Source organism: Bradyrhizobium sp. S3.7.6 (assembly GCF_054061875.1).
This window is the reverse complement of sequence record NZ_JBSSEQ010000001.1, coordinates 7,013,132-7,128,474: the sequence shown is the minus strand read 5'-3', so window position 1 is coordinate 7,128,474 and position 115,343 is coordinate 7,013,132. Positions and strand designations below refer to the sequence as shown.

At 63.4% G+C, this 115,343-nt stretch carries 93 protein-coding genes and 2 pseudogenes (2 of these 95 running past the window's edge); 40 read left to right on the top strand and 55 right to left on the bottom strand.

Annotation, left to right across the window (positions count from 1 at the left end; all coding sequences use genetic code 11):
• Positions 1-947, bottom strand: the start of a protein-coding gene (gene gspD, locus ACVJ5M_RS34680; RefSeq protein ID WP_354099369.1) for a type II secretion system secretin GspD. It extends 1,327 nt beyond the left edge of the window; only the first 947 of its 2,274 coding nucleotides appear in the window; the start codon lies at positions 945-947; its stop codon lies beyond the left edge, outside the window.
• 528 nt (positions 948-1,475) lie between these two features.
• On the opposite strand from gspD, the gene ACVJ5M_RS34675 reads away from it, so the two are divergent.
• From ACVJ5M_RS34675 to gspM, 9 genes are read left to right on the top strand one after another with little or no spacing between them, the layout of a single operon-like run.
• Positions 1,476-3,029: a GspE/PulE family protein gene (locus ACVJ5M_RS34675; protein WP_231144440.1), complete on the top strand. Its 1,554-nt coding sequence runs from the start codon at positions 1,476-1,478 to the stop codon at positions 3,027-3,029.
• Positions 3,030-3,033: 4 nt separating this feature from the next.
• The gene (locus ACVJ5M_RS34670; protein WP_231144441.1) at positions 3,034-4,251 is read left to right on the top strand and encodes a type II secretion system F family protein; all 1,218 of its coding nucleotides are present in this window, start codon (positions 3,034-3,036) and stop codon (positions 4,249-4,251) included.
• Between the two features lie 17 nt (positions 4,252-4,268).
• Positions 4,269-4,739: a type II secretion system major pseudopilin GspG gene (gene gspG, locus ACVJ5M_RS34665; RefSeq protein WP_231144442.1), complete on the top strand. Its 471-nt coding sequence runs from the start codon at positions 4,269-4,271 to the stop codon at positions 4,737-4,739.
• Positions 4,696-5,190, top strand: coding sequence for a prepilin-type N-terminal cleavage/methylation domain-containing protein (locus ACVJ5M_RS34660; RefSeq protein WP_354099368.1), 495 nt, complete (start codon positions 4,696-4,698; stop codon positions 5,188-5,190). Before gspG ends, ACVJ5M_RS34660 begins: the two co-directional genes overlap by 44 nt.
• Positions 5,168-5,572 (top strand): type II secretion system protein, encoded by a 405-nt coding sequence (locus ACVJ5M_RS34655; protein ID WP_354099367.1) that lies wholly within the window; start codon positions 5,168-5,170, stop codon positions 5,570-5,572. The genes ACVJ5M_RS34660 and ACVJ5M_RS34655 overlap by 23 nt, the downstream gene beginning before the upstream one ends.
• Positions 5,572-6,255, top strand: a complete 684-nt coding sequence (locus ACVJ5M_RS34650) for a PulJ/GspJ family protein (RefSeq protein ID WP_231144444.1) — start codon at positions 5,572-5,574, stop codon at positions 6,253-6,255. The genes ACVJ5M_RS34655 and ACVJ5M_RS34650 overlap by 1 nt, the downstream gene beginning before the upstream one ends.
• Positions 6,252-7,199 carry a type II secretion system minor pseudopilin gene (locus ACVJ5M_RS34645; RefSeq protein WP_231144445.1) on the top strand — a complete coding sequence of 316 codons (948 nt, stop codon included), beginning with the start codon at positions 6,252-6,254 and terminating at the stop codon, positions 7,197-7,199. Before ACVJ5M_RS34650 ends, ACVJ5M_RS34645 begins: the two co-directional genes overlap by 4 nt.
• Positions 7,196-8,266, top strand: a complete 1,071-nt coding sequence (locus ACVJ5M_RS34640; protein WP_231144446.1) for a PilN domain-containing protein — start codon at positions 7,196-7,198, stop codon at positions 8,264-8,266. Before ACVJ5M_RS34645 ends, ACVJ5M_RS34640 begins: the two co-directional genes overlap by 4 nt.
• Positions 8,263-8,820 carry a type II secretion system protein GspM gene (gene gspM / locus ACVJ5M_RS34635; protein ID WP_071915597.1) on the top strand — a complete coding sequence of 186 codons (558 nt, stop codon included), beginning with the start codon at positions 8,263-8,265 and terminating at the stop codon, positions 8,818-8,820. Before ACVJ5M_RS34640 ends, gspM begins: the two co-directional genes overlap by 4 nt.
• A 56-nt stretch (positions 8,821-8,876) precedes the next feature.
• On the opposite strand, the gene ACVJ5M_RS34630 is transcribed toward gspM, so the two are convergent.
• The 4 genes and pseudogenes from ACVJ5M_RS34630 to ACVJ5M_RS34615 form a co-directional block, all read right to left on the bottom strand.
• On the bottom strand, positions 8,877-10,139 hold the full coding sequence (locus tag ACVJ5M_RS34630; protein WP_231144447.1) for an O-antigen ligase family protein: 1,263 nt from the start codon (positions 10,137-10,139) through the stop codon (positions 8,877-8,879).
• A 29-nt stretch (positions 10,140-10,168) separates the two neighbouring features.
• Positions 10,169-10,942, bottom strand: coding sequence for an O-linked N-acetylglucosamine transferase, SPINDLY family protein (locus ACVJ5M_RS34625; protein WP_456679638.1), 774 nt, complete (start codon positions 10,940-10,942; stop codon positions 10,169-10,171).
• A 71-nt stretch (positions 10,943-11,013) separates the two neighbouring features.
• Positions 11,014-11,988 (bottom strand): annotated as a pseudogene (locus ACVJ5M_RS34620) (tetratricopeptide repeat protein); the annotation flags it as partial.
• Between the two features lie 139 nt (positions 11,989-12,127).
• Positions 12,128-12,670, bottom strand: a pseudogene (locus tag ACVJ5M_RS34615) (tetratricopeptide repeat protein); the annotation flags it as partial.
• 248 nt (positions 12,671-12,918) lie between these two features.
• Here ACVJ5M_RS34615 and ACVJ5M_RS34610 point away from each other — a divergent pair.
• The gene (locus ACVJ5M_RS34610) at positions 12,919-14,265 is read left to right on the top strand and encodes a hypothetical protein (protein WP_456679589.1); all 1,347 of its coding nucleotides are present in this window, start codon (positions 12,919-12,921) and stop codon (positions 14,263-14,265) included.
• Positions 14,266-14,311: 46 nt separating this feature from the next.
• Here ACVJ5M_RS34610 and ACVJ5M_RS34605 read toward each other — a convergent pair whose 3' ends face one another.
• The 4 genes from ACVJ5M_RS34605 to asnB all read right to left on the bottom strand — a co-directional run bounded on the left by ACVJ5M_RS34605 (position 14,312) and on the right by asnB (position 20,461).
• On the bottom strand, positions 14,312-15,550 hold the full coding sequence (locus ACVJ5M_RS34605; protein ID WP_231144450.1) for an acyltransferase family protein: 1,239 nt from the start codon (positions 15,548-15,550) through the stop codon (positions 14,312-14,314).
• A gap of 25 nt (positions 15,551-15,575) precedes the next feature.
• A complete protein-coding gene (locus tag ACVJ5M_RS34600; protein WP_283018554.1) occupies positions 15,576-16,961 on the bottom strand; it encodes a glycosyltransferase WbuB in 1,386 nt (461 codons plus the stop codon).
• A gap of 538 nt (positions 16,962-17,499) precedes the next feature.
• On the bottom strand, positions 17,500-18,666 hold the full coding sequence (locus ACVJ5M_RS34595; RefSeq protein WP_283018555.1) for a glycosyltransferase: 1,167 nt from the start codon (positions 18,664-18,666) through the stop codon (positions 17,500-17,502).
• Between the two features lie 10 nt (positions 18,667-18,676).
• Complete coding sequence (gene asnB / locus ACVJ5M_RS34590) at positions 18,677-20,461, bottom strand: asparagine synthase (glutamine-hydrolyzing) (protein ID WP_231144453.1); 1,785 nt, start codon at positions 20,459-20,461, stop codon at positions 18,677-18,679.
• A gap of 509 nt (positions 20,462-20,970) precedes the next feature.
• Between asnB and ACVJ5M_RS34585 the strand changes: the two genes are divergently transcribed.
• Together ACVJ5M_RS34585 and ACVJ5M_RS34580 are read left to right on the top strand one after the other, a co-directional pair.
• On the top strand, positions 20,971-21,948 hold the full coding sequence (locus ACVJ5M_RS34585; protein ID WP_231144454.1) for a hypothetical protein: 978 nt from the start codon (positions 20,971-20,973) through the stop codon (positions 21,946-21,948).
• Between the two features lie 47 nt (positions 21,949-21,995).
• Complete coding sequence (locus tag ACVJ5M_RS34580; RefSeq protein ID WP_166351439.1) at positions 21,996-23,381, top strand: MBOAT family O-acyltransferase; 1,386 nt, start codon at positions 21,996-21,998, stop codon at positions 23,379-23,381.
• A gap of 97 nt (positions 23,382-23,478) precedes the next feature.
• Here the strand turns inward: ACVJ5M_RS34580 and ACVJ5M_RS34575 are convergent, their stop codons facing one another.
• From ACVJ5M_RS34575 to ACVJ5M_RS34560, 4 genes are all read right to left on the bottom strand, one after another.
• A complete protein-coding gene (locus ACVJ5M_RS34575; RefSeq protein ID WP_354099364.1) occupies positions 23,479-25,248 on the bottom strand; it encodes a carbamoyltransferase family protein in 1,770 nt (589 codons plus the stop codon).
• Between the two features lie 159 nt (positions 25,249-25,407).
• Positions 25,408-27,603: a glycoside hydrolase family 55 protein gene (locus ACVJ5M_RS34570; protein ID WP_231144457.1), complete on the bottom strand. Its 2,196-nt coding sequence runs from the start codon at positions 27,601-27,603 to the stop codon at positions 25,408-25,410.
• 45 nt (positions 27,604-27,648) lie between these two features.
• Positions 27,649-28,563 carry a glycosyltransferase family 2 protein gene (locus ACVJ5M_RS34565; RefSeq protein ID WP_085402769.1) on the bottom strand — a complete coding sequence of 305 codons (915 nt, stop codon included), beginning with the start codon at positions 28,561-28,563 and terminating at the stop codon, positions 27,649-27,651.
• A 50-nt stretch (positions 28,564-28,613) separates the two neighbouring features.
• Positions 28,614-29,543, bottom strand: coding sequence for a peptidylprolyl isomerase (locus tag ACVJ5M_RS34560; protein WP_231144458.1), 930 nt, complete (start codon positions 29,541-29,543; stop codon positions 28,614-28,616).
• Positions 29,544-30,089: 546 nt separating this feature from the next.
• On the opposite strand from ACVJ5M_RS34560, the gene ACVJ5M_RS34555 reads away from it, so the two are divergent.
• The 7 genes from ACVJ5M_RS34555 (at position 30,090) to ACVJ5M_RS34525 (ending at position 49,833) form a co-directional block, all read left to right on the top strand.
• A complete protein-coding gene (locus tag ACVJ5M_RS34555; RefSeq protein ID WP_231144459.1) occupies positions 30,090-31,592 on the top strand; it encodes a substrate-binding domain-containing protein in 1,503 nt (500 codons plus the stop codon).
• 600 nt (positions 31,593-32,192) lie between these two features.
• On the top strand, positions 32,193-32,657 hold the full coding sequence (locus ACVJ5M_RS34550) for a hypothetical protein (protein WP_456679588.1): 465 nt from the start codon (positions 32,193-32,195) through the stop codon (positions 32,655-32,657).
• Positions 32,658-32,990: 333 nt separating this feature from the next.
• Entirely contained in the window at positions 32,991-46,367 is a 13,377-nt protein-coding gene (locus tag ACVJ5M_RS34545; RefSeq protein ID WP_354099362.1) for a filamentous haemagglutinin family protein, read from the top strand.
• A gap of 285 nt (positions 46,368-46,652) precedes the next feature.
• Entirely contained in the window at positions 46,653-46,865 is a 213-nt protein-coding gene (locus ACVJ5M_RS34540) for a hypothetical protein (RefSeq protein WP_231144462.1), read from the top strand.
• A gap of 357 nt (positions 46,866-47,222) precedes the next feature.
• Positions 47,223-48,401 (top strand): polysaccharide biosynthesis/export family protein, encoded by a 1,179-nt coding sequence (locus ACVJ5M_RS34535; RefSeq protein WP_231144463.1) that lies wholly within the window; start codon positions 47,223-47,225, stop codon positions 48,399-48,401.
• Positions 48,402-48,460: 59 nt separating this feature from the next.
• On the top strand, positions 48,461-48,979 hold the full coding sequence (locus tag ACVJ5M_RS34530; RefSeq protein ID WP_231144464.1) for a hypothetical protein: 519 nt from the start codon (positions 48,461-48,463) through the stop codon (positions 48,977-48,979).
• Positions 48,979-49,833 (top strand): lytic transglycosylase domain-containing protein, encoded by an 855-nt coding sequence (locus ACVJ5M_RS34525; RefSeq protein ID WP_231144465.1) that lies wholly within the window; start codon positions 48,979-48,981, stop codon positions 49,831-49,833. Before ACVJ5M_RS34530 ends, ACVJ5M_RS34525 begins: the two co-directional genes overlap by 1 nt.
• 48 nt (positions 49,834-49,881) lie before the next feature.
• Here ACVJ5M_RS34525 and ACVJ5M_RS34520 read toward each other — a convergent pair whose 3' ends face one another.
• A complete protein-coding gene (locus ACVJ5M_RS34520; RefSeq protein WP_354122549.1) occupies positions 49,882-50,079 on the bottom strand; it encodes a DUF4880 domain-containing protein in 198 nt (65 codons plus the stop codon).
• 16 nt (positions 50,080-50,095) lie between these two features.
• The gene (locus tag ACVJ5M_RS34515) at positions 50,096-50,884 is read right to left on the bottom strand and encodes an RNA polymerase sigma factor (RefSeq protein ID WP_456679587.1); all 789 of its coding nucleotides are present in this window, start codon (positions 50,882-50,884) and stop codon (positions 50,096-50,098) included.
• 178 nt (positions 50,885-51,062) lie between these two features.
• Here ACVJ5M_RS34515 and ACVJ5M_RS34510 point away from each other — a divergent pair, with 178 nt between their 5' ends.
• The 9 genes from ACVJ5M_RS34510 (at position 51,063) to ACVJ5M_RS34470 (ending at position 61,723) form a co-directional block, all read left to right on the top strand.
• Positions 51,063-52,856 (top strand): ShlB/FhaC/HecB family hemolysin secretion/activation protein, encoded by a 1,794-nt coding sequence (locus tag ACVJ5M_RS34510; protein ID WP_231144467.1) that lies wholly within the window; start codon positions 51,063-51,065, stop codon positions 52,854-52,856.
• Positions 52,857-54,797 carry a DUF2341 domain-containing protein gene (locus tag ACVJ5M_RS34505; RefSeq protein WP_425364295.1) on the top strand — a complete coding sequence of 647 codons (1,941 nt, stop codon included), beginning with the start codon at positions 52,857-52,859 and terminating at the stop codon, positions 54,795-54,797.
• A 4-nt stretch (positions 54,798-54,801) separates the two neighbouring features.
• On the top strand, positions 54,802-55,206 hold the full coding sequence (locus ACVJ5M_RS34500; RefSeq protein ID WP_283018560.1) for an ExbD/TolR family protein: 405 nt from the start codon (positions 54,802-54,804) through the stop codon (positions 55,204-55,206).
• A 9-nt stretch (positions 55,207-55,215) separates the two neighbouring features.
• The gene (locus tag ACVJ5M_RS34495) at positions 55,216-55,935 is read left to right on the top strand and encodes an energy transducer TonB (RefSeq protein WP_231144468.1); all 720 of its coding nucleotides are present in this window, start codon (positions 55,216-55,218) and stop codon (positions 55,933-55,935) included.
• Between the two features lie 52 nt (positions 55,936-55,987).
• Positions 55,988-57,802: a putative porin gene (locus ACVJ5M_RS34490; protein WP_231144469.1), complete on the top strand. Its 1,815-nt coding sequence runs from the start codon at positions 55,988-55,990 to the stop codon at positions 57,800-57,802.
• Positions 57,803-57,804: 2 nt separating this feature from the next.
• A complete protein-coding gene (locus tag ACVJ5M_RS34485; RefSeq protein WP_208072374.1) occupies positions 57,805-58,398 on the top strand; it encodes a hypothetical protein in 594 nt (197 codons plus the stop codon).
• Positions 58,395-59,435: a peptidylprolyl isomerase gene (locus tag ACVJ5M_RS34480; RefSeq protein ID WP_283018561.1), complete on the top strand. Its 1,041-nt coding sequence runs from the start codon at positions 58,395-58,397 to the stop codon at positions 59,433-59,435. The genes ACVJ5M_RS34485 and ACVJ5M_RS34480 overlap by 4 nt, the downstream gene beginning before the upstream one ends.
• Before the next feature lie 208 nt (positions 59,436-59,643).
• Positions 59,644-61,095: an undecaprenyl-phosphate glucose phosphotransferase gene (locus ACVJ5M_RS34475; RefSeq protein WP_354099360.1), complete on the top strand. Its 1,452-nt coding sequence runs from the start codon at positions 59,644-59,646 to the stop codon at positions 61,093-61,095.
• Between the two features lie 265 nt (positions 61,096-61,360).
• Positions 61,361-61,723: a helix-turn-helix domain-containing protein gene (locus ACVJ5M_RS34470; protein ID WP_071915570.1), complete on the top strand. Its 363-nt coding sequence runs from the start codon at positions 61,361-61,363 to the stop codon at positions 61,721-61,723.
• Positions 61,724-61,767: 44 nt separating this feature from the next.
• Here the strand turns inward: ACVJ5M_RS34470 and fcl are convergent, their stop codons facing one another.
• The 4 genes from fcl to ACVJ5M_RS34450 form a co-directional block, all read right to left on the bottom strand.
• Positions 61,768-62,754, bottom strand: coding sequence for a GDP-L-fucose synthase (gene fcl / locus ACVJ5M_RS34465; protein WP_283018562.1), 987 nt, complete (start codon positions 62,752-62,754; stop codon positions 61,768-61,770).
• Positions 62,726-63,796: a GDP-mannose 4,6-dehydratase gene (gene gmd / locus ACVJ5M_RS34460; protein WP_231144472.1), complete on the bottom strand. Its 1,071-nt coding sequence runs from the start codon at positions 63,794-63,796 to the stop codon at positions 62,726-62,728. The genes fcl and gmd overlap by 29 nt, the downstream gene beginning before the upstream one ends.
• Positions 63,797-63,865: 69 nt before the next feature.
• Positions 63,866-66,175 carry a polysaccharide biosynthesis tyrosine autokinase gene (locus ACVJ5M_RS34455; RefSeq protein WP_225048739.1) on the bottom strand — a complete coding sequence of 770 codons (2,310 nt, stop codon included), beginning with the start codon at positions 66,173-66,175 and terminating at the stop codon, positions 63,866-63,868.
• A 447-nt stretch (positions 66,176-66,622) separates the two neighbouring features.
• Positions 66,623-66,787 carry a hypothetical protein gene (locus ACVJ5M_RS34450; protein ID WP_231144474.1) on the bottom strand — a complete coding sequence of 55 codons (165 nt, stop codon included), beginning with the start codon at positions 66,785-66,787 and terminating at the stop codon, positions 66,623-66,625.
• Positions 66,788-67,067: 280 nt separating this feature from the next.
• On the opposite strand from ACVJ5M_RS34450, the gene ACVJ5M_RS34445 reads away from it, so the two are divergent.
• Together ACVJ5M_RS34445 and ACVJ5M_RS34440 are read left to right on the top strand one after the other, a co-directional pair.
• Positions 67,068-68,522, top strand: a complete 1,455-nt coding sequence (locus tag ACVJ5M_RS34445; protein ID WP_063984542.1) for a sensor histidine kinase — start codon at positions 67,068-67,070, stop codon at positions 68,520-68,522.
• A complete protein-coding gene (locus tag ACVJ5M_RS34440; protein ID WP_354099359.1) occupies positions 68,519-71,506 on the top strand; it encodes a bifunctional [glutamine synthetase] adenylyltransferase/[glutamine synthetase]-adenylyl-L-tyrosine phosphorylase in 2,988 nt (995 codons plus the stop codon). The genes ACVJ5M_RS34445 and ACVJ5M_RS34440 overlap by 4 nt, the downstream gene beginning before the upstream one ends.
• On the opposite strand, the gene ACVJ5M_RS34435 is transcribed toward ACVJ5M_RS34440, so the two are convergent.
• From ACVJ5M_RS34435 to ACVJ5M_RS34415, 5 genes are read right to left on the bottom strand one after another with little or no spacing between them, the layout of a single operon-like run.
• Positions 71,463-71,699, bottom strand: a complete 237-nt coding sequence (locus tag ACVJ5M_RS34435; protein ID WP_028151503.1) for a formate dehydrogenase subunit delta — start codon at positions 71,697-71,699, stop codon at positions 71,463-71,465. The genes ACVJ5M_RS34440 and ACVJ5M_RS34435 overlap by 44 nt on opposite strands.
• On the bottom strand, positions 71,686-72,516 hold the full coding sequence (fdhD, locus tag ACVJ5M_RS34430; RefSeq protein ID WP_063984540.1) for a formate dehydrogenase accessory sulfurtransferase FdhD: 831 nt from the start codon (positions 72,514-72,516) through the stop codon (positions 71,686-71,688). Before fdhD ends, ACVJ5M_RS34435 begins: the two co-directional genes overlap by 14 nt.
• 4 nt (positions 72,517-72,520) lie before the next feature.
• Entirely contained in the window at positions 72,521-75,394 is a 2,874-nt protein-coding gene (fdhF, locus tag ACVJ5M_RS34425; RefSeq protein ID WP_063984539.1) for a formate dehydrogenase subunit alpha, read from the bottom strand.
• Positions 75,395-75,404: 10 nt separating this feature from the next.
• Positions 75,405-76,961 (bottom strand): formate dehydrogenase beta subunit, encoded by a 1,557-nt coding sequence (locus ACVJ5M_RS34420; RefSeq protein ID WP_063984538.1) that lies wholly within the window; start codon positions 76,959-76,961, stop codon positions 75,405-75,407.
• Entirely contained in the window at positions 76,958-77,434 is a 477-nt protein-coding gene (locus ACVJ5M_RS34415; RefSeq protein WP_014496685.1) for a formate dehydrogenase subunit gamma, read from the bottom strand. The genes ACVJ5M_RS34420 and ACVJ5M_RS34415 overlap by 4 nt, the downstream gene beginning before the upstream one ends.
• Before the next feature lie 224 nt (positions 77,435-77,658).
• Between ACVJ5M_RS34415 and ACVJ5M_RS34410 the strand changes: the two genes are divergently transcribed.
• A complete protein-coding gene (locus ACVJ5M_RS34410; RefSeq protein ID WP_014496684.1) occupies positions 77,659-78,552 on the top strand; it encodes a LysR family transcriptional regulator in 894 nt (297 codons plus the stop codon).
• A 188-nt stretch (positions 78,553-78,740) separates the two neighbouring features.
• On the opposite strand, the gene ACVJ5M_RS34405 is transcribed toward ACVJ5M_RS34410, so the two are convergent.
• The 11 genes from ACVJ5M_RS34405 to ACVJ5M_RS34355 all read right to left on the bottom strand — a co-directional run bounded on the left by ACVJ5M_RS34405 (position 78,741) and on the right by ACVJ5M_RS34355 (position 90,935).
• The gene (locus ACVJ5M_RS34405; protein WP_063984537.1) at positions 78,741-81,071 is read right to left on the bottom strand and encodes a PAS domain-containing sensor histidine kinase; all 2,331 of its coding nucleotides are present in this window, start codon (positions 81,069-81,071) and stop codon (positions 78,741-78,743) included.
• 228 nt (positions 81,072-81,299) lie between these two features.
• Positions 81,300-82,673 carry a cation-efflux pump gene (locus ACVJ5M_RS34400; protein WP_063984536.1) on the bottom strand — a complete coding sequence of 458 codons (1,374 nt, stop codon included), beginning with the start codon at positions 82,671-82,673 and terminating at the stop codon, positions 81,300-81,302.
• A gap of 256 nt (positions 82,674-82,929) precedes the next feature.
• Positions 82,930-83,898, bottom strand: a complete 969-nt coding sequence (locus ACVJ5M_RS34395) for a quinone oxidoreductase family protein (RefSeq protein ID WP_063984535.1) — start codon at positions 83,896-83,898, stop codon at positions 82,930-82,932.
• Between the two features lie 25 nt (positions 83,899-83,923).
• Positions 83,924-84,919, bottom strand: coding sequence for an NAD(P)H-dependent flavin oxidoreductase (locus ACVJ5M_RS34390; protein WP_063984534.1), 996 nt, complete (start codon positions 84,917-84,919; stop codon positions 83,924-83,926).
• 271 nt (positions 84,920-85,190) lie between these two features.
• Positions 85,191-85,751, bottom strand: coding sequence for a hypothetical protein (locus ACVJ5M_RS34385; RefSeq protein WP_187387764.1), 561 nt, complete (start codon positions 85,749-85,751; stop codon positions 85,191-85,193).
• A 183-nt stretch (positions 85,752-85,934) separates the two neighbouring features.
• The gene (locus tag ACVJ5M_RS34380; RefSeq protein WP_063984532.1) at positions 85,935-86,585 is read right to left on the bottom strand and encodes a hypothetical protein; all 651 of its coding nucleotides are present in this window, start codon (positions 86,583-86,585) and stop codon (positions 85,935-85,937) included.
• Positions 86,586-86,645: 60 nt separating this feature from the next.
• The gene (locus tag ACVJ5M_RS34375; protein ID WP_063984531.1) at positions 86,646-86,849 is read right to left on the bottom strand and encodes a hypothetical protein; all 204 of its coding nucleotides are present in this window, start codon (positions 86,847-86,849) and stop codon (positions 86,646-86,648) included.
• A gap of 271 nt (positions 86,850-87,120) precedes the next feature.
• Positions 87,121-88,527: a hypothetical protein gene (locus ACVJ5M_RS34370; RefSeq protein ID WP_354099358.1), complete on the bottom strand. Its 1,407-nt coding sequence runs from the start codon at positions 88,525-88,527 to the stop codon at positions 87,121-87,123.
• Positions 88,528-88,948: 421 nt separating this feature from the next.
• Positions 88,949-89,692 (bottom strand): hypothetical protein, encoded by a 744-nt coding sequence (locus ACVJ5M_RS34365; protein WP_456679586.1) that lies wholly within the window; start codon positions 89,690-89,692, stop codon positions 88,949-88,951.
• Positions 89,682-90,236 carry an AbiV family abortive infection protein gene (locus ACVJ5M_RS34360; protein WP_456679585.1) on the bottom strand — a complete coding sequence of 185 codons (555 nt, stop codon included), beginning with the start codon at positions 90,234-90,236 and terminating at the stop codon, positions 89,682-89,684. The genes ACVJ5M_RS34365 and ACVJ5M_RS34360 overlap by 11 nt, the downstream gene beginning before the upstream one ends.
• 354 nt (positions 90,237-90,590) lie before the next feature.
• A complete protein-coding gene (locus ACVJ5M_RS34355; protein ID WP_456679584.1) occupies positions 90,591-90,935 on the bottom strand; it encodes a hypothetical protein in 345 nt (114 codons plus the stop codon).
• A gap of 276 nt (positions 90,936-91,211) precedes the next feature.
• Here ACVJ5M_RS34355 and ACVJ5M_RS34350 point away from each other — a divergent pair, with 276 nt between their 5' ends.
• On the top strand, positions 91,212-92,321 hold the full coding sequence (locus tag ACVJ5M_RS34350; protein WP_135216181.1) for an IS630 family transposase: 1,110 nt from the start codon (positions 91,212-91,214) through the stop codon (positions 92,319-92,321).
• Here ACVJ5M_RS34350 and ACVJ5M_RS34345 read toward each other — a convergent pair.
• From ACVJ5M_RS34345 to ACVJ5M_RS34285, 13 genes are all read right to left on the bottom strand, one after another.
• Positions 92,304-92,825: a DUF6680 family protein gene (locus tag ACVJ5M_RS34345; RefSeq protein ID WP_456679583.1), complete on the bottom strand. Its 522-nt coding sequence runs from the start codon at positions 92,823-92,825 to the stop codon at positions 92,304-92,306. The two genes, ACVJ5M_RS34350 and ACVJ5M_RS34345, sit on opposite strands and share 18 nt — an antisense overlap.
• On the bottom strand, positions 92,759-93,046 hold the full coding sequence (locus ACVJ5M_RS34340; protein ID WP_456679582.1) for a hypothetical protein: 288 nt from the start codon (positions 93,044-93,046) through the stop codon (positions 92,759-92,761). The genes ACVJ5M_RS34345 and ACVJ5M_RS34340 overlap by 67 nt, the downstream gene beginning before the upstream one ends.
• A complete protein-coding gene (locus ACVJ5M_RS34335; protein ID WP_456679581.1) occupies positions 93,043-94,056 on the bottom strand; it encodes a DUF7146 domain-containing protein in 1,014 nt (337 codons plus the stop codon). The genes ACVJ5M_RS34340 and ACVJ5M_RS34335 overlap by 4 nt, the downstream gene beginning before the upstream one ends.
• 65 nt (positions 94,057-94,121) lie before the next feature.
• Positions 94,122-94,535 (bottom strand): hypothetical protein, encoded by a 414-nt coding sequence (locus tag ACVJ5M_RS34330; protein WP_456679580.1) that lies wholly within the window; start codon positions 94,533-94,535, stop codon positions 94,122-94,124.
• 128 nt (positions 94,536-94,663) lie between these two features.
• The gene (locus tag ACVJ5M_RS34325; protein ID WP_456679579.1) at positions 94,664-94,978 is read right to left on the bottom strand and encodes a helix-turn-helix transcriptional regulator; all 315 of its coding nucleotides are present in this window, start codon (positions 94,976-94,978) and stop codon (positions 94,664-94,666) included.
• Between the two features lie 110 nt (positions 94,979-95,088).
• Positions 95,089-95,394: a hypothetical protein gene (locus ACVJ5M_RS34320; RefSeq protein WP_456679578.1), complete on the bottom strand. Its 306-nt coding sequence runs from the start codon at positions 95,392-95,394 to the stop codon at positions 95,089-95,091.
• Positions 95,387-96,637, bottom strand: a complete 1,251-nt coding sequence (locus tag ACVJ5M_RS34315) for a tyrosine-type recombinase/integrase (protein WP_456679577.1) — start codon at positions 96,635-96,637, stop codon at positions 95,387-95,389. Before ACVJ5M_RS34315 ends, ACVJ5M_RS34320 begins: the two co-directional genes overlap by 8 nt.
• Positions 96,638-97,174: 537 nt before the next feature.
• Complete coding sequence (locus tag ACVJ5M_RS34310; protein WP_063986546.1) at positions 97,175-97,948, bottom strand: fumarylacetoacetate hydrolase family protein; 774 nt, start codon at positions 97,946-97,948, stop codon at positions 97,175-97,177.
• Positions 97,949-97,959: 11 nt separating this feature from the next.
• Positions 97,960-98,979 (bottom strand): 2-dehydropantoate 2-reductase, encoded by a 1,020-nt coding sequence (locus ACVJ5M_RS34305; RefSeq protein ID WP_063984530.1) that lies wholly within the window; start codon positions 98,977-98,979, stop codon positions 97,960-97,962.
• A gap of 98 nt (positions 98,980-99,077) precedes the next feature.
• Complete coding sequence (locus ACVJ5M_RS34300; protein WP_063984529.1) at positions 99,078-99,506, bottom strand: CBS domain-containing protein; 429 nt, start codon at positions 99,504-99,506, stop codon at positions 99,078-99,080.
• 179 nt (positions 99,507-99,685) lie between these two features.
• Entirely contained in the window at positions 99,686-101,023 is a 1,338-nt protein-coding gene (gene oxlT, locus ACVJ5M_RS34295) for an oxalate/formate MFS antiporter (protein ID WP_063984528.1), read from the bottom strand.
• 263 nt (positions 101,024-101,286) lie between these two features.
• Positions 101,287-102,579 carry an oxalate/formate MFS antiporter gene (gene oxlT / locus ACVJ5M_RS34290; protein ID WP_063984527.1) on the bottom strand — a complete coding sequence of 431 codons (1,293 nt, stop codon included), beginning with the start codon at positions 102,577-102,579 and terminating at the stop codon, positions 101,287-101,289.
• Positions 102,580-102,824: 245 nt separating this feature from the next.
• Positions 102,825-102,962 (bottom strand): hypothetical protein, encoded by a 138-nt coding sequence (locus tag ACVJ5M_RS34285; RefSeq protein ID WP_166098301.1) that lies wholly within the window; start codon positions 102,960-102,962, stop codon positions 102,825-102,827.
• Between the two features lie 347 nt (positions 102,963-103,309).
• Between ACVJ5M_RS34285 and ACVJ5M_RS34280 the strand changes: the two genes are divergently transcribed.
• Positions 103,310-104,641 carry an Hsp70 family protein gene (locus ACVJ5M_RS34280; protein WP_063984526.1) on the top strand — a complete coding sequence of 444 codons (1,332 nt, stop codon included), beginning with the start codon at positions 103,310-103,312 and terminating at the stop codon, positions 104,639-104,641.
• 169 nt (positions 104,642-104,810) lie between these two features.
• On the opposite strand, the gene ACVJ5M_RS34275 is transcribed toward ACVJ5M_RS34280, so the two are convergent.
• Complete coding sequence (locus ACVJ5M_RS34275; protein ID WP_063984525.1) at positions 104,811-105,254, bottom strand: SRPBCC family protein; 444 nt, start codon at positions 105,252-105,254, stop codon at positions 104,811-104,813.
• Positions 105,255-105,448: 194 nt separating this feature from the next.
• The gene (locus ACVJ5M_RS34270) at positions 105,449-105,886 is read right to left on the bottom strand and encodes a DUF2147 domain-containing protein (RefSeq protein ID WP_084795231.1); all 438 of its coding nucleotides are present in this window, start codon (positions 105,884-105,886) and stop codon (positions 105,449-105,451) included.
• 138 nt (positions 105,887-106,024) lie between these two features.
• Here ACVJ5M_RS34270 and ACVJ5M_RS34265 point away from each other — a divergent pair, with 138 nt between their 5' ends.
• Entirely contained in the window at positions 106,025-106,591 is a 567-nt protein-coding gene (locus ACVJ5M_RS34265; protein WP_063984524.1) for a DUF2975 domain-containing protein, read from the top strand.
• A gap of 11 nt (positions 106,592-106,602) precedes the next feature.
• Positions 106,603-106,845 (top strand): helix-turn-helix domain-containing protein, encoded by a 243-nt coding sequence (locus ACVJ5M_RS34260; RefSeq protein ID WP_063986544.1) that lies wholly within the window; start codon positions 106,603-106,605, stop codon positions 106,843-106,845.
• Positions 106,846-106,998: 153 nt separating this feature from the next.
• Here the strand turns inward: ACVJ5M_RS34260 and ACVJ5M_RS34255 are convergent, their stop codons facing one another.
• Positions 106,999-107,688 carry a hypothetical protein gene (locus ACVJ5M_RS34255; protein WP_063986543.1) on the bottom strand — a complete coding sequence of 230 codons (690 nt, stop codon included), beginning with the start codon at positions 107,686-107,688 and terminating at the stop codon, positions 106,999-107,001.
• A gap of 554 nt (positions 107,689-108,242) precedes the next feature.
• Here ACVJ5M_RS34255 and ACVJ5M_RS34250 point away from each other — a divergent pair.
• The 3 genes from ACVJ5M_RS34250 to ACVJ5M_RS34240 all read left to right on the top strand — a co-directional run bounded on the left by ACVJ5M_RS34250 (position 108,243) and on the right by ACVJ5M_RS34240 (position 109,071).
• On the top strand, positions 108,243-108,452 hold the full coding sequence (locus tag ACVJ5M_RS34250) for a cold-shock protein (protein ID WP_028151479.1): 210 nt from the start codon (positions 108,243-108,245) through the stop codon (positions 108,450-108,452).
• A 97-nt stretch (positions 108,453-108,549) separates the two neighbouring features.
• The gene (locus ACVJ5M_RS34245) at positions 108,550-108,792 is read left to right on the top strand and encodes a hypothetical protein (protein WP_063984523.1); all 243 of its coding nucleotides are present in this window, start codon (positions 108,550-108,552) and stop codon (positions 108,790-108,792) included.
• Between the two features lie 54 nt (positions 108,793-108,846).
• Positions 108,847-109,071: a hypothetical protein gene (locus ACVJ5M_RS34240; RefSeq protein WP_028151477.1), complete on the top strand. Its 225-nt coding sequence runs from the start codon at positions 108,847-108,849 to the stop codon at positions 109,069-109,071.
• A 206-nt stretch (positions 109,072-109,277) separates the two neighbouring features.
• On the opposite strand, the gene ACVJ5M_RS34235 is transcribed toward ACVJ5M_RS34240, so the two are convergent.
• Complete coding sequence (locus ACVJ5M_RS34235; RefSeq protein WP_063984522.1) at positions 109,278-109,460, bottom strand: hypothetical protein; 183 nt, start codon at positions 109,458-109,460, stop codon at positions 109,278-109,280.
• A 305-nt stretch (positions 109,461-109,765) separates the two neighbouring features.
• Here ACVJ5M_RS34235 and bioB point away from each other — a divergent pair, with 305 nt between their 5' ends.
• Positions 109,766-110,752 (top strand): biotin synthase BioB, encoded by a 987-nt coding sequence (bioB, locus tag ACVJ5M_RS34230; RefSeq protein WP_166105922.1) that lies wholly within the window; start codon positions 109,766-109,768, stop codon positions 110,750-110,752.
• A 314-nt stretch (positions 110,753-111,066) separates the two neighbouring features.
• Here the strand turns inward: bioB and frc are convergent, their stop codons facing one another.
• From frc to ACVJ5M_RS34215, 3 genes are all read right to left on the bottom strand, one after another.
• Positions 111,067-112,344 carry a formyl-CoA transferase gene (gene frc / locus ACVJ5M_RS34225; RefSeq protein ID WP_063984521.1) on the bottom strand — a complete coding sequence of 426 codons (1,278 nt, stop codon included), beginning with the start codon at positions 112,342-112,344 and terminating at the stop codon, positions 111,067-111,069.
• 66 nt (positions 112,345-112,410) lie between these two features.
• Entirely contained in the window at positions 112,411-114,144 is a 1,734-nt protein-coding gene (gene oxc, locus ACVJ5M_RS34220; RefSeq protein ID WP_063984520.1) for an oxalyl-CoA decarboxylase, read from the bottom strand.
• 74 nt (positions 114,145-114,218) lie between these two features.
• Complete coding sequence (locus tag ACVJ5M_RS34215; RefSeq protein ID WP_166105920.1) at positions 114,219-114,914, bottom strand: GntR family transcriptional regulator; 696 nt, start codon at positions 114,912-114,914, stop codon at positions 114,219-114,221.
• A 347-nt stretch (positions 114,915-115,261) separates the two neighbouring features.
• Between ACVJ5M_RS34215 and ACVJ5M_RS34210 the strand changes: the two genes are divergently transcribed.
• Positions 115,262-115,343 carry the 5' portion of an acetate--CoA ligase family protein gene (locus tag ACVJ5M_RS34210; protein WP_063984518.1) on the top strand. 2,048 nt of this gene lie beyond the right edge of the window, so the window shows 82 of its 2,130 coding nt (coding positions 1-82); the start codon lies at positions 115,262-115,264; the stop codon falls past the right edge of the window.

Genomic DNA, 115,343 nt, shown 5'->3' with positions numbered 1-115,343 from the left:
GCGTCGCCGAACTTCACGCGGTAGACGTGGACCGCCGAGCGGCCTGTATTGGTGGTGTCGAGGCGGCGGATCCAGGTTTCGACACGGTTCAACAGCTCCGGCTTCCGCGTCACCGCGAGCACCGCGTTCATCCGGGCGATCGACTGGAATTTGATCACGTTCTGCGTCATGCCGCCTTCGCCGGAATCGACGATTTTCTCGAGCTCGGCGATGATCGGTCCCGGATTGCTGTTCTGCACCGGGAAGATACCGACCGACTGTCCCTTCAAGAAGTCCGCATCGAAGCTCAGCACGAGATCGACCGCGTTGCGGCGCTCGCTGCCGGAGCCCTGGATCAGGATCAGGTTGCGGCTGGTGTCGGCGCGGATCATGCCCTGCTTGGTGGCAAAACTGTCGACCAGCTTGATGACGGTCTGCGCCGAGACATATTGCAGCGGCACGATCGTTATGCCGTAGCCGGGTGTCATGCGATCGGAGGCGTCCGCACCGCCGACGCCGACCGCGTCGCCCTGCGGCATCAGCCGGTAGCCGGTATCGTCGCGCACCAGCGCGACGCCGCCGATCCGCAGCGCGTTTTCGAGCGCGAAGACGACGTCGGATTTGGGGATCGGGCGGCCCGAGGAGAGGCTGACATTGCCCTGGACGCGCGGATCGATGACGTAGCCGACGCCGAGGATGTCGCCGAGCACGATCTTGGCGACGGATGCGACCGGCGAATTGTCGAAATTGAGCTCGAACCGGTCGGTGCTGACCGCCGCTTGCTGCGACGAGGTGGCGGTTGGCGCATCGTCGCTGGCAACCGCCGCGTAGATCGCGGTCTTGGCGCGGGGGCCGGTCGAGAGTTCGCGCTGCGGCAACTGGTTCGGATAGCGCGGCAACAGGTCAACCGAGCGGACCTTGTCGAAGACATCCGGATCCTTGGTGTCGGCATCGGCGATGCCGCTCACCGTGTTGCACGATCCGAGCAATACGCAGATGGCAGCGCATTGGACAACCAAGCCGATCCGGAATGTTGCTCGGCTCACTGGACTGCCTCACTCACGCGCCGCCCGCTGTTGTTCCCGTCGAGGCGGGGCGGGCCGAATGCGGCTTGCTTAACCCTCTCGTATGACAGTCGTGTGTTACGAATTCTGTTAGCCTTGCGCCCGTCACGCGAGCTTGTTGTGAGAATGTGATGCGACGGGAAATTGGGCAGAGACATCAAGGACGTTCTGTTCGATCATGTTGTGACTGGCCGGGGACGATATTGCGCTCGATCATGCCGTCACATTTCCAATCGGAAAACTAAGGTAAACGGCCCGCTCGCCGCTCTGCGGCCATCAGAGTGACTGCGGTAGACGTCCATGGCTTCCCCGAATGCGCACGAGTTCGTAGCTCGTTTCAGCCAGAAGGTTGGCCTGAAACCGGACGCGGACAAACTCGGCAGGCTGAATGGGTCCCGCCCTGCCGAAGGTGGTCTGCGTAAGCTGTGGGAAATGAGTGAATTGTCGGCGAGCGAATTCGCCGATGAGGTGTCGCTGTTCTTCGAGCTTCCGCGCGTCACGCTTCAGGAGATGATGGCGACGGAATCCCGCGCGCAACAGTTTTCGCGCCGGTTCCTGCGCGAAATGGCGGTGTTCCCGTGCCAGCCCACTGGCGGATCGCCGGTACTTGTACTGGCCGACCCCACGGACCGGGCCTCCATACAGGCGGCCGCAATCGTGCTTGGCACGGGGCCGACCATCAAGGTTGCCTCGTTCGAGGACATCGCCACCGTGCTCGACCAGCGTCTCGGCGAGGAGGAGAGCGCGAGCGCCGAGACCGCCGTCAATGCCACGGCGCAGGATGACGACATCGACAATCTGCGCGACCTTGCCAGCGGCGCGCCGGTCGTTCGCGCCGTCAACGACATGTTCGAGACCGCCGTCGAGCTGCGCGCCAGCGATATCCATATCGAGCCCGGCCGCACCTCGCTGGTGATACGGATGCGCGTCGATGGGCTGTTGCGCAATGTCGCGACACCGAACGGCGTGCCCCCGGCGGCGGTGATCTCGCGCATCAAGATCCTGGCGGGACTGAACATCGCCGAGCGCCGGTTGCCGCAGGACGGCGGCGCGCGGGTGCGGGCGGCGCGTTCGGAAATCGACGTGCGCGTCGCGATCATGCCGACGCAGCATGGCGAGTCCGCCGTCATCCGCCTGCTGCCGCGGGACCGCGCTTTGCTGTCGATCGACAAGCTCGGCTTCCTGGCCGGCGACCAGGGCAAATTGCGGCGCATGCTGGCACTGCCGCACGGCATGATCATCGTCACCGGCCCGACCGGCAGCGGCAAGACCACGACGCTCGCGACGGTGCTGTCGCTGCTCAACGAGCCGACCCGAAAAATCCTGACCATCGAGGATCCCGTCGAATACGAGATCCCCGGCATCTCCCAGTCGCAGGCCAAGCCCTCGATCGGCCTGACCTTCGCCACCGCGCTGCGCTCCTTCGTGCGCCAGGACCCCGACGTCATCATGGTCGGCGAAGTCCGCGACTCCGAGACCGCTCATGTCGCGATCCACGCAGCGCTCACCGGCCATCTCGTGCTGACCACGCTGCACACCGAGACGGCGGCGGCCGCCGTGCCGCGCCTGCTTGATCTCGGCGTCGAGGCGTTCCTGCTGCGCTCGACCTTGCGCGCGGTGATCGCGCAGCGCCTGGTCCGGCAGCTCTGTGACCGCTGCAAGAGCAGCCGGCCGCTGACCCATGCCGACGTCGAGGCCGATCCGCGCTACACGGCGGTCGGTCTGTCCGTCGGCAATGTCATCTTCGAACCCGTCGGCTGCGAGCGCTGCGGCAATGTCGGCTATCGCGGCCGTATCGGTGTGTTCGAGGTGCTCGAGATGAACGAGGAAGTCCGCGCGCTGGTCGAGGAACAGTCCGACTGGGAATCCATCGACAAGGTGGCCATCCGCAACGGCATGACGACCATGATCGAGGATGGCCTCGCCAAATGCCTGTCGGGCATGACCTCGGCGGCGGAGATCCTGCGCGTGACCACCGTGCGGTGACGAGATGCCGAATTTTCGCTATCGTGCGCTGACGCAGAAGGGAGAGGTGGTCTCCGGCTCGATCACGGCGGCCAACCTCGCCGAAGTGTCCCAACGCATCGAATATCTCGGCCTAGTCGCGATCGATGCCGGGCCCGCGGAGGAAGCCAAGGGCTGGTCGCTCTCGCTGGCGTCGTTGACGTTGTCGAAGCCGGGGCCCGCGGATGTCACGATCTTCACGCGCGACCTTGCTCTGCTCCTGAAGGCCGGTGCCCGGTTGAATGATGCGCTCGAACTGCTCGCAGGCGATATGGACGTCAGCCGGCTTCGTCCGGTCGTCAATACCATCAAGACCGCGATCATGTCCGGCGAGAGCTTTGCCGAAGCGCTTGCGCGCGAGCCGACGCTGTTTCCGCCCATGTATGTCGCCCTGGTCAGAGTCGGCGAGATGTCGGGCACGCTGGACCACATTCTGGAGACGATCGGGACCGAGCGCACGCGCGCGGAGGCTCTGCGCCGCAAGGTGACCGGCGCCCTGCAATATCCTGCCTTCGTGCTGCTCGCGGCCGGTGGCGTGCTGATCTTCTTCGTCACGTTCGTGCTTCCGCAGTTTTCGGCGGTGTTGCGCGACTTCAACGCCAAGACCGATCCCGTCATCGAGGTGTTCCTGACGCTGTCGGACATCCTGCGCGGTCACGGCTTCGAGGTCGGCGCCGTGGTTGCCATCGCCGTCATCGGCGGCTGGCTGGCGTGGCGCAGGCCATCGGTCCGCGCCAGCATCGTCACGCAGATCGCGCGGCTGCCTGTCATCTCGACCGTGGTCGAATTCCACCGCGCCGCGCTGTTCTCGCGCAATCTCGGTATTCTGCTCGGCAGCGGCGTGACGCTGACGGCGACGCTTCGCATCCTGATCGACATCATGAATGCGACCGGCAACGTGCAGGCCTGGGCGGCGATGGCCGACCGCGTGCGCCATGGCGGCAGGCTCGCCGAGGCGCTGGCTGCTTCGGCCGTGCTGCCGCCCGTCGCGGTGCGGATGCTGCGGCTCGGCGAGGAGACCGGGCAGTTGCCGACGCTGTCGGGCCGGGTCGCGGAGTTCTACGAGGAAAAGCTGCAACGGCAGCTCGATCGCGTCGTCGCCATCATCGGGCCTGCCGCGATCATCCTCATCAGCGTCGTGGTCGGCGGCCTGATCGTGTCGGTCATGACGGCGCTGTTGTCAGTGACGCAAGTTGTCGGTTGAGAAGGGGAGGGTTTCGCATGATCCGCGTGTCTAGGAAGGCGCTGTTCCCTGCGCCGAGGCGGCGGCGCCGGCGTCGCGGCGAGGAAGGCTTTACGCTGGTGGAGATGCTGGTCGTCATCACCATCATCGGCATGATCATGGCGCTGGTCGGCCCGCGGGTGCTGAACTATCTCAGCGAATCCCGCGTCAAGGCGGCCAAGATACAGATCCAGAGTTTCAGCAGCGCGCTCGACCTGTTCTACCTCGACGCCGGCCGCTTCCCGACCAGCTCGGAAGGACTCGGCGCCCTCGCTCATGCCGTGAGCGGCGTGGCGTCCTGGAATGGCCCGTATTTAAAGGGCGGCAACGTTCCCAACGACCCATGGGGCAATCCTTATGTCTACAAGCAGCCGGCGGAACGCGCGCCCTACGAAATTCGCTCGCTCGGCTCCGACGGGCAGGAGGGTGGAACGGGAACGTCGGCCGATCTCGTCTCCGGAGCGAACTGATACGGGCGAGGCCGGCTTCACGCTGCTCGAAATGGTCTGCGTGCTGGCCATCGTCGCTATGCTCGCGGCCGTGCTGCTGCCGCGCTTTCCGTCGCAGACCTCGCGGCCGCGGCTCGAGGCTTATGCGATCGAGGTTGCGGCCCTGCTCAAGGCCGACCGCAATGCCGCGCTGTCGCGCTACGGCGCGGTCAGCGCCGTTGTGGACGCGCGGGCACGTACCGTGAGGTCGGGTTCGGGCCCCTGGATCATCCAGGTGCCGCAGGACGTGGTGTTCGACGCGCTGCTGCCGCAACGCTGCAACGGCCGGCCGGCGTTCTCGACCATCAGTTTTTTCGCCAGCGGCATGTCATGCGGCGGCACGATCCGCCTGACACGTCTCGGCAACGCCATCGAGGTGCGCGTGAATTGGCTGACGGGAGGCGTGGACATTGTCGCGCAGGAAGTCCTCTAGCCGCCGGCGCGAAGCCGGCTTCACCATGATCGAGGCCGTCGTGGCGCTCGCACTGGTGACGATCGTGCTCGCTGCGATCGGAACGTTGGTCGCGACCAATTCGCGCGGCGCCTGGAAGCTCGAGCAGCATGCCGCCCTCGTCAATGCGGCGCGCGTGGTGGTGTCCACCTTGCCGCGCGCCGGAGCGCCGATGCTTGATGATCTGCGCGGACGGGTCGCCGGCCACCGTTGGCAGATGCGCTTGACGCCATTCCTCGACGATGTGCCTTTCGTGCCGGAGTCGCGGTTCGTTCCGCAGCGTGTCGAATTGCGCGTGCAGGCGCCGGGCGGAGCGATCGTGTCGTTCGAAACGATCCGCTTGCAGAGCAGGGGCGGGAGCTGATGACCGACGCCCGGCAATGGCGCGCCGAAGACGGCTTCACGCTGTTCGAAGCCCTGGTTGCGCTGGCACTGATGGGCCTGATCATGGGCGCGCTGGCTTCGGTCACCGGGCAATGGCTGCCGAGCTGGAATCGCGGCATCATCCGTGCCCAGCGCAACGAGCAGGTCGCGGTCGCTCTCGACCGGCTCACGGCCGATCTGGCGGCGGCCGACTACGTGACGCGGTCGGACAATCTGCCGTTGTTTCGCGGCGGGGAGCAGGCCGTGATGTTCGTTCGCTCCGTGCTCGGCCCGAATGGTCGGCCGGGTCTGGAGATCGTGCGGATCTCCGAGATCAACGACAGAAACGGTCCGGCACTGGTGCGCACGCGCGCGCCGTTCGTGCTGCTGAAGGCGGGAGATCCCAGGGCAGACCAGATTCCGTTCGTCGATCCCGTCGTGCTGCTGCGGCTGCCATATCGCATCAGCTTCGCCTATGCCGGCCTTGACGGCAAATGGGGCAGCCGCTGGCTCAACTCCGGCGAGCTGCCGATGTCGGTCCGCTTCGACATCAGGGATGTCGAGCGCGGAACCGTGATTTCGAGCGCCGCCCGGATCCATGTCGAGACAAGCGCGCCGCGGCCGGATCCGTCGACCGAGCAGGAGGCGACGCAGACGCAATCCGGTAACGGGCCGACGCAATGACCAGTCCGTCCGCTCGACTGAGACGCAGGCTTGCAGCGCAGGACGGGTTCATCGTCGTCGCCACCCTGTGGCTGCTTGCGGGATTGGCCGCGCTTGCGACTGTCGCTTCGGTCTACATCGCACAATCGGCCAATGCGCTCTCGGCGCTGGACGCCGCGACGCAATGGGAGATGCTGGGTTCGGCCGGTGTCGAGCTCGCCGCCTACCAATTGTCGGCGCCTGCGACGATGCGGCGTCCGACCCATGGCGGCTTCGGCTTCCGCCTGGCCGATGCCTCCGTACGCGTCGAGTACATGTCGGAATCGGCACGGATCAATCTCAACATGGCGCCGCGTGCGATGATCGCGGGACTGTTCAGGGCGCTCGGCGCGCCGGCGGAAGCAGCCGACGAATATGCCGCGCGCGTCGTCGCCTGGCGGCGCACGCCGAGACCGGACGGGCGGGATACGGAGCCGGCGGCCTATGCTGCGGCGGACCTCACTTACGTGCCGCGGCAAGCGCCATTCGCCAGCGCCGATGAGCTGTGGCTGGTGCTCGGCCTGCCGGTCGAGCTGGTCGAGCATGCGATGCCTTTCGTGACCGTCTACAGCGGTATGGCGGAGGTCAACGTGCTCGATGCTGCGCCGGAAGTGATCGCGGCACTGCCGGACATGACGACGGCCAGGCTCGACGCCTTCCTCAATCAGCGCGCGGACCTGCCGCCCGACAATCCAGAGTTCGTCATCGGCGCGCTCGGCGGGCGGCAGCCGGGTGCCACGATATCGGCGAGCGACGCCTATCGGGTGCGCATACGGATCACGCTACGGGACGGCCGGCAAAGAACGCCCGAGGCGGTAATCCGGATTCCGGGACCGGGCGAGAAGGAGGCCTTCCGCGTACTGGCATGGACCGACGAAGTTGATCCGGATCGAGGAGGGCGGCCAAGGCCGCGGGAGAGTCGATGAGTATTCCCAGTCAAATCGCAGCCGCGCTGTCGCTGTGGATCGACAGCGTTGCACGCACGGTGAGCGCGCGGCTCGAACGAACGCGCGGTGCGCGGCAGATCGCGATCAGCGAGGACGAGGAGGGCGCTCTGACGCTGCGCCTTGCCTCGACGACGAGCAAGGACGCAGACCTGCCGCCCGGTCGCATCGACATCGTCGATGGCGTTATCACCGAGCCGCTGTCGGACGAATGGTCCGCGGCGATGAAGGGTGCGATGGTCGACCTCGCACTTCAGCCATCGCGCTTCGTATTTCGTCCGCTGGAGCTACCGGGACGTGCAGTGGAGTTTCTCGACGGCATCATTCGTGCCCAGATCGATCGGCTGACACCCTGGAGCCCGGCGGAAGCGGTGTTTCACTGGACGCCGCCGCAGGCGATCGCCGACGACCATGTCGAGTTGACGGTGGTGGCGACGGCGCGCGCGGCGGTGACGTCGTTGTCGCAAGCTCTCCTCGATGCAGGCGCGGCCGCCGTCGAGATATCGACCTCGGCGCCCGGGATGGAGCAGGTCGCCGTCTATCGTCAACGCGTCGGCGGGCAAACCGGCTCGAGCCGGCTCCGCTTTGCGCTGATCGCAGTCCTCGCGACGACCGGCGTGCTGGCGATGCTGTCGGTCGGGCTCGGCGGGGTCGCCACCGATTCCTACGATGCCCAGCTGCAGCAGACCCAGCGCCGGATCGCCGAACGCCGCGCGCTCGCGCGCGGCGGGCAGGGCGGCCAGGGCAGCTCGCCCCTCGAAATCCTGGCGCGCCGCAAGCAGACGATGCCGTCGGCCGTGATGGTGCTGGAAGAGCTGTCCGGCCTCTTGCCCGACCACACCTATGCGACCGAGCTGAGGATCGAGGGCGACAAGCTCCAGATCACGGGTCTGACCAGCGACGCCCCGTCGCTGATCCAGATCCTGGAGCAGTCGCCGCATTTCGCCAGCGCAGCCTTCTTCGCACCGACGACGCGCGCCGCCAACGAGGCGGGCGAGCGCTTCCACATCGAGACCAGGATCAAGCCGCAATTCGGGCCGGGCACATGATCAGCATGCAGAAGTTCGAAGGATATCTCACGCGCTTACCGGTCGCCGCGGTCGCGGCCTATGTGGCGCTGGTGGTGTTGTTCGCGTTCACGACAGTGCAGACCGTGATCGAGATCCTGGGTAGCCGCGATGCTGCGGCGTCAGCCGCGGAGATCCTTCAGACGCTCGAGGCTCGGCGTGCTACGCCGCCGCCCGCCGTCCGGGCCGATATCAGCGTTCCCACGGGCTCGGCGTTCCTCGAAGGACAGACGGCCTCGGTCGCAAGCGCCGTGCTGCTCCAGCGGGTGCTCGCGGCGACCAAGCGGGTGAACGGCAACACGCTGTCGTCGCAGGTCGATGTCCAGGGACCGCTCGCCAAATCCGGCTTCGTCTCGGCGACGTTCAACATCGAGCTCGCTTCAGCATCTCTTCAGCCGCTCCTCTATGACCTGGAGGCCGGCATGCCCTTTCTGTTCATCGATGGTCTGGTCGTCCAGACCGCCTCGGGCAGCGCCGACAACAGCAAGTTGCGCCTGGTCCTCGGCATCTCGGCGCAGCGACAGAACGCGAAGTGAACGAAGCGACCTCGGGTGGAGGCGAAATCAGCTCGCGATCGTTGCGCGGTCTGCGCTCACGCAATTGCTGCGCGACCGGATACCGGCTTCATTTCGGGTTTGAACAGCAGCAACAGGAGCGAGACCCCGAACGCGTCGCCGAGACTGAACAACTGGGGTTGGAAGAAGGCCCCAAACGCCAGGGCGACCAATCCGCCCAAGCGGGCACAGGCAAAGCGGCGTTGCTGCCGATCCTTCCCCGTTGATCGCACTGCTTCGGCGCGTGCAGCGGCAATGACGCAGCCGACAAAGAGGATTATCAATCCGCCCCCGACGATTCCGAATTCCACCAGCGTCTTCAGGTAGCCATTGTGCCCGGCCTCAAAGGCTGATGCGCGCTTGAATCCGATGCCGAGCGGATGATCCATGATCGTCGCCAGGGCCGCGTACCAGTATTCATCCCTTCCTGTGAATCCTGAAGACAGATCTCGACTTGAATCGTCAAGCGCGAGAAAGGTGGCAATCTGCGGCCAAAGGAATATGCACAACAGCAACGCAACGATCGCCGCGGCAACCTTCCACGGGCGCAGGGAATTGAAGGTCAAGTCATGCACGACAAGCGCGGAAATGCAGCCGATCAAGGCGTATCGCGAGCTGACGAGAGCGGCCATCGAGAAGCACAGGATTCTGACGACGATACCCGTTTTCCCAGCGTGAAACTGCGACAGAATGAAGCCTGCGAGTAACGGTGCGGAAAAAAGATTTGGTTGAATACCCCCGACATTGCGGCCTTGCGGTAATCCCAGGACGGCCAGCGCGGAGATGCCGAACAGACAAAATATGATGGATGCCACCTTCATGCAGGTTTCGATGTCGTCCGGTGGCAGCGTCCATACGACAGACAGCATCAAAGCAGTCAGCATGAGCAGAATGGTGTAAAAAACGCCAACGAACGTCGCCGCCTCGTCATCGTGCAATTGTAGGACAACAGACAGGTAGATGATGCCAATGATCGCGACCTGGGCGAGGCTCAATCGCCCCAGGCTGGCGAACGCCCGCGAAGCGTGCATCAAGGACACCGTCGTGATGAACAGCGCGATTCCGGTAATCTGTCCGATCAGAACCGTGCCGCCCAGGGCAAACGAAGTTGGAACGTCCGCGAAGTCCGGGTTCAGGTCAATCATGGGGAAGGAAAGGAGGCCGCACCACGCCCAGAAAGTCCCGATAACTGCAATCGTCGAAACGCTGCGTGCGCGGAAAATTGCGGCAGCACCAGCGGTCAATCGGTGCTTGCCCGGGTTGGTCGTCGATCGATCGACGAAAGATGCTGGCAGGTTCAAGGAAATCGTCCCTCTTGCGGGTGCGCTTGTCAGACGGTGGTTCCCGGCACCCGGACGTGGTCCGGCGGCAATCCCGCCATGTGCCGCTCCATCATGGCCGCGTATGCCGTCTCCAGATCACGCGTGTATTGCTCCGTGTCGTACAAAGGTGTCGTCAGTCGATCGCGGGCCAGCTTCGCTCTCAGCGCCGCGAGCCTGGCGGGATCGTTCGCCAGTTCGATCGCCAATTGTTCGTAGGCCGCCGGCGTCGTCGTGATCAGTTCGGGCAGGCGGATCGCATTGAGCAAGCTCGCCCCGACACGCGCCGCGAATGTTTCGCCGAGGCAGGTCACGACCGGAAGTCCGGTCCAGAGCGCATCGCTGGCGGTCGTATGAGCGCCGTACGGAACTGTATCGAGGAAAAGGTCCGCGCAACGATGCCGCGCCAGGTGCGCGGAGGTGGGGAGCCGTTGGGCGAAAACCAGACGACGCGGCGCCACGCCCCTTGCCTGCGCCTCTCGACGCAAATTGTCCGCAGCCGTTGGATTGTCCTCGAACAGCCACAACACGCTGTTCTCCACCGCGGCGAGAATCCGCATCCAGGATGAGAAAACGTCGGGCGTGATCTTGTAGTTGTCGTTGAAGCAGCAGAAGACGAAAGCGTCATCCGGAAGGCCGTGCTCGGCGCGGACAGGCATCAGATCCGCAATTGCACGGTCGCGATCGTTTGCCTGATAGCTTTCGGGAAGCCAGGCGATTTTCTCCACGTAGCAATCGTAATCGTGCTCGGGAATGACGTTTCGGTCTGCGACGATGTAGTCGATGAAGCCTGCACCGATGGTGCCGGGAAAGCCGAGATAGTTGACCTGGATCGGGGCGCGGGACGCATGGCCAAGATGCCGGTGCGCGCGTCCTGGGTATATCCTTTCAAATCGACGAGGATGTCGACTTCCAGAGCCCTGACAAGCTCGGCGATTTGAGTGTCACTTTGCGGTTTGGCGTCGACAAAGCGCTCGAACGCGGCTTCGATCCGCCGGCGCATGTCCGAGCCGTCGTTTGGGCCGATCGAGATGGCGGTGATTTCAAAGCGCGTCCTGTCGTGATGTTCGAAGACGCCCGCCATCAGTTGCGAGGTCGCGTGCTGATGAAAATCCGCCGAGAGATAGCCGATGCGGATGCGGTCGTGAGTGTAGCGCTCGCCGCGCCAGACCGGCGAACTCTGGAGACGAAAGTTGTTCTCGGCCCACGTGCGCGCGCATTGAAGCTGCTCGGCCGATGTGGACGGAATCGCGACGAACATGAACGGTGAGACGAGCTTCCCGCTTCGGACCGATGACCTGACCGAGGCACAACCACTCTCGAAATCCGTCCAATCGCATTGATGCAACTTGACGCGCAAACAGGCGGCGGCCACGGCGGACTGATCCGGATTGAGGTCGAGAGCCCTGTTCCAGGCGACCAACGCGTCGTCATAACGCTTCTCGAGATAGGCGACCTGGCCCTTCGCCAGCCAGGCGCTCACCAGGCCGGGATTCAGGACTGTGGCGCGGTCGAGAGCCGCCGCCGCATCGTGGTGACGGCCAAGGGACAGCAACACAGTCCCGCGCCCGAGCCAGGCCTCGGCGAAAGCGGCATCCGCAGCGATGGCGCGATCGAACGCGACCTCCGCATCGCGCTGACGGCCTGATCGAAGGAGAATATTGCCGTGTCCGGACCAGGCCGACGCGAGGTACGGCCCGATGGTGAGCGCACGGTCGTACGCTGCCGCAGCGTCCTCGAGGCGACCGAGATCGAGGAGCGCGTTGCCGCGGCCAGCCCATGCTTCGGGGAGGTCGGGTTGCAGCTTCAATGTGTGGTCCGCGGCAGCCAGAGCTTCGTCGCCGCCGGCCCAGCTGGATCAGGGCGTAGCAGCGGCCGAGTGCCGCTGCCGCAAGATCGGGCCGCAGCGTGAGGGCGTTGTCATAGGCCGAGAGCGCGTCGTTGTAACGGCAGGTCGCGAAGTGGATCGTTCCCTTATCGAGATGCGCCTCCGCGAGCTGTGGGTTCAACTGCAATGCCTGGTCATACGAAGCGAGTGCCAGTTCATATTGGCGCGACTTCGCCAGCGCCGAACCCAGCATGAAGTGGGCCGGAAAATGCCCGGGGTGATGTATCAACAGGCGTGTCAGATGTTCGATGGCTTCCGAATGGCGGCTCAGTGCCAACAGCCCAGCTGCGCTTCCATGCAGAAGTCCCAGGCTGGTCGGCGCGAATTGTAGTCCGTGCTGGCACAGCCGGACCAACTCGTCATGCTCGCCGGCCCGGTGGAGCACGGCCGCGTAATTCTCAATGAACTCCACGTTGACCGGCTTTGACTGCAACGACCGTGTCATCAGCAGTTTTGCGCGATCAATATTTCCCGCCGCTGCCTCGGCCACGCCCAGGAAGTGCACGGCGTGAAGATTATTGGGATTGGCATCGATGATGCGTCGATACAGTTTGGCGGCGGCCGCGATGTCCCCCTTGTCATGCAAGGACAGCGCCCGATCCAATATCCGTCGCTCGTCACGCATCGCTCGAACCGCACACTGCCTCAAAGGCCCGATGGCCGGGACGAACTCCCGCTCTGCTTGACCCGACCCCACTCCTTACGTTCCGAATTGCACAAGACTGTGACATCGGCGAAGTTAGCGGCGAGCTATGCGATGATCCGCGAGCTGTCGTCGGACCGGTTATGCGAGGTATCAATTAGTGTAACATTGGTCTACATCGGCGCTGCCAGCCGTAGGTTCAGGTAACGACGCCCGCCCCGGAAAACATCATGCTTGAAACAAGTGTCGCGAGCTCCAACGCCTCGGATGGAACGCGGAGCCCTGCGGCGTCTCGATACCGGCTTGCACAAATGCGCGCCGCCGGGTGGGTCAGAGCCGTCCATGGCCAATGGAGGCAGATTGCCAACATCGGGCTGCTGGTCGCCGGGTTCGGCCTCGGTCAAGGGGCGATATTCATCGTCCAGACCGTACTCGTAGCCGCAGGCGAGTACGAACTTCTCGCCGCATTCGGCACGCATTATTCCTTTGCCATTCTGGGCATCGTCCTCGTTGATGCCGGTGCGAGTACGACACTCGCCCGGGCAGTCGCCCGCTTGCCGAGCGGTCGAGAGGCAAGCGGCGAGGTATGGCGGATATTCTGCGAGACGAGCGCGATAAGGATCACGGTGGGCTTGATCGTCGGTGTCGCTGCAGCCCTGTATGTCTGGCGACTCTCGTCTGACGAGTTTTCGCGATGGTACGTCGCCCTTGCGCTCCCCGGATTGCTGCTGTGGGCCGTCAACGGGGTTGGTCTGCTCGACGGCCTGAGACTTAGTGGCATCAGCGGAATCACGGGATCGGTGGCTTACCTGGCCACCGCCGCCGGCCTCGCCTTGGCGGCCCACAAGTCGGCTGCCGCAGCAGGCGCGATCCTGGGCGGCGCCTTTTCCATAGGCTATCTCGTGACGTTGATCGCGCAATGGACGACGCTGGCGCGCAAGGGCTGGTACCCGCGATTTCACAGGGTGACACGTGCGGGCCTGACAAGGGCACTGACGGACGGCTGTGCCCTGTCGTTCCAGATCTTGCCGGGGCAGGTCAACATGCGCGTTCAGTTGGTATTGAACACGGTCTATCTCAGCGCCGAGACGACCGCCCTTTTCGTGTACGCCAAGCAGATCGTGACGGCATCGACCCAGATCGTAGGGTTCGTGCTGAGGGTGGAATTCCCAAGCCTCGTCGAGAAACTGTCGGCAGCCGGAAAGCAGAGCCTCGGCAATATGCTCGGGGCGCAGAGAATGGCGCTCTATTGCGCGGCGACGTTTGCAGTCGGGGTTACAGTCGTCGCCGGCATCGCTGCGCAGGTGCCGGATTTTGGCTTGCACCGGGCTGCGATTGTCATCGCCGGCTTCGCGCCGACGATATTCACGATGTCGCTGTTGCTGATGATGATGCAAGCCCTGGCTGCGACGGGCGCGTATGGCCTCGCCGCCGGAGCTCTGGCGATCGGCTCGGCGGCGGGAATGCTGGTCAGTTACTTGCTGGTTTCGATGCTTGGTGTCTATGCTTTCGTGGCGGGAGAGGTCGTCTTGAATCTGGTTGGGCTCTATGTCGGATATCGCTATCTGCGTCCCTGAGGGACGAGCCTGGACGGCCGAGCCCCGATCTTGTAGTCCTGTGATATCAGCTCAAGTCGGCCGGTTTCGGCACCATCGCGATGGGGGGAGCGGAGACTGGCTTGGCTGCAGGCCCCCATGGCAACCGGAATGACAAAGGCCTCAGGAAATTTTCGGCAGCAGCGACGATAACCCTCTTCTTCGCCAGGACCTTCGATTCGACGAGATGCCAGGACAGCGCCGCGAACACCAGGCTGAGGACATAAGCCATGGCAAAGCTGAGCAGCCAGTTCCGGTTCTCAGGAAAGAGGTAGACGAGGAGCTGCTGTACCGGTAGTCCATACAGGTACACTCCGTAGGAATAGTCGCCCGTCCGATTGACGAACGTCTCGCGGAAGTTGGAAAGTCCGACGAAGACGGTGGCGTAGGCGATCGGGATCATCGCCAGATATTGCAGCGCTCCTCCCCAGAGCAGGGCGTAGGAAAGCACGACCGAAAGAGCGAAAAGGTCAGCTCGCAGCGGAACCTTGTCCTTGAGCTCGAACAAGGACACGCCGATCAAGAACGCGAGGACGAGAGTCTCGATCTGCACTCTCCCGTCGCCTGCAGACCAGTCCGCCGGCGCATGAATTCCCAGTGCCTGCATTCCCAGCAAGCAGATGAACGTCGCCACGGTGACGAGCGGAACGGTCCGGCGCAGGTGTGCGAGCTGCAGGACGAGCAGGGTAGCGAGGATTGCGTAGCAGTACATCTCCGCCGGAATGGTCCAGAGCTGCAGATTCACGACCCGCGGCACAGGGTTGTTGAGAAAGACACCAGGCAGATAATATTGGATATCGCCGATGATATTGAGAGGATATGCCCGAAACAGGGGATCACTGAAATACGCGGCCAAGGTGAAGCTGGTCACGAGCGGACCGAGCACCAGCATTGCGAGAAGCGACTCGACACAAAGCGCCGGGATAATACGCAGCACTCTCAGCAACAGAAAGCCGATTGTCGTCTTTGAACGATGCAGACTTCCTGAAACAAGGAATCCGCTAAGGGCGAAGAAAGCCGGCACCACTGCCCAGAGAATTGGCTGGTAGATCGGGGGCTGCGCCATGGAAAACATGCCGACGCGGACCGTCGAGTCAACCAGCGACTTGAAGGTCTGGACATCTGCGCCGAGCGTAAACGTCTTGCTGTGGATGAAGAGGACGGCCGTAGAGAGAAGTATCCTGAGGTAGTCGAAGCCTGTTGAATGGCCCTCAACGGATTCCATCCGAGCGGAGATGCTTTCTCCTTTGGGCAGCGCGGAAGTCATCGGTACTGATCCCCGTCCAGTCTTGCTAGTGTTCAGAGCCGACGCCCCTGGCTCGCGGACGCAAGGGCTCTCTTGAGGGCGGCCACCCTGACGTCTCTGGCCGGCGGCGGCTGCCCGTCGTGACATGTTCGATCGAGCGAACCGGCGTCGCCAATGGCGCGGTGCGCGGAGCAGGTGTGGCGGTCCGTTGCGGAAGGGACATGAATTCGTGTTCGAGCGAACGGATGATCGAGATGCGATCCCATTTCTGTTCGGCGCGTGCGCGCGCGACGGCACCGAGGCGATCCCGCAGTGCCTCGTCTTCGGCCAGAATCGTGACAGCCGCGGCAAGCGCGCCAGCGTCGCCCGGAGCGATGACGAGGCCAGCACCTTCCACCTCGGACGCGATCCCCGTACCAGGCTCGGTCATCGCGATGAGCGGTCGGCCGGATGCGAGCATGCCGGCCAGCTTGGACGGCAGAACCAGGTCGGATATCTCGGCCTTTTGCGGCAAGAGCTGAATGTCGGCGGTGCTGAGCAGCTCCGAGACCCGATCGAGCGGCTGGAGATCAAGGAAGCGGACGTTGTGCAGACCGGCAGCCATTTGCACCAATGCCGGTTTGACCGGGCCATTTCCGCAGAGAACGAACTTTACCGAGGGCTGGCTGTCCTTCAATGCTGCGGCGGCTTCGATGATCAGCTCAAGCCCCTGCTTGTTCGACATGGCTCCCGAGTAGAGCGCCACGATATCGGTCGGCGCCAGCTGCAGCTCCGAGCGGAGCTGCGTTTGATTGCTTCCCGGCACGACGATGCTGGTATCGATCCAGTTCCGGAACTCGCGTAGTCTGGTAGGCACGATGCCCTTGTGCTCGAGGCGGCGTACCATCTGTATCGAGATGGTCGAAACACGGTCGAATGAACGCAGTATCCATCGTTCGACCGTACGCATCAGCTTGCGCGTGACGCCGCTGCGGAGCAGCCCGACCTCGAAGGCTGCGTCGACTTCGAGGTCCTGAACATGAACCCAGGAGGACGCGCCGGTCATCCTGGCGGCCAATGCCGCCATGGGCGCGGAAAGCAGGGATGGCGCCACCACGAAGACGATATCGGGGCGCCACCAGAGCGCGCTCGACAGAACGGGAACGGCTGCCGAAAGCATGAAGGAGGTGTGGTGAAGCAGTCGCTTGAGACCCGAGGGCCGGCTCGGCACGTAGATCGGCGCCCGAATGACGTCCACATCGTTCAGACGTTGATGGCGATACCATCTCGAACGATATCCCGGTGGGATGCTCCAGTCGGGGTAATAGGGCGGGGCCGTGACGACGCGAACCTCGTGACCCCAACTGGCGAGACTCTCGCAGAATTCGGTGTTGTATTTCGCCACGCCGATCAGATCGGGAGCATAATTTATCCCTATCACCAACACCCGCATGACCGTCCTCATTTTCGGTCGAAGCGAAAGGGGCTTCGACCGGCCGCGACAAATCCCAGCCCGCCGATCCGGTTACGGGTTCGGTCGTGGCGCCTGCAGGCGGGAGCGTGTCTTGGGGGTGAAGCCGAGTCCGAGACGATCCTGGATAGGACCGACAGCGGCGTGCGCCCTCCTGCGTATTGTTAGGTCTGATATCATTTCTTGTGTGACGTTATCGTAATAACGATACGACAAGTAACAAGGGGCGGCGTGGCACGGCGATCCCGGGAATTAAGTCGATCGGTGCAACATACGGCGATGAGAAGCCTGGCTCCGCACGGGCGGCAGTCCGAGATCAGGCCAGGACGCGGATCGCGGCGGCGAGGCCAAGCGTCGCAGGTTGTTGCGAGGCTGCATTGTCGCTGCCGGTTATGGCGCGGCGGCGGTCCGGGTCACACGTTCCAGATGACGAAAGATCGCGACATGCTACGGCGGGGTCATCGACGAACTCAGACCTCGATCCGGTCGTCCGAACTTCGCCAAATACCGGGTTCTCGCGTCACGAGCGCGGAGAGGCTTGCACCGCACGCACGACATCGATCAGTGCCGTCGCCATCCGGTCAACACTGAACCGATCCGCGAACAGGTCGTGGGTCCGTCGGCCCATGGCCGCCCGGTCTTCCGGAGACATGGCCAGCCATGCGCGCAGGTTTTTGAGTGTGCCCGGCAGCGAATCTTCGGCGACTAGACCTGCGCCGGCCGCTTGAACCTCGCGCCATATATTGACCTTGTCAGAAATCAGCACGGACAGGCCGCAACCCAGGGCCTCGGCGACCGAGATGCCGAAGTTCTCTTGATGGGAGGGCAGCACGAAGGCCTCGCTGCTGTGGAACGCGCCCCATTTGGCGTCGCCCTGCAACATGCCGGGCCATGAGATGCGATCGGCCACGCCCAAGGCGCGGGTCCGGGCCTTGAGCTGAGCGACCCAGCCGGTCTGGTCCGGCCCGGCCATCAGCAGATGCAGGCGAGGCTCCTCGGCCGCCACGTGGGCGAATGCCTCGACAAGCAGATCGCAGCCCTTCTTGGCGTGCAGCCGCCCGAGAAAGAGCAACACCCGCTTGCCGCGCAACTCGGGATGGGCGGCAAGGAAAGCCTCTCGTAGCGGGGATCCGTCCTGCGGCGGCAATCGCGTGCCGTAGGACACCACGACCTCCTGCGCCCGGTAGGGCCAAAACGAGCGGCGCGCAAGCAACCGCTCATCCTCGCTCGTGAACAGCACAGCCGCAGCGTCGCGCAGAACCCGGTATTCGGCCCAGGGCCAGTAGAGGCACTTCTTCAGATGCTTGAGCGGATAGTTCTGCTTGAACCACGGATCAAGCATGCCGTGCGTGAACACGACGTAGGGCTGCCTCAGCTCGCGCATGACCTGCCAAACGGCAAAGCTGTGGTACTGCCAGATACCGTTCACAATGACTGCGTCATAACCGCCGGCGTGGGCGCGCAGCCATGGCTGGAGCGACGTCGAGAAATGATAGCTGCCGCGCGGCGGCCCGAGTGCATGCACGGGTAACGGAAAGGATTCCAGATGAGGCGCCCTGGGATCATCCAGACACGCTACTTCGACCTGATGGCCCATCTCCAGCAGTCGCAAGCCGCGCTGGCGCACGCCCTCGATGGGCCCGCCATTGCTGGGATCGGCGGAGGAAATGACGTGAAGCAGCCTCACTGGTGTCTCCTCAGGCTGCGGCAAAATGTCGATACAGCGTCATCGCCCAGTCTCGATGCCGCGTGACGCCGCTGCTCGCGCCCGGATTGAGCCACTGATGGATCGGCACCGCAAAGCCGGTCTTGGGCCGGTTCAGCACGCCTTCCGGCAATTCGGGCGCGACGCGCCTGACGATGGTGCGCTTTTCGCTGTTCGCATCGAAATCCGGAAGTTCCACGAAGTGTTGCAGCAGTTGCAGATCGACCAGGGGCACGCGGATTTCGAGCGAATGCGCCATACCCGCCCAGTCGGCGTCGCGCAGCAACTGGTTGCGCATGTACCACTGCATCTCGAGAGCGGAGACCGCCAGCCGGTCGCTCTCCAGGCCCTCGGTACTGGCATCGAGGCGGTTCATAGTCGCGAGCTCCTCCAGGCCATCTCTGGCCATGGCCGGGTCCATCAGCTGCGCGAGCTCCCACGGCATGTGGAGTGCTCGCCGCAACAGATATGCCCCCGACAGGCTGTGGCCGTATTCGGCGAGTCCCGCATATTTGGGCGACGGCAGTGCCGAGGCGAAAGGTTGGGCCAGATGCCGCAGCAGCAGCCCGGTTCGCGCGCCGACCGGTGCGCGCCGCATCAGGCTCACCAGGCGCGGTACCTGCCGGAAGCTCGGGTAAGAGCCGAACAGCTCGTCGCCGCCGAGCCCCGAGATTGCAACCTTCAGGCCTTGCGCGGCCGCAGCCTTGGAGACGAACCAGACGTTGATGCCGTCGATCGAGGGTTGATCCATCGCGTCGATCAGGTGCTGCCGGTCGCACTCGAAGTCGCGGGCTGAAATCCGATGCAGCGCATGCTTTGCGTGGAGCAGGCCGGCGACCTCGTCGGCCAGTCCGGCCTCGTCGTTGGGGCCGTCGGCATACTCGTTGAAGCCCAGGGTCAGCGTGCGCAACTCGCCGGCACTCGCCGCACAGGCCGCGAGCATGGTTGAATCCAATCCCGCCGAAAGGAAGACGCCAACAGGCACGTCCGCCACCATGTGCGCGGCGACGCTGTCCCTGACCGCTGCGGCGATCTGATCAAGTGCGTCGTCGGTGCGGGCGCCGGAGGCCGTGGGCAGGCGACCCAACGCATCCACGATGCTTGCAAACCGGACCGGCCGTCCGGCGCCCGCGGCGCTGAAGCGCTGCCAGTGCCCAGGCGGCAGCGCGCGGATGCCGCGGTACAGGGTGTATGGCTCGGGTACCGACCCCCACAGCAGGAAGCCGGCGTGGCCCGCCGGTTCGGGCCTCCGGTCCACCGGGGCTTGCAGCAACGGCTTGACCTGGGACGCGAAGCGAATGGTGGCGCCGTCGTCGGCCACGTACAGAGGCTTGATGCCGAACGGGTCCCGGGCCAGCAGCAACTCGCGCCGACGCGCGTCCCAGATTGCGAAGGCATACATGCCGCGAAGGTCGGAGAACATCTCTTCGCCACGCTGGGCGTAGAGCTTGAGCAACACTTCGGTGTCCGATTGAGTTCGCGTCGCGACGCCGTCGTGGTGCAACCGGGCGCGCAACTGCTGGTGATTGTAGATCTCGCCGTTGAAGCAGATCCAATTGCCGGTTTCGGGGTCAAGCATGGGCTGCGCGCCGCCCTCGCTCAGGTCGATGATGGCCAGGCGGCGATGTCCGAAGCCGACGCGCCCGTCGGCGGCCATCCACAGGCCGGCGGCATCCGGACCGCGCGCGAGCATCGCGTCACGCACGCGCAGCAGCTCGGCTTTGTCGATGGGGGGCGCCTCGGCACGGTATGCGAAGGCGCCAGCAATTCCACACATGGTTCAGCTTTCGGTCAGCGAGGGACGTTGTCATGCACGATGATAATTGTGCGACGGTGCGTTACGGCGCCCTGAATCGTCCTCCCTGCGCAGGCCCTCGCGCGATGTGACGGGGAAGCCCGGACCAGCGGCCGGTTTATCTACTCAATGTTACCGTCTTCGGCAATGCGCTGCATGTATCGAGTGCTGCGACCTCGATATCGTCAAACTGTAATGTTCGTTTGATAGGACCTCGGCTGAACATAACAGAATGATAACAGGGCTGCATGTTCTCCGCTTCCGAACGCACCACGCCGGCGCACGCGCGCTTGCAGTTCGGGCACGGCGAACGGCCCGTCACCACCGACGGCACCCGATCGTCCCAATGCTCTGTCCCGTGAGTTCCGTCGGATATGTACAAGCCTCGCCGGCGCCAACTCTCTGACCGGATTTCACTGAGCTCAGAGATATCGGAACGAGCTACAGCCACGGTCCGCTCGCCTCTGCCATCTCCGGAGGCCGCATCGGCCGTGAATGCAGAAGAGCCGGCCGCGATCGCCGCTCCGTGGTTCAAATCCGTCGTCGTCTTCGGGCTGTTGTTCGGCGCGGTGTGGCTCTCGCTGTACACCGCCTACGCCATGCTGCCTTTTATCAGGCCGGGCTCGGTCGTCATTGCGTACGCAAAATTGGATACGCTTGTGAAGGGCCGGATGTTCGGTCCGCAGGACCGCAATCGGGTGATGGTCTTCGGCAACAGCAAGCTTCTCTCGGCGTTGCGTCCATCCGACCTGGATGCGGCCGTCGGATCCGGCTTCCGATCGTATAACCTTGGCCTGCCCGGCGAAGTTCGCTTTCTACCGATTCTGGAAGCCGCGTTGGAAGCCGGCAACGTTCCCACGCACGTGCTGTTGACGATCCCTTGGGACGACAAGGGCGCATCCGATAATTTTGCTGATATCCTGCGCAACGATAATTTGTTGGCAAGCACGCTGTTTCCTTTTCGTAATTTGCCCCGTGAAGCAGCGCTGTTCGCTTTTCAGAATCTGGATCGACTGTCCGACGCGCGCCGCGATGTGGAGATCCAGCGCGCTGCAATGCTCCGCGACCGGGGCTGGTACTTCATCAAGTCGCAGAGCCATTACCCGGGCGATCGCCTTCCGGATGACTACACCCTGCCGACCGATCATCCCGCACGTATTGAGCTACGGATGATCCCTGAAAAGTCTCACTCTCGTAATCACCTCGAACGGCTGGCGAGCCAGTATGGCTTCCAGATCATGATTGTTCCGGGCTTCTTCCGCGCTGGCGAGGCTGCTCCGCTGCCAGCCGCTGACGACGCCAGGTCGATGATGATCTCGGATCGGCCCCTCATTCGGGTGTTTGGGCCGGACTATTTCATGTATCCGCCAGCGCTCTTTGCCGATCCGCAGCACATGAATCCGGCCGGGGCGCGCGCCTACACGGCCGATCTGGCCAAATTGCTGAAGGCCACCGGAGCATTCGACTGATGCTCTTCAACTCTTTCGAATTTCTGGCGTTCTTCGTAACGTTCCTGGTGGTGTTCTTCTCGTTGCCGGGGCGAACCCAGCCGCTGGTGCTGCTGATCGCCAGCTACATATTCTACATGAGCTGGCGCCCTTCCTTTGGACTCCTGCTCGGATTGACGACGATCGTGGATTACACGACCGCACTCATGATGGCGCGGGCTCGGACCGATGGCGGACGCAAGGCGGCGCTGATCATCGCGCTGTCGATCAACCTGGGCGTACTCGGAACGGTCAAATATCTGGACTTCCTGATTTCGAACGTGCTCGGCGTGGTCGGGCTGTTCGGGTATGTGGTGCCGGATTATGCCCTCGGCCTGGTGCTCCCTTTGGGCATTTCGTTCTACACGTTTCAGTCGGTCGGCTATACGCTCGACGTGTACAATCGCCGGGTTGCCGCTGAGCGCGACTTTATCACCTATGCCCAATATGTGAGCTTCTTTCCGCAGCTGATCGCCGGTCCGATCGAGCGTGCGGCACACATGCTGCCGCAGTTCCGGATCACGCATCGGCTTTCCTACCAAAATGTCACAGCGGGCCTGTTGCTCGTCGGCTATGGCCTGTTCAAGAAGATGTGCATCGCCGACGTGGTCGCGTCGGTGGTGAACGGGATCTACGCCAATCCGGCGCAGTATTCCGGCAGTTATCAACTGCTCGCGGCGGTGCTCTTCGCCCTCCAGATCTATTGCGATTTTTCGGGGTACTCGGACATTGCGCGTGGCGTGGCACGCATCATGGGCTTCGATCTCATGATCAATTTCGGGCAACCTTATTTCGCCACCAGCCTGAACGAGTTCTGGCGCCGTTGGCATATCTCCCTGTCGACCTGGTTCCGCGATTATCTGTTCATTCCGCTCGGGGGAAGCCGCGGCAGCGAAGGCTCCACCGCGCGCAATCTCATCATCGTATTCGCGGTCAGTGGTATCTGGCACGGTGCAGCGTGGAACTTCGTCGCTTGGGGCACGCTGCATGGGGTCTGCCTGGTTGTCGAACGAGCCTTTATCAGGCTTGCGAAACCGGAAGCATGGCTCGGCGAGCCGGCTCGTCTGCTGCTCGGCTGGGCCTGGATGCTAGCCGTCGTGCTCGTGGGATGGGTCTTCTTCCGGTCGACGAGCGTCGCCAATGCGATCGTCGCCCTGCGGAGCCTGGGCGACTTCGGTCCCATCTCCTATTTCACCCTGAAGATGCTGGATCTCGCGAGCGGCGAACTGGTGATGCTCGCCGTCTCGCTCGCACTGCTGTTCGTGATCGACTTCCACCTGTCGTTTCGGCCGCAGCGCCTTCGTGAACTGTGGGAGGTGCGCTGGCTGCCAACGGCTGCCGGTGTCGCGCTGGCTTATTACATCGTGCTGTTCGGCATTTTTGGACATGCCGAATTCATCTACTTCCAGTTCTGACCGCGGCCGACGCACGGCCGCGAAGGTTGGGCGTGAAGATCCTGATCCGAAGAACGAAAGGGGGGGCGCAACCGCCCCAATTCACGGCGTCAGCGGCCTACGCGTCCGACAACAGCTTGGCATGCTCGCCTTTCACAACCAGGTACCTGCCAAGGCAGATGGCGTCGAGACCGGTGCGAAGGAAGCAGCTCATGGCCTGTTCGGGTGTGTCGACGATCGGTTCGTTCTCATTGAAGCTGGTATTGAGCACGATCGGTATCCCGGACAGTTCGCCGAAGCTGTGGATCAAGTCGTAGTAGAGTGGATTGGTGTCCCGCGCGATGCTTTGCAGCCGTCCGGTGCCGTCGACATGGGTGATGGCGGGAAGTCTTTCCCGCCATTCCGGGCGAAGCTTGACGACATGCATCATGAAGGGACTGAACACATCCTGTTCAAAATAGGTCGATACCGCCGGCTGCAAGATGGTCGGAGCAAAGGGACGGAAGCCCTCCCTTCGCTTGATCTTGGCGTTGATCACATCCTTCATGTTGGCGCGGGTCGGGTCGGCGAGAATGGAGCGATTGCCAAGAGCGCGCGGGCCCCATTCGGATCGCCCCTGGTACCAGCCAACCACCAGCCCGGCGTGCAACAGGGATGCGGCCGCCTTCGGAACGTTGCCGGGCGATAGTTCGCGCATGGGAGTTTTGGCCGATTCTGCTGCGCGCCGCATCGTCTCATCCGAGTGAGCCGGCCCCCAATAGGAATGCGTCATATGGAATCGTTCTCGTCCGCCCGCGACATTGTGCCATGTCCACAGGCCTGCACCGAGACACAGACCGTCATCCGATGAGGCCGGCTGCATATATGCCTGCTGGAAGGGCGTGTCGCGCAACAGGCGTGCGTTCATGACGCCGTTGAGTGCGCAACCTCCGGCATAAACGACCTGTTTGCTCGGGACCAGATCGTGCAGCTTGTTGAAGCAATGCACCGCCACTTCCTCGAAGCGGACCTGACAGGAGCGGGCGATGTCCTTGTCCCGTTGCGTCAGCTCCTCGCCGCGCTGGCGCGGTGAACCGAATTTCTCGATCCATTTGTCGGTGAACAAGCGCAACATTTCCACGTGATTTCGCTCGTCCATCTTTCCGCTTTCGCCGCCGCGGTGCATGCCAAAGAAGCCCTCGGCGAGCTTGAACCAGCCATCGGGCCGCGTTTGGACGAGTTCTCGCATCGTGTCCGCAAAGCTGTCGACGCCGTATGGCGCGAGACCCATGACCTTGTACTCTTCGCCATATTCGGCGAAGCCGATGAACTGACAGCATGCCGTGTAGAAGAAGCCCAGGCTGTTCGGCAGGTTGACGCGGTCGAGCACGTCGATCCGTGTCCCCTCGCAGCGCGCCGCCATCGCGCTGGTAAAATCGCCGCTGCCGTCATAGGAGAAACCGGCCGTCAGCCCATCGAACGGCGAGCAGTAGTACGAGCTCGCAATGTGGGACAGATGATGCTCCACGTTGACGACTTTGGCCTTGACCATGTCCGGGGCCTGCCCGGACGCCTCGGCGACCTGCTCGCTGATGCTCAGCTCGTCCTTGGCCCGCCGGATATGCTCAAGCGCCGCTTTGCCGCCCGAAAGCGGATTGCGCAATACATACGAGACCTGGGCCGCGCGATTCTGCGACGGATCGCGCGCGACCGCGATGAAATCCAGATCCTTCGACGATATGCCGCCCATGGCAAGAACCGATTGGATCGCCTGCAGCGGGAAGGACGGGTCATGCTTGATGCGTTTGCCGAAGCGCTCCTCGGCCGAAGCTGCGACCACCTTGCCATCGATGATGAGCGCCGCGGAGGCATCGGGATGGTTGAGGTTGAGGCCGAGAATTGCGGTCATCGGTACAGTCTTTCAGGTTGTGAAGCGGCTGCCGGAGAGGAATTCCGTTCGGCCACAGCGGGAGATCGCAGCCAGAGCAGAGGTTTAACTAACAACGGAACTTATCATTACCGTGACCGATCGAGAGGGAGCGCGAGGCGGGGGCGTTAGCTCGCAGCGCTATTTCTGGATACGCCGTTCTTCGACGTTCCTTCGGCTGAGCCACCACGCGACGCCGCGATCAATCATCAGACCGACCCGTGATGGCCCCATGGTGTTTCCTTCGACGACCACGTCGCGGACGCCGGGCGAGGTCGCGGCAAAGCCTTTGATTTCGATGTGAGCGTCCTGATCGAGGCGATTGCCTCGAACGATCACCGCCTGCACCATCGGCGGCCGACCCGGAGCCTTTGCGGTCTGGTTCGCCTGGACGAGAATTGAAGCCTCATTGGAGAAAATGCTCCGTTCGGGCCCGGCCCGGTAGACGTTTCCCTCGAGTATGTGATTGTCGAGGATCTGAATCCGCCAGCCGGGTTGGAAACTGTCGTAGGACAGTCCGAAGACGGCAAAACCGCTGGTCCTGTTGGATCGATTGCCGGAGATGACATGTCCCAGCGCCGTCCCGTACGTCTGCGCGGCGACGCCCGTGTCTTCGAAGTCATTATCGATGATCAGATAGTTCTGCTGCGCCTGGGTAATTGTGATCTCCGAATTCGAGTCCAGCGCCACCTCGAGCGGTCGATCGAGCACCACCGACAAGTCGGACGGCTTTTTCTCGAATGCTTTGACCCTGGCGTATTGGCCGGCACCGCGCCCGTTGACCACCATGACGGCGGCGCCGGTCCAGTCCGTGCCGGCCGGATACGGATTGGCTGCATCCAGCAGCGACAACCGATCCGGACCAGTGCTGTTCGCGTGTCCGAAATAGAATCCGCCTGGCCCGTCCGACGTCATGGCTTCCCGATCCCAGCCATAAATGGCCTTGAACGTGTTGCCGCCGACGAAGATGTTCTCGGATGCGCTGACCCATTTTGACAGCGTCGATATTCCGCCGCCAGTTCCCTGGAGGTCGGCGGCAGTCACCGTATTGCCTTCAAATATGACCTGACGCGATCCCACGATCGAGTAGGAGCCATAGCGGCCGTTGGTCAGGATATTGCGGGCCACAATCGCGTTGGTTGCCTTGAAGAGGCGAAGCGAATGTCCGGATCCGAGAATGTCGCAATCGGATACTTCGATCCTGTTTCCGCTCAATCGAATGGTGTCGGGAGATCCATCGGGATAGATCCGGCGGAAGTCGTTCATTTGCTGCAGGGTGGCTTCAGCCTCCATGAGACCCCGGAAGGCCGAACCGCGAATGCGAACATGTCGGATGGCGATATCGGCCGCGTCAGGAATGGGGGCGTCGCCGAACTGAAAGCCCCCCGCGATGATGTGCGGGTGGTTCGATGCGTAGATTGTCAGGTCTTCGACCGAGAACTGCGACCTTCCCTGTATCAGTGCGGCCGGAAGCGTTGCCAGACTAGGCCAGACCAGGTTGACCAGATCGATGCGTTCCCCCTGCAATTTGACGCGAGGTGGAATGGCGATCATGTCCGAGATCAGATAGCGCCCGCGCGGAAAGTACACGGTCCCGCCTCCGGCCTGGCTCGCAGCTTCGATGGCGGCCTTGACGGCGCGAGTACAATCAAACTTGCCGTCGCCGTTAGCGCCATACGCCCGTACATCGAAGGATTGCACCGCGTTCGCCTCGGGAGAGCGCACGACGATGCTGCCCACGTCGACCCATTCGGTGTCGCCGCCGTCTCCGTTGGAGAGGCGCAACCGGTAGCGGCCGGGTGAAACCTGATCAGGGATGCGAAACGCACCGCGCCACAGGTCGCCTTTGGTCAGAACGGCTTTCGTCGGTGCGCTCCCGGCATCGGGCAGCATCAACAATTGTGCACGGCTTGCCTGGCGAACGATATTGCGACCGAACACCTGGAGCCAGCCCGACGGCGAGACCTCGTCGCCGAGGTTTCCCTGCGTCCAATAGATTGTTGGCAGGTTGATGCGGCCGCTGAGAGTGCCTTGGGCATGGGTCAGGCTGAAGCGATAGATCCCGGGTGTGAACTGCTCCGGGATCGTGAATTTAAGGGAGAGGGGATTGGCCTGCAGAATCGGAACGGAGGTTTCCTGTCCGCTCTCGCGGGAGGGGCCGTCGCCAATTCGGTCAACCGTCACAGATGTAATCTTGTCGAGCTCGGCGCCGGTGACGAGCACGGTTTCGTCCGGACCGACAGGATCGTTGAACCAGAACATCGCGGACTGTGCGGTTGCCTCCGCCATCCAAAGCAACTGGAATAGGGCAACCATGGCCGCGACACTACGCGTCATGGACCGTGCCCATTGAAATCATTTTGGCTTTCGAGCGCATGTTGATCAGAGCTCGATGACGAGGCCGGTCAGGCGTCGTAGCTCCGCGCGCATTTCCGCCGGATCTTTCAGATGAGAGATGGCGGCTTCCAGCTCTTCCACCTTTGCGCCGACAAGGAAGCGATACCAGAGACCCTGTAATCCGTGATAGACGAGGCCTTCCTTGCCGTCGAGAAAACCGAGCTGGAAAATCAGGCGAAACAGGAAATAGGCCGGCGCGCTGATTTGATAAGGGATACGGTTGTACAGCCGTTCCTTGATCCAGCGCTTGATGGCTGCCTGGCGCGAGCCTTCCTCCGATATCAGATCGACATCGCGCCCGAACAGGCGGTGACGCTCGTTGATCACATCGATTGCCTCGCGTGTGGCGTATTTGTTGTGCTTGTCGGTGAAGAACGTCAGATCGTTGAGATTGTGATCGGCGAACCCGCCATCGAATGTAACGGTCTGGCCGCCCCACAGAATCATGTGCTCGTCCATCCAGCGGTCTTCGATGCGGCCGTGGCCGCGTCGCCAGATCCGCAGGAGGAGGAGCGGGTAGCGGCCACCATGGCGAATCCAGCGACCAAGGAAGATGTGCTTGCGCTTGAGGTTGATCCCGACGACCTCGTTGCTCAGGCGCGGCAGTTCATCGCGAATTCTGGCGCCGAGATCGGCTTCGATGATTTCGTCGGCATCGAGCCGCATGATCCACGAGGCGGTGATCGGGGCATTCTCGAGCGCCCACTGAAACTGCTTCGCGTAGTTGACGAATCGGTTCTGCAATACGGTTGCGCCTTGAGCGCGCGCCAACTCGACCGTTCGATCGCTTGAGAAGCTGTCGACAACAAAAACCTCGGTTGCAATTTTGGCAACCGAGGCGAGAGCCCGCAAGATGTGGCGCTCTTCGTTGTGCGTCAGGATGATGACGGCAAGGCCCATAGCTTACTCACTGCCGGGATATCGCGGGATTGGCAGGCAGGGCAGGGGCGCTACCTGACTTTGGCGCCTTCCTTGTCCGCTTTATGAATCTGGTCCATGCGCACGATCTTCGCCTCGGCGCGCACTTTATCCACGAGCTCGATCTGCGCTGCAGAGGCGACCATCGCGGCCAGGCGATCACGGATCTTGTCGTAGTCGGCCGGTTTACGTGGACGCGTATCCTCGAGTTTGAGGATATGCCAGCCAACTGCAGTCTTGAACGGCTGCGAAACCTCGCCCTTTTTCAGCTTGATCGCCACGTCGGCGTATTCCTTGCCCATTTCGCCGCGCTGCCGCCAATCGTAGTCGCCGCCCCTCGCTTTGGTGACGGGGTCCTCGGACACTTCGGCGACGACGACTGTGAAGTCCTCGCCCTTGTTGATCCTGTCCATCGCCGCCTTGGCCTTTTGTTCGGCCGCCTTGACCGCGGCATCGTCCGCGGGCGGAGCGATCATGAAGACAAGGTGGCGCAGATGCAGCTCGGGCTCGGTTGTCACCCCATTGAGCACGACCTCCTGATATGCCTTGCGCATTGCCTCCTCGCTCACCGCCTGCTGACCAACGACAGTCAGAAGATGATTGGTGAGGCCCTGATTGCGCGCGAAAATGGCGCGGCGCTGAAGATCGGCCGGGTCTTCTATGTGTCGATCGGTCGCCACCTTCGCGAGCAGCACGGCGTCGGTCACCATCTTCAGAAGGGTTTCGCGCCTCTCGATGGGGTCTTGAACCAGCAGATTTCGGCCGATGACTTCGTCCGCCAGTTCCAGATCGCTCTCATGGATCGGGCTTCCGTTGACGACGGCGACAACGGGATCGGCCGACGGCGATTGGCCAAATGCCGGTGCTCCGGCGCCGAGCATGACGGCCAGCCAGACGGTAGCTAAGCCGGCGCGTGCCGTCATTGCGCGGTAAGGCATGCGGAAACCGGGCAGAGCGTTCATTTCGTGGATCCTTCTTGCTTGCTGGTCTTATCCGCGCAGCACTCACACAATGGCGAACGATATTGTTGTGATACGAGGCATCATGTGCGGCGCGGCCGGATTGCCGGGGTGCCTTTTAACGATGCGACATTAACGGTGATGTGATGTCGACAAGACAGGTCTGTGAAAGCACGCAGGCATTTGCTCACAGCACGTCGTAAAGAGATGATCGTCGAATAGGGCGGGTCGATTGCGCCGCGGATGTTCGCGCTTCAAGCTTCGGGATACGTGCGAGGCGTCCGATCCGACGGCGTCCACATATTTTACGATGCGATTTGATGCGTGGATAACATTTGGTGCGGGCGAGAATTCCATGCTTCTGCTCGTGAAATTATGAGCTTGTCGCCGGATCGGCACGAAGATCGATCTCATTGTAGATGGGATGAGTATCATAATTCACAAAACAACAATCAAAGTCTCACATACCGCCGATAGCGTCCGCCTCGCTCCGGGGCCCGGCTGCTGATCGTAGCAGGCTTGGGGTATCCAAACAGGGAGACTGAGGTTATGCGAAACTTGAAGACTTTACTCTTGGGATCGGTTGCGTTCGCTGCGATGGGCGTTGCTTCCGAATCTGCTCAGGCGCAGTCGGTTGCGTTTGGCGCGGGCGCGACGTTCCCGCAGGTTGTCTATCGGCAGTTGATGGACTGCATCTACACCCAGGCGCAGGGCAGCCCCGGCAAGCCGGGTCCGATGGCCAAGGCTGCGAGCTGCGGTAGCTTCAACACCAGCGGCATCGGCGGCGCGATTCTCTATGCCGGTACCGGTTCGGGCAACGGCAAGACCGTGCTGCGCACCAACGACAAGACCCAGATCGGAACGCCTTCCTCTTCCGCTCCCGCCTACACCAGCAGCAACTTCGGCATCAACAACATCTCCGACTATGATGGCGTGCAGTTCATCGGCAGCGACGACGTCGTCAACGCCGCCGACATGACCGCCTGGAACACGGGCGGCGCCAGCAGCGCGCAGTCGAAGTTCGGCAATCTCATCCAGATTCCGGCGGTCATCGGCGCCGTTGCGTTTGGATTGAACGGCAAGGATGGTGCCGGCGCTACCCTGAACATTCTGCCGGCGACCCCGGCTGGCGGCAGCAGCGGCCTCAACCTGTCGCGTAACGCGTTCTGCGGCATCGCGTCGGGCCACATCACCAAGTGGAACAACGCGATCCTGACCACGCTCAACGGTGGCACGCTCGGCACCGGCAACATCACCTTCGTGCATCGTCAGGACGGCAGCGGCACCACCTTCCTGCTCTCCAACGCGCTGGTTGAGCAGTGCCGTTATGAGTTCGGACCGAACAGCGAGAGCGATGCGACCGTCGTGTCGTACGCTTTCCCCTGGACCGATCGTTCGCAGGCCTGCACCACTCCGCTGCTCGCGCGCGGTGCGAACCAGCTGAACTGGCCGGATCAGTTCCCGACCGACCAGTGCGGCAACGCCGTGACCAGCCCCGGCACGTTCGCCAACGCCTCGGGCAGCGGCGCCCTCGTCACCCTCGTCACCTCGACGAACGGTGCGATCGGCTACGCCTCCCAGGACTTCTGGCTGCCCGTCAAGGCCGGTGGCCTGAAGACCGCCAACCTCCAGTCGCAGTGGGACATCACCGGCGCGACCGGCAAGTTCCAGCCGCCGACCTTCCAGGGTGCGCAGAAGGCGATGGCGACCGCCATCCCGCAGTTCGACAGCGTCAGCCGTGCGAACCCGCTGACCTGGAGCTTGCAGGGTGTCAATCCGAATCCGGTGGTTTCCGGTTCGTATCCGATCTCCGGCTTCTCCTGGTTCGAAATGTATCAGTGCTACCAGACGCACTCGAACAGCAACAACGCGTTCATCTGGTTCAAGACCTTCCTCGACTACGTTTACGGCAGCGGGTCGGCTTTGATCATGAACGACAACGGCTTCGCTCAGGTTCCGGCTGTCTGGCAGGGCGAAATCTACACGCTCCTCAACGACCCGACCAACGGTGTGGGCGGCAGCGGCTGCACCGGCAAGGTCGGCGCTTACTGATCGCTATCAGGTCTCAGCCTGATCGACGATCGACAACACTTTGCACCCGGCTCGCGCCGGGTGCATTTTTTTGAAGCGCGCCCGGCTTTGATCCAACATCGTGCCCCAGTAGATGTGATGGCGGCGGACGATAGGGCGCGCGCGCATTGATGCTGACATGCCCTGCGATCTCGCGGACCGGCCTGGGACATCGGTTCCCTGCTCGCAAATGTCACATGATTGATATTCATGACGGTTATCGCTCGGGTCCGATCAGGGACGGTCAGTGCCATGTCGACGCGCCTATACATTGCTTTGCTCGCTGGCATCCTTGCCGGGGGAAGCGTCCAGGCGTTCGCCGTCAGCGCGCCAGGTTCGATGGATTCTCCGTCCGCCGAGTCGCGCGATGATCTGTTTGCCACGAAGCCGACCGGCCCGGCCCCAGCTCCCGCCGTCGTGCCGGCGCCCGCGATTGTCGAACGGCCGCCGGCGCCTCCGCCGGCACAACGCGCGCTCAGCGACAACCCGCTGTGGGCTATCCCGCTCGGGCGTTTGACAGCCGGCCGCGAGCGGCCGCTGTTTGCGCCCACGCGACGGCCGCCTGGGCCCGCACCGGTTGCCATGCCGGCGCCCGTGCAGGTAGCTCCGCCGCCGCCGGCCGAACCCGAGAGGCCGCAGCTTTCTCTGCTCGGCACCATCGTCGGCAGCGAAAAGATCGGCTTGTTCATTGATTCCGCCAGCAAGTCCGTGGTCCGGCTGAAAGCGGGCGAAAACCACAAAGGATGGACCCTTCGGGCGGTCGAGCGGCGCCAGGTGGAGTTCGCGAGGGGACTCGATATTACCGTGCTGGACATCCCGTCGCCCGACATGAAGGCCGGCGCGGTTCCGGGCGGGCCAGTGCTTGCAGGGCCGCCGCCCGTTCCGGTCGCCATGCCGGTCCCGCCTCCGCGAGGTGGGCCAACCCCGGCTTCCGACGTCCACCCTGGCGCCAGCAAGAACCTGACGATCAACAAGAGTGCGCAGCCGGCAAATTTCAAGCTGCCGCCGGGTCTGCTTAGCCCGTTTGCCAACCAGGGCCAGCGCTAGGGCAGCTCAATCTCATCATGCTTTAGGGCCATTCTGGCCGGGCCGCCGCAGCCCGCATCGACGCGATAACGCGCTGATAACAAGCAATAACATAATTAATCGCACGCTTTCCTGCTGAAATTGAAGCGATTTTGCCGCACCTCGGCCGGAGGAACGCGATGTCGCGGATGCACATAGTGCTTCAATGCTACAAATCTGACATATGAATGTTAGCAAACGAAAAGTAAATGCGAGGCGCGAATGCGCCTGCATCAGCGGCGTGCTCGACTGGAACTTGCAATCAGAAAGTGCCGCAGCGTGCCCCATCGCGATATCCTTGTTTCTCCCCCCGGGATGCGGCGTGCGTTTGAGCGGACGCTGCTTTGTGGCGTCAGCCTGCTGGCGCTGTCGGTCGCGGGCGGTTTCGGCCATGCACGCAGCCTCACGCCGGGCGCCAGCACGGTGGTGCCGACGGCGGCCGCACAGCAGGCGGCGATTTTGGCCGCGCAGCAGGCTGCCGGCGCGGCGACCCAGGCCCAGACCTCGCTTGCCCGTGCGGCAGCAGCGCTTGCCGCCGCGCGCAAGCTCCAGTCGGATGCTGCCGCCGCCGCCCAGGCCGCTGCGTCGTCCGTCCCGAATGGATTGAGCCCGGGCGGATTGATGCCGTTCGGCGGCACCGCGGGCGATCCATTGGCGGGCATCAAGGCCGATGCCTCCAAATGGCTCGGCGCGAATTTGCCGAAGCAGACGACGAGCGGCTCGAAGGTCTCGGTCGATATCCAGCAGACCCAGAAGAAGAGCATTCTTTACTGGGACACGTTCAACGTCGGCGCCAACACCACGGTCAATTTCAGGCAGTCCGCGTCCGACTGGATTGCGCTGAACCGGGTGCAGGATCCCAGCGCCTCGCCGAGCCGCATTCTTGGCCAGATCAATGCCATCGGCGGCGTCTACCTGATCAACCGCAACGGCATCATCTTCGGCGCGGGCTCACAGGTCAACGTTCACACGCTGATCGCGTCCAGCCTCGATGTCGGCAAGCTCGGCAGCGATCTGGCGACGCGCGACCAGTTTTTTCTCAACAACGGCATCGCCGATCTCAACTCGTTCTCGATCTATGACAAGGACGGCGGCGCGGCGACCAAGCTGATCGCCGGCGACATCAAGGTCGAGCGCGGCGCGTCCATCACCGGCAATATCCTCTCAGACCAGGTTTCGCTTGGCTCGCCCGGCTCGGTCTATCTGTTCGGCGCCAACGTCTACAATTCCGGCTCGATCACCACGCCCGGTGGGGAGGTCGCCATGGTGGCGGCGCGAACGATCGATGTCGTTCCGAACGGCTATTCGGCGCTGCCGGACAGTGTACTGGGCAAGGATGACAAGGGTAACACCATCAAATTCCGCGGCACCGAATTCAGGCTGTCGCAGTTTGCGTCGTCGTACTACGACGTAGCGGGAGATCCATCGAAACCCTTTGGCTATCCAACTGGTGCTGCGGGCACTTATCTGGCTGGCACTGGTGCAGTCAAACATGACGGTGTGATCGACGCTTCTCGCGGCATCTTGGTGATGAATGGCGATACCGTTGCGATCGGAAATCCCACAGATGCGAGCGGTCACGCTCTGGCCGACAGCGCCGGAAGACTGATCCAGGGCGTGATCTCGGTCGATACAAGTATCGACCGCAACAGCTTCGTGCTTCTCCGCGCGGCGACCAGCGTCACCATGAACGGCGTGATCTCGAGCCTTCCGGTCGACGACGGCGCGGCGGGACTGGCGAGCACGCAGAGCTTCGCGCCGGCCTATATCGAGATGTCGGCGCAAACCAACGTCACGGTCGGATCGAACGGGCTGATCTCGGCGCCATCGGCGCAGGTCTCGCTCAACGCGAAGCTCTTTCCGACGGGCGACGTACCAAACCTTTTCCAGCAGGGCAGGGTCGGCACGAGCGGAGGCAACGAAGGCGGCGTCCTTTCCAACTCGAACGCTGCGCAGAGCGTCCTGCTTTCGCCGGGTGCAACGGTCGACGTCGCCGGGCTCCAGAACGTCGAGCTGCCGGCGAGCTACAACATCATCTCGTTCCAGCCGCGCGCCGAGTTCGCCGACATGCCCTTGCAGCGCAACGGCGCGCTGTACGGCCAGACGATGTATATCGACATCCGCAACACCGGCACCCGCAGCGACGGCACCACGTGGGTGGGAACGCCGCTCGCGGACGCCAGCGGCTATGTCGCCAAGGTCCCGCGCAGCATCTACCAGCTGATGACCGTCGGCGGCAGCGTGTCTCTCGCGACGGACCTCTCCACCAGCAACGGTGCTGCCAGCGTCAAGACCGACGGCTCGATCATGAATGTCGCGGGCGGCAGCGTGAAGTTCCTGCCCGGCATGGTGAACACGACGCGCCTGATCGGCAGCGACGGCCGCATCTACAGCATGACCAACGCCGACCCGAACATGACCTATCTCGGGATCGCGGGCCAGTTCATCGTCAAGCATGCGCGCTGGGGCGTCACGGAAACCTGGTCCACGCCAACCCAGATCTATTCGGCAGGCTTCACCGAGGGGCATGACGCCGGACGCGTAAGCGTCGTGACCGTCAATCCGGCGCTGCTCGGGACGATGTATTTCGGCTCGACAGCCGGCGAGCGGCAGATCAGCGGCGGGCAGTTGCCGTTGCAGGGCTCACTCGAGCTGACGACACCGTCGAGCGTGCAGATCGGCGCGACGGCATCGGCCAATTACACAACGCAAAGCACCTATACGACGAATCTGTCGGCCGACATCCTGTCGGGTTACGGCCTCAGCTCGCTGAAGGTGACGGCGAACGATTTCGTGTTGTCGGATGGCAGCATGCTCAATCTCGCGGCCGGCGGCAGCCTTTCCGTCACGGCGGGTGGTGCGATCGATATCGCTGGAACGGTTTCGGCGGCAGGGGGAAGCGTCAGCCTATCAACGGATCGTGTCTCGGTTGGAGGCAAATTCAGTTCTTTGTTCAAGGCCCCAACCGATCAATCGGGTCACGCGATCGCCGCGAACATTTTCGTCGAGGGCACGATCGATGTCAGCGGTCGATTTGTAAACGATATCGGAAGAGTGGCGGGAGTTGACGCGGCTGGTCCCGCCTTCACCAATGGCGGCACAGTTTCGATTACCACAACCAAGGACAGCACAGCTGTCGTAGATGGCTACCTGGACGCGACCGGAAGCATCTTGTTAGCAAACGGTAGCGTCCTTGATGTATCCAGTGGTGGTTACATCTCGCCGCAGGGCAAGGCCAAGACCGCAGCCAATGGCGTGATGGCTGGCAAGGCAGGCAGCATTTCGCTCGCCCTGTACTCGGGTGGACAGTGGGAGGATATCAATGGCCCACATCATCCAACGCCAAATCTAGCGAAGCCGGCTGTCATCGGGCTCGACGGCACCCTGCGTGGCTATGGCTTCGAGAGCAACGGGAGCCTGAGGGTTGCCGCGGTCGGCACCATCCGGATCGAGGATAGTCAGACGTCGTCGATCCGCATCGGCGGCAAAGCGAGCACGCTGCCTGTCTCGTTGCTGACGGGCGGCGGCTTCGGCTCCTACATCATCGAGACGGTGAGCGACGACTGGTCCGGCGCGGACGCCCAGATCATCGTCTCGGCCGGGACCAGCCTGACCCTTCAGCAGAAGAACCTGGCGAGTCTCGCCGACTACACAGCGACGCCGACCGGGACCAAGCTCGGCCAGCAGCCCGCGCCGCAACTGGCACTGCTTGCGGACGACCGGCGCAAGCCGGTCGATCTCACGCTCAGGGCCGACAAAATCAAGCTCGATACGGGTTCGAAGATCATCACCGATCCCAAGGCGAGCATCACGATGGCTGCGGTCACAAAAGATCGCAGCGGGTCGACATCTACCAGTCCAAAGCCAAGCACTCCGGATTGGAGCGTCCCAGCGCAGTCCGTCGAGCTGCGTGGCACGATCATCGACCATGGCGGCTCCGTCTTCATCAACTCGCTGGCGACGCATCTTTCGTCTGACGCGAAGATCGACCTGTCCGGGACATTCGTCGCCAATTCCCTGTTCGGGACGGTCAACGGTCCAAGGACGAGCGGTAGCTACATCGCTGGCGGTACGTTCGCGGTGGAAGGTGGAGCGATTACTACGGTCAACACCTACACAGACCCGACAGATACCAACAAGAACAAGTTCTATTTCGCTTATGGCGCTCCTGGCTCCGCCGGCACCCCGCAGCAAAGCTACCTCGTCGCCGATGCCGGCGCGGTGGTCGACGTCTCCGGCGCGGCCGGCAACATCCAGGTGGCAGGCGCGCGCGGCGCGACTACGTCGCAATGGTCCTGGAGCGACGCCGGCACGGTGAGCGCAGACGTCAGCGGATTTTCCTGGGGCGGCAGCTTCGCCGCGGCCGGTGGCCGTTATGTCGCCGGCGATGGCACGGTGCATGCTGACGCGCGCGCCAATGGCGGGACCATCCTGCTCGGAGGCGGCAACATATTCCTGCAGCAGGGCGCCGCCGGCGTCATTAGCGCGCCGACGACGCTCACCGTTTCGGCCGATCAGCTCGCGCCGTTTGACAACGTCTATCTCTACGCCGCCGCGGCGCAGGGCGGCGCCGCGCGCATCTTCACCGATGTGCCCGGCACCACCTACGGCGACAGCGATCCGTCATGGAAAGCGCTCACGATTTCCAGTTCGCTGAACTGGACCGTAACCAGCCGTCTGCACATTGCGGCAGGTGACATCAAGGCGCCGGGATCCGGCTCGATCGATGCACGCATTGCGGCGCCCTATGTCGTGCTCACCGGCTTCTCCAGTATTAAGCCGGTGGCCGGCACCAGCACGTTGACGGTGAATGCACAGACGATCGATCTGGAGAGTGGAAGACCGTCCAATTTCAAACCGGGTGACGCTCAGCCGGGCCTCGACTTCTCGGGCTTCGGCCAGATCAACCTGATTGCGAGCGGCGACCTCCGCCTCGGCACGCTCAAGGTTGTGAACGGTCTCAAGACCAATGGAAACGACACCAGCGCGACGGCGGAGCAGTCGAGTTTCACCGGCAAGCTGGTCTCGGCCGGCGATCTCCTGCTCTCCGCCCAGCGAATCTATCCGGTCTCCGCCGTTAACTTCACGATCGAGACGCCGGGGAACGTAAAGTTCGCCGCGCCCGCCAACAGCTACACCGGGATTCCGCTATCGGCCGGCGGCGGCATCACCGTGTATGCCGGGACCATCGAGCAAGCGGGCAATCTGTTCGCGCCGCTCGGCAAGATCGCGCTCGGCAATACCGACAGCGCAGTGTCCAAGATCATCACGCAGTCGGTGGTGCTGGAGGCCGGGAGCCTCACCTCGGTGTCGCTGGCCGACACGACCGTTCCCTATGGTGCGACGTCCGACGGCACCAACTGGTACTACAACGCCAATCTCAATCCGCTGGCGCAACCGCCGTCGAAGGGTTTGATCCTGGCCGGATCGAACGTAACGCGCGCCGACGGTTCGACGATCGACCTGCGTGGCGGCGGCGATATCCAGGCCATGGAGTGGATTGCGGGCAAGGGCGGCTCGCGCGATAGCCTGACCACGACGCCTTCCGGCCAGACCGTCTACGCGCTGTTGCCGTCGCAGACCGATCCGATCGCTGCGTATGACATCCATTTTGCGACCGCGCGCAGTGCCGATGCGGGCAAGACCGTCACCGCCGGCGACGCGATCCCGCTGGCCGGCACCCAGATCACGATCGACGGCGGCAACGGCATCCCGGCGGGGACCTATACGCTTTATCCGGCGCACTATGCGACGCTGCCGGGCGCTATGCGTGTCGTCGTCTATTCCAGCGACAACACCGGCAAGAACATTGCCACGGGAACCAAACTGCCTGATGGCACCGTTCTGGTGACCGGTCATTACACGCAGTCGACCGCGCCCGGAAAGCAGTCGTCCGGCCAGACGGTGTTCGCGGTGCAGACAAGCTCGGTCTGGCAGCAATACAGCGAGTACAGCTTCAACGGCGCCAACGCCTATTATGCCCAACTGGCGGCCAAGAACAATGTCACGGCGCCGCGGCTGCCGATGGATGCGGGCCGGCTGTCGATCTCCGCGCTCCAGTCGATCGTGATGAACGGCGTTGCGCGGACGCTGCCGGGACAGGACAGAAACGGCAACACCGGCCGCGGCAGCGAGCTGGACATAAGCGCGCCCAAGCTCGCGGTGGTCGGCCATGCCGGGTACGTCAACAACGACATTCCGGCCGGCTATGTCGGCCTCGACGTTGCCCAGCTCAACGACTTCGAGAGCATTCTGATCGGCGGCAGCCGCAGCGACTTCGCAACGGGCACGCTGATCACGCCGACGGCCAGCAATGTCGTCGTGGATACGCGCGGCGAGACGTTCAGCGCGCCGGAGATCCTGCTTGTCGCCCAGCAGGTCGGCCAATGGCAGGAAGTCACGCAATCGGTGACGGTCGGATCGCAGTCCGTCCTGCTGGATCTTCCGGTCTATGTCCCGGAGGCCGGTAGCGGCACGGTGACCATCAATACCGGCAGCATCATCAAAACTACGGGTGTCGTTCATGCCGGGCTCGGGCGCCATTACGTCGTTGCTGCGGACGGGCAGGCGCCTGTCACGGCCCAGAGCCTCGCCGCGGCTTTAGGCGGGACGCTCTCTGGAACGGAGATCGTGGGTGCCGATCTTGCAAAACTCCTCGATCCCACGAGCCCCGCGCGGCTGGCTCTCGGTTATTACGCGAACGGCGGTGCGCAACAGCCGGGGCGCGGCGCCTTGTTCGTGGCGAGCAACGACCCGACGCTGCAACTGACGGGGCCGACTGCGACCGGAGTTTCGGCGCCAGCATTCACGATCAAATTCAAGGATGTCGCGACCGCAACGGCCGTGCTGCCGGCCGGGCCGGTGACCGGAAGCCTGACATTGGCGGGCGGTGACACCAGCAACAGCGGGAAGGTGGCGATCGCCGACGGCGTCAAGATCTCGACCAACACGCTGACGCTGCAAGCCACCGCCTCCAACAACGCGATCGCCATCAATACAACGGACCTGCACGCCAATCTGGTCAACCTGATCGCGCCGACCATCGGCGTCGGAGCGGCCTCGGCGGTTGCCGGCAAGAGCCTGGTGCTGCCGGCCAACAGCACCCAGTTCGCCGACGTGCAGACACTGGCCCTGCGCGCGCTGTCTGGTCCGGTTACGGTGTATGGCGATTTCAATTCCGGTGCGCGCAGTCTGTCGTTGGACGCCACCGGCATCGCGCTCGGCAGCGAGGTGCTCAATCCCGGCACCAGCCTGAATCTGCGCGCCGGAACGGTGCTGGCGTTTTCCTCCTCGGCGACGGTCGAGTTCAGCGTCGGCGTCACCGTCACATCCGCCGCAGGCGTCGCCACGACCTACGCCGCCAACACCCAGATCGCGCTCGATCCCAACAGCAAGGTCAGTGTCGCATCCACCGGCACGATGACCGTGGCGGGTTCGGGTGGCGCCACCCTGACACGCGACGGTCTGATCTCGGCGAGCAACAACATCACGCTCAAGAACACCGGGGCCAGCCCGCCCGTCAGCGCTCCGGCGGCGAACGGCAACAGCCTCGAACTGGCTGCAAAGGAAATCGACCTGGGCAGCGGCCGGGTCAATGGGAATGTCGTCAACGGCGACTTCACCATTGCCGGTTTCTCCAAGGTCAAATGGTCGGCCGACGACAGCGTGGTCGTCAAAGGCCCCGGCACGATGACGCTCGGCGCGAACGGCGACAAGACCGACCTCACCGTCAGCACGCCGCGCATTCTGGTCTCCGGCGCAACCGCGGGAACTCCTCAGGGTTTTGTCCTGACGGCGTCGGGCGATATCTCCATCGTCGATCCGGTGACGCGCGGCTCGGCCGCAACTGCGCCTGCCGACAGCGACGAGACCGGCGGCATTCTCACGGTCACGGCGTCGAACATTGCCGTCGGCAGCACCATTCAGGCGCAGGCCGGCACGATTACGCTCGGTGCGATCGCGGGGAACGTTACCCTCAATCCCGGCGCGTATATCTCGGCGCGCGGCTACAAGAAGACGCTGGTCGACGTCGACACCTATCTGTCAGGCGGCAAGGTCGTGCTGTATGCCGACATCGGGTCGAACGCCACGGGCGGAGGCCAGGTCATCACCGACGCCAGCAGCACCATCGACGTCGCGACGACGAGCGGTGGTCAAGGCTATGGCGGGACGATCGAGGTGGACGCGCTCCGCGGCGGCGCGATGCTCGCCGGCCGGCTGCTCGGCACCGGCGGTCCCGGCCTCGGCGGCCGGTTCAAGCTTGATACAGGCGGTGCGGCCGACCTGACGGCGCTTGCGGACATTCTGCTCGCCGGCGGCCTCACCGGCGCGATCGACATCCACACCCGCACCGGCAATCTCGAACTGGCGGCAGGGCACACGCTGAAGGCCAATAACATTACGCTTACGGCGGACGATCCGACCTGGATTCCCATCTTCCAGGAAAGGCAACTGGGTCAGGTCATCATCCGCGGCACGCTGGATGCCACCGGCTATGGCGGCAGCACGATCGACGGCACCGGGCAGGCCGGCGGAAAGGTCGCGCTCTACGGTGCCAATTCGGTGTTCCTGGCGAGCAGCGGCGTGATCGACGCCTCGACCACGCACGCCGACGAGCGTGGCGGCGACGTCACCATCGGAATCGGCTGGGACGCCAAGTCGAAAATCTGGCTGCAACAGGGTACGCAGATCAACGTCTCCGGCGGCACCAGGGGCGGCCTGAGCGGCGGCACCGTGACGTTCCGCGCCCCACTGGATGGCAACAACGACGTCAAGATTGCAGCGATCAGCAATGTCGCCAACCCGTCGGGCACGCACGGCACGAACTTCTACGCCGACGGCGACAAGACCTTCGACGCGCTTCCCGTGATCGATGCCACGAACAACGTCAACGACCGCTCAAAGGTCGGCATCGTCGGCGCGCGCTCGGTCGCCGTGAACGGCTTCATCGCGTTCGACACCACCGCTAGCAACCACGGCCTCGACGGATCAAGCCTTGGCTGGTTCGGCACGATCGATCCTGCCGGCTGGTACAAGTTGGACCCGAACGGGAATGTAATACTTGCGACGGATGGATCGTGGACCAACGTTTCCGGATGGCAGTTTTCGAGTGTCACCACGGCCAACGGCTTTACCAGCGTGGTCAGCGGCGATGTTTCAATTCCGAACAGCAATGGCGCAGTGCTCAAGAACTTCGTCATGGGGATATACAGTTTCACTGCCGCCGATAATCTCGGATACGCGCCAGGTCAGACGAATATTCCGGTCACGATCGATCCGCCGCCGGCGGGCGGCGTCGCCGCCCAGGGTTATGGGCAGGTCGATGCCAACGGGGTGCTGTTCGTCGTTATCACCAACCCGGGCAGCGGTTACACCAGTCCCTTGGCGAGCGTGAAGGTTGGGCCCAACGGCGTAGTCGTGCTACCGTCTGTCGGACGCTTTAGTGGCGTACCAAATTCCTTCCTCACGATTGTGTCTGCTGATGTGGTGCCCGGGAGCGGTGGCGCCAGCAGCGCCGTGCAACCGTCGGTCCAGGTGAGATTGGGCAACGGGAACGCCACCATAGGATTCTCGGCCGCGAACAATCTTTCCGGTACATCAAAGCGGAATCCGGACGGTACGATCACCTTTGTAGGTAAGACGAAGAACTTCATTCCATGGAGTTCAAGCGGGGTCTACGACACGTTTGACCCTGCCAACCAAGGCAAACCGGGTGTCGCGAGCTTTACCGGCGACACGAGCCCCGACCGAGTGTTCTTCGGCGATACGATCTCCCAGATCACCAAGGGGACGTGGAGCTATAACGGGCAGAGTTACGGCTTCACCAACCTGTTCACGCGCCTTGCTCCATTGGTCGACAGCCTCGGCGCGGACGTCGTGCACGTGCAGCCGGGCGTCGACCTGGTGAACTCCAAGGGCGACATCACCGTCAGCAGCAACTGGAATCTGGCTGCTGGTACGGTGGGTAACCTCGCAACCGACGGCGGCGTGACCTATTTCGATCCGGCATCGAGCTACGTGAACTTCACCTACCGTCTCGCGACACCCTGGGGCGGGCTCGACGCCGGCGTGCTGTCGCTGCGCGCTGCCGGAAACATCAACGTCAACGCCTCGATTTCCGACGGCTTCTTCCAGTTCGCGAACTATCTCGACAAGGGCTACACGGACAAGCTCGCGAACTATGCGACCAGCCGCTCGGTCGATCTCGGTTCGATCTATCTGAACGACTATACCACCGGCCAGCTGCCGATCGCGCCCTACAAGATCGGCGATAGCGGCAACGGCATCAGCCCGGCTTCGCAGGATCTCGCGAGTGCCGATCTGTTCCCGCACACATTGCTCGTCTGCACCGTCGATTGCAGCCAGGCGAACATCAAGACGGTGACGGCGCCGTCGTCCTGGGCTTACATCCTGACCGCCGGTTCCGATATCTCGAGCGCCAATCCGACCGGCAGGGTCCCCCTTGCGAACGGCAGGGGAGACGTCATCGTCGACAAGCACGGCAGCTATGGCCAGTTCCTGAAAGACGGCACCACCAAGGTCGATGTCAGCATTCCGACCATGATACGGACGGGCACTGGCAACATCACCATCTCGGCAGCCCAAGATGTGATCATGAGGGACGTCGCTGCGCCTGGCGTGATCTACGCGGCTGGCGTCAATACCGCGACCTATGCCAATCCCTACAGCTTGCAGGCCTCCGGCGTTGTCGTGACCAATCCGGACGGCTTCTTCGAGCCCCGCGTGCTGGGATATGGCAACGCGGCTTTCGCGGCCGGAGCCACTGAGCTCTATTACGGACCGCCAACTGCGGCGGCCTTCCCCGAAAAGGGCGGTGACGTCGTCGTCGACGCGCAGCGCGATGTCGTGGGCGGCACCAAGGTGATCGCAACAAAGGATGAGAACGGCAACACGGTCTACAAGAAGGTGCCTCAGTACTATCAGCCTTGGCTGCTATCCAATTCCGCTGTGACGCCCAGCGCCGGCGCTTCGATCCTCGGTGCCGGTGTCTTCGCGCCGGTTGGAACGCAGATCGCCTCGCAAACCGCGTGGTGGATCCAGTATGGCAGCTTCCAGCAGGGCTTCCTGAGCGCAGGCGGAAATGTGAGCGTTCTCGCCGGGCGCAATATGCTCGATGTGTCGGTGTCGGCTCCGACGACTGGGCGCGTCACCGGCGGCCTGTCGGCGAACAGCACGCCCGTGACCCATCTCTACGGCAGCGGCAACATGGTCGTGCGCGCCGGCGGCGACATCCGGGGCGGCTCGTTCTACGAGGGATCCGGCCACGCCAGCATCGTCGCGGGCGGCGACATCGGCCAGAACGATTATGTCTACAAGTACGCGAACAGTACACTCAAGCTTCCGAACCTTCCGCTGCTTGCTGTCGATACCGGGCAGATCACGATGACGGCAAACGGCTCGATCGCGATGGCGGGTGTTGTCAACCCGGCTGCCTTGCACGCCCAGCAACCGAGCAAGGCGAATCCCCTGGAGCTGAAGCCCGACCCGACGCTACCGCTGTATTTCGATGCCTACGGCTCCGCTAGCAAGGTTCGGTTGGTGGCGCAGTCGGGCGACGTGACGATCGCCATCGCGCCCACGACGATCGCCATCAATCCCGCCAACAGCCTGAATGTTCAGGCGGCTCCGGCGACTTATCCTGCGAGCTTCGAGGCCATCGCGTTGCAGGGCAATCTGATAACGACCGGGATCAGCAACATCCTGAATCAGAATGCTTCGGGTGCTTCGGCTGCGGTTCCAGCGCCGGGCATCGTGCTCAGCCCATCCGAGCACGGCACTTTCAATTTGTTGGCGCAGGGCAGCATCGACCTCACGTTCGGTTACCCGCAGACATCGACGTCGCAATCGATCTCACGCCCGCTTATTTCCGCCGGGCCGTCTCTGATCGACGCTGCGTTCGATCCGTTCCGTCCCAATAGCGGCAATGACGAGTCGTCCAGCCGTGCGATCCTTGCGCATGAGAACGATGTAGCCGACGGTTTCGACACGACCGCCCGCATTTACGCCGCGACCGGCGATATCAAGGCAACGGGAAGCTACGGCAAGAGGACCACCAGTTCGACTGAAAATGTCTATCAGCGCATCGAGATCAATCGCCCGACCAGCATCTATGCGGGGCGCGACATCGTCGATCTCAACATCATCGTGCAGAACATCCATACCAGCGACGTCAGCACGATCGCAGCCGGCCGGAACATCACTTACACCGGCTTTAACAATGGCGGTGGCTTGCAGGTGGCCGGACCCGGCTTCCTCGTGGTTCAGGCCGGCGGCGATATTGGCCCATTCCTCCCGGCGGCGTTTGACAATGCGACCCAGGCTCCGGTTCAGGAGGGCATTGTGTCGGTGGGCAATTCCAGCCCGACGCCGGTCGGAAACATCTATATTTCGGAAAAAACGGGAGGCGGTTCGGTCGGCATCTACAACCAGTCGCTGCTCGGCCCGGCGAATAATCCGCGGCGCAATGCGACGCTGACGGACGCTGCCGGCACCAAGCAGGGCGCCGACATCATCACGATGTTCGGCACCAAGTTCGGTGTCGATTACGCCGCCGTGGTGAATTCCTATATCGATCCGGCGAATGCCGGCAGCGTCAAACATAACTACATGTCCGAGCTGCGCTCCTTCTTGAGCCGGATCGGCAAGCCGGCAGGCGACAGTGACACCGATGCCAGCGTGTTCGCGGCCTTCCAGGCCTTGCCCGCTGACCTCCAGCACGTCTTTATCGACCAGGTATTCTTCGCCGAGCTCAAAGCCGTCGGCATCGGCCAGAAGGATGGCACGTCGTCGGACACGCAGCGCGGCTACCGCATGATCGAGACGATGTTCCCGGCGAGACTGGGCTACACGGCAAATGTGCTCGGCAGCGGAAGCAACGGCGCCAGCCAGCTGGTCAAGACTGGCGACATGAACCTGCTGCATGCCACGGTTCAGACCCAGCTCGGCGGCGATATCTCGATGTTCGGCCCGGGTGGCAATATCATCGTCGGCTCGCTTGCGGCCGAACCCAACTCGGCGCTGAAGCTGCGGGATATCGGCATCCTCACCCTGGGTGGCGGCGCGATCAACACCTTCACAGACCAAAGTGCGCTGGTGAATTCGAGCCGCGTGCTCACGACCCAGGGCGGCGACATCCTGATGTGGAGCTCCAACGGCAATCTCGACGCCGGCCGCGGCTCCAAGACGACCTTGTCGGCACCGGCGCTGCAGGTGCTGTATGATCAGGATGATTACCAGTCGATCGATCTTGGCGGCTTCGTGACCGGCGCGGGCATCGGCACGCTGCAGGCGTCGTCGCAAGCAGCCGCGTCCCAGCTTTATCTTCTCGCACCGCGCGGCACGATCGATTTCGGCACCGCCGGCGTGCGCGCCTCGGGCAGCGCAGTCTTCGTCGCACCCGTCATCGCCAACGCCAGCAATTTCCAGGTGCAGGGGAGCACGACCGGAATTCCGACCGTATCCGTTCCCAATATCGGCGCGCTCACGGCAGGCTCGAATACGGCCGGCGCGGCCGCCAAGTCGGCGGAAACGCCAACCGCAACCGGGGCCCGCAGACAGGGTTCGATCTTCATCGTCGAGGTGATCGGCTATGGCGGCGGCGACGGTCAGGATGACCAGGCGACCGACAAGAAGGAGTCCGATACGACGCCATCGGGGAACGACAAGCAGTGATGGTCTGCGCGTTCAACTCGAGATTGATAGGCTTGCGGTCGCGGTCGACAGCTCCGTGTCGCCGTCATCCATCACGATTGAGCGAGACGCCGGACAAGCTGAGCACACCTGCCACCGAATGAACGCTTTTCGTCCAGAAATCTGACTTCTTGTTTAGGATTGGTCACAGCAACGATAAGAAACAGACCTACAAGGTCGGCAACAGGCTTCTGGGAGGCGGGCAGTGGGCTGCTGTCCGTCCCATTTTGGAGACGGCCTGTCTGTAATTTTGTTTTGGGGGTTGAAATGCGCGCGACGAATCCGACCGAACCGGTCTGCTCCGAATCCGCGCTGCCTAGATTGAAGGCCAACGTCTACGATCTTGGACTGAAACAGGACGCGGACGGCCGGCTTCGCCGCATCAGAGATCTCGAGCACGAGAATGCATTGTTGATGCGTATGGTCTCCGAAACTCAGATCGAGCTCGCGCGCCTGCGTGAGCTGTTGTCCTCGAACTGATGTGATCCGGGGCCTTTTCGGCCGCCGGGCGCCGCGTCTTCGCCGATTTGAGCAATCGATCCACCCGAGCGATCGCTGCGGGGGCGGTGACACGTTCGGTTGACCGATTCCGTCGGGTTCATCGGCCGCGCGCGAAACGCGCGGCGGCGCCCGCGGGATTTGTGGCCCTGAAGTCTCGTCGGCTGCCGTGCTCGTTTTCGCAGATGCGTTGCGCGGAGCGTCTACTCAGCAGGAACCGCACATCACCTGCGCCGGCGGCGCGGGAGGCATGCTCCGCCGCGAGGCGTCCCGCAAGCCGGTCCAGGTGTGCGTCAGCTTGGTGTGAAACGAACGGTCATGCGATTTCGGAAATTCTTGTTGATCGCATGCTGCCTGATCTCGTCGGCCGTGCTCGGCGGCTGTGGGTTCATTCCGATGTCAGGGCCGGCAAGTCTCGACATCAGGAACGAGAACACGACGGTGCTGCCGTTTGCCGTCGTCAAGCTCAATCCCGAGGTCCTGCAGGTGCTCGAGAAATACGAGCCCAACGGACTATCGGGAAATCTCGCGGACACGCGTCCGCCCTCGAGCATCAAGTTCGGCATAGGCGACGTCATCAGCGTCACGATCTTCGAGGCCGCGGCGGGCGGGCTCTACGTGCCGCTGGAAGCCGGCGTGCGCCCGGGTAATTTCGTGAATCTGCCCGATCAGGCCGTCGACAACGACGGGAACATCACGGTGCCCTATGCCGGCCGGATCCGCGCCGCGGGCCGCACCAATGTGCAGGTTCAGGAAGACATTCTTGCGCAGATCAAGAAACGCGCGATCGACCCGCAGGTCGTGGTGACATCCAGCCAGCAGCGCTCCTCGCTCGTCAGCGTGTTCGGCGAGGTCAGGACGCCGGTGCGATTCCCCATGCCGTCGGCTGGCGCGCAGGACCGCATCACCGACGCGATCACGCGCGCGGGCGGCATCAGCGGCGCCGGCTGGGAGACGTGGGTCGTGCTCGAGCGCGGCGGAAAGCGCGCCACGGTGCCGTTCGGCAATCTGGTCTATTTCCCGGCGAGCAACGCCTTCGTGCAGCCTGGAGACCGCCTTTATCTCTACCGTGAGCCGATGAAATTCATCGCGTTCGGCGCCACCGGCCAGCAGGGCGAGTTCAATTTCGATGCCTGGCGTATCAACCTGACGCAAGCGGTCGCGAAGGCGCGCGGCCTGCTCGACCTCCAGGCCGATCCGGCATCGGTCTTCCTCTATCGCCGCGAGCCGCGCGAGGTGGCGCAGCGCCTCGGCGTCGACTGCTCCAGGTTCGACGGCGATTCCGTGCCGATCGTCTTCAACGTCAACTTCCAGGATCCGGCCGGATATTTCATCGCCACCAAGCTATCGATGCGTCCGTTCGACGTGCTCTACGCCGCTAACGCTGCGCAAGTGGATGTCACGAAGGTTCTGACCTTCATCAACACGGCGCTCGTGACCGCGGAGAGCGGAGTGAGCCTCGTCAACAACATCCGCTTCCCGGGGCCGACCTCCTCGACGACCACCGTCTTGCAGTGAAGCCGGTCGGGCATTCCGATGATGGAGGCGGAGGAGGCGCCTTGACGGCGGGACCGCAAATGTTACTCATCGTGCAGGATACGATTCGACGATATCGAATTATGTTAATGCTCGCCCGCGGCCCGGCCAACGAACCTGCCGGCTGGTGGAGGAACAGGGCTATGAGCCGAGTTTTGTATTGGTCCGCGCGCACGGGTGGCCACGCTCTCGCGGCCGGTCTCGTCGCGCTCGCGGCGGCGGGAGGTGCGGGGGCGCAATCCGCCAATCCGGGCAATCCGCCGGTGGAGCGGCAGGGCACCATCATCGGCGGGCAGGCGACGAAGTCCACGTACGAACGCTGCGTCGATGTGCAGATCGGAAACGAGAGCGCGTTCGGTTGCATCAATCAGCAACTCAAGCGCGAGGTCAACAAGGTCAATCCTTCGCTCAACCTGCCACCGGTCGACGCGCGCTCGTCCGACGTGCGTGTCGGCAACCCGAACGAGGCGGCGATTCGCCAGCAATATGGCTCAAATTACGGTCGTTCGGCCGTTCCCTTTAGGCCATCCGCTCCTACCATCGTGCCGCCGCACCGCTGATGCCTGGATCCGCTTCACATCTGCAAGCCAGTCGAAGCATACGCTGGTCGTGGCGGGTCGCAGCGCTGTGCCTGCTGATCGTCGCGAGCGGCGAGGCGCGCGCCCAGAAGCACGACGAGCGCAGCAAGGCCGAAATCGGCCACGTCGCGGCTTCTGTGGACGATGCTGATGATGGCGCAGTGGAGCCTTTGGCGCTGGAGCCGTTTGCGCCGCGTCCGCTTACCGCCGCCGATTTTCCTCCCGCAAATCCGCTGCTTGCCAATTTCACGTACCGCACGAGCGCCATGTTCGGCCGCGACTGGCGCGCTGGCCGTGCCGAGTACCGGCAACTGGTCGAGCGCGAAGCGCTGGCTTTCGGCCTGCCGCCCGCGCTGGTCGATGCGGTGATGGCGGTCGAGAGCCGATACAATCCCGCCGTGGTCGGCATGGACGGCGAAGTCGGGTTGATGCAGGTGATGCTGCCGACTGCACGGATGATGGGTTTTGCCGGGACGCCGGCGGAGCTGGCTTCGCCCGAGGTCAACGTGCATTACGGCGTTCGCTATCTCGCCGGTGCCTGGCGCCGGGCCAACGGCGATCTCTGCACCGCGACGATGAAATATCGCGCCGGCCATGGCGAGACACGATTCTCGTATCTGTCGGTCGAGTATTGCACGCGCGTCCGCGCGCATCTGGCGGCCAACGGCGTCGCCGTCACCGGCTCCGTTCCACCACCGACGTTCGGACGGACTTCGGCAAGCAGCGCGCCCGCACGTGGTCGCGTCCTGACGGGGGGGAGCACGATCAATTTCGCTGCTCTGAACACGCGCCTGCGCAGCGTAGCCGACCGCAAGACGCCGTCTGATTTGCATTGACAGGCTGCAGGAGCAGGAACCTGCGGCTCGCAGGTCAGGCCTGAGGCATTAGGTGCGCGCTTTGCCCTTCGATGCGCGTCGCCGCCGGCTTGCCGGCGCGGGACGGCCGGTTGCAAGCGCCTGGCCGATGGCGCGCCAGCACTTTACCGCATCGCGGAAAGCATTTTCATGCGCGGAACTTCGCCCGCGCCAGTCCATAAGCTGTTCGGCATCTGCAAGCGTCGCCTCGCCCGACTTGAGGCGCATGATCCATGAAAGGGCTTCACGGATTAAGGGATCCAAGTGATCGACCTGATGGCTTCGCTTCGTCACGATCCAGCGCTTTCCGGCACACGCCGGGCGTGAGCGGATGCTCGCGATCGGCATATCTATGTACGTAAGACGAAGCTGGACGCTGAAAACCGAATTTGGTCCGCACGGGACGTTTGAGACGATCAGCGCAATGCTCGACTGCCTGCTTGAGGTCGGTCTCGACAGTGCGGACGGTGACGCCGAGAAGGGCCGCGATCTCTCGGTTCGGCATGCCGTCGATGCGCGAGAGCATCAGCACGCGTCGGCGGCGCTCGGGAAGCTCGGCGATTGCGTGCCTGAGCAGATTGACCTCGGAGCGATCCTCGATCACGCGCGCAGCGTCGGGCCGGTCGTCGGGAATTTCGAGCAGGGCATCGACCTCGTCGACGGTGAGGCGGCGCTTCTCGGCGCGGCGGCGGTCCGCAGCGATATTGAGCGCGATGCGGAATAAATAAGCCTTCGGGCTGCGCACCGGCCCAAGCTCGCGCATGCCTTCGAGACGAAGGTAGGTTTCGTTGAGCGCTTCCGAAGCAAGGTCCGAGGAGCCCAGTCGGCGCGTCAACCTGCGATCGAAGTCGACATACTCTGCGAGCAGAAGCGTCCGCAAGCTGCTGATGCTGTCGATGGTCATGCTACGCCCCACTTCACTCAGTCCCCAATTTGTGGCCGGACGGTAGTAAGGCCGCACAACGGTAATGTGACGAAATGTTATCGAGTAACAGGCATCGAGTGATAGTGGCGTTATGTTGCGTGAAATCATCACACGAGCGATTGAGCGGTGTCGCGAGCATCGTAAAAAAGTTTTCGCTGCGCCTGCGCGCGCAACGTCTATCGGATAAGGCCCTCGCAGACCGGCGTCTCGGTCGGTTTCGGGCTGTCCGAAGGACGCTGCGGTCGCCGAAGGGCGTCTGCAATGCGAGCATGATATCGAGGCTGAGGTGAATTCGCGTCGTCTGTATCATAATGGCGCGCGCCGTCATGCGCCGCCGCCGCTGCGCGCTGTGCGGAGTGGTCGGTCTGATGCGGCATGTGCCTCGCGTCTCGCCATCTGCGGCTTGATCATCTGCGCGATCTGCACGAAGCCGGCCGCGGCGAAATCCGAGGCCGACGCGAGCAAGCCGGCTGCGGCGAAGCCCGCTGCTGCTGCGCCCGCAAACGCCAAGCCGGCCAAGAGTGAGGCGGAGGCGGCCAAGCCGGCAGCACCGGAAACCCGTTTCGATATCGACGAGTATCGTGTCGAGGGCGCGGACAATCTGCCGCAGATCGAGATCGAGGCTGCGGTCTATCCCTTCCTCGGTCCGGACAAGAGCTCGCAGGATGTCGAGAAGGCCCGCGCCGCGGTGGAGAAGGCCTATCACGACAAGGGCCTTCAGACCGTCAGCGTGGCCGTGCCGCAGCAGGATGCGCAGCGCGGCTTCGTCGTGCTCAAGGTTACCGAGAACCGGGTCGGACGCCTCCGCGTCAAGGGCTCGCGTTATTTCGACCTCGACAACGTCAAGAGCGCTGCGCCGTCGCTCAAGGAAGGAACGCTACCGAATTTTCAGGACGTGACGAAGGACATCGTCGCGCTGAACCGCTGGCCCGACCGGCGCGTCACGCCGGCGCTGCGAGCAGGCGTCGCGCCCGGCACCGTCGACGTCGATCTCAACATCGAGGACACGCTTCCGCTCCACGGCAGCATCGAGCTGAACAACAAGCAGAGCCCGAGCACCACGCCGCTGCGTACCAGCATCTCGATGCGCTACGACAATCTCTGGCAGCTCGGTCATTCCATGACCTGGACGTACCAGGTCTCGCCGATGAACCCGAAGGACGCCATGGTCGTGTCGGGTTCGTACCTGGCGCGGACCGAAATCGACTGGCTCAGTGTCCTCGTCTATGGCCTGACCTCGGACAGCTCGGTCGCGACCGTCGGCGGCTCGAACGTTGTCGGTCCCGGCCAGGTGGTCGGTGGGCGTGCGGTGCTGACGCTGCCGTCCAGGGGCGAACTGTTCCACACGCTGTCCCTCGGGATCGACTACAAGGATTTCAAGCAGTCGCTCAAGCTCGGCTCCGATGCCTTCGACTCGCCCGTGACCTATGTGCCGCTCGTCGGCACCTACGGCGCAACCTGGCAGGGCGAGGGGCGGCTCACGCAGCTCAACGCAACGATCACGGCAGGCTTGCGCGGCATCGGCTCCAGCCGCGACGAGTTCGACGCCAAGCGTTTCGACGCGACCGCGAGCTTCATCACGCTGCACGCCGATATCTCGCACACTCAGGATTTCGCCGGCGGGTTCCAGCTCTACGCGAAACTGCAGGGACAGGCGGCGGATCAGCCGCTGGTGTCCAGCGAGCAATTCAGCCTCGGCGGACAGGACACGGTGCGCGGCTATCTCGAATCCGAGGTGATCGGTGATTACGGCGTCGCCGGCACGCTGGAGCTGCGCACGCCCAATCTCGCACAATATCTCGAGCAGAAGCTGCCCAATCCGCTCGGCGAATCCATCAAGTACAACGCCTTCGACGACATTCGTTTCTTCGCTTTCGCCGACGGCGGCAATACCAGAATCCACAAGCCGCTCATCGATCAGGAATCGCATTTCGACCTCGCAAGCTACGGAGTCGGCATGCGCATGAAGACCCTTCGCTACCTCAACAGCATTGTTTTCGTCGGTATGCCGCTGACCAGCCAGCAGGTCACCGTCGCCAATCATCCACGGTTCAGCTTTCGGGTCTGGGGAGAATTCTAGATGTCGCTCCTTCGCTTTGGATCACGCCCCGGACTTCGCCTGAGCGCGCCGGTGATGCTCGCCTTCGTCTTCCTCGCCGCACTGTGGCCGTCGCCCGCGGCGGCGTGGTGGAACGATCAGTGGACGCTGCGCAAGAAGATCACGATCGACACCGGTCCGTCCGGCGCAGGGATCAGCGATGCCATCGGCACCACGCCGATTCTCGTGCGTCTGCATGTCGGCAATTTTCGCTTCGGTGGGGCGAAGGAGGACGGCGGCGACCTTCGCTTCGTTGCCGGCGACGACAAGACGCCGCTCAAGCACCATGTCGAGAAATACGACTCGCTGCTCGGCGAAGCGCTGGTCTGGGTCGGCGTTCCCGACCTGAAGCCGGGGACCAAGAACGACATCTGGCTCTACTACGGAAACCAGAAGGCGCCGACCGCGGTCGACGCGAAGGGCACCTACGATCCCGACACCCTGCTGGTCTATCATTTCAACGACCGCTCGACGCCGGCGCAGGACATCACCGCCTGGGCGAACACCGCCCAGAACGCGGTCCCGGCTGCTGACGGCGCCATCATCGGGCAGGGCGCGCGCCTCGATGGGCAGACTGCGCTTACGCTTCCCGGCTCGCCCTCGCTCGTGACCGCGGAAGGCGGTGAACTCAGCTGGTCGCTTTGGATCAAGATGATTGCGCCGCAGCCGGGCGCAGTGTTGTTCTCTCGTAACGAGGGCGCGAACGGGCTGACGGTTGGGTTGGACAACGGTGTGGCGTTCGTGGAGGTCACGAGCGGCGGCAACACGCAGCGTGCCGCCGGCGGGACGGCGATCGCGGCCGGGACCTGGCACCAGGTCGCGTTCACGGCGAAGGGTGCTCAGATCATCCTTTACGTCGACGGCAACCAGGTCGCGACGCTTGCTGCGGCCCTGCCCACCATGACCGGCGTGGCGCAACTCGGTCGCGCCGCTACCGCGGCAGCTCCCGCCGCGGATGCAGCCGCGCCCGCAGCCGACGCGGCTCAGGCGACGCCACCCGCAGCCGCGCCTTCTGGCTCTGCCGCCGGCTTTGCCGGTGACGTCGACGAGCTTGCGATCGCAAAGGTCGCGCGTTCGGCCGGTTTCATCAAGCTGTCGGCGGTCGGGCAGGGGCCCGACCAGGCCAAGCTGATCTCCTTCAGCGTCGACGAGGAGAACGCGGGCTGGTTCAGCGGCGGCTATTTCGGCGTGATCCTGCGCTCGGTGACGCTGGACGGCTGGGTCGTCATCGGCCTGCTCGGGATCATGGCGTTGATCAGCTGGTACGTCATGGTCGATCGCATCTCGTATCTGAACCGCGTCTCGGCCGGTAACACGATCTTCCTCAAGCATTTTCGCGAGACCTCGACCGACATCGGCGGGCTGCTCCAGCTCGACAATCAGGAGAACGATCCAAGCTTCGGGGGCGAGCTCGGCAAGAAGCAGCGCAAGGTGGTCCATGCCGCGCCGCTCTACCGCCTGTTCGCGGCCGGTGCGCAGGAGATCCGGCGCCGCTTTGCGGGTGGCGGTTACCGCCGGCTGTCGCCGCAGGCCATCCAGTCGATCCGCGCCGTGCTCGACAGTGGCTACGTGCGGGAGAGCCAGCGCCTCAATCGCCTGATGGTGATGCTGACGATCGCGATCTCGGGCGGCCCGTTCCTCGGCCTGCTCGGCACAGTGGTCGGCGTCATGATCACCTTCGCGGCGATCGCGGCCAGCGGCGACGTCAACGTCAATGCGATTGCGCCGGGTATCGCGGCCGCGCTGGTCGCCACCGTCGCGGGCCTCGGCGTCGCGATCCCCTCGCTGTTTGCCTACAACTACCTGACGATCCGCATCAAGGATGTCAGCAGCGAGATGCAGGTCTTCGTCGATGAGTTCATCACGCGGATCGCTGAGTCCTACGAATTGCCGGAAGAGCCGGTGAAGCAGGCGGCGGAGTGAACCCATGCAAGTCCAGTCCGAAAGCAAGCCGTACGACGACATCAACATCACGCCGATGCTCGATCTCGCCTACGTGCTTCTGGTGATCTTCATCATCATGACCACGGCGACCGTGCAGGGCATGAAGGTGAACCTGCCGAAGGCGAGCGCGGTGCCGAGCCTCGCACAGCAGACCACCAAGGCGATCACGGTCGCCAACGACGGCAAGCTGTTCCTCGACACCATTCCCGTGACGCTGCCCGAGCTCGAGCAGCGACTGGTGCAGCAGCGTGCGCTGACGCCCGAATTCCCGATCGTCGTGCGCGGCGACAGCCAGACCCAGTACCAGAACGTCGTCGACGTGCTCGATCTGCTCGGCCGCCTCAACTTCACCCAGGTCGGCATGGCGACCAAGCCGTCGGCGCGATGAGACTGGACGATGGCGTGGGACGACGACAGCAACGACGACGACGGCCCGCCGGCATGGCGGCGCTATCTGCTGCTCGGCGGCTCGGCGCTGGTCGTGATCACGTTGGTGGTCGGCGTCGTCATCATGGTGATGAGTGGCGACAAGGATCCGCCGCGCAAGGTGAACGAGCTTCAGGTGACGATGGTGCTTCCACCGCCGCCGCCTCCGCCACCACCGCCGCCCCCGCCCGAGCAGCAGCCGGAACAGCAGCCCGAGCAAAAGGTGATGGAGCAGACGCCGGTCAAGGATGTCGTCGAGGAGAAGCCGGTCGACATTCCAAAGGACGCGCCGCCCGATGCCGGACCGGATCCGACGCCGGGGCCGCCGGATCTCGGTCTCGGCACCGGGCCGGGCAGCGGCGGCTTTGCACAGGGCAAGGGACGCGGGGGCGGCGGAGGCGGCGGCAACAGCCGCTTCGGCTGGTACGCGAGCATGCTGCAATCGCAGATCGACGCGGGACTGCAGGCGAATGAAAAATCTCGCGACGCCGCGTTCCGCACCGTCGCCAGGGTGTGGCTCGACAGTTCGGGCCGGGTCAGTCGCGTGCAGTTGTCGCCATCGACGGGCGACGGTGCGCTCGACGTGGCCATCCGCGACCAGGTGGTGGGCGGCCTGCGCGCACGCGAGCCGCCGCCAAAGGACATGCCGATGCCGATGATCATCCGCCTCACGGGCCAGAACCGGGGGTGAGTGCGGTGAGACGAGTGACTGTGAGTGAGTTGAGAGCAGAAGAGGTGATGTCATGTGGCGTGAAATGAAGACGCGAGAACTGGCAGCGACGGCAGCGGTGCTGCTTGCGCTCGCAGTCCCCGCCGCGGCGCAGGACGACGGGATGCCGCAGGGCAAGCGTCCGACCGTCTCGCGCGACGCGCCGCCTTCATCGAACGCGACGGTCAATCTGATCAATCTGCTCGTGAAGCAGGGAACGTTGAGCGAGGAACAGGCCGCGGTCCTGGTCAAGCAGGCCGACGACGAAGCCTATGTCGCCCGCCAGGCGACGCGCGACGCCGCGGCCAAAGCGGAAGGCGCGGAGAAGAAGGCGACGAGCGCTGCCGACGCAACGTCGCCGCCCGGCACCAAGCGCGTCACTTACGTGCCCGAGATCGTCAAGAAGCAGTTGCGCGAGGAGATCAGGGCCGAGGTGATGGACCGCGCCCACAAGGAGAATTGGGCTTCGCCCGGCAAATATCCGGAATGGGCGCAGCGGATCCGATTCTACGGCGACATCCGCGCGCGGTATGAGGGAGATTATTTCCCGGCCGGAAATGCGCCGCTCACCAATTTTAGCGCCATCAACACAGGGTCGCCATTCCAAGAGGAGAGCAACGCCCCGCCCAACCCCTATTTCCCGCCGTCATACAATGTCTCGCAGGATCGCAATCGTTTCCGTTTCCGGGCCAGGCTTGGTGCCGACATCGATCTGTTCGATGGCTTTACCGCGGGTCTGAGGATCGCGACGGGTGAGAATAGCTCTCCGGTCTCGACCAATCAGACGTTCGGTGGCAATGGCGGAAATTTCTCCAAATATGCGCTGTGGCTCGATCGTGCGTTCGTCAAGTATCAACCCGTGCAGGATGTCGTGGCCTCGGTCGGCCGGTTCGATAATCCGTTCTGGTCGCCTACCGATCTGGTTTGGTACAAAGACCTCGGCTTCGACGGCTTTGCCGTGCAAGCCAAACATGAGATCGACGAGGGCTTCACACCGTTCTTTGTTGGCGGTGCCTTTCCGGTGTTCAACACCGATCTGAACGCCGGCCTGAACATCGCGGATCTGCAGCGCAACAATGTCGTACCGGTCAAGCTACCGAGCCGCGACAAGTGGCTGTTCGGCGCGCAGACGGGGTTCGCCGCAAGGTTCGATGCCGAAACCAATCTGACAATGGCGGTCGCCTACTACGACTTCACGAACGTGAGAGGGCGGCTGTCGAGTTCGTGTCTTGTGTATCTGGCGAGCGACACATGCGATACCGACCTCCTTCGCCCGAGCTTTGCCCAGAAGGGCAACACCTATATGAGATTACGCAATATTCCAGACGTGCCGATCCCGGTGCAGACCTTTGATTACCAGTACTATGGTCTTGCCAGCGATTTCCGGCCCGTTGTCGCGAGTGCTCAGCTTGACTTGACCCAGTTCAATCCGATCCACGTCATCCTCGACGCAGAATATATCTGGAACACCGCCTTCGATCGCGCAGCAGTCGCTTCCGTCGCCGTGAACAATCTCGGCTCAACGACAGACGGCAGCGCGAGCGTGTACAACGGCGGCAATCAGGGTTGGCTCGCGCGCATGGCCGTCGGCAACAAGGAGATCAAGCATCTCTGGGACTGGAACGCGCATGTCGGCTACAAGTACCTCGAGTCCGACGCGATGGTTGACGCGTTCGTCGATTCCGACTTCGGCCTCGGTGGCACCAATCTCAAGGGCTATTTCATCGGCGGTAATGTCGGCCTCGGCGAGAACATCTGGGGCTCGGTGCGCTGGATGAGCGCGAACAACATCGCCGGCCTGCCGTACAAAGTCGACATCGTCCAGCTCGATCTCAACGCGAGGTTCTGATCATGCGGCTGTTGCGTCTGTCGTCAATTGCTGCACTGGCGCTCGTCGTCGCCTCGGCCGCCCATGCCGACCAGGAAAGCGATCGCTTGCGCGAGGCGCTGCGCAGCGCCACCGCGCAGGCGCGTGCCGCCGAGGATCAACGGGCCGCGGTCCAGGCCAAGCTGACCGCGGCCGAGCAGGAGCGCGACCGTCTGCGTAAGCAGATCGAGGGCTATCGCGCCCAGGTCAAGGAGGCCGAGCAGGCCTATCGCCAGGCGGTGAAGGACTTCAACGAGCGGATCGCCGAGCGCGACGATTCCCTGGAGAAGTGGAAGGCCGCCTATGGTGAGGCGGCGAGCGTTGCGCGGACCAAGGACGCGGAGCGCTCCAAGTTCGAGGGCGAGGCGACGACGTGGAAGGCGAGCGCCAAGGCCTGCGAGGCCAAGAATGTCCGTCTCGTCAGGATCGCCGACGATACCGTCAAGCAATATGAAAAGATGGATCCGCTGGAGAAGGTGATCCACCACGATCCCGTGATCGGGTTCAAGCGGGTCGAGCATCAGAACGCCGCCCAGGATCTTCGCGACCAGATCATCGAACAGAAGGCCAAGCCATGACCCGGAACGTTTTCAAGCTCGTGCTGCTCGCCGGTGCGCTCCACGCCGCGGCGTCATCGCCGGCACTCGCGCAGACGCGCAATCCACCCCAGCCCGCAGCCCCGCGCGCAACGCCTGCGCCGGCTACTCCGGCGGCGGTCCAGCCAGCTCCTGCGGCACAGGACAATGCGGCCGTGAAGGGCAGCGAGATCATCGCCCGCGTCGGCGACAGCGACGTCACCGCGGAAGAGGTGCGCGCCACCATCCAGCTTCTCGATGCGCGCCAACAGGCCGCGATGGCGCGTGATCCGGCGCTGCTGAGCCAGACCGTGCGCGCGATCCTCGCCAACCGCCTGGTGCTCAAGGAGGCCGCGGCCAAGAAGTGGGACCAGCAGCCGGCCGTCGTGACGCAGCTTGCGCGCGCACGCGATACCTTGATCGTCGAGAGCTACCTGCAATCAGTCACGGCGCTCGGCGACAGCTATCCGAGCGAGGCCGACATCAAGAGCGTCTACGAGGCGAATGCCAGCGCGTTCCTCGTTCCCCGCCGCTTCCGTCTCGCCCAGATCGTGGTCAACCTCGCCAAGGACGCCGACAAGGCGGCTGAGGACACCGCGCGCAAGAAGCTCGATGACGTCGTGCGGAAGATCAAGCAGCCGGGCGCGGAGTTCGGTCCGATCGCGAAGGCATCGTCCGACGATGCGGCAACTGCGGGGCGGGAAGGGGAGATCGGCTGGGTCGCCGAGCCCGATATGCGCACCGAGATCCGTGGCCAGGTCACCGGCCTGCCGAAGTCAGGCATTGCCGATCCGATCCGGCTCGAGGACGGCTGGCACGTCCTGAAGCTGCTCGACACCGAGGCGTCGCATACGCGGCCGCTGGCGGACGTGCGGGAGGCCCTCGTGCAGCGGATGCGGGCCGAGCGCATCGAGGCCAACCGCCGCGCCTATGTGGCGGAGCTCTTGAAGCAGACCCCGCCCGTGGTCAACGAGATCGCGCTGTCCAGGCTGATCGAGCCCAAACCCGACGCCAAGCCGGACGCTGCGCCGTTGCGCTAGACGAACAAATAGCCTGAAGCGCGATGGCAATTCAGCCTGATCTCATCGCGCTTGAGCACGCGGCGGATTGCAGATTCATGTCAATCGGATGACGAGGCGAAGGCGTCGTCATCCACGGATGATGCATTGGTTAATCGACAGTAAAAGTATCATAATTATGGTACAATGCCCGTGATATCCGGATCGCGAACCGACCCGGGGGCGAATTGTGACCGATCTGACCAATGCGGGTGAGCCGATATCGGCGTTCGAAGGCCGATCGAGGGTCCGTCTGGCGATCCCGTTCAGCTTCATCGAACCCTTGTTCGCGGCCGTCGACTGCTTGATCATCGTCGCAGCGGGCGCCATCGGCGGCATCGCCTATCAGCGCGCGCTTGGTGGCACCGCCGACGGCTCCTTCTATGCCGGGCTCGGTTTGGTGGCGAGTTTCGCCTATGTCCTGGTCGCACATTTCCTCGGTCTCTACCGGTTGAACCAGCTGCTGGACGACGAGCTCGACGACGGGCGGGTCCTGGCCGGCTGGTGTCTCGCTGCTCTCGTCCTCGCGGTCGTGCTGTTTCTGTTCAAATCCGGCGGCGACGCTTCGCGTGGCTCGGTCGTCTGCCTCTTCGCGATCGGCGGCGCCGGCCTTCTCGTCGCGCGCTGGCTGGGGAAACGACGCCTTCGTTCGGCGCTTGTCGCCGGCACGATCCGCGGCCGGCGTGTGGTGGTGTTCGGAACGCAAGGCGAGCTGGCCCAGTTCGGAAGGAGCGACCTGCTCGCCAGATTTGGCCTCCACGAGGTCGAGCGCATCATTTTGCCGAGAAACGAAGCGCCAAAACTCTCTGCTCCGGGGAGGCACGAAGACGAATTGATGAAGCGCATACGGGAGGCCGCTGCCGAGGAGATCGTGCTCGCGCTGTCCTGGTCCGGTCCCCGCGACATCGAGGCCTTGCTCGACCGGTTGCGCATCATTCCGCTTCCGGTGCGCCTGTTGCCCGATCGCGCGGTGTCGACCGTGCTGCGCCACCAGACCTCGATGCCTCAACGGCTCTACATGGTGGAGGTGCAGCCGGCGCCGCTGTCGGTTCTCGATCGCCTGACCAAGCGGCTGCTCGACATCATCGTGGCGGCGACGTCGCTGGTCGTACTGTCCCCCGCACTGATCCTCGTCGCAGTCGCGATCAAGCTGGAGTCGAAGGGGCCGGTGATCTTCCGGCAGCGCCGCCATGGCTTCAACGGCAAGCCGTTCGTGATCTACAAGCTGCGCAGCATGAGGGTCCAGGAGGACGGCGGCACGGTCGTGCAGGCCACGAAGCAGGATCCGCGCGTGACCCGGGTCGGACGCCTGATCCGCCAGACCAGCATCGACGAGCTGCCGCAGCTGCTCAACGTGATCCAGGGCCATATGTCGATCGTCGGGCCGCGGCCGCACGCGCTGGTGCACGACTACGAGTACGGCAGCATGATCGCGAACTACGCGTTCCGCCATCACGTCAAGCCGGGTATTACCGGCTGGGCGCAGGTTCAAGGCTATCGCGGGGGCACGCCGCGGCTCGAGCTCATGGAACGGAGAGTTGCACTCGATTTATGGTATATTGATAATTGGAGCCTGATATTGGATATTCATATCATGCTGAAGACGGCGTTCGAATTGGTCCGGCCGCGCAACGCATATTGACCAGAGCTTTTCGGCCGCAACCGGCCTCGAAGCGGTGTCGTCGCAAGAGTTAACATTGGTACATTTGGGAATGATCTGTTCGGCGGCGCGACCGGTTGGAGCACGGGACCGCACTTTATGATGTCCTCTCGCATCGGCGGACGCATGCGCTGACGGGTCTGCCGGCCGATAGCCGGTCCAGGATTTCTCGCTGGCCTATTGAAAACGTTCACGATTCGCGCTTACTAAGTCCGGACTGGCAAGATTCTGGCCGGAGAGGACCACGATGGTTGGCAAGAGGCATGCCTCGGAGGAGATTTCGGCCAAGCTGGCGCAAGCCAACGAACTTGCGGCCAAGGGGAAGACCCAGCGGGAAATATCGAAGGCGCTTGGCGTCAGCATCATGACCTACCACCGCTGGAAGAAGATGCCCGACTCGTCCGAGCCGGTTGGTGGCCGGCGCAGCGAAGCCGATGGCCGGCCGCTCGGTTCGGCCGACGCCAGCAGTGTAGACACAATCAAGCGGTTAGAGCTCGAGAACGCGCAATTGCGACGTCTTGTGACCGACATGCTGCTGGAAAAGCTGAAATACGAAGAGGAACTTCGGGCGCGCCAGGGAACGCGCTTGCGGCGCCCCGACAGCGGCTAGCGCCAGAACCGGCCTTTCGGGCCGTCCGTATGATCCCTACTCGTCTAGCGCAAGACCTCAGACAGCTGGCGTACCGCGGCTGGATGGCTCGATAGGAACGCCTCGTATGCGCGCCTCACGCCGTCCTCGAGCGAGGTCGTCGCGCGCCAGCCGAGCTTAGCGAGACGGCTGACGTCCAGCAATTTGCGCGGCGTGCCGTCGGGGCGCGAGGTGTCGAAACTGATCTCGCCGCCGTAGCCGACGATGGCGGCCACGACGCGCGCGAACTCGGCGATGGTGATATCCTCGCCGGTGCCGATGTTGACCAGCTCCGCGCTCGAATAGGTCTTCATCAGGTGCACGCAGGCATCCGCCATGTCGTCGACATAGAGGAACTCGCGCCGCGGCGTGCCGGTGCCCCACACGATGACGCTCTTTGCTCCCGATACCTTCGCCTCGTGGAAGCGGCGGATCAGGGCGGCGACGACGTGGCTCAATTCAGGGTGATAATTGTCGCCGGGCCCGTACAGATTGGTCGGCATCACGCTGATGAAGTCGCTGCCATACTGGCTGCGATAGGCCTCCGCCATCTTGATGCCGGCGATCTTGGCAATCGCGTAGGGCTCATTGGTCGGCTCCAGCGGGCCTGATAGCACCGAGTCCTCGCGCAGCGGCTGCGGCGCCAGCTTCGGATAGATGCAGGACGAGCCCAGAAACATCAGCTTCTCGGCGCCGTTGAGATGCGCGGCCTGGATCACGTTCGCGGCAATCGCGATGTTGTCGTAGATGAACTCGGCGCGCAGCGTGTTGTTGGCGACGATGCCGCCGACCTTGGCCGCGGCGAGGAAGATCACTTGCGGCCGCGTCCTGGCGAACCAGTCGAACACGGCGGCCTGGTTGCAGAGATCGACCTCGCGCCGGTCGACCGTGATGAGCCGCACGTCCTCCCGCGCCAGCCGGCGCACCAGCGCGGCTCCGGCCATGCCGCGATGGCCGGCGATATAGACGCTTTTGCCCCTCAGCTCAAACGGTGCGTTTGCCACTGGCCGCATCCCGTTTTGCCTCCGCCAGGTCGCTCGTCATCATCTCCTCGACGAGCTGGGCGAAGCTGCGCTTCGGCGTCCAGCCGAGCACCTCGCGCGCCTTGCTGGCGTCGCCGACGAGGAGATCGACCTCGGTCGGACGGAAATAGGTCGGATCGATCTTCACCACCGTCTTGCCGCTCGTCTCGTCGACTCCGGTCTCCTCGACGCCCTTGCCGCGCCATGCGATGCGGCGGCCGACATGCGCAAAGGACAGCTCGACCATCTCGCGCACCGAGCGCATCTCGCCGGTGGCGAGCACGAAGTCGTCGGGCTTGTCGGCCTGCAGGATCCTGTGCATGCCCTCGACATAGTCCCTGGCATGGCCCCAGTCGCGCTTGGCTTCGAGATTGCCGAGATAGAGCGTCTGTTCCAGCCCGACCTCGATACGGGCGACGCCGCGGGTGATCTTGCGGGTCACGAAGGTCTCGCCGCGGATCGGGCTCTCATGGTTGAACAGGATGCCGTTCGACGCGAACATGCCGTAGGCTTCGCGGTAGTTCACCGTGATCCAGTAGCCGTAGAGTTTTGCAACGCCGTAGGGCGAGCGCGGATAGAACGGCGTGGTCTCCTTCTGCGGTATCTCCTGCACCAGGCCGTAGAGCTCGGAGGTCGAGGCCTGGTAGAACCGCGTCTCCTTCTCCATGCCGAGGATGCGGATCGCTTCCAACAGGCGCAGCACGCCGATGGCGTCGGCGTTGGCGGTGTATTCCGGGCTCTCGAAGCTGACGGCGACATGGCTCTGGGCGGCGAGATTGTAGATCTCGGTCGGCCGGATCTGCTGCACCAGGCGGATCAAATTGGTCGAATCCGTCATGTCGCCGTAATGCATCAGGAACGGCACGTTGCCGACGTGCGGGTCCTGGTAGAGGTGATCGACGCGCGCGGTGTTGAACGAGGACGAGCGCCGCTTGATGCCGTGCACGACATAGCCGAGCGACAGCAAATATTCGGCGAGATAGGCGCCGTCCTGACCGGTCACGCCGGTGATGAGAGCGATCCGCTTGCTCATCCGAGCGCTCGCTCCCGCCGAAGCGGGGATCCGGCGTGGCGCCCTCCAAGCATCGATTCAACGGCACCTCTAGCTGCCACTTCTGTAGTATCCATTCTGATAAACACCCGGCTGCTCAAATTTTTCGAGAACCCTCAGATCGGCCTTGTTCAGCACCACGCCAAGCAGGCGATCGTGAAGGTCCGGCTCGGCTAGCAGATGGCGCCGCACCGCCTTGATCCTGGTGCTTCCCCATTCTACCACGAACACGAAGGAGTCGATCACCGGGACGATCGCACGCACGTCGACGACAGGTGCGATCGGCGGAAGGTCGACGATAACATAATCATAGCTTTCGCGCAGTCGATCAAGCAGGGTTCGAAATCCCTGCGATGCCAGCACCTCGTCGGAATGGACCGGAGCTTCGGTCAGCAGCAGAGGCAGCAGTGCCAGTCCCGTGGCGGCGTCTCGACCCGTGGCCTGTGCGAGATCGATCTTCCCGCTCAGCACCTCCAGCCATCCGGCTGACGGCCGTGGCGTGAGCGAGCGGGCAAGCGTAGGATTGCGAAGGTCCGCGTCGATCAGGATCACGCGTCGACCGGCATCGGCCAACAGCGACGCAAGGTTCGCGGCAACGGTGGATTTGCCTTCGCCCGCGACGGTCGAGGTGATGCCGATCAGCCTGTTCTCGCGGATGGTGGATTCCAGCCACGCTCTCATCTTGATTGCGCGAAACGCTTCGGTGAAGACCGAGATCGGATCGTCGACTGCGCGTCGCTTCAACGGATCGATGAATGCGTAATGGGGTGTATCCGCCGCCACGTTCTCCACGGTTTGCGGCGGCGGACCCAGTCGACCGGCCTCTGCATCGAATCCGGTCGCGATCGATCGCGGAGGTGATGGTGCACGAGGTGCCTGTCCAGCCGCGAGCGGAATCACCGACAGACAACGGACGCCCAATTCCTGTTCGGCCTGCGATCCCGTGCGGAAGACGCCGTCGACTGCCTCGCGCCAGGCTGCAATTCCAAAGCTCGCCATCAGGCCCATCGTGAGCGCGATGGCAAGGACGAATGACGCCACCGGCTTGCTCTTCTTCTTCGGCGCGACGGCTGGACTGATCACGCGTGCATCGGTGATCGGAAACGACTGCTGCTGTATCGCCTCCATATAACGCTGCAGGAAAGTGTCGTAGAGCGTGTGATATACCTTGGCCGAGCTTTCGAGCTCGGCCAATCCAAGCCGATCGCGGTTGGTGAGCTGGCCCTCGGATACCAGGCTGGCCAGCGACCGCTCCAAACTTTCTTCGCGCGTCTTGGCGATCTCGTAATCGCTCTTGTAGCTGCCAGCGATCCGTCCGAGCTCCCCGCGGATGTTTCGGCGCGTTTCCTCCATCTGGTCGCGCAGGTTGATCGCGGCCGTATGGTCCGCACCATATCTCGTCGAGATGTTGGCCTCGCGCGCAGACAGGTCGACATACTGATTGCGGAGCCGCGTAATGACCTCGTTTTTCAGGATATCTGCGACGGCGCCCTCGCTGACGTCCATTTTCCGGACTTGCTCGATCCGGTCGAGCCGGGCCTTGGCCTCGCTGGTGGCGCCGCGGGCGGCGGCGAGCTGGCTGTTCAGTTCGAACAGCTGTTGTTCGCCGATGAGCCGGCTCGCGCTGCCGGCCGATACGTTCGGTCCGCCGAGGTCGACAATGTTGTTCTTTTCCTTGAACTCCAGGACGGCGCGATCGGCTGTCGCCGCCTTCGACTTCAGCTCGTTGATCCGGTCCTGCAGCCAGGCGCCTGCGCGGGTGACTGTCTGGTATTTTGCGCCGAGCTGGTCGTCGATATAGGCCTCCGCGATCGCGTTGGTGACCTTGGCCGCGGTCTCGGGGCTACGCGACGTGTATGAGATGTTCAGCGCATAAGTCTTGTCGCCGCGCGTGATAGAGCGGTGGGCCAGAAACTCATCGAGCGCCCTCTGCTCGCGTTCTTCCACCGTGTTTGAGGTGACGTCCGGACGCGAGAACAGGCTCCAGCCACCGGCGAATTCCGGATCGTCGGCGAGCTTGAGGCTTCTTACAACGTCGAGTCCCAGCTTGCGCGAGGCGAGAATTTCGACCTGGGAGCCCACCTGAAGCGTGTCGAGCGGAATATCCCCCTGCGGCTGCAACTGGTTCTGCAGGACCCGCAGCGTGCTGCTGTCGATCAAAAGCGTAGCGGTCGCGGTGTATTGCGAGGGAGTGACCAGCAGATAGAGCAGGCCGATGGCTATGGCCACGGCAGGCACGATGAGAATGACCCGATACTGTCGCCGGGCCAGTCCGGACAGTTGGTCGATCAAGGCCGACATCGAGGACGAAGCTTCTTCCCGCCCACCGCTATAGTTGACGCGGGTTCTGTGCAACGGCATGTCCATCGTCGATCACATCCTCGGCGGGCGGGCGGTTGCTCGGAGCAAAAAGGCGCTGCCACGACCGCAGCGAAATTCCACCTGACCGGGGCATCTCACCCTGTCTGGTCCCAAGGGCAGCGGGAGAGGCATTGATCGTCGCATAACTCTACCAGCTAGGAGTATCTCGACTCATGGTCTTGCCATGACCGAGCCCGGCCCGCCGAGTTGTGACGCCAGCCCCCGTAACGTTGATGGCTTTCTCTAGCGAACAAATAATACACATTTGCAACAGTTTGATATGAACTGATGTAGGTGCGTCGTTCGATATGTTATGTGTTATCGCGGCGGACGACGCCGGATGTCACGCGCCGTCCTTTCGCGTCGGCGTGTCGAGGAAATGGCGCATCGGCCGGGGCGGGTGCCATTCCGTGATCTCGCAAAGTTCAGTGGCTTGCGGTCCAAGCCTCACGTCTTGCCGGGACGCTTCTCGACGCGCGGATCGACGCCATCGCGTTTCAAGATGACCTTGTATTCGCGGGCATGGTTGGGCGCGCCGCTCAACGTCAGTACGTCGCGGCGAACACCATTTGCGCGCCGTTTACCGTCAAGGTCAGTGAAGCGGAAGGCCACACCCGATCGCCGCTCCCGCCCATGACCAGATAGCCCCGCCGTCCGCATGAACGCCAGCTTGCAGGGATTTAACTTGGTTCGAATTGAGTGCCACTTTAACGTTCCATTCCACTGACCAGATGCCTCGGAAGAGAGTCGCGCCAACTTGCCGCTTTTTCGCCAGAGACGGCCGGGAACCAGACAGCATAAGATGCGGTAACTGCTTGAAACAAAAAGAGAATATGAGAAGTTGCGATGACCGGTGATAGCACGCGCAGCGCTCTGATTGGGTACCGGATCCGTGACGGCATTCGGTAAACTCGTCCGCACCACGGCATTCCGGCTGACGCTGGTCTACCTGTTCCTGTTTGCGATTTTCGCGGCCTCGCTGCTCGGCTATTTCGCCTGGAATACGCGGCGGCTGATCACCGAGGAAATCACGCAGACGGTCAATGCCGAGACCTCGGAGATCAACGAGATCTACGGCCGTCGCGGCCTGCGCGGCCTCGTGCTCGCGATCGAGTACCGGGCGCTGCGGCCGGGCGCCAACCTCTATCTCGTGACCACGCCGACCGGGCAGGCGATCGCCGGCAATGTCGGCTCGCTGGCGCCGGGCGTAATGGCGACGCGCGGTTGGTCGGAGACGGCCTACAAGCGGATCGAGGACGCCGACGAGCGCGACCATCGCGCGCTGGTGCGCGTCACCGAGCTCGAAAACGGTTTCCGCCTCCTGATCGGCCGCGACCTCGACGAGCGGCGGCGCCTGTTCGGGATCGTCGCCAAGGCCGCGCAATGGTCGATCCTGATCGTGGTCGTGCTGGGCCTCGGCGGCGGCATCTTCGTCGCGCGCCGCGTGCTCACGCGCATCGATGCGATGACCGGCACCGCGCAGCGCATCATGACCGGCGATCTCAGCGGGCGCCTGCCGGTGGGGCGCAGCGGCGACGAACTCGATCGTCTTGCGGAAAACCTCAATGCGATGCTGGAGCGGATCGAGGCGCTGATGGCGGGGCTGAAGGAAGTCTCCGACAACATCGCCCACGACCTCAAGACGCCACTGACGCGTCTGCGCAACCGCGCCGAGGAGGCGCTGGCGAAATCGGGCAGCGAGACCGATTACCGAGCGGCGCTGGAGCGGACCATCGAGGAATCCGACGGCTTGATCCGCACCTTCAATGCGCTGTTGATGATCGCGCGCGCCGAGTCCGGCCAGGCGCGTGGCAACATGGATGATTTCGACGCCGCCGAAGTCGCGGGCGGCATCCACGAGCTCTACGAGCCGCTGGCCGAGGACGATGGCATGACCTTGAAGGTCAAGGCCGAGCCGACGCCGGTTCACGCCAACCGCGAATTGATCAGCCAGGCGCTCGCCAACCTGGTCGAGAACGCGATCAAGTACGGCAAGCCGGTCGCGCAGACCGGTGGAACCGTGGTCAGCATGGACTCCAGGCAGATCATCATCGAGGCGAGGCGCGAGGGAGACCAGGTGCTGCTCAGCGTCACCGATCGTGGCCCTGGTATCCCCGAAGCCGACCGCAAGCATGTCGTCGAGCGATTCGTGCGGCTTGAAGCCAGCCGCACGCTGCCGGGCTCCGGCCTCGGTCTCAGCCTTGCCGCCGCGGTTGCGACGTTGCATGGCGGAGAATTGCGGCTGGGTGATGCCCAGCCTGGCCTCGTCGCCACGCTGGTGCTCCCGGCGCGCGCCGGCGACAGGGTTGCTCCGCCAATGCAGGATGTGCCACAGAAGGTGGCATGAACCACTCCGCGCCGGGAAACGCGGACAAGACTGGTGAGAGCCTCGCCGCGCGCTTTGCGGAGGCTCCCCATATTGCCGCTTCCACCACCGACGAACGACGTCTTGAAAGCTGGCTGGCCGAGCTCGAGCCGGCGCAATCGGCCCGTCTTGGCGTGTTGCTGGCTCATCCCTTCGCGCGGGATATTCTGGCCGGCATCGCAGAATTCTCGCCCTATTTGTTCGATCTGGTGCGCACTGACCCGCTGCGGCTGATCCGGTTGCTGGAATGCGATCCGGATGCGCATCTCGCCCTGCTGATCGCGGAGGCGAGGGACGCGGTGCTCGCGGCAGGCGACGAAGCCGAGGTGATGCGGCTGATTCGCAGGATGAAGGCCGAAGCGGCGCTTCTCACTGCGCTGTGCGATATCGGCGGCGTCTGGCCGGTGATGCGGGTGACGGCGGCGCTGACCGATGTCGCGGTATCCTCGGTGCAGGCGGCGCTCCAGTACCAGCTGCGGCAGGAAGCCGCACGTGGGAAGATCCTGCCGCCGAATCCCGAAGCTCCGGAAGAGGGCTGCGGCCTGATCGTGCTCGCGATGGGCAAGATGGGGGCGGGCGAGCTGAACTATTCCAGCGACATCGACCTCATCGTGTTCTTCGATCCCGATGCCACGACGCTCGCACCCGACATCGAGCCGCAGCCGTTCTTCGTGCGGGTGACGCAGGGCGTGGCGCGCATTCTCCAGCAGCGTACCTATGACGGCTACGTCTTCCGCGTCGACCTGCGCCTGCGTCCCGATCCGTCCTCGACGCAAGTGGCGATTTCGCGAGACGCCGCGCTGAACTATTACGAGCGGGAAGGGCGCACCTGGGAGCGTGCTGCGATGATCAAGGCGCGTGCCTGCGCCGGCGATGCCAAAGCGGGCGAGGCGCTGCTCGCCGAAATCGCGCCGTTCGTCTGGCGCAAGCATCTCGACTTCGCCGCGCTTGCCGACGTCCACGACATGAAGCGTCAGATGCAGACCTATCGCGGCCAGAGCGAGATCGCGGTCGAGGGGCACAACGTCAAGGTCGGGCGTGGCGGCATTCGCGAGATCGAATTTTTCGCGCAGACGCAGCAGCTGATCGCCGGCGGTCGCCATCCGGAGTTGCGGGTGCGGCCGACGCTCGCTGCGCTCGATATTCTCGCCACCAGCAACTGGATCACCTTTGCCGCGCGTGACGAGCTGACCATTGCGTATGAATTCCTGCGCCGCGTCGAGCACCGCCTCCAGATGATCGCCGACGAGCAGACCCATGCGTTGCCCGACGACAAGGAGGCGGTCGAGCGCTTTGCGCGCTTCTTTGGCTATCCGGATCGCGAAGCCTTTGCGCGCGACCTGTTGCGGCAGCTCCAGATCGTGCAGGGACATTACGAAAAGCTGTTCGAGGGCGATGACCCGACCGGCACGGCAAAGCTGCCGGCGCTCGACTACAGCGCAGGTCCTGACGATCCGCGCCTGCTGCAATATTTGACGACGCTCGGCTTCAAGAAGCCGGCCGCGCTCGCGCAGACCATACGCGACTGGATCACAGGCGACTACCGCGTGTTCCGCAACGACCAGACGCGAAGCGCTTTCGTCGAATTCGTGCCGGCCCTGATCGACGGCCTCGCGCGGGCCGAGGAGCCGGATCGCGCCGTCGTGGCGTTCGATCAGTTCCTCCAGGCACTCCAGCTTGGCGGGCGGCTGATCACGCTGCTCGGCCAGAACCGCGATCTCGTCGCGCTCGTGGCGCTGGTGCTCGGCGCGGCGCCGCGGCTCGGCGAGATGCTGGCGCGGAAGCCGCAGCTCATGGACGGCCTGATCGATCCCAGATTCTTCGGCGCGATGCCGGACAAGCAGGAATTGTCGGCGCGATTGGCCGCGACGGTGCGCGACGCCGACTCCTATGAGGAATTTCTCGACCGTCTCCGCTTGTTCGGGCAGGAGAGCCTGTTCCTGATCGGCACGCGCATTCTCTCCGGTACTGTCTCGGCGCAGCAGGCCAGCACGGCTTTCGCCGATGTCGCCGAAGGCATCGTCCACACCGTGCACGATCTTGTCGCCGAACGCTTCGCCGCCCAACACGGACGTATCAAGGATCAGGAGACCGCGATCATCGCGATGGGCCGGCTCGGCAGCCGCGAGATGACGGCATCGTCCGATCTCGACCTGATCCTGCTGTACGATTTCGACAGCGACAATCCGGACTCCGACGGGGCCAAATCGCTTCAGGGCGCCCACTACTTCGCGCGCTTCACCCAGCGCCTGATCAGTGCCTTCACCACACGCACCAATTACGGTGTGCTGTACGAGATCGACATGCGGCTGCGCCCGTCGGGACGCGCCGGTCCGGTGGCGTCGAGCCTCGTCTCATTCGCGGACTACCAGGCCAACGAGGCCTGGACCTGGGAGCACATGGCCCTGACCCGCGCCCGCGTGGTATCGGCCTCGGATGAATTCCGTGAGCGGATCGAGCGTATCATCCGCGATGTCCTGACCCGCCGCCGCGATCGGGCGACCATTGCCAACGACGTCGCCGACATGCGGCGCGCCATCGCGCAGGAGAAGGGCGAGAGCGACCATTGGGATCTCAAATACGCTGCAGGCGGCATGGTCGATATCGACTTCATCGCGCAATATCTCCAGCTCGTGCACGCCCATGACAAGCCTGAAATTCTCGACGTCAGCACCCTTCAGGTTCTGGACAACGCCGCCAAGCTCAACGTGCTCCCGCAATCGGAGGCGGAGATCCTTCGCGCGGCGGCGCGGCTCTATCACGACCTGACGCAGATCCTGCGGCTCTGCGTCAGCGACGGCTTCAAGCCCGAGACCGCCGGCACCGACCTTCAGCGCGTGATGGCGCGCGCCGGCGATGCGCCCGACTTCTCGTCGCTGGAGGCGCGCGTGAAGGAAACGCAGAGCGAGGTGAGGCGCGTATTTACGGCGCTGCTGGAAGGGACGTCGTCTGCTTCAGCGAGGTGAGAGCCTCGCGCACGTTCGGCTCCAGGCCTGCGCCGCCCGCGTCGAGATGGGCGAAGATCGCGCGCTTCATCCGGGGATCCCAGAACTTCTTGATGTGGTCGGCGATCCCCGGCACGGCCTTGTCGTGGCCCTGGCTCTTGAAGAAGGTACCGATCTGGTTGGCCATGTAGACGAGGCGGTCAGGCGACGACATCGATAATCTCCTGAGCACGATGAGCCGTAACGCGACTCTGGTGCGTGAATACTTCAAACCCATCGCTGCGGGCAATCGCGATCAACGTGATGCCGGCGGCTTCCGCGGTGCGAACCGCGAGCGCGGTGGGCGCCGAGACGGCGACCAGCACCGGGGCGCCGATTGCGGCCGTCTTCTGCACCATCTCGACCGAGACACGGCTCGTCAGCAGCACCATGCCCACGCTAGCGTCCGTCCGGCTGCGCGCCAGCGAACCTGCGAGCTTGTCTAGCGCGTTATGGCGGCCGACGTCCTCGCGCAGGGCCACAATGCCATTCGATGGCGACCAGAAGGCCGCGGCGTGGACCGCGCGCGTCTGCATGTTGATCGATTGCAGGGGCGCGATCGCCTGTATCGCCGTCATGATCTGTTGCGGCGTGAAGCTGGACCCTGGTGGGACGACGGCCGCAGGCCGCACGGCCTCGGCGATTGAATCGATGCCGCAAATGCCGCAGCCGGTCGGGCCGGCAATGTGCCGCCGCCGCTCGCTGATGCGCGCGGCATCTTCCGACGCCAGCCACATGCGCAGCTCGATGCCGTCGTCGAGGCGGACCACTTCGAGCGACTTGATGTCGTCGACCGACCTGATGATGCCTTCGTCCAGGCTGAAGCCGACCGCAAAATCCTCGAGGTTCTGCGGCGTCCCCATCATGACGGCATAGCTGCCGCCGTTATAGGTCAGCGCCAGCGGCGTCTCCTCCGGGATCAGGCGCGTGCCTTCGGACGCGGCACCGTCGCGCCAGATCTCGCGGTCGATGGCCTGGACCGGCACGTGCATGCCGTTACTCCGCGGCCTCGGCCGGCGCGATGCGGCGGGAGTGCTGCGCCTGCGCGTCATAGGCCTTCTGCCAGTCGGACGGGCCGTTCGACGGCGAGATCTGCACCGCCGTGACCTTGTATTCGGGGCAGTTGGTGGCCCAATCCGAATAGTCGGTGGTGATGACGTTGGCCTGCGTGTCCGGGTGATGGAAGGTGGTGTAGACGACGCCCGGTGAGACGCGGTCGGTGATCTCCGCGCGCAGCGTGGTTTCGCCCGCACGGCTCGCGAGCCGCACCCAGTCGCCGTCGCGTACACCGCGCTGCTCGGCGTCGTGCGGATGAATCTCGAGCCGGTCCTCGGCATGCCAGACCACGTTCTCGGTGCGCCTTGTCTGCGCGCCGACATTGTACTGGCTGAGGATGCGGCCCGTGGTGAGCAGCAGCGGGAAGCGGGGGCCGGTACGCTCGTCGGTCGCGACATATTCCGTGACGATGAACTTGCCCTTGCCGCGGACGAAGCCGCCGATATGCATCACCGGGGTGCCCTCCGGCGCCTTCTCGTTGCAGGGCCATTGCACCGAGCCGAGTTCGTCGAGCTTGGCGTAGGAGACGCCGGTAAACGTCGGCGTCAGTGCCGCGATCTCGTCCATGATCTCGGACGGATGGCTGTAGTTCATCTCGAAGCCCATGGCTTTGGCGAGGGCGATGGTGACCTCCCAGTCGGCCATGCCGTTCTTCGGTGACATCACCTTCCGGACGCGCTGGATGCGGCGCTCGGCATTGGTGAAGGTGCCGTCCTTCTCGAGGAAGCTCGAGCCGGGCAGGAAGACATGGGCGTAGTTTGCGGTCTCGTTCAGGAAGAGGTCGTGAACGATGACGCATTCCATCGACGACAGCGCCGCCACCACGTGCTTGGTGTTGGGATCGGACTGGAGGATGTCCTCGCCCTGCACGTAGATGCCCATGAACGTGCCTTCGATTGCGGCATCGAACATGTTGGGAATGCGCAGGCCCGGCTCCGGGTTGAGCTTGACGTTCCAGAGCGCTTCGAACTGGTCGCGCACGGCGTCGCCCGAGATGTGGCGATAGCCGGGCAGCTCGTGCGGGAACGAGCCCATGTCGCAAGAGCCCTGCACGTTGTTCTGGCCGCGCAGCGGGTTCACGCCGACGCCGGGGCGGCCGATATTGCCGGTCGCCATCGCGAGGTTGGCGATCGCGATCACGGTGGTCGAGCCCTGGCTGTGCTCGGTGACGCCGAGGCCGTAATAGATCGCGCCATTGCCGCCAGTGGCGTAGATGCGCGCGGCTTCACGCAACACCTGCGGATCGACGCCGGTGAGGATCGCGGTGGCTTCCGGGCTGTGTTTCGGCTGGGCGACGAAGGCGGCCCATTCCTCGAACTCGGCCCAGTCGCAGCGCTCGCGCACGAAGGCTTCGTTGGCGAGGCCCTCCGTGACGATGACATGCGCCAGCGCGGTCACGACCGCAACGTTGGTGCCGGGCATCAGCGGCAGGTGCAGCGCCTTCACGTGCGGTGATTCCACCATTTCGGTCCGGCGCGGATCGATTACGATCAGCTTTGCGCCCTGGCGCAGCCGCTTCTTCAGGCGCGACGCGAACACCGGGTGAGCGGAGGCGGGATTTGCACCAATGATGACCGCGACGTCGGTGTCCTCGACCGAGTCGAAGTCCTGCGTGCCGGCCGACGTGCCGAAGGTCTGCGACAGGCCATAGCCGGTCGGCGAGTGGCAGACGCGGGCGCAGGTGTCGACATTGTTGTTGCCGAAGCCGCCGCGGATCAGCTTCTGCACCAGATAGGTTTCTTCGTTGGTGCAGCGGGACGAGGTGATGCCGCCGATGGCGTCACGGCCGTATTTCTTCTGGATGCCGCGCATCTTGGCAGCGGCAAACGAGAACGCCTCATCCCAGGACACTTCGCGCCAGGGATCCTCGATCCGCTCGCGGATCATCGGGTTGAGGATACGCTCCTTGTGGTTGGTGTAGCCCCAGGCGAAGCGGCCCTTGACGCAGGAATGGCCGCGATTGGCCTTGCCGTCCTTGTACGGCACCATGCGCACGACTTCCTCGCCGCGCATCTCGGCCTTGAAGGCGCAGCCGACGCCGCAATAAGCGCAGGTGGTGACGACGGAGTGCTCGGGCTGGCCGATCTCGATCACCGACTTTTCCGTCAGCGTCGCGGTCGGGCAAGCCTGCACGCAGGCGCCGCAGGAGACGCATTCGGAGCCGAGGAAGCTCTCGCTCATGCCGGGCGAAACGCGGCTGTCGAAGCCGCGGCCAGAGATGGTCAGTGCGAAGGTGCCTTGCACTTCCTCGCAGGCGCGGACGCAGCGCGAGCAGACGATGCACTTGGAGGGATCGTAGGTGAAGTAAGGATTGGACTCGTCCTTCGGCATCCAGGCGGCGTTGATCTCGCCATGGGATTTTGCGAAGACGTGGTTCTCGCCCTCGTAGCCGTAGCGCACGTCGCGGAGGCCCACGGCGCCGGCCATGTCCTGCAATTCGCAATCGCCGTTGGCGCCGCAGGTGAGACAGTCAAGCGGATGGTCGGAGATGTAGAGCTCCATCACGCCCTTGCGCAGCTTCTTCAGCCGTTCGCTCTGGGTGTGCACGACGAGGCCGTTCATCACGGGCGTGGTGCAGGAGGCCGGCGTGCCGGCGCGGCCCTCGATCTCGACGACGCAGAGACGGCAGGAGCCGAACGCGTCGACCATGTCGGTCGCGCAGAGCTTTGGGATCTGGTGGCCCGCGTCCATCGCGGCCCGCATGATCGAGGTGCCCTCGGGCACCGTGACCTGGTTCCCGTCGATGGTCAGCGTCACCATCGTCGTCGATTTGGAGCGCGGTGTGCCGTAGTCGATTTCTTCGATCAGAGACATCGTCGTTCTCCTATTCCGCGGCCTGAAGCGTGGTCGGGGCCGGGATGAAATCTTCCCGGAAATGCTTCAATGCACTGAGCACGGGGTAGGGCGTGAAGCCCCCGAGTGCGCAGAGCGAGCCGAATTTCATGGTGTTGCAGAGGTCTTCGACGAGCGCGAGATTTTCGCTCACGCGCTCGCCGCGGATGATCTTTTCGATGGTCTCGACGCCACGGGTCGAGCCGATCCGGCAGGGCGTGCACTTGCCGCAGGATTCGATGGCGCAGAATTCCATGGCGAAGCGCGCCTGCCTGCGCATGTCGACGCTGTCGTCGAACACGACGATGCCGCCATGGCCGATCAGGCCGTCGCGTGCGGCGAAGGCTTCGTAGTCGAACGGGGTGTCGAACAGCGCGCGCGGGAAATAGGCGCCGAGCGGGCCGCCGACTTGCACCGCGCGGACCGGGCGGCCCGTGAACGTGCCACCGCCGATGTCGTCGACGAGCTCGCCAAGCGTCACGCCGAACGCGGTCTCGAACAGCCCGCCATGGCGGATGTTGCCGGCGAGCTGGATCGGCATCGTGCCGCGCGAGCGGCCCATGCCGAAATCGGCATAGGCCTTGGCGCCCTCGGCGAGAATGAAGGGGATCGCGGCGAACGACAGCACGTTGTTGATGACGGTCGGCTTGCCGAACAGGCCGTGATGCGCGGGCAGCGGCGGCTTGGCGCGCACCAGGCCGCGGCGGCCTTCGAGACTTTCCAGCAGCGAGGTCTCTTCGCCGCAAACGTAAGCGCCGGCGCCGACCCGCACTTCGAGATCGAAGCTGTAGGTGGAGCCGCCGATCTTGTCGCCGAGATAGCCGCCGCGCTTTGCTGCCTTGATGGCCGCGTTCATCGCTTCGACTGCGTGCGGGTATTCGCTGCGGATGTAGATGTAGCCCTTGGTCGCGCCGACGGTGATGCCGGCGGTCGTCATGCCCTCGATCACCAGGAAGGGGTCGCCTTCCATGATCATGCGGTCGGCGAAGGTGCCGCTGTCGCCTTCGTCGGCGTTGCAGACGATGAATTTGCGGTCGGCCTTCGCTTGCGCGACGGTCTTCCACTTGATGCCGGTCGGGAAGCCCGCACCGCCGCGGCCACGCAGGCCGGATGCGGTGACCTCGGCGAGGATCGCATCCGAGCCGAGCGACAGCGCGCGCTCGAGGCCCTTATAGCCGTCATGGGCGCGGTAGTCGTCGAGCGAGCGCGGATCGATCACGCCGCAGCGGGCGAAGGTGAGGCGGGTCTGGCGCTTCAGCCAGGGGATCTCCTCGGTTGCGCCCAGCCGCAGCAGATGCGGCGTGTTGCTGGCGAGGGCATCGAGCAGGGAGGGCACATCGGCCTCGGTGACCGGGCCGAACGCGATCCGGCCCTGCGGCGTCGCGACCTCGACCAGCGGCTCCAGCCAGTACATGCCGCGCGAGCCAGTCCTGACGATCTCGACTGCAACGCCGCGCTTGGCCGCATCCTGCTCCAGCGCCAGCGCAACCTCGTCGGCGCCAACCGCAATCGCACCCGCGTCGCGGGAGACGAATAGACGCATGCTCATCGCTGTGCCTCCGCGACCAGTGCATCGAGGCGCTTCTCATCGAGCCGGCCAATGAGGCGGCCGTCGAGCATGGCGGACGGTGCGGTCGCGCACAGCCCGAGGCAGTAGATCGGCTCCAGCGTGACGCGATCATCGGCGGTGGTCTTGCCGAGGGGCACGCCAAGCTTCGCTTCGGCGCGCGCGGCGAGAGCATCGCCCCCCGCAGCCTGACAGGCTTCCGCGCGACAAAGCTTCAGCACATGGCGGCCGGCGGGTTTGTGCCTGAAATCATGGTAGAATGTGAACACGCCATGCACCTCGGCGCGCGACAGATTCAACGCCTGCGCCACCATGGGAATCGCCGCCTCCGGCACATAGCCGAACGCCTCCTGAAGGGCGTGCAGGATGACCAGCGTCGCGCCCTCTTGCTTCGCATGTTCGGCGATGATCTCGGCGCCGCGCGTCTCGTCCCAAGGCTCGTAAACCGCTGTCATTCTTTGTTCTCAGATTGAGCGTCCCTTGATCGCAAACTATTTGGAATCGTTCGAAGATCAATAAAGCTGTCTCATGCTGCGATTGCGAATTCCGATCGATTTGGAAGTGCAATCGGACGATACGGAAATGCAATTAATCGCGTTCCGCTTGCCGGTTTTTCCGTGTTGGTAATGACCCGCCGTGCTAGCTTGCATGCCACGATGGCATCCGAGGGGACGACCGGTTGATCGACAAGCTTGAACTGCTGCTGGCGCTGGCGAAGGAGCGGCATTTCGGACGCGCTGCAGAAGTCTGCGGCGTGACGCAACCGACGATGTCGACCGGGCTCAAGCAGCTCGAGGAGATCCTTGGCGTGATGCTGGTGCAGCGCGGCTCCCGCTTCCAGGGTTTTACCCCCGAGGGCGAGCGGGCGCTGGATTGGGCGCGGCGGATCGTGGGCGATGCCCGCGCCATGCGTGACGAGATCAACGGGCTGAAGCATCAGCTCTCCGGCGAAATCCGCATCGCGGCGATCCCGACCGTGCTCGGCATGGTCGCCCAGCTGACGACGCCGTTCCGCGCCAAGCATCCCGAGGTGCGCTTCCGCATCCAGTCCACCACCTCATCCGAGGTGCTGGGGCTGCTCGAAAATCTCGAGGTCGATGCGGGGCTGACCTATATCGAGAACGAGCCGATCGGCAAGGTGCGCACCATTCCGCTCTACAACGAGAGCTATCGTCTGCTGACCGCGCCGGACGGAATGTTCGGCGATCGCGAGACGGTGACGTGGAAGGAGGTCGGCCAGGTGCCGCTGTGCCTGCTGACGCCCGACATGCAGAACCGCCGCATCATCGATCGCGCGCTCCGCTCGGTCGGCGCGGAGGCGACGCCGACCCTGACCTCGAACTCGCTGCTCGTGCTGTTCACGCATGTGAAGACGGGGCGCTGGGCGAGCGTGATGCCGGCCAAGCTTGCCGAGACGCTCGGCCTGTCCGATACGGTGCGCTCGATCCCGATCACCGATCCTGATGTCAATTACAGCATCGGCATGGTGATCCCGCAGCGCGATCCGATGACGCCGCTGATCGCGGCGCTGGTCAACGTCGCGCGCGAAGTCGCGCCGTCGCTGCAGCTGTAGGGGCCAGAGCGGGAGGGCCCGAGCAAGCGCCTCGTCCTTCGAGATGCCCGCTTCGCGGGCTCCTCAGGATGAGGCTCCGTTGTATCGGCGTTCGTTGAAACAGCTGCCGCGTACTCCGCCCTCATCCTGAGGGCCCGCCGGAGGCGGGCGTCTCGAAGGATGGCCGCAGGCGAGCTTCCCGCCATGCTCTAGGCCGCAGCCGACATCCCGGACGCCGCCTTGATCGCATCGCGCGGCAGGGTCACGCGGACGACGGTGCCCACGTCGATCTTCGAGCGGAGCCGCATCGAGCCGCCGTGGAGCTGCGCCAGCGAGCGCGCGATCGCAAGTCCAAGTCCGGAGCCGTGATAGGTCTTGGTGAGCTGGCTTTCGACCTGCTCGAAGGGGCGGCCGAGCCGTGCCAGCGAATGCGGCGCGATCCCGATGCCGGTGTCGGCGATCAACAGCACGATCTTGTCGTCGAGCTGCCGGCTGCGCACCACGATGCGTCCGCCGTCGGGCGTGAACTTCACCGCATTGGAGAGCAGGTTGACGATGATCTGCTTGGTCGCGCGGCGGTCGGCAACGACCGAGATCGATTTCTCGATCCCGGCGTCGAGCGTCAGATGCTTGTCCTGCGCGCGGCCGGAGACGACACGGAGGGACTCCGCGAGCGTCTGTCCGAGGTCGAGCTCTTCCATGTCGAGCTTCATGCGGCCGGCTTCGATCTTGGACATGTCGAGGATGTCGTTGATGACTTCGAGCAGGTAATGGCCGCTGGTCAGGATGTCCTGGCAGTATTCCTGGTACTTCTCCGAGCCGAGCTCGCCGAACATGCCCGAGCCCATGATCTCGGAGAAGCCGATGATGGCGTTGAGCGGCGTGCGCAGCTCGTGGCTCATATTGGCGAGGAATTTCGACTTGGTCTGGTTGGCTTCCTCGGCGCGGGTCTTCTCGCGCTGATACTTCTCGGCGAGGTCGGCGAGCTCGTTGGTCTGGCGCTCCAGCGCGGCCTGGGAGCGCTTCAGGTCGATGACGGTGGCGCGCAGGCGCAGATCGTTGTCGACCAGCTTCTGCTCGTGCTCCTTGATGCGGGTGATGTCGGTGCCGACCGAGACGTAGCCGCCGTCCTTGGTGCGGCGCTCGCTGATGTGCAGCCAGCTGCCGTCGTCGAGCTGCGCCTCGAAGGTGCGTGCGCCCGGACCCTGGCTGGCCGTCTCGTTGTGGCGGGTGCGCACCTCCGGCATGCGGCCGACTTCGAGCACGGTCTCGTAGGAGGTGCCGGGGATGACGGCGCTGTCGGGCAGCTTGTGCAGGCGCTGGAAGTGCGAGTTGCAGAGCACGAGGCGGTCGCTCGCGTCCCACAGCACGAAGGCCTCCGGAATGGTCTCGATGGCGTCGCGCAGGCGGAGGTCGGCTTCGACGGTGCGTTCAGCGAGGCTCTTCTGCTCGGTGATGTCGACGGCGATCCCGATCAGGTGCACGCTGGAATCGGTCGCCCCGTGCGTCTTCTCGCAGCGGACGCGGAGCCAGATCCAGTGACCGTCGACGTGCTGCATGCGGAAGGTCTGGTCGATATGGTCGATCTTCCCGGAGATGAGCTGGTCGGCGATCTCGAACAGGTCGATGTCGTCGGACTTCACCAGCGCGTTGACCTCGCCGAAGGTGAGGAGCTCGTTGCGACCGTCGAGGCCGAGCATCGAAAACATCGACTGCGACCAGAAGATCCGGCCGCGCGACAGATCCCAGTCCCACAGGCCGCAGCGGCCGCGGTTGAGCGCGGTGTCGATGCGGCCGCGCACGGCGTCGTTGATGAGGTCGCCCTCGCGGGCGCGCGTCGACTGCCAGTGGAAGGCGAAGCCGAGGATCAGGACGACGAAGCCGGTGGTCGCCGACAGCGTCACCGAGAGCGCGGCGTCCGAGCCCCAGATCGGCTCGTTGCGCTCCTGGATCACGGTGACGAGGCCCGGCAGCGACTTGATCTGCCGCGAGGTCGCCATCGCGGCGTTGCCGTTCGGCAGCGTCATGTCGGAGACGTTGTTGTCGCGCGGCGGCGCCGCGACCAGTTGCGCCGTGGTGATCGCATCGAGCAGGCGGTCGTTGCCTGAGGGGTCGCGGTCGATCGGAATGCGGGCGAGGATGCGGCGATCGACGCCGGCCGAGGTGACGACGACGTGGCGGCCGGAGGCCGTGCCCCAGGACGGGATGAGATCGGGCAGCAGCGTCGGCAGGTTCTCGATGTTCTTGAGCCGCTCCTGCCGCGACGAGGTCAGGCGATCGATCCGCTCAGCGAGCAGGTCGGCCAGCGCCGAGATGTCGTGGCGGAGCACCTGCCGCTTCTGGCGCGTCTGATCGACGACCTGCACGAACGCGCCGAGACAGATCGTGACCAGGAAGGCGATGATCAGCGTCGGCACGGCGCGGCGCAGCGCCGGCTCCGCGATCAGGAGCCGATGATAGGCAGGTTTCGCGATCGATTGCGCCAATCCCTTGATTGAATCGGATTGGACGCGCACGTTCGCGGCGTCTGCACGCGACATGCCTTCTGCCCCCTGGAAAACCTGCTTGCAACTTGAGTTCGGAAGCAGCCCCACGTCGCTTCCGAATCATGACCGATTTGAATCCAGTTTTCGCAGGCTGTCGAGAGTCAACGAATCGTTAACGCGAATTTATTCTTATCCAACGCGCAGTTTGCGCATTTTGCGTCCGCAAACTTACGTGCGTGGCGAGTCCGAAACGAGAACGTGTGACTCCCCGCACATTTCGCGTCACGCCCGCGGTGGCTCGGCGTGGCTGATCACGCGCTTCACGCCCGGGAACGCGCGGCGCAGCGCGCGCTCGATCGCGTCGACATGCTCGTGCACCTTGATCACGCTCATCGAGGGCGTGGCACGGCAGTGGAAATTGACGATCTCGCCGGCGTCGGTGTTGCGGACACGCACATTGTGGATGTCGTAGATCTCGCCGCCGGCGGCATATTCCGTCAGGGCGGAGGCGATGGCCCGCACCCGTTCCGGCACGGCATCGACCCCGAACGGCAGTTCCGGTTCCAATGGTTCGATATGGACGTCCACCTCGACGTCGGCGCCGAACTCCTCCTGGATGCTGCGCTCCAGCGTGTTGGCGATGTCATGGGCGGCGTCGAGCTGCATCCCGGCGTCGACCTCGAGGTCGATGCCGACGATCAGCTTGGCGCCTAGGTCGTGCACCGTGACGTGGTGGATGGCGAGGCCGGAATTGTGTGCGATGACCATGATCCGGTCGCGCACGGTCTCGTTGTCGCGCGCGACGGGGACGGCGGTGAAGGTAAGGTCGGCGTCGCCGAATGCCTTGTCGACCGCCGCCTGCGCCTTGCGCTTGATCTCCTCGACGCGGTCGATCGGATAGGTTCGCGGCACCTTCGCGATGGTGTCGATGAACGTGGTCGCGCCCACCATGCGCAGCCGCAGCCGCTCGACGTCGATCACGCCGGGCACGCCAAGGATCGCGGCCGTGGCCTTCTCCTGCGCGCCCTCGGGGGCGCGATCGACCAGCGTCTGCACGGTCGAGCCGGCCATGCGCAGGCCGAGCAGGGCGATCATCACGGCGACGGCGGCGGCCGCCGCGGCGTCGCCCCACCAGAAGCCGAGGGCGGCCAGGATCAGGCCGATGATCACGGCGAACGAGCCGAGTACGTCGGAGGCGAAATGCAGCGCGTCCGCCGCGAGCGCCTGGCTGCGCGTTTCCCGTGCGGCGCGGTGCAGGGCGCGGGCACGCCACAAGTTCACGACGATGTCGATCACCAGCACCACGAACGGTACGGCCGAGATGGTCGGCGGCGGAGTTCCCTCGCGCAGGCGGCTGTAGGATTCGACCAGGATGCCCCCGGCCAGCACGTAGAGCAGGGCGGTGACACCGAGCGCGGAGATGCTCTCCAGCTTGCCGTGGCCGTAATGGTGCTCTTCGTCGGCCGGCTTGTCGGACACCCGCACCACCGCCCAGGTGATGATGGTCGCGACCAGGTCGATCGAGGAATGCAGGGCCTCGGAAATCAGCGCCAGCGAGCCGATCGCGATCCCGACCGCAAACTTGGCCGCTGCCATGCCGCCGCTGGCGAAGATCGAGATTGCGGCGACCGAGGTCTTGTTGTGCTGTGCGCTCATGGCCCGGGATTTAGCAGCCTAGGGCTGAACATCAAGCGACGATCCACAGCTGTAGTCGCGAGTGAGTTGCAGGAGCGAAACTATTGCGAATGCTTCCGAATTGAATGCTCGCTTATGCCACCGGCTCAGTCTCGTAGGGTGGGCAAAGGCGCGTAGCGCCGTGCCCACCAACGAGTGTCTCCTGATCAACCGCTGTGGTGGGCACGCTTCGCTTTGCCCACCCTACGAGACCGCGCGCTCGTCGCCCGGCCAGGGATCACAGCGTCACGACGATCTTCCCCAGATGCTTGTTCGCCTCCATGTGCTCGAACGCCTTGTCGATGTCGGCGAAGGCATAGACCTTGTCGATCGGCAGCTGCAGCTTGCGTGACTCGACCGCGCCCCAGATGTCCTTGCGGACCTCGTCGAAGATCTCGCGGACCTCCTCGATGGTGCGGGTGCGGAAGGTGACGCCGACATAGTCGATCCGGCGCGCGGCATGCAGGTCGAAGTTGAAGTCGGCATGGGTGCCGCCGAGCCGGCCGACATTGACGATGCGGCCCTTGACCTTGGTGGCGGCGAGGTTCTGGCTCGCGACCTTGCCCGAGACCTGGTCGACGATGAGGTCGACGCCTTCGCCGTTCGTCGCCTTCAGCACCTCGTCCACCCATTTGGGGTCGGAGGAGTCGACGGCGAGGTCGGCGCCATACTCCCTGAGCCGGCCGCGGCGATAGGGATCGGTCGACGAGCCGATCACGAGCTTGGCACCCTTGAGCCGCGCGATCTGCATCGCCATCAGGCCGACGCCGGAGCTCGCCCCCTGGATCAGCACGGCTTGCCCGGGCTGAACGCCGCCAACGGTGACGACCGCGTTGTGCATGGTCGCGAGCGCGACGGGCAGGGTGGCGGCTTCCTCGAAGTTCATGTTCGAGGGCGCGCGGAACAGCCGGCCGTGATCGGCCAGGGTGTATTCGGCGAACGCCGCGCCGCCCGAGCCCATGATGCGGTCGCCGACCTTCACGCCCTTGGCATCCGGTCCGAGCTCGGCGACCTCGCCGGCCCATTCCATGCCGAGCACGGTGCCGGCACCGCCGGCGGCGCCGTGGGCGTGGCCCTTGCGCATGCCGGTGTCGGCGCGGTTCAGCCCGCAGGCGCGGACGCGGACCAGCACCTGCGTGCCCTTAGGCTTTGGTTGAGCGACGTCGGAAATCTGAGCGCCGTCAGGGCCGTAGACATAAGCCTTCATGAATTACTCTCGCTTCTTGCAGTGATTATTCAGCGGCTTGTGCGCTCGGATGAGCGATCATGCCTTCGAGCCGGCTGCGAATGATGGCTTCGGCCTCGCGCACGATGCGGGAGATCAGCTCGGCGCAGCTCGGGATGTCCTGGATCAGGCCCTGCACCTGGCCCGCCGACCAGATGCCTTCGTCCGAATTGCCGGTCGCATAGACCATCTTACCACGGGCGCCCGCAACCAGCTCGCGGATGTCCTCGAACTTCGCACCTTCCTTCTCCATGGCGACGACCTTGGTCGAGATGTCGTTTTTGGCAACGCGCGAGGTGTTGCGCATGGTGCGGAAGATCAGCTCGGTCTCGCGCTCGTCATTGGCGACGATCTTCTCCTTGATGAGCTGGTGGATCGGGCTTTCCTTGGTAGCCATGAAGCGGGTGCCCATGTTGATGCCCTCGGCGCCGAGCGCCAGGGCGGCGACGAGGCCGCGGGCATCGGCAAAGCCGCCCGAGGCGATCATCGGGATCTTGATCTTGTTGGCGGCGGCCGGGATCAGGATCAGGCCGGGGGTGTCGTCCTCGCCGGGGTGGCCGGCGCATTCGAACCCGTCGATCGAGATGGCGTCGACGCCCATGCGCTCGGCCGAGAGCGCGTGGCGGACGCTGGTGCATTTGTGCACGATCTTGACGCCATGCCTCCTGAACTCGTCGACATGCTCCTGCGGCTTGTTGCCGGCGGTCTCGACCACGGTGATGCCGGCCTCGATGATGGCGGCGCGGTATTCGGCGTAGGGCGGCGGCTTGATCGCGGGCAGGATGGTGAGGTTGACGCCAAAGGGCTTGTCGGTGAGGTCGCGGCAGCGCGCGATCTCCTTGGTCAGGTCTTCCGGGGTCGGCTGGGTCAGCGCCGTGATGAAGCCGAGCGCGCCGGCGTTCGCGACCGCGGCGACCAGCTCGGCGCGTCCGACCCATTGCATGCCGCCCTGGACGATCGGGTGCTCGACGCCGACGAGCTTTGTGAACCGTGTCTGCAGCATGATCTGTTTCCCCCGCCTCGCGTGGCGCTCTGTTATCGGTTGATGGCGGCAGGATGCCGCCGGGGTCGGGAAATGTCTATTGCGCCGCCGTGCGGTGGGGGCGGGGCGATCATGCGAGGCGTGAGGGGATTCCGTGGGGCGGATAATTTTGGTGCGGGGCGCTTGGCGTATTCTCCTGCCGTCGTCCTGACGAAAAGGGGCGACGGCGGAGAGGTAGCAAAGGTGCTGCTCCAAGGGTGCCCGGAAGGCCGAGCGCCAACTGGATCCCGCGTCAACCTTGGCCACGAAGCCGCAGGAGTCGCGATGGAATATACTCGACGTCGATGCTGATGCCGTCTCCGCTCAGAGGGTTCGCGGTGTAGACGACGGAGACAGACAGTTCGAATTGGCTGACAATCGTCAAGATAGCGATGGTGAGCGCGGTGTCTCCGCTCGGGGTCGCGCCCAGCAGCATCTCTGCGATACGGCAGCAATCATCCATCGTCGCCCCCAACGGAGGAAGCTTGATGACCTCTACCTGACGTGCAGCGAACGTGGTCGGATCGGCGACGTCGGGTTCACGCGCGACAACAGCGCCCGAGTTGATCAAGGGCACGACGAACTTCAGAACCGGTGCCGTCACCAGGTTGAGATTTTGAATGTTGACCTCGGTCGCATACACGCCCGGCCGGGCGCCGGCGACACAACAGCAGCTTGCCTCGGATTGCTTGCCGCATACGATCTTCGCGCTGTATGCGAAGAGGCCCTCGGCTGCGGCCGGTATCGCGCCGAGCTTTTCGAGAAATGGATGCTTCAACCGGTCAGCACTTGAGCCCGTCTGATTGTTAGCCATCTCGACCTCCGTGAAGGTTGTGGAACGGATGAGCGGCACCTGGGCGCGTTGCTTATAGTCCTCGGTCTTGCCTCGATTGAGTTTTGATTACGCTACGCCAGACGCTTTCCCGCAGCGCCTGCTCACCACCTACAATAGCACTGTCGAGGAATGCTCGCCAATCATGTCAAAGGCGAATAACGGCTACTCCGCCGACAGCCGCACCATCTGGCGGCCGCCGTTCATTTCCTTGAGGCTGTTGACGAATTTTTCCGGGCGCTGCCAGCGGTAGGGGACCTGCAGGCCCATGAACTCGGCGATGTCGCCGATGAAGCCGGTGCAGTTGGTGGTCTCAGCGTTCCAGACCGGCGAGCTCGCCTGCAATTTCTTGATATAGGCGAAGACGCGCTTGGCGTCGGCTTCGCTCAGATAGACGCGGTAGTTCGCGGTCAGATAGTCCGGATCGAGATCGCCGTAGCTCGCGCCGGTTTCGGCTGGCACCCAGGTGAGGTGACCGAGCACATAAGCCCAGGTGTCGCCGGCGGGCGTGAGGCCCGCGACTTCGACGGCGCGCTCGCTGGTCTTGCCATACCAGACGAACGCATGGCCCCAGCTCGCCGCCGTCCGCGCGCGGAAGTCGACGTAGTAGGGACCTTTCTCTGCGCGCGCGACGGGGCGCCGCGTCGATTGCGGCGCCGGTCGTGATGCGGAGTCGGTCGTAGCAAGCGCATTGGCGTCGGCAACGCGCTTGTTCGCTTCGTGGGCCGAGGCCGAGGGGGTGGTGCAGGCGAGCATCGCCGCGAGAGCGAATCCCGCGAGGATGCAGGATCCCGATCGATCAGATGTGTTCGTCACGTTGTGCCCCTCGACTACCGGCCGCTTACGCAGATTTCTTGCGCGTATTTCCGTTGCGCGTCAGTAGCGCGCAGCGACCGGGCCGGGCGCCTTGCCGATCGGGGCCTTTCCAATCGGGCTCTTGCCAATCGGCATCTTGCCGATCGGCGCCTGCTCCGCAGGATAGACGGGAACGGGCTGGCGACGCGGCAGATCCGCAGCGTTCGCAGCCGTCACCAGAGCAAGCGTCGCACCCAGAGCAATTACAATTTTCTTCACAGTCATACCCCTAGAAGGTTTGGTCCAAACACGGCACGGCCGTGCCCCCAGACACGCCTCATAGAAGGCGGCCGAATGCGTCCAAGTTGCGGCACCCGCGGGACATGTTGGCGGCATTGATCGGGTGTACAGGGATGTGATGTGTCTGGATGTTTCGGGCTGCGCGGCCTGGTCGGTAGGATGGGTAGAGCGCAGCGAAACCCATCGGCCATCTGCGCGGGGAGCGATGATGGGTTTCGCTGCGCTCTACCCATCCTACGCTGCTGCTACGCGTCTCTCACCCGATCCTGTTCAAGCTGTTCCGGATCGTCGAGAAGATGCCGCCGATGTCCTTGCGCAAGGCATCGAGCGCGTTGAAATTGTCAAAGATGCGGGCGAGGCGGTCTTCGACCTCGCGCTTGCTCCTGGCGAGGGCATCGACGCGTGAGGCGAGGGTGACGTCGCCGTTCGCCTCGATCTCGCCGACGGTTTTCGCAAGAAGATCGCGGGTGGTGCCGACCTCCGCGATCAGGGCCTCGATGCCGAACACCGGCGCCTTCAGCGGAACGAGGTCGGCCTGCGACTTCGACAGCTCCGTCTTGAACGCGTTCAGCGTCGCCAGCGTCTCCTGCAACACGCCGAGGCGCTGGCGCGACTGGAGGACGAAATCGTTCAGCGCGTTCTGGCGGTCGACGAGGGTCTTGCCGTCGGGGTCGGTTTCGACGTCGGCGAGCGAGCGTTCGAGCAGGGCCTGGCGCTGGCCGAGCTCCTCGAAATCGAGCCGGATCGCTTTCAGGATGTTGAAGCTGTCGTCGATGCGGGCGAGGCGCTGCGCGATCTCGATCTTGTTCTTCGAGAGCGTCTCGACGCGAGTGTCGAGCGGCGCCTCGCCGCCGGTCTCGAGTTCGTCGATGCTCTTGGCCAGGCGGTCATGGCTGAGGCCGAGCTCGCCGATCAGGGCATTGATGCCGGCGTCCGACGAGCGCAGCGGGACCAGCTCGGCATGGGATTTCGCCAGATCTTCCTTGTACTGGCTGAGGGTCACGAAAGTGTCCTGGACCGCGTTCACCCGTGACAGCAGCGCCGATACGTCGCGCGCAACATCTTTCAGGCGGTCGGCGAGGTTGTTCTTGCGGTCGTCGGTCTCGAGGTCGAGCAGGGAGCGTTCGAGCTGGTTCTGGCGGTCGCGGATCTCGGTGAAAACAGGCTCGACCGCGCGCCGCTGATCGGCGACCTTTCCCACCATCTCTCGCACCCCCTGCTGGCGCCGGCGGATCTCGGCGAGCTGGTCGTGCATGTCGGTGGATTCGTTGCGGCCCTGCTGGAGCAGGGCGCGCTGCTCAGTCTCGCCGAGCTTGTCATGGAGGGCGGAGACGGCCTCGCGGGGATCGCTTTCGATCAGGTGCTGGACGGTGGCGTCGAGGTGGTTTTGCAGGGCGTGGGCGACGACGACATCCTCGCGGGTCTTCTTGAGGCGGTCGCGCAGGGTATTGAGGCGCCGGTCCTGACGCGAGAGCCGCCAGGCGGGGGCGCCGATCAGCGCCAGCCCGAGCGTCACGATCGCGCCGGTTGCGAGACGCTGCGGCATAGGCAGGTCCGCAAACAGGGCGGGCAAGTTCGCGACGTCATAACCAAACGCCTGCTGGGCGACGATCGCGATGGCGGCTAGCAGGACAAACCAGGCAACCACGAAAAACAGCCACATCGTGACTTCCCCACCCGGGACACATTCTCGCCATAGTTGCTATTGGAGAGCGGAACCGAGATCAAGGGGCGGGCGGGGTTGCCAGATGTTTCCGGTCGCGCGATCCACTGCTGGTTGCGTCAGTCGATTGGCGGAGAGCAGGGTGCCAGGTTTTCCCGGGGAGCGGGGCAAGGCCTGTAAGCCCGGATGGAGCAAAGCGCAATCCGCGGTCTGCGCGCGCAGAAACGCCCGTCCCGGATTAGGCTTCGCTCCATCCGGGCTACAGTGTTGAAATATAAATGTTATTTAGCTTGTTGGCGGCTGATCCCCCGATCTATCCCCCATCGATGGGCGCGGTGTGATCGACCCTGCCTTCATTCGGGCCTGCGCTGGTGCCGGCCGCGACAACCTTGGTCAAGCTAACGAAGCGTCAAATGGAGACCTAGAGGCCCTTGCGAAGATCAAGCATCGCGGCGTTGATGCCGAGAAGTTCAAACTTGGCGTTGTAGAGGACCTGCAGGAGTTCGAGCGACACCATTCCGCATTGCGCAACCGTCTTAAGTGCCACGTCGAGTTCGACGCCGTCAGAATGGAGCAGGATAGCGAGCATTATCCTCCGGCCGGGCTCCTTGATCATTTTGGTATTGCCGGTGACCGAGCGTTCGTTGGGATGTCCTCCCCAGTCAATCGTGCGCTGGTACAGCTCATCGAAGCGCTGACCTGCGTGCTGATTTGCTGCAACGACGGACGCGGTGACGGTGACGTGCTGGAATGCTTTCTTTGAGGCCCTCAGTCCAGCTTCGTTTTGATGCCGGTTGAGCCATACGGTTGCCAGCGACGGATCGCTGCGGATATGAACCGCATATGCAGCGTTCTCAAGCATGCCGCGACACTGCCGGTAGCACTCAACGGCCTGCCCCGCCATCGCCTCACTGGCAGCGGCGCGAAAGGCAGCGAGGCAACGCAAAAACAGCATCGCCTCAACCTCGCAAGGTGGGTTCAGCCAGTTTTTAGAGGCCCTAACGAAAAGCTCGTCGATAGCCACCAGCCGACTTACCGCCTGCTTCTTGTGGTGAAAGGTCGCGTACTGGTTCTCATGGATGGCTTGCAGAAACTTGGTGAGTTCGTCAGTTCCCCAGCCGGGAGGAGGGATTTGGCTTCGCTGCTTTCCATCATCATTGGCCATGTATTCTACTCTCGTAAAAAGCACGCCCTACAACCAGCGCGCCATGACTTGCAAGGGCTTGCTGCGCGTCGTTTGCGATCTTCAAAATTCCCCAGACGTGTAACTCGGCATACTCATCCTCGACGGCAGTAACCACGTCATCGTCCTGATACAGAGCGCCTTGCTTTCGCCGTTCCAGATCGTTGTCACGGATCAGCGCCAACAAATGACCTTCGTCGCTTTCATTGAATGCTTTAGTCACCGCGTCGAAGTCGATCGCTTTCCAATCGATACCGTTCGGAAACATCCGGACCGTCAACGCACCTAAGAGTAAGGACGCCACAGCGGTTTGCTTGCGGATATGAAGCGACTGCCGTTCCTTAGCCTTCGCGAGTGGCCTTTCCGCCTCCCAGCTCTTGAGCAAAACCTTCCCGATCTCCTCAACGCCGAGCACTGCCAATGCAAATGCACTCGCATAGCGATTGTGACTGACCAGCAGCCGTGCGTCATTGAGCAGGCGCGTTGCGTTGCCGAGAATTAAGCTAAGTTGCTTCCTGTCCGGCATAGACTTCCGTTCAACCAAACAGCCAAAAAATTAAAGGAAGCCACAACAAAGCTGGAAAGCCCAACACTGTGGCGAACGTCCCTACATTCACCAAACCGTCCAGTCTTGGGTCGGACAACCATTCCCACGGCTTAGCCTTACGCGGTACAGTCAACTGATTTGCAGAAGGCGCTTGGTGCAGACGCCAAACAGCGACCCGAAAGCTCGCCGCCGCCCACAATGCGCGGGTGCACACGTAGGTCCACCACGCGGCGAAAGCGCACAGTGGCACTGTGAACCACGGGCTAGTACCACGCGCAATCAGGAACGTCGCGAGAGCCGCGAGCGCGGCACAGCAGGTGAGCCGCGACCATTTCATAGAGCGTGCTGCTTTGTGGTCACGAGAAGCGCGGTGACCATTCCCACGACGACCCAGTACGGCCCGGCGAGGTGAAGGCCGACGACCGAGAGGCTAAACCCGGACCAAAACATGAGGCCGAACGCGGCGATCACCAGCACAAGCGCAATTGCTCCGATGACGCCCAACTCCAGTGCGCTGGACTTCTTCTCCCGCCGAGCGAGAAACGATCCAAAGAAAGTTGCCGTCCCGAAGAAGCCCAACGCGGACGCCGCCAATGCGCTGACACCAACTGACAGAGATGACCCTAACATCACCTGCCCAGCGGTCAGGATCGAGACTAGGCAATAGACCAGCGTCAAAAGTCCCCGCATCGTCGGCCCCCACAGTTCGGCGATGATTTGAGGATGGTCGAAGATCGCGCGGGACGCAACCTCAGAGATAGCGCTACGTCCAAAGCCTATCGGATCACTCGGTGATCACAGCAGACCTTTCACCCTTTCTTACTAGGCGGTTCGGCTGCTTTCAGCGGGGCGTCGATGGTGGTGGCGGGAATTTATTTGACGAGGGGCTAGTCATCTGGAACGCAAGTTCGCCACATTAGTTGATAGCTCGAATCTCTACAGAGGAGAGAGCTCGTGGCGAATGCAGGTGAACGAGGCCGGCCGATCGCGCCGTTGGTGCTTAGTCCGCAGGAGCGGGCGTACTTGGAGAGGCAAGTTCGTCGTCATCGCGTTGCCCGATCGCTATCTGAGCGCTGCCGCGCGATCCTGCGGTGTGCGGATGGCTTGCCAAGCAAGTCCGTGGCTGCCGAACTCGGCCTCCACGAACACACCGTTGGCAAGTGGCGTCGCCGATTTTTGAAGGATCGCTGTGATGGCCTGCTTGACGAGGCCCGCCCTGGCCGCCCTCGAACCATCAACGACGATCAGGTTGCTGAGGTAATTGAGCGGACATTGCGTACAACGCCACCCGACGCGACGCACTGGTCGATCCGCTCAATGGCTGGGGAAACTGGCTTTTCCCACACCACGATCCGCCGAATGTGGATGGCGTTCGGCCTGCAGCCGCACCGCAGCCAGACATTCAAGCTGTCGAGCGACCCGCTGTTCGTCGACAAGGTCCGCGATATCGTCGGCCTTTACCTGTCCCCACCGAACCGAGCCCTTGTCCTCAGTATCGATGAGAAAAGCCAGATCCAGGCCCTGGATCGCGAGCAGCCGGTCCTGCCGATGATGCCGGGCGTACCGGAACGGCGCACGCACAGTTATGTGCGGCATGGTACGACCTCGCTGTTTGCCGCGCTCGATGTCGCCTCGGGGTTCGTCATCGGCAAATGCTATAAGCGGCACCGGGCAGTCGAGTTCTTGAAGTTTTTAAAAGGGATCGATGCTCAAGTTCCTGAAGGCCTCGATGTCCATCTCGTCATGGACAACTACGCCACCCACAAAACACCTAAGATCAAAGCGTGGCTCGCCCGTCGGCCGCACTATCATGTCCACTTCACGCCGACTTCCGCGTCATGGATCAATCAGGTCGAGCGCTGGTTCGCTGAACTCACCAGAAAACAGATCCAGCGAGGTGTTCACACCTCCGTCAGGCAGCTCGAGGCCGACATCCGTACCTTCATCGACCTGCACAACAGAAAACCGAAGCCATTCAAATGGACCAAGTCCGCAGACCAGATTTTGGCTTCCGTCAAACGCTTCTGCTATAAAGCTCAGCGGACTTTATGTGGCGAACTTTAGATTCACGTGACTAGCTTGGAATGGCGTGATCGGCAATGGTCGCTTGCCTTGCAGTAACTCCAATGCGAAATGCCGCATGGCATTCTGTTCGGTTTCGATGTTGACCCATCCCTGAGGAGCGTAAGAGTATTTCGCAAGCTCGCGCTTATCAAATGTGAAGCCCAGATGCTTCCCAATCTCAAACATCATCTCGTTGAATGCGTCGTCGCGCTCGTTAACGAAATGGCGAATAGCTTCGTCTGTTGATCCCGGCGGCAAGGCCGGACTTCCTAGGTTATCGATGTATTTCTTATAAGCGGTGATTACGCTGTTATCCTCGTGAAATTCGGTCTGGATCACATTGAGCGCTGTGACATGATCGGGCGAGAGCGTGACCCGCCGCGTCCTCATGAGCGCGTGGAACGTATCGTATTCTGCGGCGCTTTTCCCGCCTTTCCTCAAAGCGAAGCGTAATTTGGACGGCCACGATTGGACCGACGACAATGCGCTGTCCGCCACGCCCACCAGCCACCCTGCCAATAGCGCAGCGTCAAAGCATCAGCGTCGCTATCGTGCAGGCAGCAGTATTCGACAAACTTGTGCGCGACCGCCATCGGGTTGTTTGGCGACGGCAGCTCGGTCGGCGGCTTCGGCTTGCGCTTGTTTTTGCCGTGCACCTTGTCGTGCCGCTCGCGAACCGCGTCGGCTCCCTTGGCGCGGAGCGTGTCGTTGACATCCTGTTTCATCGGTCGAGCCCCTCGATTATGGCCTCGATGCCGCGCTCGCGGAGCCGGCTGGCGAGCCGGGTGGCCGCGCGTTCGCCTTGGTGATCGGCGTCGGCGTCGGCGAAGATGGTGACGGCATCGATGTAGCCGGGCACGGCCTCGCCCAGCTTGCCGAGATGCGGCGCCGATCCTGCGGCCCACGCGCCGAGCCCCAGCGCCTGATGCACCGTCAGCGCGTCCTCGATGCCTTCAGTGATGGCGAGGCCAAGCAGATCGGTCGGCGTCGCGAGCACGATGGGTCTGCCGATCTTTTCGGTTTTACCACCGCGTTGAATTTCGACGCTCGGGCTTCCGATGATCAGCTTGCTGCTGTCGGGCTTCTCGACCTCGGCCTTCCCGCTGCCGTCCGGCTTTAGCAGCGTTAGGTGGACGGCGAGCAGCTCGCGCGGCGCCAAGATGATGCCGGGCTCGACCTCGTCGCAGAGCCCGAACGCTGCGATCATCGCCGGCCGGTGTTCGGGCCTTGCCGGCGGCAGAAAGCCAATCGTCGGCGGCAACGGACAGGCGATGCCACGGACCTCGCGCAGATAGGTCTCGGCAATGGTGCCGGTGATCGGCTTCCGACGCGACCAGAGCCATGCCGCCTTTTGGTGCTGCCGGCGGTCATGGTCGGCTATCTCCGTCCTGGCTGGTCGGGCTCCGCCCGAGCAGCCAGGACAACTGGCGGAGCCTGTACCCTTCATGGAGCCGCCGGTCAGGACCTCGACGGCCTCGATGAAGCTGGAACTGTCGAGCCACATCACGAGCGAGATTGCGTTCCCCTTTCCGCCGCAGCCTCGACAATTGAAGACGTTCTTGGCGACGCTGATCGCGAACCTGTCCCGACCGCCGCACAGCGGACAACCGCCGACCAGTTCACCGCCGGCCTTTCTCAGGACCAGCCCGCGCGCGACCGCAACGGCGGCGACGCTGACAGCCTGCGCTCGCTCGATGTTGGTGGGGTCGATGCGGCGGCTGGATGGCTTGGTCATCGGCGCGGATCTTTGATCAAGAGAAAAAAAGGCGTCGCCTCGGCGTGAGGACGACGCCAAGGTTGTTACTCCGCCGCTGCGAGCTCTGGCGCGGTGATCCGGTCGAGAGCCCGCATGACGCGATCCGGACCGATCTTTTTGACGATCCGCTCAATATCGGCATCGGTGGCCGGCCGACGGTGCCGGTTGTGGATGGCGGACAGCGAGGTCCAGCCATACGCAAGCCGCTGGCGCTCTTCATCAGAGGCCGTTGCGACCGTGCCGATGTACGATGGCGCCACCTTCGCCACCGCTGCGGCCTGCGCTCGGGTGAGGTTGTAGAGACGCGCACCGTGTTGAAGATCGAACGCCAGTAGTGCGCGTTTCTCGGCGCTCAGGTTTCGGAGACGGCTGAGCTTGCGGCCGTCGTACTGGTGGGCGGTGGGCGCGGTTGCGCCGGCGCTGGTGGGGCTATATAAATCCATCGTGGAAGTCTCCATGGTTGGTTTTGACCGGGTGCCCCTGCGTTTTTTCAAGGGCGATGGGACACCCGGTTCTCCTCAGCAGTTGTGATCTGTTCCGCGCATGAGGCCGCCGAAGAGAACATCGCCTGCGCGCGGCAAGCCTGTTAAGCCTCCGCCCCACTGCGCTTCGGCGTCATCCGCCGCTTAATGAGACGGCGCTCTCGCTGGACGCGCAATTGCTGACGGCGCTGCGGGGCCTTGGCGTCGCGCTCCCCGATCCGCGCTTGCAGCCAAGCCTCGACCTCGTGCAACAACCAGCGCGCATGCCGCCGCGCTCGACCCGGCTCGCTGAACGACACGGGCAAAGGGAATGTTGGGTCTTCGTAGATCGCCGACTTCGAGCGACTGGTCATTTCCATGACCCGCGCCAGATCGATGAAGACAGGCGGCGGAAGATCGTAGTCGTGGGACTTTGTCATAGGGCGGGCTCCGCATACCAATTGCGGACAACGATGCGCGTGTTTTTTCGCGCGGTCACGACCCATAGAAGTAGGGAGGGGGTTTTGTCGTCTAGCGACAAAAGTACGTGTTACTTTTGTCGCTTCTGTTTTTGATGGCGCTCGTAGGCCTTGGCGACTGCATCCAACTTCTTATGTTCAGCCTTGGCGACGAGGCGCTTTGCTCTGGCGAGGCTCCCGCAGGCTTCGTACAGCGTCGCGACAAACGCTCCGGTATTTTCCCTCGGACGATGGTTTGGTCGCTTTGCTGTTTCACCCTCCAGTAATTCCTGCAGCCGCGACAGTAGCTCGCGCAGAATTTCCGGGCTCGGAGGTGGATACTCGTCGGGATGCTCAAGCAGCTCCCCGACGATGATCAGCATCGTGCGGTCATCCATGACCGGCACCACGCAACGCGACAACCTTTGAACGGCCCGCCGTCGCGGTCGGCGTCGCGCAATGCGTCGCCCATTGCTCCATGATGCGGCGGCGCTTCTCGATCAAGTCCGTTCGCGCATAGGCCTGCTCGGTGGCATCGCCAATGTCATGTGCCAGCGCGACTTCCAGCAGTTCGCGCGGCGCGTTGGTTCTCTCGCTACCCCACGTCCTAAACGCGCTGCGGAAGCCGTGAACAGTGAAGCCGTCCCCACCGTGACGGTGCAGCGCCTTGCGCAAGCTCATCGCGACGATGGGCTTGGCGTTGCCGTTGATGGTGAACAGGTGATCGCCCTCGCGCGGCAGCCGCTCGATCAGCTTCAGCGCTTCCTTGCTCAGCGGGACGCGATGCTCTTTCCCTCTCTTCATCCTGCTCGGCGGAACGATCCAGACGCCAGTCTTGCGATCAAGCTCGTCCCATCGCGCGCCTCTCGCTTCCTGCGAGCGCACCGCCGTCAGGATCGTGAAGGCGAGGCACAGCTCAGGGATGGCGTCGGTGGCGACTAGCTTGGCGCACAAGCCCGGCACCGCGTCGTAGGCCAACGCCGCATGATGCACGACCGGCTTCAACACGCGCGGGTGCGACAGCAACTTGTCGAAATGGTTCTTCCATCGTGTCGGGTTCGGTCCCGGCTTGCGGAAGCCCCGCACCTCGGCAAAGCCCAGCACCTCGCCGATGCGGCGGCGAACGCGATCCATGGTCTGCGGCGCACGCTTCCATTCCGGCTCGATCACCTTGACGACCATCGCGGTGTCGATGTCGTTGACGTTCAGGTCGAACAGCGGCTTGGCGTAGGTCTTCATGCTGTTCTGCCACTGCGTCAGGTGCTTCTGCCGCCAGCGATCACCATGGCTGTCGAGCAACTGGTCCAGCACCTGCTTGAAGGTGGCGGTGTGCAGCTCGGCGACACGGGCGGCCATGCGCTCGGCATCGCGGTGGGTCATCGGGTCGATCCCGGCAGCAAGCAGCTTGCGCGCGTCATTGGCTTTGGCGCGGGCCTCCGCGAGCGAGACGACCCGCGCGGAACCGAGACCCATGACCCGCTCGCGCTTGTCGATCTGGTATCGATACAGCCAAGCCTTGTTGACGACGCCCTTGGTCTTGGTCGGCGCGGCGCTCAGCATCAGCCCGCCGCCGTCGTAGTGTTTGCCCGGCGTCTTCAAGCCGCGCACGAAGCTCGCGCTGAGCCGGTCCCATGTCCGCATTTTCGATGCCCCGATCTATCCCCCGGTCCGGCACCCGGACCAAGCGGACTTCTGCGGATAAGGTAAGCATCGGCGGACAGCTTGGATAGGCCAGAAAGGCCTATTTTATAAGGGTTTTTTGGACTATGCGGACTTCGGCGGACCTCCACGGAAGTGGGGTAGCCCGGACGCTCCATCCGGGCTACGGCACTGCGTGGGCCCCTTTCGGGGAGGCTAGCAGCAGGCGTCGGCGCGAGCCGGCGAGCCTCGGGCTATCATTTCCCGAGGAAGTTCGTGCGCATCTTGTCGGCGAACCAGACCACGAAGATCGCAGCGAACGAGAGAGCGAAGTACAGAGCCGCCCAGAGAAGTGCATTACTGGCATTCGACATGACATCCTCCCTTGCATCAGAAATCGATCTGTTGCCGGGAAGGATAGCGGCAGCCGCGACCGCCGATTTGCGCAGGATCAATTTTTGTCGGGCTGCGGCGCAAATGGCCGGCGAGCCTTCATTCCGGGCCCACGATGGATTTGCGGCCTAGGAATGACGCAGCGAGTTACAGCCGAAACTCGTTGGTGAGCTCGCCGATGCCGTCGATCGCGACGGTCACTGTATTCACCGGCTCCTTCATCACCCCGACGCCGACCGAGGTGCCGACGGCGATGAGGTCGCCGGGAAGCAGGGTCATGTCGTGGGAGATTTTGCTGACCAGCTCCTGCGCGGTGAAGATCATGTCCGAGATCGGATAATTCTGCCGCTCCGCCCCGTTGAGGATGGTGCGCACGGTGAGCTTGGCCGGATCGAGGCCGGTTGCGATGACGGGGCCGAACGGGCCGTAATCATCGATGCCCTTGGCACGGGCCCATTGCGGGAAAGTGGGATCGCTGGTCAGGATGTCGTTGGCGGTGATGTCGTTGACGCAGGTGTAGCCGAAGATGAAACTGTCCGCCTCGGCCGGCGAGACACGGGCGCAGGTCCTGCCGATGACGATGCCAAGCTCGCCCTCATAGGTGGTCTTGCCGTCGTAATAAGAGGGACGGCGGATCACGGCGCCCGGCGTCGTGATGGTGGTGGTCGCCTTCAACAGATAGAGCGGCTCCGGCGGCTCGGGCTGGTTCAGCTTGGCGGCGAGCGCGTGGAAATTATTCCAGAGCGCGACGATCTTGCTGGGTGTGCAAGGCGCGAGCAGCTCGACCTCCGACAGCGCCAGAGTCTTGCCCGTGGCTGCATGGCGGCCGAACATCTCGCCCTCATGCACGCTGATGCCTGATTGCGTCAGGGTGCCGAAACCGGTCGCACCGGCATGGCGGAAGCGCAGCCATTGTTTCATCTCGCCCGCCATCACGCCACCGCCAGTGCACGGGGATCGGCAGGCGCGGAGACGCCGTCATAGAGGCCGGCGATTCGGGCACGCTGGGTCACCATCGCCAGCACCGAGTCGAGCGCGGGCGTGGCGATGCCGGTGAGGCGGCCCATCTCCTGCACCACGGTGACGAGCGGGTCGATCTCCATCGGACGGCCGCGCTCGAGATCCTGCAGCATCGAGGTCTTGTGCGCGCCGACCTTGCGGGCGCCCTCGATGCGGCGCTCGACGTCGACGCGGAATTTGACGCCAAACGTCTCGGCGATGCCTTGCGTCTCCACCATGATCGCGCGCGACAGCGCACGCGTGGAGGGATCGGTGCAGATCACGTCGAGCGTTGCATGGGTCAGTGCGCTGATCGGGTTGAAGCAGACATTGCCCCAGAGTTTCAGCCAGATCTCGTCGCGGATGCGATCAAGCACCGGCGCTTTCAGCCCGGCGGCGACGAAGAGATCGGCGAGGCGCTGCACGTCCGAGGTGATTTCGCCGGAGGGCTCGCCGAGCGGGAAATTGTTGCCGTAGACGTGGCGGATCACGCCGGGCGCTTCGATCTCGGTGGCGGGATAGACGATGCAGCCGATGGCGCGCTCGGCGCCGATCTCGCGCCACTGCCGTCCGCCGGGGTCGATGCTCTCCAGCGTCGAATTCTCGTATTGGCCGCCGTGCTTGTAGAAATACCAATAGGGGATGCCGTTGACGGCGGTGACGATGCGGGTGTGCGGCCCGAGCAGCGGCTGCATCTTCTCGATCACGCCGGTGATCGAATGCGCCTTCAGCGTGATGATGATGTAGTCCTGCACGCCGAGCTCGGCGGGATCGTCGGTGCAGCGCGGATGCACGGTGTGCTTCTCCTCGCCCGCGAGCAGGGTCAGCCCGCGCTCGCGCATCGCGGCAAGGTGGGCGCCGCGCGCGACCAGGCTGACGTCGGCGCCAGCGCGTGCGAGCTGAACCCCGAGATATCCGCCGATCGCGCCGGCGCCGTAGATGCAGATCTTCATGAAATCCTCGCGGGTGTCCGGAATTTTGGGACGAAAGATCCGGTCCGGCTCGGAGAGGTCCGAGCCGGGGCCGGCAGTCGCAGGGGAAGTGTGACGCTTTAAGCTGCTGCTTGCGGCGAGCCGTTGATCGCTTCGTCAACGGCAGCAGCAATGTCGCGCATGCTGATGACGGAGACGAGGCTGTAATCGTCGATGACCGGCAGGTGACGGATGTGATTGCGGTTCATCAGATGCCGGACGTGCTCGATCGTGTCTGAGGAGCTGCAGGACACCAGCTGCTGCACCGACACGAGCTGCGAGACCTTGACGTTAATGGCGTTGGCACCATGCTCGGCGACGGCGCGCACCACGTCACGCTCGGTGAACATGCCGACCGCGGTGTTGCCTTCGGAGCGGACCACGTCCTTGACCACCAGCGCGCTGATATTGTTGGCGCGCATCAGCTTGGCGGCGATACCCACCGTTTCGTTCATTCGCACCGTGACAACGCGCGGTGTCTTCTTGCGCAGAATGTCTCCGACCAGCATTGCAACCTCCCTAGGTGAATGACAGGGGAAGTGTGGTATACATAATGCCAATCGTCAAGCATTCGATTTGGCTGATCCGAAAATTCTTGCGGCAGCAATACTGACGTTTGTCATCGTGCCAAAAAGGAAAAGGGGCGCATCGCTGCGCCCCTTTCGACCGATTGAAAGGCGTGTGGTCGCTACGCTGTCTCGGTCTTGGCGTTGCCGGTCTTGGCGGTGCCGGTCGCAGCGTTGGCGCTCTCGGCTTCCTTGCCGAGGATGAAGGAGCGGCGCAGCGGCTTGATCACGAACAGCGCCGTCAGCGCCGCCGTCGCGTTCAGCGCCACCGCGACCACGAACACGGCCTTCCAGCCGTACGTTGCCGAGATCACGCTGGCGAGCGGGACGAGCAGGGATGCCGTGCCTTTCGCGGTGTAGAGCATGCCGTTGTTGGTGGTTGCGTATTTCGAACCGAAGGTGTCGCCGCAGGTCGCAGGGAACAGCGAGTAGATTTCGCCGAACACGCCGAAGTACACCGCGGTCGCGAGCACGAACACGATCGGTATGTTTCCATAGGCCGACAGCGTCAGCAGCATTACCGCCGCGGTGCCGAACGCGATGAACATGGTGTGCTCGCGGCCGATCGTGTCGGAGACCCAGCCGAAGAAGGGACGTCCGAAACCGTCGAAGATGCGGTCGAGCGAGATCGCGAACGTCAATGCCGCCATCTGGAAGCCCGCGAGCGTCACCGGCGTGTCGGCGATCTTGAAGTCGTGCGCGATCGGGCCGATCTGCGCCGCGGTCATCAGGCCGCCGGAGGCGACCATGACGAAAACGAGATACATCACCCAGAAAATAGGGGTGCGCAGCACCTGCGGCGGGGTGAAGTCGATCTTGGTCTGCGGCAGATTGAGCTGCTTCTTCTTCGGCGGGATCGAGATCCGCGGCGGCTGGATGAAGAAGGCGAGCACGAACACGATCAGGCCCTGGCCGATGCCGAAGGTGAGGAACGCGTGCTGGTAGCCGCTCGTTACGATCATGGTCGCGATCGGCACAATGGTGAGCGCGGCGCCCGCGCCGAAGCCGGCAGCGGTCGCACCGGCGGCGAGACCGCGGCGATCGGGGAACCATTTCAGCGCGTTGCCGACGCAGGTGCCGTACACCGCGCCGGCGCCCATGCCGCCGACGACCGCGGCGGCGTAGAGCAGGGTGAGCGAGTCAGCGTAGGAGTTGAGCACCCAGGACAGCGCGATCATGACGCCGCCGAACATGACGACGATGCGCGGACCGTATTTGTCGACGAACCAGGCCTCGATCGGCACCAGCCAGGTCTCGGTGACGACGAAGATGGTGAAAGCGAGCTGGATCGCCGCGCGGCCCCAATGATACTTGGCGTCAATCGGATCGACGAACAACGTCCAGCCGTATTGCAGATTGGCGATCATCGCCATGCAGACGATGCCCATGGCGAGTTGGAACCAACGGAAACCGGTGCGAAGAGGCGCAGCTGTGACGGCGCCGTCCGTGCTGGAAATCATCAATAACCTCCCAACGCGCCTGATTGAATGCGACCTGGGATTGCAAGATGACCCAGTGTCGCAAATATTGTGGCTTATCGTCGCAAGCGCGGCGGGGACATTGGTATACCATATTCCAGAAGGCAAGCCCCATCTTGTGACGCAGCGCAAGAAAAGTGCACGGTTCCGTTCAGGTCAGCGGTAGCCAAGACGGGTTCTGAAAAAACGAAAACGCCCGGCCGTGAGGCCGGGCGTCGTGCTTGGTTTAGATGTGGTGGCGCGCGTCAGGCGGCGGCGGTCGATTTCGCGACCACGACCTTGCGCCAGGGCTTGAGCACCATGATCGCCAGCAGCGAAGCCAGGATGTTGGCGCCGGCCGCGATGATGAACACGCTGTCCCACGTGCCCGACGATTGCTGCATGTAGTTGGCGATCGGGACAAGCAGCGCGGCGGTACCCTTTGCGGTGTAGAGCAGGCCCGCATTGGTGGTCGCGAACTTGGCGCCGAACGTGTCGGTGCAGGTCGAGGGGAACAGCGAGTAGATCTCACCCCAGGCGAAGAACACGAAGCCCGACAGCAGCACGAACCAGAGCGGGTCGTGTCCCCAGAGATAGAGCATCCAGATGCCGAACCCTTCCATGCCGAAGGCGATGAACATCGTGTTCTCGCGGCCGATCATGTCGGAGATCCAGCCAAAGAACGGACGTGTCAGGCCGTTGAGCACGCGGTCAATCGTGGCTGCGAACGTCACCGCGGTCATCGTCACCGCCATCAGCGTCACCGGAACGCTGTCGACCTTCCAGTCGACTGCGATCGGCTTCAGGTTCGCCGTCACCATCAGGCCGCCGGCGCCGACGATCACGAACATGAAGTACATCAGCCAGAAGATCGGCTGGCGCAGCACTTCGGTCGGCTGATAGTTGCGGCGGGTCTGTTGCAACGCAGCGTTCTGCACAACGGGAGGCACCTGTCCGGCCTTCGGCGCGTAGAGGAAGAAGGCGAGGATGCAGATGATGATGCCCTGGCCGAGCCCGAAATACAGGAAGGTGGTCTGGAATCCGCTGTCCTTGATCATGGCCTGAATCGGCGCAACCGTGAGCGCGGAGCCCGCGCCGAAACCGGCCGCCGTGATGCCGGCAGCAAGACCGCGCTTGTCGGGAAACCATTTCAGCGCATTGCCGACGCAGGTGCCGTAGACGCCGCCGGCGCCGATGCCCGCGATGATCATGCCGAGATAGAAGCCGTTGAGCGTGGTGGCTTGCGCATTGATCGCCCAACCGATGGCGCAGAGCACGCCGCCGACGAGCACGACGATGCGCGGGCCGTATTTGTCGACGAACCATCCTTCGACCGGCACCAGCCATGTCTCGAACAGTACGAAGAGCGTAAAGGCCCATTGGATCGAGGCGCGATCCCAGCCGAACTTTTTCTGGATGTCGGGGACGAAGAACGTCCAGCCGTATTGATAATTGGCGATCATCACCATCGCCGCTACACCGACCGCCAATTGCGCCCAGCGATACGTGTCGCTAACCCGCGCGGCGGTTGGAACCGTTGCCTGCACCATGTCCGTCATAAAGCCTCCCGTGGCGCCTCTAATTTTTCTGCGAGCGCTGGAGAGGCATTCTTGTATTCATTATGCCAAGGTTCAAGCGCTGGTCCGGTCACCGTGCGCAAATGCCGCAGGACCTTCATCGGTTGCGGCTGTGACTCGGGACAACGCAAATAGAAATGGCCCCGTCCTGCGGGGCCATTCATCAAAAGTAGTATGTGGACGGTTCTGAAACCGGCGCGTCGCGCTTGCCGCGCGGGAGGCGCTGCTTACAGGCCGAAGCGGGGCAGGTCGCCGTTGTGATTCGAAATCTCGGCGCTCGCCATCAGGAAGCGATCGACCGCAGCCAGGAAGCGGGTGAACAGCGAGGCGGAGGGGGCGAGCGCGACGGAAGCGGTCTTGGACATCTGAATTCCCTTTCTCGAGACGGTCAGTGATGCTGTCTCATTTCGAAGGGCAATCTACGTATACCAGATGCCAGTGTCCATGCATGCCATTGCATAGCAGCATGCATGCTCCCGCATTGCAGCATAATGATCCGTTAAAGGGACCGAACCGAGCTCAAAATTGCCAGCCGGGCTGCTGGAGTTGCGAGATCGGCCCCAAAAGGCCCCCATTACGGAGGCAAAAGAGCGCGGACAGAGCGGCGCGCGGGTTCCAAATCCAACCGCACCGCAACATTCAAGGTCTTGGCAGGCCCAGCCAAAGCCGTTAGTGGTCTGCCCCCTTTTCCAATCAACTGTCAGAGTGGTTCATGTCGAGCGCCTCGCCCGCCGTCTCGATCGGCATCGATTTTGGGACCAGCAACACGGTCGTCGCGATCGCGGCGGACGATCGCCGGGTCGAGGCCATCCGCTTCGATCACGGCGGCCAGCGCCACAGCGTCTACGTCTCGGCGCTGTGCTTCTGGGAGGATCGGCCGGGCGCCGGCGCCCAGGCCGAAGGCGGTCCATGGGCCATCGAGACGTTCCTCGAAGGCCGCCACGTCTACCGCTTCCTGCAGTCGTTCAAGACGTTTGCGGCGAGCTCCAGCTTCAACACCACGCAAGTGTTTCGGCAGCGCTTCAAGTTCGAGGACATTCTGGCGGCGTTCCTGCGCACGCTGGCGCGCCATGGCGGCGAAAAGTTCGGCTTCGAGACGTCCAACATCACGGTCGGCCGCCCGGTGCGGTTCGCCGGCGGCAATCCCGACGAAGCGCTGGCGATGCAGCGCTATCGGGCCGCGTTCGAACGCCTCGGCGCCGGCCACGCGCGCTATGTCTACGAGCCCGTGGGCGCGGCGTTCTCCTTCGCCCGACGGCTGGAGCGCGATGCCACCGTCCTGGTTGCGGATTTCGGCGGCGGCACCAGCGATTTCTCCGTGATGCGTTTCTCGCGCGTGGGTGGTGCCTTGCGTGCGGAGCCGCTTGGACACGCCGGCATCGGGATTGCGGGCGACACGTTCGATTACCGCATCGTCGACCACGTCGTCTCGCCGCGGCTGGGCAAGGGGTCCAGCTTCCGCTCGTTCGACAAGGTGCTGCCGGTCCCCACCGGCCACTATACCAACCTCGCGCGCTGGCATCAGCTCGCGATGATGAAGAGCAATGGCGATCTGCGCGAGCTCCGGGAGCTTGCGCGCAGCGCGCTGAAGCCGAAGCTCCTTGAAGATTTCATCACCATCGTCGATCTCGACCTCGGCTTTTCGCTCTACCGCGCGGTATCCGACGCCAAGGTCGCGCTGTCGGCGCGGGACGAGGTGGACTTCCGCTTCAAGGGGGGCGGCGTCGACATCGGTGCGACCATCACACGGAAGAATTTTGAATCCTGGATTGCCGACGACATCGCCCGGCTGGCTGCCACCGTCGACAAGGTGCTAAGCGAAGCGGGCATCACCGCGCGCGAGGTGGAGAAGGTGTTCTTGACCGGCGGGACTTCCTTCGTTCCGGCCGTCAGAAAGCTGTTCGCCGACCGGTTCGGCAACGAACGGCTGATGTCGGGCGACCAGTTCGAGTCGATCGCCTACGGCCTCGCGCTGATTGGACACAGTCCCGATCCCGATCGCTGGACCGCAAGCGGTGGGATTACGCCGAAGGCGGGCGCGTAGCCCAGCAACAGCCGCCATTGCTTGGCTGCTCGCAATGACGACGGAGAGCTGTCATCAGTGCCGTAGGGTGGGCAAAGGCGCGGAGCGACGTGCCCACCATCTTTCCGAGGTTGAGAGAGCATCGGTGGGCACGCTGCGCTTTACCCACCCTACGATACTGATTTCGCCGCTACTGATTGATCTCCGGCTCCACGAGCCTTGCGAGGCTTCGCAGCGATTCCTGCCAGCCGAGATAGCAGGCCTCCGGCGGGATGACGTCAGGGATGCCGGCCTGGGTGATGTCGACCTCGGTGCCGACCGAGACCTTCTTCAGCGTCACGGTCACCTGGATTTCGCCGGGCAGATTGGGGTCGTCGAACTTGTCGGTGTAGCGGAGACGTTCGCCCGCGACGAGCTCGAGATATTCGCCGCCGAAGGCGTGGCTGTTGCCCGTCGTGAAATTTCGGAACGACATCTTGAACGTGCCCCCGACCTTGGGCTCGAGGTGATGGACGGTGCAGGTAAAGCCGTTCGGCGGAAGCCATTTCGCCAGCGCATCCGCCTCGAGGAAGGCGCGATAGACTTTCTCCGGACTGGTCGAGAGAACGCGGTGCAGACGTACAGTGCTGGGCATGTTCTTTCATCCTCTTGCATCGATGGGCCCGACCTTGGCGTCTACGGCCCATTCATGTCTCAAGGACGACCGGGACGCCGCCGATCCGACATGGCATTGCAGATAAACGGGGGCCGCCGAAACCGGCGGCCCTTGATGCTGTTTTTGTTCGTCTTGGAACTTATCTTGGACGTTGTTTTGGATCGGTTTGCCGCTCACCGCGTCCAGTCTTCACCCGCGCACAACGTTCCCATGCAGCCCCGGACGTTGAGACTGCCGGATGGCAGCAAGCTGACGGTGCTCGCATAGGTCTTTCCGTCGTCGGCATTATAGATCCTGCCCGACCATTTATTTTCGCCGGCAGCCTGCATGTCGATGAACAGGGAGATGCCGACGATCTTCCGGCCGCGCAATGCAGGATCGGCGTTATGGTCGTCGAGCTGCGCCTTGCCCGTCTTCTTATCGATCGGCTCCTTCAGCCAGACGACCCGGCCGCATAGCGCATTGCCGCAACGGCTCACCTTGATCCTCGCGTCGCCAGACTGTGTCAGCCAGACACCAGCGGGACCGCTGGCCGTTGCGGCTTCAGCGTTTCCAAGCGGGGAGATGGACAACAGCGCTGCGAGCAGGTGCCGGACGAGGGTGGAACGCATGGGGGCTCCATATTGGACCAATTGTCATGAAATATTTCATGATAAACGATCAATATATCGCGCTTAAGGTTGAGTCAATTGTGCGGAACATGCATATTGGGGGAGGGTGGTTGCCTGGAAATTGCGGAGTGCTTGGAGATGGGTGTGGTGGAGATATCGGTACGTGAGGCCCGGCAGAGCTGGTTCCGGCGTCTCGATCTTGCGTTCTGGGCGATCTGGGCGGCACTGCCGGTGGTGGTGTGGCTCGCCTATCTCCGGAGCACGACCGCCTCCGCCTCGATCGCGGCGAGCCTTGGTCCCGACCAGGTGAAATGCGCAGGCCTTGTCGCCAATCCGCTCGAGATGTCGCGCCCGGGACAGCTGTTGTTCTGGACGCTATTTGCGCTTCAGCTCTCGTTCTTCGCCGTGTTGATCGGCATCCTGCACCGTATGGTGCACCGATTCGCACGCGGCCGGATCTTCGCGTCCGAGACGCTTCAGGGTGTGTGGTGGATGGGGATCATTCTGGTGATCTGGCCGTTCATCGACCTGATCACCAGCAACGCGGTGGCTTATGCCTTGCACGAGATCGGCGACGTCAAGTTCTTCCTGCCGTCCTACAACGTCGACATCGGCACGATCGCGGGCGGGATGTTCCTGATGGCGCTGAAATTCGTCATCGAGCACGCCATCCTGCTGCAGTCCGAAAACGAGCTGACGATCTGAGGTGAATGCTTGTGCCGATCGTCGTGAACCTCGATGTCATGCTTGCGAAGCGGAAGCGCCGCCTCGGGGACCTCGCCGACGCAATCGGCATTTCCATCCAGAACCTGTCGGTCCTGAAAACGGGCAAGGCGAGGGCGATGCGCTTCTCGACCCTGGCCGCGATCTGCCGCGAGCTAGATTGTCAGCCCGGAGACATCCTCGAATATGTCGCAGGCGAGGAGGGCCGCGATGAGGATGCAGGCGAGGGGAGCTGAGCTTACACCTGGCGTGCCTTGTCCGCCTTCGTGCTGCACACGAGAACCTGAAACACGTCCTCCATGTGCAACGGTTGGCGCGTTTGCGCGCTCACTTGAATCGAGCTCGCCTGGTGCGAGCTCTACCTCGCGGCCGGCCGGACGACCGATCCGTCAGATCGTTGCCACATCCTGCGGCGTCATCGTGAAGGCGAGCCGGTAGCGGCCGATCGTCGGATTGTCCTGCGCGCCCAGAGCGCCAAGCGCCGCCGGCGAAAGTCGGTCGGCGGTCACCTGCTCGATCGCGTCGGCATCGTAACCCGACAGCAGCATGATCCAGTCGGCGGCGCCGTCCTTGCCGCGGATCTGCTGCTCGGTGGTGGGCGAGCTGGTCCGGGGCGTGTCGGTCAGGAGGAGGTGGGCGCCGGTCAGTCCCGGCATCTGCGCCAATGTGCCGAGCGTCTCCGAGAGATGTGTCTGCAACTCCGCCTCGCGCCCGGCCTCCGGCGAAAGCCGGATGGTGGCGAGCGAGGTCGCGACGCCGCCGCCAAAGCTGGCGGCGACGCGGCACTGGCTGCGGACCATGCCGAGATGGTGCGGCATCATCTTGGTCGACCACGGCGTCGGCGCGTTGAGCCGGTCGAGATATCCCTTCGACGTGAGCACCTCGTACCGCTCCAGCTCGTACAGCACGAAGAAGCCGTCGGTGTCCGTCGTGCTGGTCCAGCGCGATCCGCGCCGGAAGCCGGGAATGCTCATCCGCTCGGGAAAATGTTCGTGGGAATGCCAGTCGCCGAACTCCGCGCGCTGCTCGTGGCGGACGCTCCACCACATCGCGACGGCGGCCTTGCCAAGCAGTGACATGCTGACCTCCCTGTTTTCCAGCACTTTGCCTTGACGCCAACGGAGGAAGCAAGTCGTTCACGCTTCCAATCCGACCCCGTACTGTCAGGTGTGATCTGCTATCCCTTCGCGGCGGAGCCGGCACGTGTGGAGCTTGGCAGTCTTTCGGTGCACACAGTCGATTGGCTGGAGGGAGAGTGGTGCGGGTCTTCCGCGAGCAACTTGCCGGTGGCGTACGGTGTGCGCTCGATAGCGCGGCATCGCATCGACGCTCTCGGGCCAGCACAGTTAGCCGACACCAAATCGCGGCTGCGAACGCGCAACTCACCTTGCCTCAGGCGCCTTTCGGGCCTGAATTCGTAAAGTCCGAATTGTTCCGCCGGAGCCCATGAGGCATTAAATCCCGCCAAGCCTTGCAACTGGCGCCGATGAGGTATACGTTGGTGCTGTTCGTTCAGCCGCTGTGCCTTGTTGAATGCGCCCGCGGGCTCCTTTTCCAGAGACATCGACGAATTGAATCTGGTTCTGCGTGAGTGTCACGCGGAATGTGCGCGTATGCGCTTTGGAGAAGAATAATGACGACAGGTACCGTGAAGTGGTTCAACGGCCAAAAGGGCTTTGGATTCATTCAGCCCGACGACGGCGGCAACGATGTGTTCGTTCACATCAGCGCAGTCGAGCGGGCTGGTCTCTCAGGTCTCGCCGAGGGCCAGAAGGTCAACTTCGAGGCCAAGACCGACAAGATGCGAGGCAAGGTCAGCGCAGAGAATCTATCGCTGGCCTAAGATCCTGCGCCGTTTCACGGATGTACTGAAACGGCCACGCTGCCCGCTCGATCCCAGGGATTGAGCGGGTTTTGTCCGTTGCGGGAGTGGGTGAAGCATGAGCGGCAAGAAGTCGGCTGAACCGTCACCCCAAAGCATTGCGCGTACCAACCGTCAGCGTTTGGCTGCCGAGGAGGGAACGCGGGCAATGGCGGACGTCGAGAGACAGGCCGTCGATGTTCGCAAGAACATGGCGCGGCTTCGCGAACTGCGCGAAGCCAAGGAAGCGGCCGACGCAACTCTTCAAGCATCGCTGCCGGCACCAACCCTGACGAAGCGCAAGAGAAAGCTGACGCGATAGTCGAATTCAACTGCGTCGACGAAAATCTGGAGAGGGCCGGTCACATGCCAAAGAGTGCGGATCGTGCCTAGGATCAAGTCGGACAGCGGTGGTACAATCACCTTCTTTCTCGCGCTTGGCGCAGGCCGGCAGATGTGCCGCCTTGCGACCACGTTTCAGACGCAGAAGCAGGCCTTCAGCTATCTTCAGAAATACCGGACGGAATTCGAGCGCATCGCGCGGAGCCGATTGGCCTCCGGGGAGCTCGAAGACGGGATCGTCGTGCTTTCGATGCTCTAAAGCATGATCCGGACCCGAAGGGCCGCGTTTGCGCAAAGTGCGAAGCGGTTTTCCGAAAAGATCATGCTCAAACAATAACCTAAAGCGCGTTGACGATTCATTCCGATCTCATCGCGCTTTCGGTCAGGCGTCGATTTCGACGCGACGCGCTCAGCGCCAGCCTCCATCGCGCGGATGCAACATCGTGACCCGGCAGGGAACGCGTCCTATTCAGAGCGGTCCTTCGGCTCGGCCTCGCGGGCCAGTCGCTCCGCTTTCAGCCGCTCGCGATTCTCGTTGAAGGAGTGCTGGTCCTTCGCATAGTCATTGATCGGCTTCTGCGTTTTGACAGGCTTGAACGCCTTGTTGGCTTCACGCTTGGCCCGATCCGAGGATTGATCTCTCAACATTTCGACCTCGTTTTGATCAACAAGCTGTGACAGGACAGGTGCTGGCCGACGCCTCCCACCCGCAAACGCTGTGCGTAGGCTTGCTACCTTTCGGGGCGAGAAGAAGGCCAATTCTGCAGCGTTGCGCAGATGCTTTTGCGATGTGTTTCAGTCACTCGCCTTGGCGGCTGCGTTGCTCGTACGTCGGGATAGCACGCCGGCTTAGACAACAATGGCACGCCGCCGCTTTTGTTCCAAGGACCCTGCGGACTGGCGCCAGGTTTGCGATAGTGCGATTGTCCCGCCGCAATGTCAGGAGATGTGTAATGCTCGGTGTGAACGACGGGGAGACAATCCCCGCGAAGGAAAGGCCGCAAAGGCCTCAAAGATGGACCGGTGAAGATGCATGGGCGGCTTACCAGCTTCCCTTCAACGATCTGCTCTTCCGTTCACAATCCGTACATCGGGAGCATTTTGACCCAAATCGCGTGCAGTTGAGCCGGCTGCTGAACATCAAGACAGGTGGTTGTCCGGAAGACTGCGGTTACTGCAGCCAGTCGTCGCATCATGCGACCGCTCTTGCAGCCTCCAAGTTGATGGAGGTCGGGAAGATCGTTGCCGAGGCACGCAAGGCAAAAGACAGCGGCGCGACGCGTTATTGCATGGGGGCGGCCTGGCGCAATCCGAAGCCGCGCGACATGGATGCCATTGTCGAGGTCGTCGGAGCCGTGAAGGAGCTCGGGCTCGAGACCTGCATGACGCTCGGCATGCTCGACCGGGATCAGGCCGACCGGCTGAGTGCTGCCGGGCTTGATTACTACAATCACAATATCGATACCTCGGAGCGCTTCTATCCGAGTGTTACCTCCACCCGCACATTCGCCGATCGTCTCGATACGCTGGAGCATGTCCGCGATGCCGGCATGAAAGTGTGCTGCGGCGGAATTCTCGGCATGGGTGAGAGCGAACAGGACCGCGTCGACATGCTGGTCACGCTCGCCAACCTTCCGGAAGCGCCGGAGAGCGTGCCGATCAACATGCTGATCCCGATTCCGGGAACGCCGATGGCGAAGGCGACGCCGATAGGTCCGGTCGAGTTCGTGCGCATTGTCGCGCTGGCGCGTATCATGATGCCGGCCTCTTTCGTGCGACTCTCGGCGGGGCGGTCGGCGATGAGCGACGAGATGCAGGCGCTGTGCTTCTTTGCCGGCGCAAACTCGATCTTTGTCGGCGACACGCTGCTGACGGCGGGCAATCCGCAGGACGAAGCCGATCGAAAGTTGTTCCGCCGGCTCGGACTGGAAGCGCTCTGACCTTTTTGCAAGCCGCTGAGCCTCTTTCCCGATCATGCCCTGGCCGTTAGGTCGTTTGTCCGACGAACAACCCCTCGGCCGCTCTTCGCAGGGCATGATATTGGCTTTGTCGGATCATGGCATAATGCCTCTGTTTTGCCCGACGTGTCAAAAGGCATTTCGTGAAATACGAAATCGTTTATGACCAACAGGTTAGCTACTGTGCATGGGGTTGTTTTTCCATTTTTTAGTCACAGCCGCGACCGCACGGTCTTCTGAAGCAAAAAGGGCCGCCCCTTCGGGCGGCCCTTTCGTCTCGTTCAACGTGGTGCGGCTTACTCAGCGGCCTGCTTCTGCGGCGGCTCGAGCGCGCCGGACTTGTGGATGTCGGCGACCTGGTGATCGCTGAAGCCGAGCACGCTGCGCAGGATCTCGTCGGTGTGCTCGCCGAGCAGCGGGGAGCGCTCCACCTCGCTCGGGCTATCCGACAGCTTGATCGGATTGCCGACCGAGATGTACTTGCCGCGGGTCGGGTGATCGACCTCGACCACGGTGCCGGTCGCGCGCAGCGACTGGTCCTCGGCGATCTCCTTCATCGACAGGATCGGGCCGCAGGGGATGTCGTCCTTGTTGAGGATCTCCATCGCCTCGAATTTCGTCTTGGTCATCGTCCACTGTTCGATGCGGGCGAAGATCTCGTTGAGGCGCGGCAGGCGGACGGCCGGCTTGGCGTAGTTCGGATCGGTCTTCCAGGTGGGCTCGCCGATCACGTCGCAGATCTTCTCCCAGACCGGGGCCTGGGTGATGAAGTAGATGTAGGCGTTGGGATCGGTCTCCCAGCCCTTGCACTTCAGGATGCGGCCGGGCTGACCACCGCCGGAATCGTTGCCGGCGCGCGGCACGGCGTCGCCGAACGGAATGCCTTCGCCGAACTGGCTGTATTCCTTGAGCGGACCATGCGCGAGGCGCTGCTGGTCGCGCAGCTTGACGCGCGCGAGGTTGAGCACGCCGTCCTGCATCGCGGCGGTGACCTTCTGGCCCTTGCCCGAATGCGTGCGCTGATAGAGCGCGGTGACGATGCCGAGCGCCAGGTGCAGGCCGGTGCCGCTGTCGCCGATCTGCGCGCCGGTGACGAGCGGCAGGCCGTCGCGGAAGCCGGTGGTCGAGGCGGCGCCGCCGGTGCACTGCGCGACGTTCTCATAGACCTTGCAGTCTTCGTACGGTCCGGGGCCAAAGCCCTTGATCGAGGCGACGATCATCTTCGGGTTGATCGCCTGGATCTTCTCCCAGGGGAAGCCCATGCGGTCGAGCACGCCGGGGCCGAAGTTTTCGACCAGCACGTCGCACTTCTTGATCAGCTCGGTGAGGACTTCCTTGCCCTTGGGGTTCTTGGTGTCGAGCGTGATCGAGCGCTTGTTGTGGTTGAGCATGGTGAAATACAGGCTGTCCACGTTCGGGATGTCCTGCAGCTGGCCGCGGGTAATGTCGCCCACGCCCGGACGTTCCACCTTGATCACGTCGGCGCCGAACCATGCCAGCAGCTGCGTGCAGGTCGGTCCGGACTGGACGTGGGTGAAGTCGAGAATGCGAACGCCCTTGAGCGCTTTGGTCATCGTGTTGCTCCGTATACTCTGTCTGCCCCCGCAAACCGCAGGGAATTAAGGGTTGAAGGGGAGGACTTACTTTTTCTTCTGCAGAACGCTCTGCGGATTGAGGTTGCCGATGCGGCCGCTCTCCGAGCCCGCGGCCGGATCGATCACCGCGTTGATGAGCGTCGGCTTGCCCGAGGCCATCGCCTCGTTGACGGCGCGCTTGAGCTCGTCGGGCGAGGTGGCATTCACGCCGACGCCGCCGAAGGCTTCCATCATCTTGTCGTAGCGCGCGCCCTTGACGAACACCGTCGTCGCCGGATCGGCGTTGACGCTGTTGACGTCGGTGCCGCGATAGATGCCGTCATTGTTGAAGATGACGACGCAGATCGGAAGGTTGTAGCGGCAGATGGTCTCGACCTCCATGCCGGAGAAGCCGAAGGCCGAGTCGCCTTCCACCGCCAGCACGGGGTGGCCGGTCTCGAGCGCCGCCGCGATCGCCTGGCCCATGCCGATGCCCATCACGCCCCAGGTGCCGACGTCGAGGCGCTTGCGCGGCCTGTACATGTCGATGACGCCGCGGGCGAGGTCGAGCGTGTTGGCGCCCTCGTTGACGAGGATCGCCTCCGGGTGATCCTTGATCACGTTCTTCAGCACGCCGAGCGCGCCGTGATAATCCATCGGCGACTTGTTGTTCATGAGCTTCGGCGCCATCTTGGCGACGTTCTCGTCACGCTTGGACACGATGGCCTTGGTCCATTCGGCCGGCGGCGCGGTCCAACCCGTGCTGATCGCCTGATTGAAGGCCGATACGACCGAGCCGATGTCGCCGACGACGGGCGCGACGATCTCGACGTTGGAGTCCATCTCGCGCGGCTCGATGTCGACCTGGATGAACTTCTTGGGCGCTTCGCCCCAGCTCTTGCCCTTGCCGTGCGAGAGCAGCCAGTTCAGCCGGGCGCCGATCAGCAGCACGACGTCGGATTCTTTCAGCACCGTGGAGCGCGCGGCTCCAGCGCATTGCGGATGCGTGTCGGGGAGGAGGCCCTTGGCCATGCTCATCGGCAGGAACGGCACGCCGCTCTTCTCGACGAACGACTTGATCTCTTCATCGGCCTGCGCGTAGGCCGCGCCCTTGCCGAGGATGATGAGCGGACGTTTTGCGCTCTTGAGCACGTCGAGCGCGCGCTTGATTGACGCGGGCGAGGGGATCTGCGCGGGCGCGGCATCGATCACCTTGACCAGCGACTTCTGGCCGGCATCGGCGTTCATCACCTGGCCGAACAGCTTTGCCGGCAGGTCGAGATAGACGCCGCCCGGACGGCCCGAGACCGCGGCGCGGATGGCGCGGGCGAGACCGATGCCGATGTCCTGGGCGTGCAGCACGCGATAGGCCGCCTTGCACAGCGGCTTGGCGATCGCGAGCTGGTCCATCTCTTCGTAGTCGCCCTGCTGGAGGTCGACGATCTCGCGCTCGGAGGAGCCCGAGATCAGGATCATCGGGTAGCAGTTGGTGGTGGCGTGCGCGAGCGCGGTGAGACCGTTGAGGAAGCCGGGCGCCGACACCGTGAGGCAGACGCCGGGCTTCTTGGTGAGGTAGCCGGCAATGCCCGCGGCGTAGCCGGCGTTCTGCTCGTGGCGGAAGGAGATCACGCGAATACCTTCGGCCTGCGCCATGCGGCCCAAATCCGTGATCGGGATGCCCGGCACATTATAGATGGTGTTGATGCCGTTCAGCTTGAGCGCGTCGATGACGAGATGAAAGCCATCCGTCAATTCCTGCTCGGTGCCCGGTGCTTCGGACTTGGTCGCGGTATTCAGCATGGGCCTTGTCTCCCTGGTCTCATATGCCGTTTTAGGCTTTGTGGGCGAATGGCTCGCCCTTCTGGTGGACGTTGCTAGGTGAACAGTTCTTGACCGTGCGCTTCGACGTAAGCGGCAAGGCCAAGGGTGTGGTCGCGGGCGCGCTTCTCGGCGAGCTCGGTGTCGCGCGCTTCCAGTGCTTCGATCATGCTGAGATGCTCGGGCAGCGAAGTGGCGGTGCGATCCTTGCGTCCGATGGTGAGCTGGCGGTAGCCGCGCACGTGCAGCAGCAGGTCGTTGGTGAGATCGACCAGCACCGGCGATTCCGACAGCGAGATCAGCGCCTGGTGGAAGGCGATGTTGGCGCGCGAATATTCCTCGACGTGATCCTCGGGCAGGCGGTCCTTGCCGAAGTCCTTGAAGTAGTCGCGCAGCGCCGTGATGTCTTTCTTGCGTGCGGTGGTGGTGATCAGGCGGGCCGCCATGCTCTCCAGCGCCGCCCAGGCGCGGATCATGTCGACGATCTCGCTCTTGGTTCTGCGCACCACCATGATGCCGCGGCGCGGAACCGTCTTCACGAAGCCATCCTGCTCAAGCATCGCGATGGCTTCGCGGATCGGGGTGCGGCTCACACCCAGGCGTTCGGACAACGCGCGCTCGTCGAGCATCACCGGCTCGGGCGTCGAGTAGATGTCCATCTTGAGGATGGCTTCCTTCAAGGCGTCATACGCCTTGTTCTTGAAGCTGCTCTCCGGGGCAATACGAACGATTGCGATATCTGCCTCGGTCATGTTCGGCAACGCCTTGGTTGGTTTCCGCAGTGACACGACGAATCTCCTCCAGTGGGAGTCGTCTTTTACAGGATTATTAACGGGAAAGTTTTTGGCATACCACATGCCAGAATGTCAAGCTGGCTATTTTTTGCGGCGTTCTAAGTCATGCAGCAGCTTGACAAGTTGGCTTCTGGCATACCAAATGCCATCGCCAGCCATTTTTGATCCAAAGCGGCGGAGTAATGTGGGCTTTATGCCACTCCGTTCCGCGACATGGAACAGAGCGCGGCGAATGGCAAGCATCACGGGCAGCCGCTACACGCGCGCGCTTTGAAAGAACGAACTGAGGTCAAGGGAGAAGCCATATGTCCAATTCCAAAGATGCCGTCCGCAAAGTGCTCGACCAGGTCAAGGCGGACAACCGCACCAGCCTGACCGCGCCGGAAG

Bases quoted from the DNA above. Each gene is read 5' to 3' on its own strand.
- ACVJ5M_RS34675 (WP_231144440.1), top strand. From the start codon at position 1,476: ATGAGTGAATTGTCGGCGAGCGAATTCGCCGATGAGGTGTCGCTGTTC.
- ACVJ5M_RS34670 (WP_231144441.1), top strand. From the start codon at position 3,034: ATGCCGAATTTTCGCTATCGTGCGCTGACGCAGAAGGGAGAGGTGGTC.
- gspG (WP_231144442.1), top strand. From the start codon at position 4,269: ATGATCCGCGTGTCTAGGAAGGCGCTGTTCCCTGCGCCGAGGCGGCGG.
- ACVJ5M_RS34650 (WP_231144444.1), top strand. From the start codon at position 5,572: ATGACCGACGCCCGGCAATGGCGCGCCGAAGACGGCTTCACGCTGTTC.
- ACVJ5M_RS34645 (WP_231144445.1), top strand. From the start codon at position 6,252: ATGACCAGTCCGTCCGCTCGACTGAGACGCAGGCTTGCAGCGCAGGAC.
- ACVJ5M_RS34640 (WP_231144446.1), top strand. From the start codon at position 7,196: ATGAGTATTCCCAGTCAAATCGCAGCCGCGCTGTCGCTGTGGATCGAC.
- gspM (WP_071915597.1), top strand. From the start codon at position 8,263: ATGATCAGCATGCAGAAGTTCGAAGGATATCTCACGCGCTTACCGGTC.
- ACVJ5M_RS34610 (WP_456679589.1), top strand. From the start codon at position 12,919: ATGCTTGAAACAAGTGTCGCGAGCTCCAACGCCTCGGATGGAACGCGG.
- ACVJ5M_RS34605 (WP_231144450.1), bottom strand. From the start codon at position 15,550: ATGACTTCCGCGCTGCCCAAAGGAGAAAGCATCTCCGCTCGGATGGAA.
- ACVJ5M_RS34600 (WP_283018554.1), bottom strand. From the start codon at position 16,961: ATGCGGGTGTTGGTGATAGGGATAAATTATGCTCCCGATCTGATCGGC.
- asnB (WP_231144453.1), bottom strand. From the start codon at position 20,461: ATGTGTGGAATTGCTGGCGCCTTCGCATACCGTGCCGAGGCGCCCCCC.
- ACVJ5M_RS34575 (WP_354099364.1), bottom strand. From the start codon at position 25,248: ATGACCGCAATTCTCGGCCTCAACCTCAACCATCCCGATGCCTCCGCG.
- ACVJ5M_RS34570 (WP_231144457.1), bottom strand. From the start codon at position 27,603: ATGACGCGTAGTGTCGCGGCCATGGTTGCCCTATTCCAGTTGCTTTGG.
- ACVJ5M_RS34565 (WP_085402769.1), bottom strand. From the start codon at position 28,563: ATGGGCCTTGCCGTCATCATCCTGACGCACAACGAAGAGCGCCACATC.
- ACVJ5M_RS34560 (WP_231144458.1), bottom strand. From the start codon at position 29,543: ATGAACGCTCTGCCCGGTTTCCGCATGCCTTACCGCGCAATGACGGCA.
- ACVJ5M_RS34555 (WP_231144459.1), top strand. From the start codon at position 30,090: ATGCGAAACTTGAAGACTTTACTCTTGGGATCGGTTGCGTTCGCTGCG.
- ACVJ5M_RS34550 (WP_456679588.1), top strand. From the start codon at position 32,193: ATGCCGGCGCCCGTGCAGGTAGCTCCGCCGCCGCCGGCCGAACCCGAG.
- ACVJ5M_RS34545 (WP_354099362.1), top strand. From the start codon at position 32,991: ATGCGGCGTGCGTTTGAGCGGACGCTGCTTTGTGGCGTCAGCCTGCTG.
- ACVJ5M_RS34540 (WP_231144462.1), top strand. From the start codon at position 46,653: ATGCGCGCGACGAATCCGACCGAACCGGTCTGCTCCGAATCCGCGCTG.
- ACVJ5M_RS34530 (WP_231144464.1), top strand. From the start codon at position 48,461: ATGTTACTCATCGTGCAGGATACGATTCGACGATATCGAATTATGTTA.
- ACVJ5M_RS34525 (WP_231144465.1), top strand. From the start codon at position 48,979: ATGCCTGGATCCGCTTCACATCTGCAAGCCAGTCGAAGCATACGCTGG.
- ACVJ5M_RS34520 (WP_354122549.1), bottom strand. From the start codon at position 50,079: ATGCGCCTCAAGTCGGGCGAGGCGACGCTTGCAGATGCCGAACAGCTT.
- ACVJ5M_RS34515 (WP_456679587.1), bottom strand. From the start codon at position 50,884: ATGATTTCACGCAACATAACGCCACTATCACTCGATGCCTGTTACTCG.
- ACVJ5M_RS34505 (WP_425364295.1), top strand. From the start codon at position 52,857: ATGTCGCTCCTTCGCTTTGGATCACGCCCCGGACTTCGCCTGAGCGCG.
- ACVJ5M_RS34500 (WP_283018560.1), top strand. From the start codon at position 54,802: ATGCAAGTCCAGTCCGAAAGCAAGCCGTACGACGACATCAACATCACG.
- ACVJ5M_RS34495 (WP_231144468.1), top strand. From the start codon at position 55,216: ATGGCGTGGGACGACGACAGCAACGACGACGACGGCCCGCCGGCATGG.
- ACVJ5M_RS34490 (WP_231144469.1), top strand. From the start codon at position 55,988: ATGTGGCGTGAAATGAAGACGCGAGAACTGGCAGCGACGGCAGCGGTG.
- ACVJ5M_RS34485 (WP_208072374.1), top strand. From the start codon at position 57,805: ATGCGGCTGTTGCGTCTGTCGTCAATTGCTGCACTGGCGCTCGTCGTC.
- ACVJ5M_RS34480 (WP_283018561.1), top strand. From the start codon at position 58,395: ATGACCCGGAACGTTTTCAAGCTCGTGCTGCTCGCCGGTGCGCTCCAC.
- ACVJ5M_RS34470 (WP_071915570.1), top strand. From the start codon at position 61,361: ATGGTTGGCAAGAGGCATGCCTCGGAGGAGATTTCGGCCAAGCTGGCG.
- fcl (WP_283018562.1), bottom strand. From the start codon at position 62,754: ATGCGGCCAGTGGCAAACGCACCGTTTGAGCTGAGGGGCAAAAGCGTC.
- gmd (WP_231144472.1), bottom strand. From the start codon at position 63,796: ATGAGCAAGCGGATCGCTCTCATCACCGGCGTGACCGGTCAGGACGGC.
- ACVJ5M_RS34455 (WP_225048739.1), bottom strand. From the start codon at position 66,175: ATGCCGTTGCACAGAACCCGCGTCAACTATAGCGGTGGGCGGGAAGAA.
- ACVJ5M_RS34440 (WP_354099359.1), top strand. From the start codon at position 68,519: ATGAACCACTCCGCGCCGGGAAACGCGGACAAGACTGGTGAGAGCCTC.
- ACVJ5M_RS34435 (WP_028151503.1), bottom strand. From the start codon at position 71,699: ATGTCGTCGCCTGACCGCCTCGTCTACATGGCCAACCAGATCGGTACC.
- fdhD (WP_063984540.1), bottom strand. From the start codon at position 72,516: ATGCACGTGCCGGTCCAGGCCATCGACCGCGAGATCTGGCGCGACGGT.
- fdhF (WP_063984539.1), bottom strand. From the start codon at position 75,394: ATGTCTCTGATCGAAGAAATCGACTACGGCACACCGCGCTCCAAATCG.
- ACVJ5M_RS34420 (WP_063984538.1), bottom strand. From the start codon at position 76,961: ATGAGCATGCGTCTATTCGTCTCCCGCGACGCGGGTGCGATTGCGGTT.
- ACVJ5M_RS34415 (WP_014496685.1), bottom strand. From the start codon at position 77,434: ATGACAGCGGTTTACGAGCCTTGGGACGAGACGCGCGGCGCCGAGATC.
- ACVJ5M_RS34405 (WP_063984537.1), bottom strand. From the start codon at position 81,071: ATGTCGCGTGCAGACGCCGCGAACGTGCGCGTCCAATCCGATTCAATC.
- ACVJ5M_RS34400 (WP_063984536.1), bottom strand. From the start codon at position 82,673: ATGAGCGCACAGCACAACAAGACCTCGGTCGCCGCAATCTCGATCTTC.
- ACVJ5M_RS34395 (WP_063984535.1), bottom strand. From the start codon at position 83,898: ATGAAGGCTTATGTCTACGGCCCTGACGGCGCTCAGATTTCCGACGTC.
- ACVJ5M_RS34390 (WP_063984534.1), bottom strand. From the start codon at position 84,919: ATGCTGCAGACACGGTTCACAAAGCTCGTCGGCGTCGAGCACCCGATC.
- ACVJ5M_RS34385 (WP_187387764.1), bottom strand. From the start codon at position 85,751: ATGGCTAACAATCAGACGGGCTCAAGTGCTGACCGGTTGAAGCATCCA.
- ACVJ5M_RS34375 (WP_063984531.1), bottom strand. From the start codon at position 86,849: ATGACTGTGAAGAAAATTGTAATTGCTCTGGGTGCGACGCTTGCTCTG.
- ACVJ5M_RS34370 (WP_354099358.1), bottom strand. From the start codon at position 88,527: ATGTGGCTGTTTTTCGTGGTTGCCTGGTTTGTCCTGCTAGCCGCCATC.
- ACVJ5M_RS34365 (WP_456679586.1), bottom strand. From the start codon at position 89,692: ATGGCCAATGATGATGGAAAGCAGCGAAGCCAAATCCCTCCTCCCGGC.
- ACVJ5M_RS34360 (WP_456679585.1), bottom strand. From the start codon at position 90,236: ATGCCGGACAGGAAGCAACTTAGCTTAATTCTCGGCAACGCAACGCGC.
- ACVJ5M_RS34340 (WP_456679582.1), bottom strand. From the start codon at position 93,046: ATGAAACAGGATGTCAACGACACGCTCCGCGCCAAGGGAGCCGACGCG.
- ACVJ5M_RS34335 (WP_456679581.1), bottom strand. From the start codon at position 94,056: ATGACCAAGCCATCCAGCCGCCGCATCGACCCCACCAACATCGAGCGA.
- ACVJ5M_RS34330 (WP_456679580.1), bottom strand. From the start codon at position 94,535: ATGGAGACTTCCACGATGGATTTATATAGCCCCACCAGCGCCGGCGCA.
- ACVJ5M_RS34325 (WP_456679579.1), bottom strand. From the start codon at position 94,978: ATGACAAAGTCCCACGACTACGATCTTCCGCCGCCTGTCTTCATCGAT.
- ACVJ5M_RS34320 (WP_456679578.1), bottom strand. From the start codon at position 95,394: ATGGATGACCGCACGATGCTGATCATCGTCGGGGAGCTGCTTGAGCAT.
- ACVJ5M_RS34315 (WP_456679577.1), bottom strand. From the start codon at position 96,637: ATGCGGACATGGGACCGGCTCAGCGCGAGCTTCGTGCGCGGCTTGAAG.
- ACVJ5M_RS34310 (WP_063986546.1), bottom strand. From the start codon at position 97,948: ATGAAACAATGGCTGCGCTTCCGCCATGCCGGTGCGACCGGTTTCGGC.
- ACVJ5M_RS34305 (WP_063984530.1), bottom strand. From the start codon at position 98,979: ATGAAGATCTGCATCTACGGCGCCGGCGCGATCGGCGGATATCTCGGG.
- ACVJ5M_RS34300 (WP_063984529.1), bottom strand. From the start codon at position 99,506: ATGCTGGTCGGAGACATTCTGCGCAAGAAGACACCGCGCGTTGTCACG.
- oxlT (WP_063984528.1), bottom strand. From the start codon at position 101,023: ATGATTTCCAGCACGGACGGCGCCGTCACAGCTGCGCCTCTTCGCACC.
- oxlT (WP_063984527.1), bottom strand. From the start codon at position 102,579: ATGACGGACATGGTGCAGGCAACGGTTCCAACCGCCGCGCGGGTTAGC.
- ACVJ5M_RS34285 (WP_166098301.1), bottom strand. From the start codon at position 102,962: ATGTCCAAGACCGCTTCCGTCGCGCTCGCCCCCTCCGCCTCGCTGTTC.
- ACVJ5M_RS34280 (WP_063984526.1), top strand. From the start codon at position 103,310: ATGTCGAGCGCCTCGCCCGCCGTCTCGATCGGCATCGATTTTGGGACC.
- ACVJ5M_RS34275 (WP_063984525.1), bottom strand. From the start codon at position 105,254: ATGCCCAGCACTGTACGTCTGCACCGCGTTCTCTCGACCAGTCCGGAG.
- ACVJ5M_RS34270 (WP_084795231.1), bottom strand. From the start codon at position 105,886: ATGCGTTCCACCCTCGTCCGGCACCTGCTCGCAGCGCTGTTGTCCATC.
- ACVJ5M_RS34265 (WP_063984524.1), top strand. From the start codon at position 106,025: ATGGGTGTGGTGGAGATATCGGTACGTGAGGCCCGGCAGAGCTGGTTC.
- ACVJ5M_RS34255 (WP_063986543.1), bottom strand. From the start codon at position 107,688: ATGTCACTGCTTGGCAAGGCCGCCGTCGCGATGTGGTGGAGCGTCCGC.
- ACVJ5M_RS34250 (WP_028151479.1), top strand. From the start codon at position 108,243: ATGACGACAGGTACCGTGAAGTGGTTCAACGGCCAAAAGGGCTTTGGA.
- ACVJ5M_RS34245 (WP_063984523.1), top strand. From the start codon at position 108,550: ATGAGCGGCAAGAAGTCGGCTGAACCGTCACCCCAAAGCATTGCGCGT.
- ACVJ5M_RS34235 (WP_063984522.1), bottom strand. From the start codon at position 109,460: ATGTTGAGAGATCAATCCTCGGATCGGGCCAAGCGTGAAGCCAACAAG.
- bioB (WP_166105922.1), top strand. From the start codon at position 109,766: ATGCTCGGTGTGAACGACGGGGAGACAATCCCCGCGAAGGAAAGGCCG.
- frc (WP_063984521.1), bottom strand. From the start codon at position 112,344: ATGACCAAAGCGCTCAAGGGCGTTCGCATTCTCGACTTCACCCACGTC.
- oxc (WP_063984520.1), bottom strand. From the start codon at position 114,144: ATGCTGAATACCGCGACCAAGTCCGAAGCACCGGGCACCGAGCAGGAA.
- ACVJ5M_RS34215 (WP_166105920.1), bottom strand. From the start codon at position 114,914: ATGACCGAGGCAGATATCGCAATCGTTCGTATTGCCCCGGAGAGCAGC.